Source organism: Mesorhizobium sp. BAC0120 (assembly GCF_033542235.1).
GTDB lineage: Bacteria > Pseudomonadota > Alphaproteobacteria > Rhizobiales > Rhizobiaceae > JAWRCU01.
The window spans coordinates 1-113314 of the sequence record NZ_JAWRCU010000010.1; the positions used below are offsets into that span (position 1 = coordinate 1).

Annotated in this window: 107 protein-coding genes, 1 pseudogene and 1 riboswitch (1 of these 109 cut by a window edge); of the genes and pseudogenes, 52 read left to right on the plus strand and 56 right to left on the minus strand. The window is 62.0% G+C overall.

What is annotated here, in order from left to right:
- Positions 1–343 precede the first annotated feature (343 nt).
- The 4 genes from SAZ10_RS21080 to SAZ10_RS21095 form a co-directional block, all read right to left on the minus strand.
- Positions 344–2026, minus strand: a complete 1683-nt coding sequence (locus SAZ10_RS21080; RefSeq protein WP_412535259.1) for an arylsulfatase — start codon at positions 2024–2026, stop codon at positions 344–346.
- Positions 2027–2541: 515 nt separating this feature from the next.
- Positions 2542–3432, minus strand: a complete 891-nt coding sequence (locus tag SAZ10_RS21085) for a lipase family protein (RefSeq protein WP_318611336.1) — start codon at positions 3430–3432, stop codon at positions 2542–2544.
- Between the two features lie 232 nt (positions 3433–3664).
- Positions 3665–4057 carry a hypothetical protein gene (locus tag SAZ10_RS21090; protein WP_318611337.1) on the minus strand — a complete coding sequence of 131 codons (393 nt, stop codon included), beginning with the start codon at positions 4055–4057 and terminating at the stop codon, positions 3665–3667.
- 11 nt (positions 4058–4068) lie between these two features.
- The gene (locus SAZ10_RS21095) at positions 4069–5127 is read right to left on the minus strand and encodes an HAD family hydrolase (RefSeq protein WP_318611338.1); all 1059 of its coding nucleotides are present in this window, start codon (positions 5125–5127) and stop codon (positions 4069–4071) included.
- Positions 5128–5583: 456 nt separating this feature from the next.
- Between SAZ10_RS21095 and SAZ10_RS21100 the strand changes: the two genes are divergently transcribed.
- On the plus strand, positions 5584–6195 hold the full coding sequence (locus SAZ10_RS21100; RefSeq protein ID WP_318611339.1) for an outer membrane beta-barrel protein: 612 nt from the start codon (positions 5584–5586) through the stop codon (positions 6193–6195).
- Between the two features lie 159 nt (positions 6196–6354).
- Here SAZ10_RS21100 and SAZ10_RS21105 read toward each other — a convergent pair whose 3' ends face one another.
- The 6 genes from SAZ10_RS21105 to SAZ10_RS21130 all read right to left on the minus strand — a co-directional run bounded on the left by SAZ10_RS21105 (position 6355) and on the right by SAZ10_RS21130 (position 13177).
- Positions 6355–7158, minus strand: a complete 804-nt coding sequence (locus SAZ10_RS21105) for a hypothetical protein (RefSeq protein ID WP_318611340.1) — start codon at positions 7156–7158, stop codon at positions 6355–6357.
- Between the two features lie 368 nt (positions 7159–7526).
- Positions 7527–9245, minus strand: coding sequence for an arylsulfatase (locus SAZ10_RS21110; RefSeq protein WP_412535260.1), 1719 nt, complete (start codon positions 9243–9245; stop codon positions 7527–7529).
- A 248-nt stretch (positions 9246–9493) separates the two neighbouring features.
- Entirely contained in the window at positions 9494–9847 is a 354-nt protein-coding gene (locus SAZ10_RS21115) for a response regulator (RefSeq protein WP_318611557.1), read from the minus strand.
- 219 nt (positions 9848–10066) lie between these two features.
- Positions 10067–10699 carry a response regulator transcription factor gene (locus SAZ10_RS21120; protein WP_318611341.1) on the minus strand — a complete coding sequence of 211 codons (633 nt, stop codon included), beginning with the start codon at positions 10697–10699 and terminating at the stop codon, positions 10067–10069.
- The gene (locus SAZ10_RS21125) at positions 10696–12570 is read right to left on the minus strand and encodes an ATP-binding protein (RefSeq protein ID WP_412535261.1); all 1875 of its coding nucleotides are present in this window, start codon (positions 12568–12570) and stop codon (positions 10696–10698) included. The genes SAZ10_RS21120 and SAZ10_RS21125 overlap by 4 nt, the downstream gene beginning before the upstream one ends.
- A 307-nt stretch (positions 12571–12877) precedes the next feature.
- A complete protein-coding gene (locus SAZ10_RS21130; protein WP_318611343.1) occupies positions 12878–13177 on the minus strand; it encodes a hypothetical protein in 300 nt (99 codons plus the stop codon).
- A 502-nt stretch (positions 13178–13679) separates the two neighbouring features.
- Here SAZ10_RS21130 and SAZ10_RS21135 point away from each other — a divergent pair.
- Positions 13680–14600 carry an acetamidase/formamidase family protein gene (locus tag SAZ10_RS21135; RefSeq protein WP_318611344.1) on the plus strand — a complete coding sequence of 307 codons (921 nt, stop codon included), beginning with the start codon at positions 13680–13682 and terminating at the stop codon, positions 14598–14600.
- A 102-nt stretch (positions 14601–14702) separates the two neighbouring features.
- On the opposite strand, the gene SAZ10_RS21140 is transcribed toward SAZ10_RS21135, so the two are convergent.
- Complete coding sequence (locus SAZ10_RS21140) at positions 14703–15551, minus strand: hypothetical protein (protein ID WP_318611345.1); 849 nt, start codon at positions 15549–15551, stop codon at positions 14703–14705.
- Between the two features lie 661 nt (positions 15552–16212).
- Between SAZ10_RS21140 and SAZ10_RS21145 the strand changes: the two genes are divergently transcribed.
- Entirely contained in the window at positions 16213–16725 is a 513-nt protein-coding gene (locus SAZ10_RS21145; RefSeq protein ID WP_318611346.1) for a hypothetical protein, read from the plus strand.
- Positions 16726–16795: 70 nt separating this feature from the next.
- Here SAZ10_RS21145 and SAZ10_RS21150 read toward each other — a convergent pair whose 3' ends face one another.
- Entirely contained in the window at positions 16796–17233 is a 438-nt protein-coding gene (locus SAZ10_RS21150) for a hypothetical protein (protein WP_318611347.1), read from the minus strand.
- 191 nt (positions 17234–17424) lie between these two features.
- Between SAZ10_RS21150 and SAZ10_RS21155 the strand changes: the two genes are divergently transcribed.
- Positions 17425–17940 carry a hypothetical protein gene (locus SAZ10_RS21155; RefSeq protein ID WP_318611348.1) on the plus strand — a complete coding sequence of 172 codons (516 nt, stop codon included), beginning with the start codon at positions 17425–17427 and terminating at the stop codon, positions 17938–17940.
- Between the two features lie 12 nt (positions 17941–17952).
- Here the strand turns inward: SAZ10_RS21155 and SAZ10_RS21160 are convergent, their stop codons facing one another.
- The 4 genes from SAZ10_RS21160 to SAZ10_RS21175 form a co-directional block, all read right to left on the minus strand.
- Entirely contained in the window at positions 17953–18297 is a 345-nt protein-coding gene (locus SAZ10_RS21160) for a hypothetical protein (protein ID WP_318611349.1), read from the minus strand.
- Positions 18294–18821 (minus strand): hypothetical protein, encoded by a 528-nt coding sequence (locus SAZ10_RS21165; RefSeq protein ID WP_318611350.1) that lies wholly within the window; start codon positions 18819–18821, stop codon positions 18294–18296. The genes SAZ10_RS21160 and SAZ10_RS21165 overlap by 4 nt, the downstream gene beginning before the upstream one ends.
- A gap of 230 nt (positions 18822–19051) precedes the next feature.
- On the minus strand, positions 19052–20074 hold the full coding sequence (locus tag SAZ10_RS21170; RefSeq protein ID WP_318611351.1) for an LLM class flavin-dependent oxidoreductase: 1023 nt from the start codon (positions 20072–20074) through the stop codon (positions 19052–19054).
- A 251-nt stretch (positions 20075–20325) separates the two neighbouring features.
- Positions 20326–21327 (minus strand): aldo/keto reductase, encoded by a 1002-nt coding sequence (locus SAZ10_RS21175; RefSeq protein ID WP_318611558.1) that lies wholly within the window; start codon positions 21325–21327, stop codon positions 20326–20328.
- 187 nt (positions 21328–21514) lie between these two features.
- Between SAZ10_RS21175 and SAZ10_RS21180 the strand changes: the two genes are divergently transcribed.
- Positions 21515–22399 (plus strand): AraC family transcriptional regulator, encoded by an 885-nt coding sequence (locus tag SAZ10_RS21180; RefSeq protein WP_318611352.1) that lies wholly within the window; start codon positions 21515–21517, stop codon positions 22397–22399.
- 73 nt (positions 22400–22472) lie between these two features.
- Here SAZ10_RS21180 and SAZ10_RS21185 read toward each other — a convergent pair whose 3' ends face one another.
- From SAZ10_RS21185 to SAZ10_RS21200, 4 genes are all read right to left on the minus strand, one after another.
- Positions 22473–23489 carry an oxidoreductase gene (locus SAZ10_RS21185; protein ID WP_318611353.1) on the minus strand — a complete coding sequence of 339 codons (1017 nt, stop codon included), beginning with the start codon at positions 23487–23489 and terminating at the stop codon, positions 22473–22475.
- Positions 23490–24013: 524 nt separating this feature from the next.
- Entirely contained in the window at positions 24014–24610 is a 597-nt protein-coding gene (locus SAZ10_RS21190; RefSeq protein WP_318611354.1) for a redoxin domain-containing protein, read from the minus strand.
- Positions 24611–24637: 27 nt separating this feature from the next.
- Entirely contained in the window at positions 24638–26836 is a 2199-nt protein-coding gene (locus tag SAZ10_RS21195; RefSeq protein WP_318611355.1) for a xanthine dehydrogenase family protein molybdopterin-binding subunit, read from the minus strand.
- A gap of 14 nt (positions 26837–26850) precedes the next feature.
- On the minus strand, positions 26851–27306 hold the full coding sequence (locus tag SAZ10_RS21200) for a (2Fe-2S)-binding protein (RefSeq protein ID WP_318611356.1): 456 nt from the start codon (positions 27304–27306) through the stop codon (positions 26851–26853).
- 409 nt (positions 27307–27715) lie between these two features.
- On the opposite strand from SAZ10_RS21200, the gene SAZ10_RS21205 reads away from it, so the two are divergent.
- Complete coding sequence (locus tag SAZ10_RS21205) at positions 27716–28096, plus strand: nuclear transport factor 2 family protein (protein ID WP_318611357.1); 381 nt, start codon at positions 27716–27718, stop codon at positions 28094–28096.
- A 17-nt stretch (positions 28097–28113) separates the two neighbouring features.
- Here SAZ10_RS21205 and SAZ10_RS21210 read toward each other — a convergent pair whose 3' ends face one another.
- The 3 genes from SAZ10_RS21210 to SAZ10_RS21220 form a co-directional block, all read right to left on the minus strand.
- Positions 28114–28755, minus strand: a complete 642-nt coding sequence (locus SAZ10_RS21210) for a response regulator transcription factor (protein ID WP_318611358.1) — start codon at positions 28753–28755, stop codon at positions 28114–28116.
- Between the two features lie 79 nt (positions 28756–28834).
- Positions 28835–29221 (minus strand): response regulator, encoded by a 387-nt coding sequence (locus tag SAZ10_RS21215; RefSeq protein WP_318611359.1) that lies wholly within the window; start codon positions 29219–29221, stop codon positions 28835–28837.
- On the minus strand, positions 29218–31521 hold the full coding sequence (locus tag SAZ10_RS21220; RefSeq protein WP_318611360.1) for a PAS domain-containing protein: 2304 nt from the start codon (positions 31519–31521) through the stop codon (positions 29218–29220). Before SAZ10_RS21220 ends, SAZ10_RS21215 begins: the two co-directional genes overlap by 4 nt.
- A gap of 259 nt (positions 31522–31780) precedes the next feature.
- On the opposite strand from SAZ10_RS21220, the gene SAZ10_RS21225 reads away from it, so the two are divergent.
- A complete protein-coding gene (locus tag SAZ10_RS21225) occupies positions 31781–31906 on the plus strand; it encodes a hypothetical protein (protein WP_318611361.1) in 126 nt (41 codons plus the stop codon).
- On the opposite strand, the gene SAZ10_RS21230 is transcribed toward SAZ10_RS21225, so the two are convergent.
- Positions 31888–32574: a TetR/AcrR family transcriptional regulator gene (locus SAZ10_RS21230; protein ID WP_318611362.1), complete on the minus strand. Its 687-nt coding sequence runs from the start codon at positions 32572–32574 to the stop codon at positions 31888–31890. The genes SAZ10_RS21225 and SAZ10_RS21230 overlap by 19 nt on opposite strands.
- Before the next feature lie 115 nt (positions 32575–32689).
- Here SAZ10_RS21230 and SAZ10_RS21235 point away from each other — a divergent pair, with 115 nt between their 5' ends.
- The 9 genes from SAZ10_RS21235 to SAZ10_RS21275 all read left to right on the plus strand — a co-directional run bounded on the left by SAZ10_RS21235 (position 32690) and on the right by SAZ10_RS21275 (position 42454).
- Positions 32690–33904, plus strand: coding sequence for an HlyD family secretion protein (locus SAZ10_RS21235; RefSeq protein WP_318611363.1), 1215 nt, complete (start codon positions 32690–32692; stop codon positions 33902–33904).
- 42 nt (positions 33905–33946) lie between these two features.
- Positions 33947–35560: a DHA2 family efflux MFS transporter permease subunit gene (locus tag SAZ10_RS21240; protein WP_318611364.1), complete on the plus strand. Its 1614-nt coding sequence runs from the start codon at positions 33947–33949 to the stop codon at positions 35558–35560.
- 163 nt (positions 35561–35723) lie between these two features.
- Entirely contained in the window at positions 35724–36980 is a 1257-nt protein-coding gene (locus tag SAZ10_RS21245) for an epoxide hydrolase (RefSeq protein ID WP_318611559.1), read from the plus strand.
- 54 nt (positions 36981–37034) lie between these two features.
- A complete protein-coding gene (locus SAZ10_RS21250) occupies positions 37035–37337 on the plus strand; it encodes a putative quinol monooxygenase (RefSeq protein ID WP_318611365.1) in 303 nt (100 codons plus the stop codon).
- 58 nt (positions 37338–37395) lie between these two features.
- Complete coding sequence (locus tag SAZ10_RS21255) at positions 37396–38148, plus strand: SDR family oxidoreductase (RefSeq protein WP_318611366.1); 753 nt, start codon at positions 37396–37398, stop codon at positions 38146–38148.
- 95 nt (positions 38149–38243) lie between these two features.
- Positions 38244–38900, plus strand: coding sequence for a VOC family protein (locus SAZ10_RS21260; RefSeq protein WP_318611367.1), 657 nt, complete (start codon positions 38244–38246; stop codon positions 38898–38900).
- Positions 38901–39003: 103 nt separating this feature from the next.
- Positions 39004–39528, plus strand: coding sequence for a peptide-methionine (S)-S-oxide reductase MsrA (msrA, locus tag SAZ10_RS21265; RefSeq protein ID WP_318611368.1), 525 nt, complete (start codon positions 39004–39006; stop codon positions 39526–39528).
- Between the two features lie 407 nt (positions 39529–39935).
- Positions 39936–41237 (plus strand): epoxide hydrolase, encoded by a 1302-nt coding sequence (locus SAZ10_RS21270; RefSeq protein WP_318611369.1) that lies wholly within the window; start codon positions 39936–39938, stop codon positions 41235–41237.
- Positions 41238–41386: 149 nt separating this feature from the next.
- Positions 41387–42454: an alpha/beta hydrolase gene (locus SAZ10_RS21275; protein ID WP_318611370.1), complete on the plus strand. Its 1068-nt coding sequence runs from the start codon at positions 41387–41389 to the stop codon at positions 42452–42454.
- 97 nt (positions 42455–42551) lie between these two features.
- Here SAZ10_RS21275 and SAZ10_RS21280 read toward each other — a convergent pair whose 3' ends face one another.
- A complete protein-coding gene (locus tag SAZ10_RS21280) occupies positions 42552–42860 on the minus strand; it encodes a hypothetical protein (protein ID WP_318611371.1) in 309 nt (102 codons plus the stop codon).
- Positions 42861–42920: 60 nt separating this feature from the next.
- On the opposite strand from SAZ10_RS21280, the gene SAZ10_RS21285 reads away from it, so the two are divergent.
- From SAZ10_RS21285 to SAZ10_RS21305, 5 genes are all read left to right on the plus strand, one after another.
- Positions 42921–44564, plus strand: coding sequence for an ABC transporter substrate-binding protein (locus SAZ10_RS21285; protein WP_412535262.1), 1644 nt, complete (start codon positions 42921–42923; stop codon positions 44562–44564).
- An 86-nt stretch (positions 44565–44650) separates the two neighbouring features.
- Complete coding sequence (locus SAZ10_RS21290; RefSeq protein ID WP_412535271.1) at positions 44651–45643, plus strand: ABC transporter permease; 993 nt, start codon at positions 44651–44653, stop codon at positions 45641–45643.
- Positions 45640–46563, plus strand: a complete 924-nt coding sequence (locus tag SAZ10_RS21295; RefSeq protein WP_318611373.1) for an ABC transporter permease — start codon at positions 45640–45642, stop codon at positions 46561–46563. Before SAZ10_RS21290 ends, SAZ10_RS21295 begins: the two co-directional genes overlap by 4 nt.
- Positions 46564–46574: 11 nt before the next feature.
- Positions 46575–47408: an ABC transporter ATP-binding protein gene (locus tag SAZ10_RS21300; protein ID WP_318611374.1), complete on the plus strand. Its 834-nt coding sequence runs from the start codon at positions 46575–46577 to the stop codon at positions 47406–47408.
- Positions 47405–48151 (plus strand): ABC transporter ATP-binding protein, encoded by a 747-nt coding sequence (locus SAZ10_RS21305; protein WP_318611375.1) that lies wholly within the window; start codon positions 47405–47407, stop codon positions 48149–48151. The genes SAZ10_RS21300 and SAZ10_RS21305 overlap by 4 nt, the downstream gene beginning before the upstream one ends.
- A gap of 97 nt (positions 48152–48248) precedes the next feature.
- Here SAZ10_RS21305 and SAZ10_RS21310 read toward each other — a convergent pair whose 3' ends face one another.
- Positions 48249–49622, minus strand: a complete 1374-nt coding sequence (locus SAZ10_RS21310) for an IS4 family transposase (RefSeq protein WP_318611561.1) — start codon at positions 49620–49622, stop codon at positions 48249–48251.
- A gap of 224 nt (positions 49623–49846) precedes the next feature.
- Between SAZ10_RS21310 and SAZ10_RS21315 the strand changes: the two are divergent.
- The 3 genes and pseudogenes from SAZ10_RS21315 to SAZ10_RS21325 form a co-directional block, all read left to right on the plus strand.
- Positions 49847–50158, plus strand: a pseudogene (locus tag SAZ10_RS21315) (cytochrome c biogenesis protein DipZ); the annotation flags it as partial.
- A gap of 71 nt (positions 50159–50229) precedes the next feature.
- Complete coding sequence (locus SAZ10_RS21320; RefSeq protein ID WP_318611376.1) at positions 50230–50988, plus strand: alpha/beta hydrolase; 759 nt, start codon at positions 50230–50232, stop codon at positions 50986–50988.
- Between the two features lie 354 nt (positions 50989–51342).
- Positions 51343–52662, plus strand: coding sequence for a carbohydrate porin (locus SAZ10_RS21325; protein WP_318611377.1), 1320 nt, complete (start codon positions 51343–51345; stop codon positions 52660–52662).
- A 124-nt stretch (positions 52663–52786) separates the two neighbouring features.
- Here the strand turns inward: SAZ10_RS21325 and SAZ10_RS21330 are convergent, their stop codons facing one another.
- The 11 genes from SAZ10_RS21330 to SAZ10_RS21380 all read right to left on the minus strand — a co-directional run bounded on the left by SAZ10_RS21330 (position 52787) and on the right by SAZ10_RS21380 (position 65990).
- Positions 52787–53515 (minus strand): SDR family oxidoreductase, encoded by a 729-nt coding sequence (locus SAZ10_RS21330; protein WP_318611378.1) that lies wholly within the window; start codon positions 53513–53515, stop codon positions 52787–52789.
- Between the two features lie 12 nt (positions 53516–53527).
- Complete coding sequence (locus SAZ10_RS21335) at positions 53528–54241, minus strand: TVP38/TMEM64 family protein (protein WP_318611379.1); 714 nt, start codon at positions 54239–54241, stop codon at positions 53528–53530.
- Positions 54242–54364: 123 nt separating this feature from the next.
- On the minus strand, positions 54365–55711 hold the full coding sequence (locus SAZ10_RS21340) for an FAD-binding oxidoreductase (RefSeq protein WP_318611380.1): 1347 nt from the start codon (positions 55709–55711) through the stop codon (positions 54365–54367).
- Positions 55712–56736: 1025 nt separating this feature from the next.
- Entirely contained in the window at positions 56737–57480 is a 744-nt protein-coding gene (locus SAZ10_RS21345; protein WP_318611381.1) for an amino acid ABC transporter ATP-binding protein, read from the minus strand.
- Positions 57477–58451 (minus strand): amino acid ABC transporter permease, encoded by a 975-nt coding sequence (locus SAZ10_RS21350; protein ID WP_318611382.1) that lies wholly within the window; start codon positions 58449–58451, stop codon positions 57477–57479. The genes SAZ10_RS21345 and SAZ10_RS21350 overlap by 4 nt, the downstream gene beginning before the upstream one ends.
- Before the next feature lie 54 nt (positions 58452–58505).
- Entirely contained in the window at positions 58506–59339 is an 834-nt protein-coding gene (locus SAZ10_RS21355) for a transporter substrate-binding domain-containing protein (protein WP_318611383.1), read from the minus strand.
- 227 nt (positions 59340–59566) lie between these two features.
- Positions 59567–60394, minus strand: coding sequence for an alpha/beta hydrolase (locus SAZ10_RS21360; RefSeq protein WP_318611384.1), 828 nt, complete (start codon positions 60392–60394; stop codon positions 59567–59569).
- Positions 60395–60396: 2 nt separating this feature from the next.
- Entirely contained in the window at positions 60397–61473 is a 1077-nt protein-coding gene (locus SAZ10_RS21365) for an LLM class flavin-dependent oxidoreductase (RefSeq protein ID WP_318611385.1), read from the minus strand.
- Positions 61474–61504: 31 nt separating this feature from the next.
- Positions 61505–63016, minus strand: a complete 1512-nt coding sequence (locus tag SAZ10_RS21370; RefSeq protein ID WP_318611386.1) for an aldehyde dehydrogenase — start codon at positions 63014–63016, stop codon at positions 61505–61507.
- A gap of 22 nt (positions 63017–63038) precedes the next feature.
- Positions 63039–64022 (minus strand): flavin reductase family protein, encoded by a 984-nt coding sequence (locus SAZ10_RS21375; RefSeq protein ID WP_318611387.1) that lies wholly within the window; start codon positions 64020–64022, stop codon positions 63039–63041.
- A 168-nt stretch (positions 64023–64190) separates the two neighbouring features.
- The gene (locus SAZ10_RS21380) at positions 64191–65990 is read right to left on the minus strand and encodes a helix-turn-helix domain-containing protein (protein ID WP_318611388.1); all 1800 of its coding nucleotides are present in this window, start codon (positions 65988–65990) and stop codon (positions 64191–64193) included.
- A gap of 161 nt (positions 65991–66151) precedes the next feature.
- Here SAZ10_RS21380 and SAZ10_RS21385 point away from each other — a divergent pair, with 161 nt between their 5' ends.
- The 7 genes from SAZ10_RS21385 (at position 66152) to SAZ10_RS21415 (ending at position 72311) form a co-directional block, all read left to right on the plus strand.
- Positions 66152–66733 (plus strand): amino acid synthesis family protein, encoded by a 582-nt coding sequence (locus tag SAZ10_RS21385; RefSeq protein ID WP_318611389.1) that lies wholly within the window; start codon positions 66152–66154, stop codon positions 66731–66733.
- Between the two features lie 206 nt (positions 66734–66939).
- Positions 66940–67056, plus strand: a riboswitch (TPP riboswitch).
- 121 nt (positions 67057–67177) lie between these two features.
- Positions 67178–69019 (plus strand): phosphomethylpyrimidine synthase ThiC, encoded by a 1842-nt coding sequence (gene thiC / locus SAZ10_RS21390; RefSeq protein WP_318611390.1) that lies wholly within the window; start codon positions 67178–67180, stop codon positions 69017–69019.
- Positions 69016–70005 (plus strand): glycine oxidase ThiO, encoded by a 990-nt coding sequence (gene thiO, locus SAZ10_RS21395; protein WP_318611391.1) that lies wholly within the window; start codon positions 69016–69018, stop codon positions 70003–70005. Before thiC ends, thiO begins: the two co-directional genes overlap by 4 nt.
- Positions 69989–70186, plus strand: coding sequence for a sulfur carrier protein ThiS (thiS, locus tag SAZ10_RS21400; protein ID WP_318611392.1), 198 nt, complete (start codon positions 69989–69991; stop codon positions 70184–70186). The genes thiO and thiS overlap by 17 nt, the downstream gene beginning before the upstream one ends.
- 3 nt (positions 70187–70189) lie before the next feature.
- On the plus strand, positions 70190–70963 hold the full coding sequence (locus SAZ10_RS21405) for a thiazole synthase (RefSeq protein ID WP_318611393.1): 774 nt from the start codon (positions 70190–70192) through the stop codon (positions 70961–70963).
- On the plus strand, positions 70960–71565 hold the full coding sequence (locus SAZ10_RS21410) for a thiamine phosphate synthase (protein ID WP_318611394.1): 606 nt from the start codon (positions 70960–70962) through the stop codon (positions 71563–71565). The genes SAZ10_RS21405 and SAZ10_RS21410 overlap by 4 nt, the downstream gene beginning before the upstream one ends.
- On the plus strand, positions 71535–72311 hold the full coding sequence (locus SAZ10_RS21415; protein ID WP_318611395.1) for a hydroxymethylpyrimidine/phosphomethylpyrimidine kinase: 777 nt from the start codon (positions 71535–71537) through the stop codon (positions 72309–72311). The genes SAZ10_RS21410 and SAZ10_RS21415 overlap by 31 nt, the downstream gene beginning before the upstream one ends.
- 159 nt (positions 72312–72470) lie before the next feature.
- On the opposite strand, the gene SAZ10_RS21420 is transcribed toward SAZ10_RS21415, so the two are convergent.
- Together SAZ10_RS21420 and SAZ10_RS21425 are read right to left on the minus strand one after the other, a co-directional pair.
- Entirely contained in the window at positions 72471–73373 is a 903-nt protein-coding gene (locus tag SAZ10_RS21420; RefSeq protein WP_412535263.1) for an ATP-binding protein, read from the minus strand.
- Positions 73370–74290, minus strand: coding sequence for a DMT family transporter (locus SAZ10_RS21425; protein ID WP_318611396.1), 921 nt, complete (start codon positions 74288–74290; stop codon positions 73370–73372). The genes SAZ10_RS21420 and SAZ10_RS21425 overlap by 4 nt, the downstream gene beginning before the upstream one ends.
- 94 nt (positions 74291–74384) lie before the next feature.
- Between SAZ10_RS21425 and SAZ10_RS21430 the strand changes: the two genes are divergently transcribed.
- Positions 74385–75185 (plus strand): helix-turn-helix transcriptional regulator, encoded by an 801-nt coding sequence (locus SAZ10_RS21430; protein ID WP_318611397.1) that lies wholly within the window; start codon positions 74385–74387, stop codon positions 75183–75185.
- 43 nt (positions 75186–75228) lie between these two features.
- Here SAZ10_RS21430 and SAZ10_RS21435 read toward each other — a convergent pair whose 3' ends face one another.
- Together SAZ10_RS21435 and SAZ10_RS21440 are read right to left on the minus strand one after the other, a co-directional pair.
- A complete protein-coding gene (locus tag SAZ10_RS21435) occupies positions 75229–76764 on the minus strand; it encodes an FAD-dependent oxidoreductase (RefSeq protein ID WP_318611399.1) in 1536 nt (511 codons plus the stop codon).
- Positions 76765–76941: 177 nt separating this feature from the next.
- Entirely contained in the window at positions 76942–77862 is a 921-nt protein-coding gene (locus SAZ10_RS21440) for a LysR family transcriptional regulator (RefSeq protein WP_318611401.1), read from the minus strand.
- A 217-nt stretch (positions 77863–78079) separates the two neighbouring features.
- Here SAZ10_RS21440 and SAZ10_RS21445 point away from each other — a divergent pair, with 217 nt between their 5' ends.
- Both SAZ10_RS21445 and SAZ10_RS21450 read left to right on the plus strand, forming a co-directional pair.
- Positions 78080–78508 (plus strand): cupin domain-containing protein, encoded by a 429-nt coding sequence (locus tag SAZ10_RS21445; protein ID WP_318611402.1) that lies wholly within the window; start codon positions 78080–78082, stop codon positions 78506–78508.
- 38 nt (positions 78509–78546) lie between these two features.
- Positions 78547–79530 carry an NADP-dependent oxidoreductase gene (locus SAZ10_RS21450; RefSeq protein WP_318611403.1) on the plus strand — a complete coding sequence of 328 codons (984 nt, stop codon included), beginning with the start codon at positions 78547–78549 and terminating at the stop codon, positions 79528–79530.
- 266 nt (positions 79531–79796) lie between these two features.
- Here the strand turns inward: SAZ10_RS21450 and SAZ10_RS21455 are convergent, their stop codons facing one another.
- A complete protein-coding gene (locus SAZ10_RS21455; protein ID WP_318611404.1) occupies positions 79797–80690 on the minus strand; it encodes an SDR family oxidoreductase in 894 nt (297 codons plus the stop codon).
- Positions 80691–80782: 92 nt separating this feature from the next.
- Between SAZ10_RS21455 and SAZ10_RS21460 the strand changes: the two genes are divergently transcribed.
- The gene (locus SAZ10_RS21460; protein WP_318611405.1) at positions 80783–81616 is read left to right on the plus strand and encodes a helix-turn-helix transcriptional regulator; all 834 of its coding nucleotides are present in this window, start codon (positions 80783–80785) and stop codon (positions 81614–81616) included.
- Positions 81617–81765: 149 nt separating this feature from the next.
- Here the strand turns inward: SAZ10_RS21460 and SAZ10_RS21465 are convergent, their stop codons facing one another.
- A complete protein-coding gene (locus SAZ10_RS21465; protein WP_318611406.1) occupies positions 81766–82212 on the minus strand; it encodes a VOC family protein in 447 nt (148 codons plus the stop codon).
- A 73-nt stretch (positions 82213–82285) separates the two neighbouring features.
- On the opposite strand from SAZ10_RS21465, the gene SAZ10_RS21470 reads away from it, so the two are divergent.
- Both SAZ10_RS21470 and SAZ10_RS21475 read left to right on the plus strand, forming a co-directional pair.
- Positions 82286–82738, plus strand: coding sequence for a MarR family winged helix-turn-helix transcriptional regulator (locus SAZ10_RS21470; RefSeq protein ID WP_318611407.1), 453 nt, complete (start codon positions 82286–82288; stop codon positions 82736–82738).
- An 87-nt stretch (positions 82739–82825) separates the two neighbouring features.
- The gene (locus SAZ10_RS21475) at positions 82826–84181 is read left to right on the plus strand and encodes a metallophosphoesterase family protein (RefSeq protein ID WP_412535264.1); all 1356 of its coding nucleotides are present in this window, start codon (positions 82826–82828) and stop codon (positions 84179–84181) included.
- Between the two features lie 81 nt (positions 84182–84262).
- Here the strand turns inward: SAZ10_RS21475 and SAZ10_RS21480 are convergent, their stop codons facing one another.
- Positions 84263–84556: a hypothetical protein gene (locus SAZ10_RS21480; RefSeq protein ID WP_318611408.1), complete on the minus strand. Its 294-nt coding sequence runs from the start codon at positions 84554–84556 to the stop codon at positions 84263–84265.
- A gap of 197 nt (positions 84557–84753) precedes the next feature.
- Positions 84754–85797: a helix-turn-helix domain-containing protein gene (locus SAZ10_RS21485; RefSeq protein ID WP_318611409.1), complete on the minus strand. Its 1044-nt coding sequence runs from the start codon at positions 85795–85797 to the stop codon at positions 84754–84756.
- 136 nt (positions 85798–85933) lie between these two features.
- Between SAZ10_RS21485 and SAZ10_RS21490 the strand changes: the two genes are divergently transcribed.
- Positions 85934–86953, plus strand: a complete 1020-nt coding sequence (locus SAZ10_RS21490; protein WP_318611410.1) for a hypothetical protein — start codon at positions 85934–85936, stop codon at positions 86951–86953.
- 5 nt (positions 86954–86958) lie between these two features.
- On the opposite strand, the gene SAZ10_RS21495 is transcribed toward SAZ10_RS21490, so the two are convergent.
- The 5 genes from SAZ10_RS21495 to SAZ10_RS21515 form a co-directional block, all read right to left on the minus strand.
- Positions 86959–87639, minus strand: coding sequence for an SGNH/GDSL hydrolase family protein (locus SAZ10_RS21495; protein WP_318611411.1), 681 nt, complete (start codon positions 87637–87639; stop codon positions 86959–86961).
- 30 nt (positions 87640–87669) lie between these two features.
- Positions 87670–88626: an ABC transporter permease gene (locus tag SAZ10_RS21500; RefSeq protein WP_318611412.1), complete on the minus strand. Its 957-nt coding sequence runs from the start codon at positions 88624–88626 to the stop codon at positions 87670–87672.
- Between the two features lies 1 nt (position 88627).
- Positions 88628–89590 (minus strand): ABC transporter permease, encoded by a 963-nt coding sequence (locus SAZ10_RS21505; protein ID WP_412535272.1) that lies wholly within the window; start codon positions 89588–89590, stop codon positions 88628–88630.
- A gap of 23 nt (positions 89591–89613) precedes the next feature.
- Entirely contained in the window at positions 89614–91107 is a 1494-nt protein-coding gene (locus tag SAZ10_RS21510) for a sugar ABC transporter ATP-binding protein (protein WP_318611414.1), read from the minus strand.
- Between the two features lie 91 nt (positions 91108–91198).
- Complete coding sequence (locus SAZ10_RS21515; RefSeq protein WP_412535273.1) at positions 91199–92239, minus strand: substrate-binding domain-containing protein; 1041 nt, start codon at positions 92237–92239, stop codon at positions 91199–91201.
- A 447-nt stretch (positions 92240–92686) separates the two neighbouring features.
- Here SAZ10_RS21515 and SAZ10_RS21520 point away from each other — a divergent pair, with 447 nt between their 5' ends.
- The 3 genes from SAZ10_RS21520 (at position 92687) to SAZ10_RS21530 (ending at position 95890) form a co-directional block, all read left to right on the plus strand.
- Positions 92687–93328, plus strand: a complete 642-nt coding sequence (locus tag SAZ10_RS21520; RefSeq protein WP_318611416.1) for an SGNH/GDSL hydrolase family protein — start codon at positions 92687–92689, stop codon at positions 93326–93328.
- A 78-nt stretch (positions 93329–93406) separates the two neighbouring features.
- Positions 93407–94489 (plus strand): ROK family transcriptional regulator, encoded by a 1083-nt coding sequence (locus tag SAZ10_RS21525; RefSeq protein ID WP_412535274.1) that lies wholly within the window; start codon positions 93407–93409, stop codon positions 94487–94489.
- Between the two features lie 609 nt (positions 94490–95098).
- Entirely contained in the window at positions 95099–95890 is a 792-nt protein-coding gene (locus SAZ10_RS21530; RefSeq protein WP_318611418.1) for a DUF1684 domain-containing protein, read from the plus strand.
- A 7-nt stretch (positions 95891–95897) separates the two neighbouring features.
- Here the strand turns inward: SAZ10_RS21530 and SAZ10_RS21535 are convergent, their stop codons facing one another.
- The gene (locus tag SAZ10_RS21535; protein ID WP_318611420.1) at positions 95898–97661 is read right to left on the minus strand and encodes an adenylate/guanylate cyclase domain-containing protein; all 1764 of its coding nucleotides are present in this window, start codon (positions 97659–97661) and stop codon (positions 95898–95900) included.
- A gap of 287 nt (positions 97662–97948) precedes the next feature.
- On the opposite strand from SAZ10_RS21535, the gene SAZ10_RS21540 reads away from it, so the two are divergent.
- The 3 genes from SAZ10_RS21540 (at position 97949) to SAZ10_RS21550 (ending at position 99546) form a co-directional block, all read left to right on the plus strand.
- Complete coding sequence (locus SAZ10_RS21540; protein ID WP_318611421.1) at positions 97949–98863, plus strand: alpha/beta hydrolase; 915 nt, start codon at positions 97949–97951, stop codon at positions 98861–98863.
- Between the two features lie 174 nt (positions 98864–99037).
- Complete coding sequence (locus SAZ10_RS21545) at positions 99038–99199, plus strand: Thivi_2564 family membrane protein (protein ID WP_318611422.1); 162 nt, start codon at positions 99038–99040, stop codon at positions 99197–99199.
- Positions 99200–99354: 155 nt separating this feature from the next.
- Positions 99355–99546 carry a VOC family protein gene (locus tag SAZ10_RS21550; RefSeq protein WP_318611423.1) on the plus strand — a complete coding sequence of 64 codons (192 nt, stop codon included), beginning with the start codon at positions 99355–99357 and terminating at the stop codon, positions 99544–99546.
- A gap of 292 nt (positions 99547–99838) precedes the next feature.
- Here the strand turns inward: SAZ10_RS21550 and SAZ10_RS21555 are convergent, their stop codons facing one another.
- The 4 genes from SAZ10_RS21555 to SAZ10_RS21570 are packed head-to-tail and all read right to left on the minus strand — an operon-like array spanning position 99839 to position 103106.
- On the minus strand, positions 99839–100390 hold the full coding sequence (locus SAZ10_RS21555) for a TIGR02444 family protein (protein WP_318611564.1): 552 nt from the start codon (positions 100388–100390) through the stop codon (positions 99839–99841).
- Positions 100391–100413: 23 nt separating this feature from the next.
- Positions 100414–101013, minus strand: coding sequence for a UbiX family flavin prenyltransferase (locus SAZ10_RS21560; RefSeq protein WP_318611424.1), 600 nt, complete (start codon positions 101011–101013; stop codon positions 100414–100416).
- A gap of 2 nt (positions 101014–101015) precedes the next feature.
- A complete protein-coding gene (locus tag SAZ10_RS21565) occupies positions 101016–102341 on the minus strand; it encodes a UbiD family decarboxylase (RefSeq protein WP_318611425.1) in 1326 nt (441 codons plus the stop codon).
- Between the two features lie 18 nt (positions 102342–102359).
- Positions 102360–103106 (minus strand): UTRA domain-containing protein, encoded by a 747-nt coding sequence (locus SAZ10_RS21570; RefSeq protein WP_318611426.1) that lies wholly within the window; start codon positions 103104–103106, stop codon positions 102360–102362.
- 323 nt (positions 103107–103429) lie between these two features.
- Between SAZ10_RS21570 and SAZ10_RS21575 the strand changes: the two genes are divergently transcribed.
- The 7 genes from SAZ10_RS21575 to SAZ10_RS21605 all read left to right on the plus strand — a co-directional run bounded on the left by SAZ10_RS21575 (position 103430) and on the right by SAZ10_RS21605 (position 111115).
- On the plus strand, positions 103430–104890 hold the full coding sequence (locus SAZ10_RS21575) for an aldehyde dehydrogenase (protein ID WP_318611565.1): 1461 nt from the start codon (positions 103430–103432) through the stop codon (positions 104888–104890).
- Between the two features lie 99 nt (positions 104891–104989).
- Entirely contained in the window at positions 104990–105877 is an 888-nt protein-coding gene (locus tag SAZ10_RS21580) for an ABC transporter substrate-binding protein (RefSeq protein ID WP_318611427.1), read from the plus strand.
- Positions 105878–105997: 120 nt separating this feature from the next.
- On the plus strand, positions 105998–106825 hold the full coding sequence (locus SAZ10_RS21585) for an amino acid ABC transporter permease (RefSeq protein ID WP_318611428.1): 828 nt from the start codon (positions 105998–106000) through the stop codon (positions 106823–106825).
- Positions 106826–106854: 29 nt separating this feature from the next.
- A complete protein-coding gene (locus tag SAZ10_RS21590) occupies positions 106855–107619 on the plus strand; it encodes an amino acid ABC transporter ATP-binding protein (RefSeq protein ID WP_412535275.1) in 765 nt (254 codons plus the stop codon).
- A 12-nt stretch (positions 107620–107631) separates the two neighbouring features.
- Positions 107632–108915 carry an FAD-binding oxidoreductase gene (locus SAZ10_RS21595; protein WP_318611430.1) on the plus strand — a complete coding sequence of 428 codons (1284 nt, stop codon included), beginning with the start codon at positions 107632–107634 and terminating at the stop codon, positions 108913–108915.
- A 548-nt stretch (positions 108916–109463) separates the two neighbouring features.
- Entirely contained in the window at positions 109464–110756 is a 1293-nt protein-coding gene (locus SAZ10_RS21600; protein WP_318611431.1) for an adenylate/guanylate cyclase domain-containing protein, read from the plus strand.
- A gap of 212 nt (positions 110757–110968) precedes the next feature.
- The gene (locus SAZ10_RS21605; protein WP_318611432.1) at positions 110969–111115 is read left to right on the plus strand and encodes a hypothetical protein; all 147 of its coding nucleotides are present in this window, start codon (positions 110969–110971) and stop codon (positions 111113–111115) included.
- Between the two features lie 871 nt (positions 111116–111986).
- Here SAZ10_RS21605 and SAZ10_RS21610 read toward each other — a convergent pair.
- Entirely contained in the window at positions 111987–112379 is a 393-nt protein-coding gene (locus tag SAZ10_RS21610) for a hypothetical protein (RefSeq protein WP_318611433.1), read from the minus strand.
- A 782-nt stretch (positions 112380–113161) separates the two neighbouring features.
- On the opposite strand from SAZ10_RS21610, the gene SAZ10_RS33645 reads away from it, so the two are divergent.
- On the plus strand, positions 113162–113314 hold the 5' end (the start) of the coding sequence (locus SAZ10_RS33645) for a PAS domain-containing protein (RefSeq protein WP_412535265.1). It continues 2808 nt past the right edge of the window; the window shows 153 of its 2961 coding nt (coding positions 1–153); the start codon lies at positions 113162–113164; the stop codon falls past the right edge of the window.

Consider the following 113314-nt stretch of genomic DNA (forward strand, 5'->3'; position numbering starts at 1 on the left):
GGTCGGCGCTCTATGATCCGCAAATCGGCTCGGGTGTCGTTCCGCTTTCACCCGGTTGCGCCGTCTAACCCAAAGCGGACAACTGATGTGCTACAAAAACCGGACAACTCCAAAAGCTACCGACAGAACCTGCGGCCTCTCGAGCGCAGGTGAAAGGCCTTTCCATGTGCTTCAATTGGAATCTCAAGGGCCAAGGGGAATAGCGACTGTCGCAAACACGGTCGTTCCCTACAACCGGTTCTTCGCCCGATTTGCGTAAGGGGCAGGCGGCCGTTGAAGCCGACCGCCAGGAGTCTCGGGAGTATTAGAGTGCTACTTGCCGGCGTCACCGCCCTTTTTGTACCTAGTTGCCCGGCTTGTTCTTGAGCGCCTGCTCGATCTCGTGCTTGATGGCGTCGAGGTTGAACGAGGCCGGGTCCTGCATCGGCGGATAATCGATAGCCGTCTTGGCCAGGTCCGCCACCGCTTGCTGGACGCTGACAAACCGCCAGAACTCGCGCCCGAAGAAGTCGTTCATGTAGCCGCCGCCCTGGTCGTTGAGGCTCTGTTGGGCGATCGAAGGCGTCCGCTCGAACGGGTCCTGGCGGATGTTGACCATCGTCGGCATGTCGGTCGTCACCTTCGCACCGGGCCAGCCCTGCGGCTGGGTGAAGAATTGGAACTTGAAGTCGCCGATACGGATGGCCCCGAGGTGCGGCCCACCGAAGTAGAAGAACTCGTTGCGCGCCGACGGCCCATTGCCCAGCAGCAGGTCGAGCTGATTGTAGCCATCGAGGTGGTTCTTGTAAGTGTGGTCGCCAAGTTGCACGCCCTTGAGCAGCTGGTCGGTGATGTTGGGGTTGCCGGCCGCCGCGAGCAGCGTCGGGAACCAGTCGAGCGACGAAAAGATGCCGTTCTCGACCGTGCCCGCCTTGACCTTGCCCGGCCAGCGGATGATCGCCGGTACACGGAAACCGCCTTCATAGACGGTGCCCTTGGTCGCCTTGAACGGCGTCATGCCGCCATCGGGCCAGGTGAACACCTCTGCACCATTGTCCGTGGTAAAGATGACGATGGTGTTGTCGGCCTCGCCGGAATCCTCGACGCATTTCAGCAAGCTGCCGACGCTGTCGTCGAGCTGCTGCATGCCGGCTTCCTCGAGCCCGTAGTTCGAGGTGCTGTTCATCAGCGCCTGGTATTTCGGCGACAGGAAGGTCCAGACATGCATGCGCGTCGTGTTGTGCCAGACGAAGTACGGCTTTCCGTCGGTCTTCGCCTTGTCCATGAAATCGCATGAAGCCTTCACCAGCACATCGTCGAAGGTGGTCATGTCGTACTTCGCCTTGGGCGTGATTTCGTGCATGTTAGGCACGTGGGACATGTCGGGATATGGCGCCAGCGGACCCTCGTCGACTATCCTCTGCTTGCCGATCTTGCCCCAGCGCGGCTGCTCGGTCGGGTCGTCCGTATCGGTCGCGTAGGTATGCAGCAAATCGCGCGGTCCGACCTTATCCCTGTAGGACTGGTCGTCCGGGAACGAGTACCAATAGGGATCCGACATGGCGTCGAGGTGGTAGAGGTACCCGAAGAACTCGTCGAAGCCATGCACCGTCGGCAGATACTTGTTCAGATCGCCCAGATGGTTCTTGCCGAACTGCCCGGTCTCGTAGCCTTGGGCCTTAAGGGCGGCCGCCAGTGTCGCGGCCTGGTCCGGTATGCCAACATCTGCGCCGGCCTGGCCGACGGTGGTCAGGCCCGTACGCAGGGGAATCTCGCCGGTAATGAAGGCTGCCCGGCCAGCGGTGCAGCTTGCTTCCGCGTAATAGTCCGTGAACATCATGCCTTGGGAGGCAATCTTGTCGAGGTTCGGCGTCTTCCCGGACATCATGCCCCGGTGATAGGCGCCGACGTTGAACCAGCCGATATCATCGCCCATGATCACCAGGATGTTGGGTTTAGGCTGGTTCTGAGCGTGGCTCATTGATGTGGTGCCCAAAAGAGCTGCGCCGATGGTCATCGCCGTTGCAATACAGGCTGCTGCTTTCATGTCGCTGATCCTCCTTCGGACGGTCCTGGTCGCGGCGACCAAGGCCGGTTTTGATCGCATGCGTTTGCCTCTGAAATCTCAGGCCGAAGTCCGGCCCAATGCCGACACTCGCGCCGTCATTCCTCTTTCCTGATTGGTCTGGATTTGGGGTGGCTGTCCGGGTGCCCGGGCGATGGCAGAACCCCGGCATTAAGCAAAGCTATACTTACGCCGTATTTGCCGTAGCGATATTGTCCTTAGGTGAAGCTGTTTCCGGCCTCCCGAGCACGTGCACATCGCGCTTATTGCTTGGCAGCAAACGGCAAGTCCTTGGCAGGGCAGCGATGCTGCTAACGGCAGCGGAGCAATGACCGAGGCGACGAAATTCCCGCGAAAGTGTTTTCGACATTTCAGGACGCATTGGCCCAATGGGAATCGATGCGGTGACGCGCATCGTCGGCTTCTTCGTTGCGGCTATGGGCGGCGAACTCGTACGATGAGGGCGGCTTGCACAGGCGATGAACGACCTAGTCTAGTTATTCATCCTCACTAGTGGGGAAGACAAACTTTTCTCGTTCGTCGTACGCAACTTCGATCGCACCCTTGGTCTTATCGGCAATGCGTCTGAGGTAATTGTACATATGATGATCCTTCAGATCCGCGAAGGAGATCGAGCGCCAGAACGCGCCCAAGGCAATTCGCGTTGCATCGTGAATAGGCAGCCAAACGAAATCTTGCGCCTGGAGAAGAATTACCTCGGGACCGGTATGATCGTAGGGACCGTATATTTCATCCGGTATGAAACTCGGCGGAAGCATTGGGACGACATCGTTCTCATCAACGACTCGGGTCAGTGGCAGAAGGCCCAGCTTCCTTACCCCCGCGGCGGTCGTGAATCTTGGCTGTCCAAACGTCACCACCCGTTTGACCGCCACGCCGTCCTCGATCAGGTAGATCGATAGAAGAGCTGCGACAGCCCCGCCGAGCGAATGCCCCGTCACATACGTCTTGTAGCCGGTCCTCAAATAGGGCTTCACATCGGTGTAGATCGCGCGAGCTATTCGATCGAAGCCGGCGTGAACGGGAATGTTGATCTTGCGGTCCCGGCGCTCGGCAAGATCAATGTCCTCGAATAGATTGGTCTTGTCGGCCGTTCCACGCACCGTGATGAATTGTGTTCGTGCGGCATCATTTCGCTCAAGGAAGTACAAGACACTCGTTTGCCCGGGTGAATCTATCCGAACAGTAAAGGGATATTTCGACTTTATTTTTTCTTTTGAAGCATAGGCCGCATTGGACCGTTCTGCAAATGCATAGATTTCTTCGAAATCGACCTTGTGGGGGACAATCTTTGAGCCAAGGCTCAGGATCAGCGCGCTCGGTGGCCCCGCACACGAGGTCAGCAGCGAAGCGCAAGTCAATGCCATTGCTGCCGCTCTTAGGTAGCACAGCATGTCAGGGCTCTCACTTTTGCCAGACCGCGGTGACGCGAAGCGCTCATGCCACCATCCTGCCCGGCAGCATGACGGTGTTGGCTCTGGCCCGGTCCCGAGCCACCGACAGCCACGCCCCGCTCGGCCGCTCAAAATGGCTCCCAGTCAGCTGCCGATTGAAATCTCAGAGGATAAATCCAACGGCTTCGCATGGGATTCAGCGGCTCTAGTTATCTGAAGTTATCGCCGGGTTGCGGTCGGCTGTTGTGAAGTCCATCGTGAATGGCTGTCCGCCGATACCCTGAGCAAGAGCGGGGGCAAACTCGACGGGTGTGCACTGGTCCACAGCGTTTATCGCCGCCGCGATGAACTGCTTATGGGCATTCTCGTCGCCCGTCACGTCGATGGCCGTGGGTTGCGGCGGACCGATCAGCGACCCATCGCGGTTAAAACTGAAGCTCAGCGTGACCGAGGATTTCGTAATGCCTGCCGGCGGTTTCCAGCACGCCAGGATGGCTTTGCCGACCTGATCCATGGCCGTCAGCGGGTCTGCGTTGGCCGGCAAAGCCGAGAGGGTCAAAACGGCCAACCAGGCAAACAGTCTCGCCTCACCGAACATAATCTTCCTCCTCAGTCGGCCGTGCCTTTTGGAAAGATACGCTTCCAATCCTTCTTCATGCTGATGACCAGCCAGCCATTGTTCGTGGCCTCGTTGTAGAGTTCCTGGGTGAACGTGCCGACCTTGGTCTCGGGCAGGCCCTGTGCGGGCCCGTAGGCATATTCCCGTTCGGCATCGTCGTGCAGAACGAGCATGCCGAGTCGGGCACCGGCGCCGGCCGTCGTGTACTCCAGCATCTGCCTGTCGCCGATCGAATTGCCGAACGCAATCACAGGGCGACGTCCGATCATGAGGTGAATTCCTTGCGGCTTGCCGGCATCATTGTCGTTGAGAAGGAGCTTGGGTTCCTTGGTCAGGGTAGGCCGACCATTTTTGTCGTAGCCAAATCTTATCCCGCCAGCAGTACCGACGACCTGCTCTGGCGGGATGCCGTAGGTGGCCTCCGAGTAGACCCGCACAAAATCCTGACCGCCGCCGGTCACGATGAAGGTCTTGTAGCCGTTGGCGCGCAAGAAGCGGAGAACCTCCTGCATGGGTTGGTAGGAGAGCGCGGTATAGGGGCGCTTCCAGCGCGGATCCCTTGTCGCCGCAAGCCACTTCTCGACCTCGGCCTTGAAATCATCGACAGTCATGCCTGTCAGCGTGGCTGCAAGGAGCTTTTCCAGGTCCGCCATCGGCAGCTTGGCGATCGCTTCGCGATCGCCCGTCAGCACCGTCTTGAACGGTTCGACCTCCCTCAACTCCGGCTTGGCGGCGACCAGCGCCGGCACACGGTCGAGACAGTAGATCACCTGGCTGTACATAGGATGCTCGACCCACAGCGTGCCATCCTGATCGAAGGCAGCGATCCGCTCGGCCGGCGGCACGAAATATGGGCTGCCCTGCTGGGTGGTTCCCCATACGAAATCGAGTATCGCCTGTTTTGCCGTCCCGTCGTTCCAGGACGGCAACGGGTCGTCTTGCGCCTGCGCGGGCGCAGCCGTCCACATTGCGCCGGTTGAAACCAGCACCGCCGCCAGCGTCACGATCAGCTTGCGGCGAGTGATCTCGAAGCGATGGAGAATTCTCATCTCGCGCCTCCTCGTCGATTTGAGGCCTACCGCTGGAATGGCGGATCGCTCGGGCGCGTATCATCGTGACCGGGCTCCCAGGCAATCCTGGTGACCGCCGAATGCTCCTGCCGGCCGCGGGAGGGAGGCAATCAACCTTACTCATCGGCAATATTACGGAGAATTGCTTTATGCGATATTGCCCTTTGGGGAAAAAAAGCGCCCCGACAGTAGCTGCTATGCTCATCCCTGCCTGTGAAGTTGAGCCTCCGACGCGCTGCTTGTCACGCCATCCGATAGGTTGCGCATAACAGAGAGCTATCCGCTCTTTTTCTGTGCTTGCTAGAGAAACATCTGTGGGCGAACCTTTTGCTACTGTGCCGGCATGTTGCTAGGATCGATCCAGAGAGACACTATCGGTCAAATCCTTGAGTCGCGGCCTAGGCGGCGCGAGAATGTTCGGAAAGTGACGGTGCCATGGCCTCGAAGCAACTGGCGACTGTCTCACCTGGTCTCCTGTGGGGACTTTTGTTGGCCTTGCTCGGCTCCCCGGCAGCCGCGGACAGCAGCTCCGTCGGGTTGAGCTTCACGACCGATCGAGAGGCCAACGATCTTGCGCTTCCCAAAGACGCCAAGGTTGAAATCAGTGCGTCCCACAGTTTCGATACCGGTGTAATTCTCGGCGCATCTGGTGAGTATACCAACACGGCCTTCAGCGACAGCGCCACTCTCAAGCTCGAAGGTACCGTGGGCTATCGCGTGGAGCTGGGCGGTCTCTTCTCGGTGACCGGCAGCGCCGGACTGGGCGAGAACATACAGACAAACGGGTCGGGGAACGATTTTCCATATTACGTCCTCCGCATAGGCGCTGACGTTAAGGCCACCGAAAAGGTGACCTGGAATATCGTTACATTCAGATATCGGGACGCCTTCGATCCCGACAACGATTTCCTCACCCCCCAGCTCGCCACGGGACTCTCATACGACCTCGATGAGCACAATTCGATATCGGGCGTGGCGCAATACAACTGGAAGGACTGGGATCCCGACTCGGTCGGATTGGAGCTTGGCTACAAATACCGGTTCTAACGCTCGTCTTGCGAGGCTCAGAGAATCGCAAGCTCTACCAAAGGCTGGCGCGTAGGAAGATCGCTTTTCCGTTGGCCTGCGACAGAATTTCGCGCGAATGCGATGCTTGTCTATTTGAGCAAGCTCGTCACCTCGGATACGAGGCTCTGACCCCTCCGATCAGAACCGAATCTTGACCCCAATGAGTGGCCCCTGCAATGCTACGTCAAGCAGAAATCGATTATGCTCGAAATCGACCGCAAGGTAGCGATAGCCCGCTTCCAGCGTGACCCGGTCGTTGTACTGGTATTGCAGCGTGCCCAGCACCTGCCAGTCGATCTCGGCGCCCGCGCCGAAGCCCCCGACATCGGCCTCGGCGTGGAGTCCGAACCCGTTGCCGAGGCCAACACCGCCAGCCACACCAACCAGCGGATCGACCCAGGTCGTGCTCCCGCTGGCCTCTCTCACATCGCCGCGAGGGCCGGTAAGGGTCAGATCCGGGTTCAGGTACCAGAGCCGTCCACCCGCCAGAAAGTCCAACGTCGCGGTACCATAGTCGACGACCCGATAGGAACCGCCGAAGGTCCATATTATCAAGTTCAGGTCCGCCGAGGCCGAAGTAGGCAGACGTTCGCGGGATGATCCGTCGGCCTCAAGTCCGATATACATGAAGTCGGTGAAAATGGCGTAAGGGCCATTGCGCGCCTCGCCGGCAAGCATAACTGGCGGGGGCCACCAATCGATATGGTCGAAAATCTGATCGAAATCGACATTGAGATTCGCCTGCGGAAGGCGGCCGACGCCGAGACTACCGTGGAGGCCTGCTCCCCAGAAATAGGGCTCTAGCGTGAAGCTCCAGGCGGGCGCCGCCGCAGGCGCGGTTTCAGGGGGCGGCGTCTCGGCATCCGCAGCCATCGTCGGCGTCGCAGCAAGCACCACCGCCAGTCCTGCCCAGGCCGGCAATATCGCTCGGATGAGACTCATATCAAAGTCCCCTCAAGATCTTGAGGACATGTGTACACCCATTCCCCGCAGCATCACTAATGAACGCGCGAGATCAATTGCTTTTTTTTCAGAATGTTGCCTTGCGGCCACCATTCCCACAGGTTGGAGAGATGGGCGCCGTCAAGGTTCACCTTTGCAGACCGGAAGGTCAACCATTGCGTTACCGGCTGAGTTCGCCTTCGCCAGCTTGATAGAAAATTGATCAGCAACGGAAGCCACTGGAGCTGAGCCGTTGTCTGATGTGTTGGCGATCCCGGGCGAGCGGCCTTTCATCGAGCCGCCCGCCCGGCTTCTTCTCCAATTCGCGACTAGCCGGCAGTCGCATGCATCACCTGCAAGCATCCGAGTTACTGGCTCGGGTGTGACATTCCGTTCCTGATCTGCTCGGTGACCTGATCCAGGTTCCAGCTCTCCGGACTCTGAAGGGGAGGAAACTTTTTGTAGCTCTCGAGTTCCTTGAGCCACAGCTGCTGGCCGATAGGCAGCATGTTCCAGTCGTAGATATAACCCGTAACCGGCCCTGCAAGCGCACCGGCGAACGAATTGGGTTCCGTCTTGTTCCATGTGCCCGAGGTAACGGCCTCCTCGAATGGATCGCGCTTGAGGTTCGTCATGCTGGCCATGAACTGCGTCTGGACTCCGGGGAACGCGAAGCCTATGGAAGTTTCGGGCGCGATCGCGAAATACAGCTTCCAGTTCTTGTAGCGCACTGCTGACGGCCGCGGGCCGGCATAGTAGAACAAGGTGTCACGCGCGGACTTGTCCGTCTTGCCCAGCAAGTAGTCGGTCTGATCGAAACCGTCGAGTGTGGTCTTGACGATCCCGGGATAGCTGCCGGCCTCGATCTGCTTCTTGAGGCCGTCGCCCTTGGGTCCGCCGGCGATGTCGACGAGCGTGGGCAGCCAGTCGAGGCCAGAGAAGATCTCTGACTTGATGGTGCCGGGCTCGATGTGCCCGGGCCAGCGGACGACCAGCGGCGCACGCATGCCGCCTTCCCATGTGTTCATCTTCGAGCCCTTGAACGGCGTGGTGCCGCCGTCGGGGTAGGTGAAGACCTCAGCGCCATTGTCGGTGGTGAAAACGACGATGGTCTTGTCAAGCTGGCCCATGTCCTCGAGCTTCTTCAGCACATAGCCGATGTTGTCGTCCAGCTGCTTCATGCCGGCCTCGTTGACGCCCCAGTCCTTGCCGCCGCGCTCACCAACCATGGCCATGTACTTGTCGGACAGCACGGTGGTGATGTGCATGCGCGCGGGGTTGTACCAGACGAAAAACGGCTTTTGGGTCTTCGCCGGGTCGTTGCGGTCGAGGAAATCGATGACTTTCGCAGAAATCTCCTCGTCCACCCCCTTCGAGCGCTCGAGGGTCAGCGGGCCCTGATCCTGACACGTCTGGTTCTTCGACGTGCCATCTGAGGATCGACACCAGAGCACATTCCGCGGCGGCGTCAGGCATGTTGTTGTCCTGGGATCGACGGCCGCAGGATCCTCCGAAAGCCCGGGGATCGGCGTGTTCCTGCAAGGTGGGGCGACTCCCTGCTCGGTCGTCGTCTTGTTGATGTCGAGGAAACTCACCTGCTGCATGGCATCGAGGTGATACAGGTAGCCCCAGAACTCCTGGAAGCCGTGCGCGGTCGGCAGGGCATCGGTGTGATCTCCCAAATGGTTCTTGCCGAACTCACCGGTGTTGTAGCCGAGATCGTACAGGAATTTGGCAACGGACGGCGTGCCGGGCCGCAGATAGGACGGGCTGCCGGGTAGTTGCGGCGGGATCATGCCGGTGCGCAGGGGATTCATGCCGGTCAAGAAGGCATTGCGCCCCGCCGTGCAGCTCTGCTCAGCGTAGTACGTCATGAACTTCGCGCCTTCCTTGCCGATACGGTCGATGTTCGGCGTTTCTCCCACCATCAGGCCCTGGTGGTAGATGCTCGGCTGCATCCACCCAATGTCGTCGCCCATGATGAAAAGGATGTTGGGCTTGGCATCTTGGGCCTGGCTCAGTGACGTGCTGCTCAGCATTGCGGAGCCGGCTGTTATCGCCGCCGCAAGACAAGTTGCTGCTTTCATAACGCTACTCTCCCTCGGAAGACCTTGGTCACCGCGGCCAAGGCCGGTTTCGAATCGCGCGCGGAGCCTCTGGCTTGCAGGCAAAGTCTGACCGCGATGCCGGCATTCCGCGCGGTCATTCCACGTTTCTGGCTTGTCTCGAATTGGGGTTGTCGCCCCGTCCGTTCTGGGCGGTGGCAAACCCCAGCGTTAAGCAAAGTTATTACTTACCCAAAGCTTGCCGTAGCGATATTGACCTTTGGGGAAGCTTAACGGCCGCCGAGGGCGTCGCTGATAGCGGCGATCAGCGTTTCCGGAGGAAATGGCTTGCGCAGGTAGGCCACGCAACCCAATTGGGCAGCGGCCTTTCGGACGGCCTCTTCTTCGATTGCGGTAATGAAGATTATCGGCAGGTCGGAGCTCATTGTTGTGAGCCGCCCCCGCAGCTCGAGACCCGACATCTTTGGAAGCTGAATATCCAGAACCATGCAGTCCACCTGGCTGGTGGAATGCCTGCCGAGAAAGGCCTCGGCAGATTCATATGCTTCGACGTTGAACCCCTCGACCGCCAGCAGGCGTTGGATGCTTCTCAACATGCTGGCATCGTCTTCCACGACGGCAATGACGGGCGATCGACCCTCCACGTCTCACCTTTCCGCGACCCTTTGCTCGGGCGCATGGCAGGCTCAATTACTGGGCCGAAATCCCGCGCTGCATATTGTCCTTTCGGGAAAATTGGCCTTTCTACAGGTTGAAACGTGAAATCGACAGTTCGGTTGCCCTCCAGCATGATCCCGAACCAAGGTCAGCGTAGCAAAGAGGTGCGGATATTTCGGATAGGATCATGGTGCAGATTGGTCATCGATCATGCCGAGCCGTTCGGCGATTGAGACCGCCTCAGCCAGCGAACGTGCTCCAAGCTTCTCCATGATACTGCGGCGATGCGCCTTGACGGTTCTCTCCGTCGTGCCGAGCTCGAATGCAACCTGCTTATTGCGCTTGCCGCGCACGATGAGATCGAAGACAAACGCCTCCCGCTTCGTGAGACTAGCCACGAGCGCATTCAGCCTGATGTTGCGCTCATGCTCGGCCGAACGCTGTTGGCCGAGCAGCATCGCCCGCTTGATGGCCGCAAGCAAGTCGCTGCTCGAGGCGCTCTTCTCGAGGAAGTCTTCTGCGCCTGCTTTCATTGCACGGACTGTCGTGGAAATGTTGCCGTAGCCGGTCAAAAACACAATCGGTAGTTGTGGCGCCACCTCGGCGAGCCGGTCCTGTAGTTCCAGCCCATCCAGCCCTGGCATGTTCAGGTCGAGCAAAATACAGCCGGGTTCATCTGTCGGCAGCCTGGCCAGCAGCTCCGCGCCCGAGGCATAGCCCGCAGATCGATAACCGGACAACTGGACCAGCCGCCCGACTGAGGTGCGAAACGACATGTCGTCGTCGACAATATGCACGATCGGAGCCGCTGAGCTCATGATGTCTGCGCCATTGGCAAAATGACTCGGACGATGGCGCCGCCTTCAGGCCGGTTCTCGGCCCAAATCCTTCCACCGTACGACTCCACCACAGTGCGGGAGATCGTGAGGCCGAGGCCCGTGCCGCCGGCCTTTGTCGTATAGAAGGTCTCGAAGATGCGCGTGAGCTTCTCGTTGGGAATCCCGGTCCCGGTGTCGGCGATCGAGACGTCCACCTGTCCGGCATCAACGAGCCCTGTCTTGAGCATGAGCTTTCGCTCCGCCACCCCCAGCATAGCATCCATGGCATTGGTGGCGATATTGAGGATTACCTGCTGCAAATGCACCCTGTCGGCCCGCACGGGAAGCTGGCCTGAAGGTCGAAGGAAGTCGATCTCAACCTGCCGACGTTCTGCTTCGCCATGCAGGATCTGGAGCGCGTTTGCCACGACCTCATTGACGTCCAGCTCCTGCCATTCGATCTCGCCGCGCTTCTTGAGCATGCTGCGAAGCCCGGCGATGATGTCGCTGGCTCGCTGGTCGTCATCGCGGATATCAGCGAGAATCTGCCGCATAAGACCGAGATCCGGATTTGCGCTTTTCAGGACGAGTTCGGCAGCCCTCGTGTTGTTGCGGATCGCGCCGAGTGGCTGGTTGAGCTCGTGGGCGATCGATGCCGACAACGCGCCGGCGGTCGCCGACTGGTTGAGATGCACGACTTCGAGGAGACGGCTGCGGGCAACTCGTTCGGCGGTTGCACGACGACGCCGCTCCATAAGCAGCGCGCCGATGGCGAGAGCCTGGACCGCGACGATTGCGAAGGTGAGCAGGATTGCCACGTGATGCTCCTGCCACACCGACTTCTCCTCGAAGGACAGGACCGTTCCCGGCGGTAACTTGCTTTCTAGCAAGCCCCAGCGCTTCAGCTCTCTGGCATCGGCGAGATAGGTTTGCGGCACGATGACGTCGGCCATTGGCTTGTTGGCGAGCGCGGCCAACGCGAGGTCCGCAACCGCGCTGCCCATCGCTTCAAACGTGGAGGTACTCGTGCCGACGATACCCTCGCCGACATAGGTCGAGTACGGACCATAGCTGGGCGCAGTGGCGGCTTTCGCAAGCTGTCCAGCAACGTCTCGCGAAGGAAGGTTTCGGCCGCTGCTGTCCTTGAAGACCGTCAGGATCAACAGAATTGTATCGCGCGGGAGTTCGGAAACACGCTTGACGAATTCGTCGACCGTGAGATCGGTAAGATATATCGTCTCATAGGGCTGTTCGAGCTTAGCGATATCGCGCTTTGCCGCGTCGAGCCACTCTTTGTCGAACGGGGAGGAGCCAACCACGACCACCAGTCGCCGTGCGTCAGGCTGAAGGCCGCGCGCCATTGCGATGGTCTTCCTGATATCGAATTCGGAAACCGCACCGAACACTCCGTCAGGCAGATGCAGGCGGGATGCTTCGGAGCCACTGATCCCCGTGTAGACGATACGTGCCTCGGGAGCGATCGTATCTCTGTATTTGACGATGAAGCTGATCGACTCTGGCCCCAGCGCCATCACGACGTCGGGGCGGACAGGAGCATACTTTCCGGCCAGATAGCGCGCCATGTTGGCAATGTGGCCTTCGTCACGGAACCGCGACTGGTCAAGGAACTCGCTGAATAGCTCGATCTTGCCGTGGGTGGCTTCGATGAGCCGTGTTCTGGCGATTTCGCCACCGATGCTCGTCGCCGGCAGCCGCTCGTCATATGGATAGAGGATAAGAACCCGAGGCACTCGCCCGACAATTTGGACCGCAAGGCCGCCGATCGTACTGAAACAAGCGAGCAGCAGGACGAACAACCCGAGGGCGGTACTGGCCAGGCTGCTCCACCGACAGCTGACGAGACCTCGCATGCAGGACCATCATTGTTAGTCGACTGAAGATTATAACGGACAATGCTAGTCGACGTCACAATAATATCTTCCAGCCCTTCCAGTGTAAAGAAGGTCCTACAACACGGCGTGAACCGACAACTGCTGGTTTAGCCCAAAGTATAATGTTTATTTAACTTCAATAGCAATCAATGATGAAAGATGTTCCATTATGGGCCACTTCGGGATCAATTCGGCGACCAGACCGTACGGGACGTAGAATGGCAGCTCAGCGCGGGCACCCTGGACAGGTGCCCACGCTCGCTGTTTCGGGCCGCTCGAATTGGGTTTAGCCGTTGAGGGGCTCAAGCGAAATCCGCCTGCCGTCCGGGCTGACCGTGCAAGATAGATCAGTGCCGCCGCCGCCGGAATCTATTTGCAGCCGAAAATTGTCACCTGCGCCGGGTCCCATCCAGGCTACGTTGGCTGTAGCGGCGCCGTTGAACTTCGCGGTCCCTGGAGCAGCGCTGTTATAGGCGTCGGCGTGTCTAAGGCAGGCATCGATCTGCGCCTTCGACGGAGCGTCCGCAGCTAAGGCTGCGCCGGCCGACAAAGACAATGCCAACATGGCAATTGACAGATGCTTCATGACTTCGTTCCTTTCCCTTCGGCTTGCACGCAAATCTCGCGGCAAGGCGCGTCCTCTCGTTGCGGGTGATGCAGCGATAACAACGGACCGCGCAGCACCCGACGGCAAGCCTACTGCACGGCTCGGGGAAGCAATATTGTCCTTAGGGGAACGCAGGCAGCAAGCTCGGTTGATTGTTTCGTCAGAGGCGCCGCCAAAACTGCGAACTGCCCGTCTCTCAGGAGGATATCCATGGGCTGCCGCCCGTATTGGACAGCAGCGCCAAAGGTCGCAGGCGCGCAGCTCATCACGTTGACCTCCCCAAAGAACAATTGTTCTTGATTACAGAAGACCTGCTTCTGCAACTTCCGGTTCGACGCGCGCTGCTCTTTCGCGGGCATCGGCGAGGCATAAACTCAGGCCGAGCACGCCCTCGGTTATCGGCGAACTGTCTTCAGGAAAGGATCGCCACTAACGTCAGGCGAGCTTGCCGCAATTGCGGCGCTCGGGTAGGCATTCCCCCATGACGACGCACCGCTTTACCGCCACCGAATGGCAGAACGTGCTTGGCACGCTGCCTCCCGCCCTCACCGTCGCCTCGGGCGACATTGTGATCACCGAAACGATCGATGCGCACGGCATCGACAAGGACGGTGTGCAGCGCGCAGCCGAGCCGAACCCGATGAACGGCCCGATTTTCGTGACGGGCGCCGAACCGGGCGATGCGCTGAGGGTTGAAATCCTGCGCATGACTCCGATCCGGGCAAGCGGCTGGACCCGCGCTTCGCTCGCCGGAAATGTCGTCGACCCGGAATTCGTCCGTGGCCTGCCGCCGCGCGACAAGGTGAACTGGCGCATAGATCGGCAGGCGCTGACCACGACGCTGGACCCGGCTGTGCCGGGCCTTGAGGATTTCGTGCTTCCGCTCGAGCCGATGATCGGCTGCTTCGGGGTCGCGCCGGCCATCGGCCAAGCCTTTTCCACAGCGACCAGCGCCGAGAACGGCGGCAACATGGATTACCGCGGCTTCTGTCCCGGCGCGACTGTATGGTTCCCGGTCGCGGTGCCCGGCGCGCTGTTCTTCCTCGGCGACTGTCACGCGACGCAGGGAGACGGCGAGATCGTGGGCACCGGCATCGAAACCTGCTTCGAGGTCGAGGTACGGTTGACGGTGGAAAAAAACCGCAAGCTTGTCTGGCCGCGCGGCGAGAACGCCACCGACATCTTCTCGGTCGGCAACGCACGGCCGCTCGACCAGGCGCTGCAACACGCGACGACAGACATGTTCAACTGGCTGACCAGCGACTACGGCCTGAGCCCTCAAGCAGCGAGCCACCTGATGGGACAGGTCGTCCGCTACGACGTGGGCAATGTCTTCGATCCGGCTTTCACCATGGTCTGCCGTATCGGAAAGAAGTGGTTGTCGAAACGTCGAGGGGCATGATCGCTGCGAATCGTGGCAAGCCAGGCCGCCATATCGAGGCGGCCTCGGAACCCTGACCGAGGCGCCTGCGATCACTCCGCGCCTTGCGCAGGCAGGAACCATTCAATAGCACGGCGGATAGGGATAGTAGCCGCACTGATTGTAGTTGTAGTCATTGTACCAGGGGCGCGCCGCGGCAGTTGCTCCTAGGGCAAAGCCGGCGGCGCCCACACCCGGCGCGGCGTACCAGGCACCGTGGTATTCCGGGGCATGCCAGTAGTTGTAGTTGCTGTGGTCGATATTTATGTTTCGGTCATAATCGTATCGATTATCGCCGAAGCGGTCGCCGCCAAAACGGTCATAGCCACCACCGACACGGTCGAAGTCTCCGTGAAAGCCGCCAGCGGCAAAGTCGCCGCGACCACCAAGGCCGCCCCCGCCGAGGCCGCCTCCATGGAAGCCTCCAAACCCGCCACGGTCGATGAAAAGTGCCGCGGGCCCGCTCGATCCATTGAGGCTCCCTTCCAGGACAGAAACCTCGAAGGTAAGATTCCCTCCTTCGAGCTTGGGCGCCCGCAGCACCACCACCGCATCGCTGACTTTGGAGCCGTCGCCGCCCAGGGTGGATATTGTGGCGTTGGGCGGATCGTTGAAGAAGTTGTTCTTTCCTTCGTCCCACTGCATGATGAACTGTTCGGTGGTTACGTGACCGGCAGCACGCACGGGACGATCGGCGAAAACGATCGAGTTTGCCGCGACACCGGTCATGGTCAGCTTGTTATTGTCCAGCGTCGCGCCCGACGAGTTGACGACGAAGAGCGAGGGGACCGGCCCCGTCGGAGTGACGCGGCCGATGCTCTTCTGGAGAGGCACGTTCGGCTTGGCGCCCGAGTCTTGCGCAGACGCCTGGAAGGTCGCCGAGCAAAGGCCGCCGGCAATGAGCGCGAGGCACGCGAGATTCCTGGTAAACATGGCTGGGCTCCTTTCCTGTCGCCTTTTGATCGTTCGGAGCGCGGAATCCTCCTGCGGCACAGTCGGAACGGATCCTGTGCTCGATCCGTAGGTCTGAGTTGGCCGTGACTTCCGGCAAGATCCGCTCCCAGTCTCGCCAGCGTCGCGATCAGCTTGCGGCGAGTGATCTCAAAGCGATGGAGGATTTTCCATGTCGCATCTTCTCATCGATTTGTGACCTGCCGCTTGGATTGGGTGAATCGATCGGCGCGACCGGGCCCGCGGGCGATCCGGGTGACTGGTCCTGCAGGCCCCGGGCAAACAGGCGCAATCGACGTGACCCGTCGGCAATATTACGGAGAACTGCTTCGAGCGATATTGCCCTTTGGGGAAGCACGCGCCCTCGGCGTAGCTGCTATGGCCATCGGAAAGCAACCAGGCTGCGACAGCGCGGACGTGAAGCCGTCGTTGGACCGGGAGAGGGTATCAAGGAGCCTGTCGGCGGATATGCCGGCACCGCGGCCGCCGCACCCGGCACGCTGAACACGGATGAAGTCGTTCTGGGGGCCAGTGCCGGTGCGATCGTCTTCAATCCCTATTACCTTACTGCCCTATTGCCCTGCAACCTTGCCTGATGCCGCAAAAAGAGCCTGCAAGCGACGAAACCAGCCGGAACCCTGCCGTGAGCCTTTTTACGGTCGCGATCCTCCTGCTGGGCACAGTTGGGCTTGCGGCAATGCCGTTCATGATTCTCCCGCTCTGGCTGGCGGCCCCATCCGGGCCGCATCCCAGCGACGACGCCATGATCGCTCATTGGGAGCTTCATCGTGACACGTTCGAGGAGTTGGTCTCGATGGTGCATGACGACACCCGCCTCAAGCGGCTCGGGAAGGACTATACCGAGCCGGAGGATTTGCAGGCGGCAGGGATCTCGCCGGAGCGGCTGGCGCTCTACCGCGAGTTATGTCGCAGAGCGGGGCTGCCGGGCGGATTCTTTCGGGAGGGGCGTTCCGTTGAGTTTCTCTTCCACGCCTCCGGGATCCCGGTCAGCGGATCGGCCAAGAGCTTCGTCTATGACGAGGCGCGCCCGTCCGGCGACGAGGTCACGGGCGACCTGGAGAAAGCCGCCGCCGAATTGGGTACTCATCTCGTCTACCGACGCATTGCCCCGAACTGGTGGCTGCTGCTGGAGTGAGCCAACTCCAGCTCTTTGTTTATCTATCGGATTTGTCCGAACACCGCTGCGCACTCGTGGGTCCGATGCGCTAATCGCCGTCCAGCAGCTCGATATGTGTAATCGCAAGGCAGCCATTGACTCGCTTGAATCCGACGGCAATGAGATAGAGCCGGCCGTGCAGCACGCCCTCGTACTCGAAGCGGCACCTGAGTCCCCGACAGACCGGTTCTCCGACAGATCCACGCAGCGCAGAGGTGTGTGCGTTCATCAGCATCCCGTCAAGTTCGGCCAGACCGCCTATATGGAAAGCGCGGTCTTCATCCTCGACAATTGAGTGCACGACCTTCACCGCAATCCCGCCGGTCGAGGCCTGGCCAGGCAGCTCGGCAAGCCGGTCGATCTCGTAGAGCTTCGCGAATTGTCGGGCGGCAGCATCCGGACTCGCAGAAGGACAGGTTTTGCCCGTTGCGCCAGTCGAGACTAGCAGCGCAGCAGTCAGGGCAGCCAAATGGATTCGGCGGCTCATTGCGGCCCCTGCCGGACAATCCAGGCCTTCGTGAAACGTCCCACGCACACCATCCTGGGCTCGCCGTCCCTGATAACAGCGAGGCGATGCAGTTCCTCTCGCTCGCTGGTCGGTGCCGCGCCTGGATAGCGCGTCTCCAGGTAGGTTCGTCCGTCGACCCGTAACCATCGGCTTTGGGCGCCCCCGCAATCATGCGTCAGGAAGACCTCCGCGGGATGCACGCCCTGCAAGCGCATGAGAAGATCTTGTCGGGGGTCGACGGCGGCTGCGTCCAACGCCTCGGGAAAATCGAAGTAGGTGGCGCTGCAGCCGCGGCCGGCCCCGCTCGAGAAAGTCAGATGAGCAAGCTCCCGTGGCTGTCCGTCATTGGCGAAATCAGCTCGCACATAGCCGCTCAGCATCGTCTTGTTGCCCGGGAAATCCGCCTTTGCCCGGACTTGCCGTTGCTCCTCATCCGGCAGCTCGCGCAAGGGCAAGCCCTCTGCGCCACCCTGAGCGACGGTGCGGCACAGTTGGTCGTCGGCATGGTCAAGCGCCCGGAATTCCTCCGTTACCTGGGTGTCGAAGGTGCAGCCGAGGTGAAGGGCACCGCCCGGCAACGCGAAGGCGAGGTAGCGCAGATACCCGGCCTCCTCCTCGGCAAATCCGAGCAGATACGCCCGGCCGCGATGAAGAAGCCAGCGCTGACCGAACAGGAGGTCGCCTGAATAGTCGAAATCCTAGGGCATCAGCATCACAGGCTGGCCGCTCCGGTCCAGGATCTCCTGGTCGTCACCATGGGCGGTTCCGGAGCTCTCCGTTCCAAGCACCGTCTCGAAACTCCCATCGCCGTCGATATCGAAGACCCCGGAACGGATGGTGTAATCTTTGATGTCCGCGGGCGGGATGGCGGCTACATAGCCGCAGGCCGCCGCGATCTCCTCGCGTGTCGGCGGGCCGACCTGGCCTATCGCGGTTTCGGCATGCGCGCCGCCGGCCACGATCAACGCCAGCGCCGGCCATGAAGCAAGCGGGCCGACACGAAACCTGGTTTCGGGCCCGTCCGCGATCTTCCCGCGCCTCACGAGCATCCCTCGGGGTAGTCTAGATAAGGCTCCCTCCCCGCCCAGAATTCGATCACCTTTCCGTCCGCAATATGGAGGCGAATCCCGCCCTGGTCGGACGGTTCTACCAGAGCCCACTGTGAAAGGGCTCCGATCGGGTGCGGCACAAGCGGCAGGGCCGGGCCGTAGCGACGCCGAACCTCGGCAAGCGTGGCCCCGATCCCAATCCCGGCCGCCGTCGTGACGGAAGGTGTCGGGCCATCCTGAGGCTTCAGGACGTCGATGCGGGTAATGCGGTCGGCCACGACCATGTAGGCAATGCCGGGATCGGCTCCGTCCGCGCGCCCGGCGAACCAGCACGCCTCCTGGCGGTCACCTGTGACCGGCGCGAGCGTCGCACCGAGCGCCTCTTCCGCCTCCGCCACACTCATGCCCAGCCTGACTGGCCCGAGGCGGTCGGCCTGGAGAATGCCCTCGGCAGCCGCGAATTCTCCGGAAAGGCCCAGAAGCCCTGCCGCCAAGATGATCCACAGCCACCGTCTCATCGGGCCCCTCCGCCGTCCGATAGCATGGCAGACTTTCGGGCTCGGCGGTAGGGCAGTAGGGCAGTAGGGCAGTAGGGCAGTAGGGCAGTAGGGCAAAGCGTCTGCTGCTGCGATCTAATTGCAAGTCAATCCTGTCGGCCGCTGACTACACCGCCACTATGTCGTGCCGCCCCCTTGTTTCCGCCCTCTCCCTACTGCCTTATTGCCCTATTGCCCTATTGCCCTGCCCTTCACCGCCACCCCAGCGCGGGAGCCACGTGCTTCAAAATGGCCTCGATGACATGAGCGTTGTAGTCGACGCCGAGCTGATTGGGGACGGTGAGCAGCAGCGTGTCGGCCTCGGCAATGGCCTCGTCCTTCGACAGCTGCTCGACAAGGGCATCCGGCTCGGAGGCATAGTTCCGTCCGAAGATCGCACGGGTGTTCTCTTCGATGAAGCCGATCTGATCGCTGCTCTGGTTTCCTCGCCCGAAATAGGTCCGGTCGCGATCGTCCATCAGCGCGAAGATGCTGCGGCTCACCGACACTCGCGGCTCGCGTTCGTGACCGGCCGCTTTCCAGGCCGCGCGGAAGGCTCGGATCTGATCGGCCTGCTGGACGTGAAACGGCTGTCCGCCCTCGTCGAATTTGAGCGTGGAGCTCTGCAGGTTCATCCCCAGTTTCGCTGCCCATTCGGCGGTCGCGTTGGTCGCGGCACCCCACCAGATGCGGTCGCGCAGGCCCTCGGAATGGGGCTCCAGTCGCAGTAGACCGGGCGGGTTGGGGAACATCGGCCGCGGATTGGGCTCGGCGAACCCCTTGCCGCGCAGTACCTCGAGGAAGACCTCCGCGTGGCGACGGGCCATGTCGGCATCGGTCTGTCCTTCCGGTGGGGCGAAGCCGAAGTAGCGCCACCCGTCGATCACCTGCTCGGGCGATCCGCGGCTGATGCCGAGCTGAAGCCGTCCGCCGGCAATGAGGTCGGCAGCGCCCGCATCCTCGGCCATGTAGAGCGGATTCTCGTAGCGCATGTCGATGACGGCCGTGCCGATCTCGATGCGGCTGGTCTTCGCGCCGACGGCTGCCAGCAGCGGGAATGGCGAAGCGAGCTGGCGAGCGAAGTGATGCACTCGGAAATACGCGCCGTCCGCGCCCAGCTCCTCGGCGGCGACGGCGAGCTCGATAGACTGCAGCAGCGCGTCGGACGCCGACCGCGTCTGCGAGTGGGCCGAGGGTGTCCAGTGTCCGAAAGACAGGAAGCCGATCTTCTTCATTGCGTGGATGTAGGAGCTGCAGGTTACGGTTCAATGAAAGGAGCGGCGCTGGGACGCCGCTCCGTGGTCTCGGCGCACGACTTCGCGAGCGCCGCGAACTCCAAACCGTCGGCCCCGCCCCTGTCGCGTGCTGCAACTCGAGCAAGTGCGGGGCGCTTCCCCTGAGCGAGCCGGGACGGACCCTTGCTCGCTCCCAAACCTGGCACGATCCACTCCAATGAAGGATCGCCTGTTGCCCCCGCCGCGGTCCGTCACTTGTTCAGCGTTTTCATCATGCCCGGCGAATAGCGGTCGCCTGCCGCGGCGCCGGCTGGCGCAACGGCATCGAGCATCCGCAGATCGTCATCGGTAAGCACGACGTCGACCGCTGTGGCGTTCTCTTCGAGATATCGGATACGGCGTGTTCCGGGAATCGGAACCGTCCCCATTCGCATGGTCCAGGCGATGGCAAGCTGCGAGGGCTTCACGCCTTTGGCGTCGGCGAGGGCGATGATGCGTTCGATCAGCGCCATGTTGGCGACAAGCGCGCTATCCTGGAAACGCGGGTCGCTGTGCCGAAAGTCAGTCCGGTCCAAGCCGTCGAGGGTCTTCAGCGCACCGGTCAGAAACCCTCGGCCTAGCGGGGCGTAGGACACGAAGCCGATACCGAGCTCCCGCACCGTGGCCAGCACGCCGTTCTGCTCCACGCCGCGTTCGAACAGCGAATATTCGGCCTGCACAGCGGTCAGCGGATGTGTCGCGTGGCCCCTGCGGATCGAGGCCGGCGAGGCTTCCGAGACGCCGAGGAAGCGCACCTTTCCTTCGTCCACCAGCCGAGCGAGCCCGCCGATAGTCTCCTCGACCGGAACGTCGGTGGCAATCCTGTGGAGATACAGAAGATCGATCACGTCCGTGCGCAGGCGCCGCAGCGACCCCTCTACCTCCTGGCGGAGATATGCCACGTCGCCGGTGACGACTGGTTGGCCATCGACGACAGCCAACCGGCCGGCCTCGGTGAAGCGGAAGCCCACCTTGGTCGCGAGCACGATGCGGTCGCGCTTGCCTGCGAAAGCCTTGCCGAGCAGCTCCTCGTTGAGGAATGGGCCGTAGACTTCGGCGGTGTCGAAGAAGGTGACCCCGAGCTCGAGCGCCCGCGCCAACGTGGCCAGATTTTCGCTTTCGTCACTCGGACCGTAGGTTGTGCTCATTCCCATACACCCCAGCCCTTGCGCGCTGACGGCGAGCCCCTGGCTACCGAGTTCCACAGTAGCCATGGACGTGGGGCGGATCGTCTGTTCAGTCCTGATATTCATGTTCATCGGAAGGTCTCCTTGATTGAGAGCCTCCTTAAAGCCCGACCGGTTTCCGCAGGGGTAGCTCGATGCCGCCAGTCTCTTGTACGATCCTATCAATCGGGGCCAGTGAACTTCCAAAGTTCGCTCACGAGGACAGGCGGCAGCCATGGATCAGTTGCACGAAATTCGAAAGCTCGTGGAACGGCACGGCCGGGAAGGTCCGACCGAAACGGCCGTTTCCGGCCTCACTCTCTACATCGAAACCGATCCCGCGGTGGCGACCTATGTCATCTACCGACCTGTCCTGGCCCTGATCCTCGGGGGCGCGAAGCGGACCGTGCTCGGGGGGCGGGTATTCCATGTTTCGCCCGGCGACTACGTGGCCGTGTCCGTGGATCTCCCGGCGACGGGACAGGTGACGAGAGCACCCTACTCCGCTGTCACGCTCGCTCTGGATCTGAACGTGCTCGCGAGCCTGATCGCCGAGCCCATGGCGCTGCCTTGGGGCGCCACCGCCGGGTTCGAGGTCAACCGCGCGGGACCCGATCTCCTCGATGCGATGCTGCGGCTGGTCAGGCTGCTCGACCGCCCACAGGACATCGGGGTCCTCGCCCTCTCGATCCAAAGAGAGGTGTTCTGGCGGCTGTTGCAGAGCCCGAGTGGCTACATGGTCCGCCAGATCGTCCTGGCCGACAGTCGTCTCTCTCAGGTGAATCGCGCCATCACGTGGTTAAGGGCCAACTTCGCTGCCCCGATACGGATCGAACGCCTCGCGGCTCTTGCCGCGATGAGCCCTGCATCCTTCCATCGGCATTTCAAGGCCGCGACCGCCATGAGCCCCCTCGAATACCAGAAGCAGATCCGACTCCAGACGGCACGGGCACGGCTCCTTGCTCAGCCGGACGACGTAGCCGGCATCGGCTTCAGCGTGGGTTACGACAGCCCTAGCCAGTTTAGCCGTGAGTACGCGCGCCTGTTCGGCGCACCGCCGGGCCGAGACGCAGCGCGGCTCAGGGCGAGCTTAGATTTCGACCCTCTGCGGGTGGGATAACGGCTACCGAGCCCGCAGAGGGAATGCATCTTGGTCCACCTTGAGATGAGCCATCATTGAACCGGATCTTTCGTCATGCGAAAGATTCAACCCTGCTCCGCAGCATCAGCTCGCTCATCTGCCAAAGCCGACGCGCGGCATTGGGGTCGAGCGCGTAAGGCATGACGCCTGTAGGAAAATTCAGGGCAGAGCCATCCGCCGCCCCGGCAATGAGTTCGGCCGGGACTTGTTCGGCGATGTCGCAGTTTTCGCAATAGACGCCGCCCATTCCGTTGAGCTGCAGGCTGGTCGCACACCACACCGTCGTGGCAGCGCCCTGCGCGATGGTTTTGCGGTTTCTGGACGGGTCGATAATGGCCTTGCCGTCTTCATCGAGGGTGCCGGTCGCCTTGAGATCGTCCTTGCTGAGGAAGCGCTTGAGATCGCTGTCGACGATCGAGCCCGGATGCACCGCAAAGGCGCGAATGCCTTGCGCCGCCCCGCGCGCATCTGCCTCCACTGCGAACAGGGCGTTCGCGGTCTTGGACTGTCCGTATGCTGCCCAAGGATCATAGGCGCGGCGCTCGAAGTTAATGTCGTCGGACACCACCGGGGAAAGGAAATGGCCCTGTGAGCTCACGTTGACGATCCGCGCGCCCTTCCCCTGAACGAGCGCCGGCCACAGACGAGTGGTCAGCTGAAAGTGGCCGAGATGGTTGGTCGAGAACTGCGATTCGAAACCCCGGCTGTCGCGAGTCAGCGGGTTCGCCATGATCCCGGCGTTGTTGATCAGCAGATGCAACGGAAGGCCTGACCGCAGAAATCCCTCCGCGAAGGCGTCAATGCTTTCGGGTGTCATGAGGTCGAGCCGGGCGATTTCCACGTCCGGCATATCATTGAGCGCCTGCCTCGCCTTTGCGAGGTCACGCGCAGGGACGACGACGCGTGCGCCGGCGGCGCGCAGGACTCGGACAGTTTCCAGCCCGATGCCTGCATACCCGCCGGTGACGATGGCAGTGCGACCGGACAGGTCGTGACCGGCGATCACCTCGGCGGCGGTCGAAGCGGCGCCGAAACCGGAGCCGATGGGTCTCTGAGGGGTGGTGTTCATGGGAAGTCTCCGCTGTTGTTTGGGGCCTCCGTTAAATCGCAGACGCCATTCGCAGCGGTAGCGCGATGCGGTCAAGCTCTTGCACGATCCTGTCAATCACCGGCGCGCCGCACGAAACCTGGCTTTAGTTCCAGGCTCGTAACCCAGATCTCCTTCGGGCACTACGGTCCGGGCTTAGCCGGTTCAAAAGCGAGGAGAAGTTAGCGTCGGCCCGGTCGGGGCGGGGTTGTGATGCCCGACCGTCTAGCTGGTTTAATCCGTCGTTATCATCATTCAAAACCGGGCTGCGCATCATCCGCTGATAGGATGCTCGATGCCAGCCGATCAGCAGCAATGACGAGACTTCGATGGGATCGGGTGAGCGCGAACCACCACCATCTTGCCGCCAACGGCGAGCCGGCCGAGCGCCACGCTCATCGCGCTCGAACTGGCTGGGTAGAGACGATCACTCGAGTTCCACCAAGTGTGTCAGTTCGGCCGCGACATCCCTGTCATCGATGTAGCGATGAGCGCCCGAGCTGCTTTCACTCCTGATCATGAAGTGTTTGAGCGAGCGTCTTCCCGTACGGATAGAAAAGCGCCTTGCGGCCCGCTTGCCAGGCGGCCCGTAGTTCCGGCGTCGTGATATCCCAATCCGGCCGACATTTCATCGTAACGGCGCGCAGATCTTGCCGGAGTTCTTCCACGGTAGGCCGCCCGAAGAACCAATAGCCATTGTAGATCTTGTACACGATCAGGCTTGGCTCCAGCACGACGACATGCGGGATCATGGGGTTGTGCGTGGGGTCGGTATATTCGGCGATGTCGAGGTCTTGCTGGACGATCCGTCGAGGATCGGAGAGAAAAGTCCAGTGTGCGCCTACGCCGGTGCGATACTCGTTGGTCTCCAGAAGATTGTCGGTGGTGATGGTAACGAGCCGGCAATAACCCACTTCCATTTCGCGGTGGAGCAGGACAAGCCCTTCGGCCTGCCGTCGGTCCTTAGGACAAAAGCCGCCCCGGCCGAGCACGAGGATCATCGGATCCGTGCCCTGCAGATCGGATAGCTTTCGCCGCTTGGCGGCGTGGTCGGAGAGCTCGTAGTCCGGAAATACCGATCCTGGAACGATATCGGCTCGCATTTGGAACCCTCGTCGCTTTTTTCAGGCTCAGGCCGGCTGCCTTAGCACGCTGCTATCGATCGGCATCTTGCGCAGGCGCTTTCCGGTAGCCGCGAAGATGGCGTTGGCTACAGCGGGGACGATGGCCGAGGTTCCGGGTTCCCCCATTCCGCCGGGCGCCTCGGTACTCGGAACGATGTGGACCTCGACCGACGGCGCTTCGTTCATGCGCAGCATCTGGTAGGTATCGAAATTGGTCTGCTCGACGCGACCGTTTTTCAAGGTGATCTCGCCATGAAGCGCCGCGGTGATGCCGAACATGACTGCGCTCTGGATCTGCGCCTTGACGGTGTCGGGATTGATGACCACCCCGCAATCGACGGCGCACACGACACGTCTGACGCGAACGCCACCATCCTGTGAGACTTCGACTTCGGCGACCTGCGCCATATAGGTGCCGAACACGTTCTGGATCGAGACGCCTCGCCCGGTTCGCGGCGACAGCTGCTCGCCCCAGCCGGCCTTTTCCGCGGCCAGCTCCAAGACGGCCTTGGCGCGAGGTACCTTGTCGAGGAGAGCCAGGCGGTATGCCACCGGATCCTGTTTCGCCGCCGCCGCAAGCTCGTCCATGAAGCTCTCGGTCACGAACACGTTGTGAGACGGTCCGACGCTGCGCCAGAACGCCGTCGGAATGCCCGGCGGTTCCACATGCACATATTCGACGTGGAAGTTTGGGAGATCATAGACGAGGTTGATCGCGCCTTCAGTGGTGTCGGGATCGAGACCGTCCTTGAAGAACGCTGGAAAATACCGCGCGATGATCGAAGACCCGGCAAATCGATTGTTCCACGCGACCGGCATCCCCTTGGCGTCGAGGGCGGCAGAGAGCCGGTCGACGAACATGGGCCGGTACATGTCGTGCTGGATGTCCTCCTCGCGGGTCCATACCACCTTCACGGGACCGTCAACATGCCTGGCGATTTCGACAGCGCGAAAGACGCCGTCGGCCTCCAGCCTGCGTCCGAAGCCGCCGCCGATCAGATGGTTATGCAGGACCACCTGGTCTGACGACATTCCTGCGGCCTTTGCCGCGAAAGCCTGCGCTCGAGTAATGGCCTGGTTGCCGACCCAGATTTCACAGCCGTCCTTGCGGACATGGACGGTACAGTTCATCGGCTCCAGCGCCGCATGCGCCAGGAACGGAACCTGATAGGTCGCCTCGACCTTGGTGGCGGACCCGGCCATTGCGCTTTCCACATCGCCGATGTTCTGGGCAACGGCACCCGGTTTCAGCGTCGCCTGCCCGAGATCGGCGGCAATCGCCTCAGTGGTGAGCGCTGCGTTCGGACCGTCGTCCCACTCGATTGCCAGGGCTGCCAGTCCCTTCTTGGCCGCTCCCATGTGGTCCGCCACAACGGCAACCGCATCGTCCAGCCGCACGACCTGGCGGACGCCCTTCACCGCTAGCGCCGCCGCGTCGTTGACGCTCTTCACGCGGCCGCCGAAGACAGGCGACTGCGCCAAGGTCGCGATTTTCACGCCCGGCGGACGAGCGTCAATTCCGTAGACCGCCGTTCCATTCACCTTCTGAGGCAAGTCGAGGCGTTTGGCAGGTGTGCCTATGAGTTTGAAGTCCTGTGGCCGCTTGAGCTCTACGTTTTCGGGGACCGGCATGTGTGCCGCATCGGCAGCAAGTTCGCCGTAGGCGAGACGCCGCCCGGTCCCAGCGTGGATCACCTCGCCGCTCTGCGCATGGCAGGTCTGGGGATCGACTTTCCAGCGGGCAGCCGCAGTCGAAACGAGCATGATGCGAGCCGTCGCGCCGGCTCGGCGCATCGGCTCCCATGCTGCACGGATCGCGCTGGAGTTTCCCGTCGCTTGCACTCCAAGCAGGGGATTGGCATAGAGCTTGTCATCCGGAGGGGCGTGTTCCAGCTGCACCTGCTTCAGGTCGACCTCCAGCTCTTCCGCGATGAGCATCGGGATCGACGTGTAAGTGCCCTGTCCCATCTCGACATAGGGCATGGTCAAGATGATCTTGCCGTCAGCTGTAACGCGGACGAACGCATTGGGCGTGAATGCGCCGGCTTCGGCCGCCTCGCCCCGTCCCAGCGGGAGAGTAAGACTGAGGACCAAGCCTCCACCCGCGGCTGCGGCGGCCTGCAGGAAGCTGCGCCGCGAGAGAATGTTTGCTGAAGCCTGCTCACCCCGACAGGAAACCCGGGACTTGCGCTGATCGATGATCATGATCGCCTCCCCTTTCAGCCCGCGGCCGCGTGCTTGATTGCCTCGCGGATGCGCAGATAGGTCCCACAGCGGCAAATATTGCCGGACATCGCGTCGCTTATGTCGGAATCGGTCGGGTGCGGATTGCCTGCGAGCAGCGCTGCGGCGGACATGATCTGGCCAGACTGGCAGTAGCCGCATTGCGGCACCTCATGATCGAGCCAGGCTTGCTGCACCTTGGCACCGGCCGCCGTCCCACCGATCGCCTCGATCGTGGTGATCTCGGATTCGCCGATACTGTCCATCGTTGTGATGCAGGATCGAACTGGCGCCCCGTCGACATGCACGGTGCAAGCGCCACACAGCGCCATGCCACATCCGAATTTGGTTCCGGTCATACCGAGCACGTCGCGCAGCACCCACAGAAGTGGCGTGTCGTCATCGACATCGACGCTATGCGCCTGACCGTTGACTTTGATGGTGAAGGCCATGGGTTCCTCCGAGGTGGTCCGCGTCACTGCAGATTGAAGAGCGGCGCGATGTTGGCCGCGCCTTACAGCTCGCTCTATCGGGGAATAAGAAGTGCGGAAGGGGCTCCGAATCTATAGTACAATGGTGTTGCTGATAGGTTGGGATAGGTGATGAGAGCACCCCCCTGATACGGATGCTCTCGACGCCGGCCCGATACCATGGTCTCGACGATACCATCGTTCAATAGCGGCCTTCTCGTGCCGGCCTCAGAGTCCGGGCACCCGACCGTGTTGCCGCGGGAGGCACATGTGGAAGCGAATACGAACACCCCGCAGGGTCGGCTCGCTCGATCGTCACCGGCAAATTGGCGAATCACGTTGGACAATCCGCCCCTGAATATCCAGCCGAAACGGTAGCCGGGAGAACGAGATGGATGAGCGAACCGTGCGGGTGGCTCTGGATCGGCATTGGAGCGCTTCCGATACGAACGACTTCGAAGTGGAGCACCAGATCTACCGAGAGGACGCGGTGCTCGAATATCCGCAATCGGGCGAGCGCATCCGCGGGAGAGAAAGGATTCAGGCGTCGCGCGCCGCACAGCCGAACCGGAAGCGCTTCACGGTGCGGCGGATAATCGGCTCGGGCGACCTCTGGATCACCGAATATCTGCTAACCTATGACGGGCAGCCGTCTTACACAGTGAGCATTATGGAGTTCCTCGACGGGAAGGTGGCCCGCGAGACACAGTATTTCGGCGATCCGTTCACGCCGGGACCTTCGCGCGCGCAATGGGTCGAGCGGATGTCGTGAAACCTCGCCGCAGGTTTCTATCTTCGTTCCGATTCACGCCGCGCGTCCGAAAGGCTCAGCCTCGCCGCCATGTTCACCAGCTCCGGCAGCGAACGGGCCATCATCTTTCGCATCACCTGGCCCCGATGCGCCTTCACCGTGATCTCACTGATGCCCAGCTCGAAGCCGACCTGCTTGTTCAGCAGTCCGGAGACGACCAGCGTCATCACCTCCTGCTCGCGTCGGCTGAGCGAAGCGTGACGATCCCTGAGCGTCCGCAGCTCCCTGTCGAGGACAAGCGCGGTCCTGCTGCGATCGAGTGCCTGTTCGACCGCACTCAGCAGCGCCTCGTCGCTGAACGGCTTCATCAGAAACTCGACCGCGCCGGCCTTCATTGCCTTTACCGTCACCGGCACGTCGGCATAGCCGGTCACGAAAATGATCGGCATGTCGGTCCGTTCGACGGAAACGAGCCTCTGCAGGTCGAGACCGTTGAGATCGGGAAGATTGACGTCAAGGATCAGACAGTTCGGGACCAGCGGTCTGGGGCGGTCCAGGAATTCCTGGGCCGACCCGCATGTCTCCGGCTGCCAGCCGGCGGAGCGGATCAGCAACTCCAGGGATTCACGCACCGATACGTCATCGTCGACGACATACACGACAGGGGTTTCGTGTGACATTGATGCCGACCTCGCCCCATCGCCCGGTGCAACCGCCAGTTCCGAGTGCATCGCAATTATCCCCTCGATGATGAAGATATCAAGACGCAGTGGTCAGCGGACCCAGAGCCGCCTTGAGCGCCTCCTGAAGAGCCGTATCGCTGAACGGCTTGAACAAACAGTCCGCCGCTCCTTGTCCCATGAGGCGCGGCCTCACCGTATCGTCCTTGTGCGCCGTGATGAAGACGATCGGAATCGACTCCCCGCGACGCTGCAGCTCACTTTGCAGCTCAGGTCCTGTCATGCCGGGCATGGCGACATCCAGCACCAGGCACCTGGTCTGGGCAACGCTGCCCGACGCCAGGAATTCTTCCGCCGAGGAGAATGCCATGGCGCTGAAACCGAAGGCTCTCAGCAGGTCTGGCAGGGACTCGCGCACGGATTCGTCGTCATCTACGACCGACACGAGCGGAAGGGTAGTTGTCATTGGACCCCCGCTGAACTCTGGGCATTGCCGGCAGTAGGGGGCCGCGATGCGCCTGGGTGCTGCGCGGCAGCATGATCCCTCGAATATTGAGGGATGGCGAAGGAGAATGTAGCGCCCGGGCCAACGTTCGGTTTCGTCCACAGGCGCCCGCCATGGCTCTCGATGATGGAGCGGCTGACCGCCAGCCCGATCCCCATGCCATCGCTCTTGGTCGTGTAGAAGGCTTGAAAGAGCTGCTCCATCGCCTCGGGCCTGAAGCCGACGCCGGCATCCTGCACGGTCAGCTTCACGTGATGTTCCTCGCCCGGTTCGGTCCTGATGAGCAATCGCCGTGGACGATCGTCGATGCCGCTCATGGCATCGGACGCGTTGCGCAGCAGGTTCATGATCACCTGCTGAAGCTGGATACGGTCACCGCCAGCGAGCGGAAGTCCGGCGGCGAGCTCGGTGCGCAGCACCACGCGGCTCCGCTGCAGGTCGCCCCACGCCAACGCAATTACCTCCCGAACGGCCTCGTTCAGATCCACCGGTTCGATGGCGACGGTCCTTTTGCTGAAGAGCGAGCGCAATCGCGAGATGACGTCGGCAGCGCGATTGCCGTCGCGGATGGTACGGCGCGCAGTCTCCTGCGCGACCTCGATATTCGGTGGGTCGGCCGACAGCATGCGCAGGCACGTGCTGGCGTTCGTGACGATGCCCGACAGCGGCTGATTGACTTCATGGGCGATCGATGCCGTCAGCGCGCCAAGGCTCATGATCCGGGTGACCTGCGCAAGTTCGGATCGAAGCTTCTCGAGCGCTTCTTCCGAGTGCCGGCGCTGGGTCACATCCAGGACGGCCCCGATATACTCGACCTGATCGCTACCGTCCCCGGCCCGGTGTGCGATCAGGTGCAGGTACTTGATCGACTGGTCGGGCAGCGTGATCCGATGCTGGTATTCGAAGTTGCTTTCGCCACGTTGCGCTCGTTCAATCATGTCCATCATCAGCGGCATGTCTTCGGGATGGACCCGGCTTGCGATCCGCTCGAGCGTCACCACGGTACCCGGCTCGAACTCGAAGATGCGGTAGAGCTGCTCCGACCAGATGACCTCGCCGCTTGCGACATGCCAGGACAGGTTGCCCATTCGAGCGAGGTGCTGTCCTTCCGCCAGGAACGCTTCGCTACGCTTGAGCGCCTCTTCCGCGCGTTTCCGGTCGTCGATGTCGGTGTTGACCCCGTACCATTTGACGATGCTGCCCGTTTCGTCCCGGAATGGGTTCACGCGGAACAGCCACCATCGATATTCGCCATCGCGACGTCGCAGCCGAGCTTCCGCCTCACCTGGTTTTCCGGAAGCGAGTATTGCCTGCCAGGTAGCCGCCAGCCCGCCCAGGTCATCCGGATGGACTGCGGCCGTCCAGCCCCAATCGCGCGCCTGCTCCGCGGAGAAGCCGACGTAGTCGAGATAGTGCCTGCTCAGGAACTCGGCGGTTCCGTCCGGCCGCGCCGACCAGGCCAGCACAGGGATGCTGTCGATGGTGACCTGCAGGTTGCGCTCGCTCGCCGCGAGAGCCTCCTCGGCGCGTTTGCGCTCATCGATGTCGATCAACAAGTGGAACCAGCGAAGGATATGGCCTTGCGGATCCCGGAGGGGAAAGCCGCGGACATTGTGCCAACGATAGATGCCGTCGGCGCGGCGGTGGCGGCTCTCGACGTTGTACGCACTTCCCTTTTGATGTGCCTCCAGCTGCGCGGCGATCGTCCGCTCGAGGTCATCGGGATGGACGACGTCGGAAGCCGTCCAGCCTTTCAACTCCTCGAATGTCCTGCCGAAATAGTCGAGGGTGGGTTGATTGACACCTTCGACTTCGCCGGATGGCGTCGTGACCGCGACCGGAACAGGGATGCTGTCGACGATCAACTGAAAATCGAGCTCGCGCCGCCGCAAAGTCTCCTCGGCTTGCCGCAAATCTTCGACGTCCGTGGCCATTCCGCACCATTTGATGATCTGGCCGGCATGGTCGCGCATCGGCTCGCACTGGATCCGGAACCGGTGATATTTTCCGTCGAAGCGTCGCAGACGGGCTTCCATTTCGCCGGTCTTCCCAGACGCCAGAATTGATGTCCAGCGTTCGAGCAATTGCGGCAAGTCGCCCTTGTCGGCTGCGAGTTGCCATGCCCGGCCGCGGACCTGATCCAGACCGAGACCTGTGTAGTCGGACCAGCGTCGATTGACGAAGTCGATGGGCCCGTCCGGCGCTGCAGTCCAGACCATGGCCGGTAGCGCGTCCAATACGCGGCCGAGATCAATCTCCATTGCGATTCTTTCCATCCTTGGTGGCGACGATGCGCCAGCCCCACGCGAAGCGTCTATTATGCCTTGGTGTCGGTTTCGCGGTTGAAGGCATCCGGGCGCGGATTCATCCAAAGTACCGCCGACACCATGGTGCAATAGATTTCCCTCTGCGTGTACTCGATCTTTCGGCGCTTCAGAACAGAGGGAGCTGCGTAACGGACGACTACATCAGTCGACCGGGCGACGATCCGACTGCTTCGCAAAGGAAGCGAGAGAAACCATGACGACACAGGTTTACGGGAAGGAGACCACCGCGCTCCTCGTGATCGATCCGTACAACGACTTCGAAGGTGTGGTGCGCTTTGGTCAGAAGCTTGAAGTAGACGCTCAAGCCATCTCGCGCTGAGGAGCTGAACTTTGACCTCTTCGCGGCCGGCACCCATCCAGGAAGAGGCGTGCGCAATATCGCGCCCGCTTGGCGATCTCGGCGCGACCCGGCGGCTTGCGCTGGCCAAGCATGATGGCGCGCTGCGGCTCCATGATCATCATGCCTCTCAGCATTCCGACCGCGGTCGACGGATCGTCGATCTCGATTTTTCCGAGGTCGCGTTGCCGGTTCAGCCATGCCTCCATTGTCTGGGTTGTGCGGCGCAAAGCAAACTCGGCGAAGGTGGCGGCTATTTCCGGAAAGCGGTCGCACTCCGCGAACACCAGACGAAGGGTCAGCACCGTCTCCTCGTCGAAGGTCAAGGTGCCATAGGAGATGAGGATGTGCTCGAGCGCCTCCTCGATCGGGAGCGCATCGAGCACCCTTTCGTCCATCTCCAGAATGAAACGCGAAATCCGCTCGGAAACGACGTTCTGGAACAGCTCGGCCTTGCTCGGGATCAAGCGATACATGGTCTTTGTCGAGATGCCCGCGCGCTCCGCCACGCGCGCGCAGCTGGCGCCGGCGTAGCCGTTTGCGTGAAACTCCTGGCGCGCGGCCGCGATGACGAGTCGCCGCGTCTCCTCGTCAGGCCGGAGCTGCGGACGTCCGCGTGGTCGCTTTGCGACTTTGGTGTTATGGACCATGACCATTTTCCAAATTCCATTGACAGCCCGCTTTCCTCAAGCTATTTATGAAAATAGCGATTTTCCTTAATAGGGCAAGCCCACCGTTTTGGTAGCCCCGGGAAAGGTAAAGGCCATGAGCCAGCATCAGACAGTTTTCACGATGGAAAAGGCTGTTCCTAGCGCCGAGGCAGCACCTGGCATCGAGATGCCACGCGAGCTCCCCGTAACCGACCCGCACCAGCTCCCGGCGGTTACAGATGTGCCGAATACCTCGCGGAAGCGGTGGCTGCGCAATCTGCTCTTTGCCAGCGCGGCTGTCGCCGCTCTCGCCGGCGGAGCCTATTATGGCTGGCAATACTGGACAGTCGGTCGCTTCCTGGTGTCGACGGACGACGCTTACGTCAAGGCCGACAGTACGACGATCGCTCCAAAGATTTCCGGCTATATCGGCGCGGTGCTCGTCGGCGACAACGAGGCGGTTAAGGCGGGTCAGGTGCTGGCGCGCATCGACGACCGCGACTTCAAGGTTAGCCTCGAGCAGGCCGAGGCCCAGGTCGACGCAGCAAAGGCCAACATCGCCAACAAGCAGGCTGGCATCGTCGCCCAGCAATCGCAGATCAACGCTGCCAAGGCGACGGTCGCGGTCGACCAGGCCAATGAGACTTTTGCCGAGCAGGACGACAAGCGCTACGCCGACCTGGCCAAAACGGGCTATGGCACCGTACAGAATGCCCAGGAAGCGGCCTCGAAGATCGCCGCCGCCCGCGCGGCCGTGGCGCGTGATACGGCCGCGCTCGATAGCGCCACGAGGCAGCTCGATGTGGTCAAGGCCGAGCTCGCCCAGGCCGAAGCTGCGCTCGCTCAGGCTCAGGCTGCCCGGGACCAGGCTCAGCTGAACCTGTCCTACACCGCCCTCGTCGCGCCGATTGATGGAGTGATCGGCAACCGCACATTGCGCGTCGGCCAATATGTTCAGGCCGGCACACAGCTGATGGCTGTGGTGCCGACCGCGGACGCCTATATCGTCGCCAACTACAAGGAAACCCAGCTCACCGACGTGCATGCCGGCCAGCCGGTCGACATCGAGGTCGATACGTTCCCTGGTCGGGTCTTCAAGGGCCATGTCGACAGCCTTTCACCGGCGAGCGGCCAGGAATTTGCCCTGCTGCCTCCGGACAATGCCACCGGCAACTTCACCAAGGTGGTGCAGCGCATCCCGGTAAAGATCGTGCTCGACCATGCAAGCCCGCTTTCGGTCGTGCTGCGGCCGGGCATGTCGGTCTATCCGACCATCGACACCAAGGCTGCGACGACGGAACTCGCCTCGACATCCGAACGGGTCAACTAAGCGCGATCAGGCTCACCGGCCAAGCTATGGCAGGAGGGTGCGATGTCTGCCACGACGAATACCATCTCGCTCAGCTCTCACGGCACCGTCACTGCGGCGCCTTCATCCGAGCGGGCGAGCACTACGGCCTGGATCGCGGTGCTGGCCGGCATGATCGGCGCATTCATGGCGATCCTCAACATCCAGATCACCAATGCGTCGCTGCTCGACATCGAGGGCGGCATCGGCACGGGCGTGGACAACGGCGCCTGGATCTCGACCTCCTATCTCATCGGCGAGATCGTGGTGATCCCGCTCACCGACTATCTGAGCCGGGTGTTCTCGTTCCGGCGCTACATGCTGGCGAACGCTATCCTGTTCCCAATCTTCTCGGCGGCCTGCGCTTTCGCCCATGACCTCGGCTCGATGATCGTGCTGCGTGGCCTGCAGGGCTTTGCCGGCGGCGTGCTGATCCCGATGGCCTTTACGATGGTGCTGACAAAGCTGCCCAAGTCGCAGCAACCGTTCGGCCTGGCGATCTTCGCGCTCTCCGTCACCTTCGCGCCGGCGATCGGCCCGACCATCGGCGGCTATCTCACCGAGACCTATGGCTGGCAATCGATCTTCTTCGTCAACACGCCGCCCAGCATCATCATGGTGGTCGCACTGTTCCTGACGCTCGAAAAGCAGCCGATGCAGCTTTCGCTTCTGAAAGGCGGCGACTGGGCCGGCATCGTCACCATGGCGATCGGGCTTTCGGCGCTGCAGACCGTGCTTGAGGAAGGCAACAAGGACGACTGGTTCCAGTCGCCCTTCATCGTCAAGCTCGCGCTCACTGCAGCCGTGTTCCTTATTGCCTTCGTGGCCATCGAACTCACGGTGAAGAAGCCGCTCGTCCAGTTGCGCCTTCTCAAGCAGCGCAATTTCGGCGTCGGCGTTCTCGTCAACGTGCTGGTCGGCGTTGCCCTGTTCGGCACGGTCTACATCCTGCCCCAGTATCTCGGCCAGGTGCAGCGCTACAATGCCGAGCAGATCGGCTACGTGCTCGCCTGGACCGGCCTGCCCCAGCTTGCGATCATCCCGCTCGTGCCACTTTTGATGAAGCGGTTCGACGCGCGCTTGATCGGCTTCGTCGGCATCAGCATCTTTGCGGCCAGCTGTTTCATGAACGTCGCCCTGTCGCTGGACAGCGCCGGCGACCAGTTCTTCGTGCCCAACATCGTGCGAGCCATCGGCCAGGCGCTGGTGCTGACACCGATCACAGTGATCACCACAGCCGGCATCGCGCCGAGCGAGGCGGCTGCCGCATCGGGCCTTTCGAACATGCTCCGCAACCTCGGCGGCGCGGTAGGGACGGCGACGCTCGCGACGGTGCTCACCAAACGCGAGCAGTTCCATTCGAATATCATTGGCCAGTCGGTGACCGTCTACCGGGACGAGGTGCGCGACAGGATCGACCAGCTGACGCAGTACTTTCTGGCGCATGGCGTGTCGGACCCGGCGCTCGCCCAGGCCAAGGCGATCGCCGCAATCGGCGCAACCGTCCATCGTCAGGCGCTGATCCTGGGCTTCAGCGACACATTTGCCGTGATCGGCATCGTCCTTGCGCTCGCCGCCATCGCGCTGCTCTTCACCCGAAAGATCGCCATCGGCGGCGGAGGTGCGGGCGCGCATTGAGCCGGCACGAACTACTCCCCGCGTCAGCCGATCAAAAACTATCGCCGATACCATCGTGCAATGGATTTCCGCTCACCGCGAGTTGATCCTTCTGTGCACGTCCGATTGATGGGATCAGGAGGAGTCAGTGTCAGCGACATCGCTTTCTCCCACTCGGCGTGAACTGCTTGCGGCTACGGCTGCCGCCGGAGCCATCGGCATTCTCCCCGGAACGCTTGGCGTCGCGGCTGCAGGAGACGTAGTCCGCCCTTTCACCGTCAGCATCCCGGAGGATGAAATCGACGATCTTCGCCGGCGCATCGCTGCGACCCGCTGGCCTGACCGGGAGACGGTCAGTGACCAGTCCCAGGGCATACAGACCGAGAAGCTCAGGCCGCTCGTCGAATACTGGGGTACTGGCTATGACTGGCGCAAGGCGGAGGCCAGGCTGAACGCTCTGCCCCAGTTCATGACCACGATCGACGGCCTCGACATCCATTTCATTCACATTCGTTCGAAAGTGCCCAATGCCTTGCCGCTGATCATGACGCATGGATGGCCCGGATCGGTGCTGGAACTGCTCAAGACCATCGGCCCGCTCACGGATCCGTCCGCCCATGGCGCTGCTTCCGAGGACGCGTTCGACCTCATACTGCCGTCGATGCCGGGCTATGGCTTCTCCGGCAAGCCGACGGATACAGGCTGGGGCGTCGATCGCATCGCGAAAACCTGGATAGAGCTGATGCAGCGTCTTGGCTATACGCGCTATGTCGCTCAGGGTGGCGATTGGGGCTCTCCCGTTTCCGGCGCCATGGCGCGTCGGGCCCCTGCCGGCTTGCTCGGCATCCACATGAACTTGCCTGCAACGGTTCCGCCGGAGATCGCCGCGCTGCTGGCCGCAGGCGGTTCTGCGCCTGCGGGGCTCTCCGAGAAGGAACTCGCGGCTTTCGACGCGCTCAGCTCGGCTGCCAAAATGGGAAACAGGTCCTATGCGGTGATGATGGGCAGCCGGCCGCAGACGATAGGCTATTCGATCACGGACTCCCCGGCCGGGCTCGCGGCATGGATGCTCGGGCATCCCGGCTTCTCGACTTGGACCTATGACCGCACCGATCCCGAAAAATCCCCCGACGAGGTGCTGGACGACATCACGCTTTACTGGGTGACGCATACCGCTACCTCGGCCTCGCGGCTGTACTGGGAGCACGCCGGGGCCAGCCCTATTTTCGCAGCCGCGCAGAAGACGTCCGAGATTACGCTGCCGGTAGCCATCACCGTCTTTCCCGGCGAAAGCTACCAGGCCCCGGAGACGTGGGCCCGTCGCGCCTATCGCAACCTGATCTACTTCCACGAGGTCGACAAGGGCGGCCATTTCGCCGCGTGGGAGGAGCCGGACCTCTTCTCCACCGAGCTGCGCGCCGCATTCCGGCCGTTGCGGTAGCAACGCGGAGCGCCCGATGGCCTCTACATCGTAGCAGCAAGCAAAGGAGCGATCATGACCCGACTTGCGATCATCGTCACAATCGACGTCGTGCCCGGCCGCCGCGATCAGTTCTTGCCATTGTTGTTGGCCCATCGAGCCCGTTGCCTGAAAGATGAACCTGGAACTTTGCAGTTCGAAGTCCTGGTACCTCGCGATCACGACAGCAAGCTACTCTCTTACGAAGTCTATCAAGACGACGTGGCGTTCGAGGCCCATCGGGCAGGACCATCCATCGCGCAGTGGCGCGAAGAGAGCGCCGAAATGGTCCGACAGGTTCAGGTGACGAGATGCACAATCGCACAATCCCGGGCGTAGCGCGGCTGTGCGATCCGCTCGTCATACTGGCGAACTGACGGCTTCTGTGGGAGGAGTCATGAGCACCGCCGCCACAACGATCCGCCGCGAACCGGAACTGCTCGGCCAAACCGTCGTTGTCATCGGCGGAACCTCTGGCATCGGGCTGGAAACCGCCCGACGCGCCCGCGCTGAGGGAGCCGGCGTCATTCTCACCGGGCGCAATCGCGAGCGACTGGATCAGGCGGCACGCGAGCTCTGCGCGGAGGACACTGCCGCCTTCGATGCCAACAATCCGGCCTCACTGCAGTCGTTCTTCCACGGTCTGCCAGCCCCGATCGACCATGTGATGGTCACCGCCGGGGCTCCCCACTACCGCCCTCCCCTCGAGATGTCGCCGGAGGAGGCACGCCACGATCTCACAGAGCACTTGCTGCTTGCGCTCAACGTCGCACGCAGCGCCGCCGGCAAGGTTCGGCCGTTGGGATCCCTCACATTCATGGGCGGCACGGGCGCACGTCGCCCGCGGCCTGGCTTGGCAATCATCTCGACCGTCAGCGTTGCACTGCCAGCCCTGATCGCCAGTCTCGCGATCGAGCTCGCGCCGGTCCGCGTCAACGTGATCGCCGCAGGCTTCGTTGATACGCCGCTATCGGCATCGCTGCTCGGCGGGAATCTCGACAAGCGGCGCGACGAGCTCAGGGCGACATTGCCCATCCGGCGCGTCGTAACGCCGGCCGACGTCGCCGCTCTGGCCGTCCACATCATGAGCAACACGGCACTGACGGGCGCGACATACGACATAGACGGCGGCCAGCAGCTCGTCTCGTGATCAGCGCAAGGCGCGAGCCACCGATACCATCGCGCAATTGATCGCGCCTCCCGCCGCCACCATTCTCGAAACGATCAAAACCGAGGGAGATCGACATGGGTGATACGCTGACTGGCAGTGGCGCGGCGACTGGGACCGCGAACCCCGTTGCCGAACTGAAGCTCGAAGTCGTCGTCATTCCTGTTTCGGATGTCGATCGCGCCAAGCGCTTTTACGGCGGCCTCGGCTGGAGGCTCGACGCCGACTTCGCCAATGGCGACGATTTTCGGGTCGTTCAGTTCACGCCTCCGGGTTCGCCGACCTCGATTCACTTCGGCAAGGGCGTTACGTCGGCAGCCCCGGGCTCGGCCCAGAGACTCTACCTCATCGTATCCGATATCGAGGCGGCGCGCGCTGCGCTCGTTGCTCGCGGCGCCGATGTAAGCGAGGTGTTCCATCGCACCGCCGTCGGCGGCCCCACTGTCAGCGGCGCGGACCCGGAGCGGCGCAGCTACAATTCCTTCGCCACCTTCAACGATCCGGACGGCAATAGCTGGCTCCTTCAGGAAATCACGGCGCGGCTGCCCGGACGCGTGGACGCAGAAGATACGACATTCGCGTCGATCACAGACCTGGAGGCCGCTCTCAAACGCGCAGCCACCGCCCATGGCGAGCATGAGAAGCGCAATGGCGGCCAGCGCGATGAGAACTGGCCAGCCTGGTACGCCCAGTACATGGTCGCGGAGCAAGCCGGCAAAGCGTTGCCGGAATGACCGGATCGGGGACGGAGATCCAGCCGAGACGTCGCTCTTGCCTCACAATGTTTGCTCGCAATCCCTATATTTCGACTGAAGACCGAACAAAGAGGAGATGCAGATGAGTGCTACGAGCGAACGCGCTGTGCTTGCCGGTGGCTGCTTTTGGGGGATGCAGGATCTGATCCGCCGCTACCCCGGCGTGATTTCGACCCGTGTCGGATATAGCGGCGGCGACGTGCCCAATGCCACCTATCGCAATCATGACGGCCATGCCGAGGCGATCGAGATCGTGTTTGATCCGACCAAGATCAGCTACCGCGACCTGCTGGAATTCTTCTTCCAGATTCACGATCCGACCACCCGCAATCGCCAGGGCAACGATGTCGGCACCAGCTACCGCTCGGCGATCTTCTATGTGAACGACGAGCAGAAGCGCGTCGCGGAAGAGACTATTGCTGATGTCGATGCCTCGGGTCTATGGCCAGGCAAGGTCGTGACCGAAGTGACGCCTGTCGGCGATTTCTGGGAAGCGGAGCCCGAGCACCAGGACTATCTCGAGCGGTATCCCAACGGCTACACCTGCCATTTCCCACGGCCGAACTGGAAGCTCCCCAAGCGCGAGGAAATCCGGCGGGCCGGGTAAGGGCAACGTAGGAAATCGCGGCAGGTAGCGCGATCGGGGTGTTGAGAATAGCGCGGCGCCAGTGCCCCCCTCCCCCTTGTGGGGAGGGATTCAGGGTGGGGGTGCCTCGCGATGACCCTGCGCGGTTGGCTGAATCAGACGGCACAACTCCGGCTTGGCTTAGCGCCGGTCGCACCCCCACCCTGAATCCCTCCCCACAAGGGGGAGGGGGTCATCAGCGTCGCGCCTCCAAATGCGATTGCCCAGGTATGTCTGTCCTCGTCATGCCTTGTAGTCTCAACCCGATTGCTCACTGCTCCAACCAACCCAAAGGTATCGCCGACACCTTGGTGTAATAGATTTGCGCCCGCTGACAGTCGATCTCTCCTCTCGCATCCGAGCGCGTCATTGGACAGAGGAGGACCAACATGTCAGCAACATCGCTTTCGCCCACGCGACGCGAACTGCTTGTCGCGACCGCTGCCGTCGGTGTCGTCGGCATGCTGTCCGGCACGCAGAGCATAGCGGCCGGTAGCGACCAGATGCGCCCCTTCAGCGTCAGCTTTCCGCAGAGTGACCTCGACGATCTGCGCCGGCGCGTGGCCGCGACCCGCTGGCCGGACAAGGAAACGGTCACGGACGACACGCAAGGCGTGCAGCTCGCAACCGTCCAAAAGCTCGCGAAATACTGGGCGACCGACTACGACTGGGCCAAAATGCAGGCCCGGCTCAACGCCCTGCAGCAATTCGTCACCGAAATCGACGGACTGGAAATCCACTTCATCCATGTCCGGTCGAAACACGAGAATGCGTTGCCGGTGATCGTCACGCATGGCTGGCCGGGCTCGATCATCGAGCAGATGAAGATCATCGGCCCGTTGACCAATCCTACCGCGCATGGCGGCAAGGCATCGGATGCGTTCCACGTGGTGATCCCGTCGCTGCCGGGCTACGGTTTCTCCGGCAAGCCCACGGCCCCCGGCTGGACGCCGGTGCGCATCGCCAAGGCATGGGCGACGCTCATGCAGCGCCTCGGCTACACCAGATATGTCGCGCAGGGCGGCGATTGGGGGAATGCCGTATCCGAGCAGATGGCGCTTCAGGAGCCGCCCGGATTGCTCGGCATCCACACCAACATGGCGGCCACCGTTCCTGCAGATATCTCGAAGGCGCTCGCTGCCGGCAGCCCGCCGCCCGCCGGGCTCTCGCCGGACGAGAAGCGCGCTTACGAGCAACTCGATGACTTCTACAAGCATGGGCTGGGCTACGCCATCGAGATGAACAATCGCCCGCAGACGCTGTACGGGATCGTCGATTCGCCGGTTGGCCTCGCGGCGTGGATGCTCGACCACGACATACGCAGCTATGAGCTCATTGCACGCGTGTTCGATGGAAAAACCGAAGGGCTCACCCGCGACGATATTCTCGACAACGTCACGCTGTACTGGTTGACCAACACGGCGATCTCCTCAGCACGCCTCTATTGGGACAATGCGCACAACCCGACGGGCGGCTTCTTTGATCCGAGGGGCATCAAAATCCCGGTCGCCGTCAGCGCCTTTCCGGACGAGATCTATCAGGCGCCGCAGAGCTGGGCCGAGAAGGCCTACCCGAAGCTCATCCACTACAACAGGCTCCCCAAAGGCGGGCACTTCGCGGCCTGGGAACAGCCGGACGCCTTTTGCGACGAGTTGCGGGTGTCGTTCCGGCCGCTGCGTCAGGATATCTGAAGCGAGCGGGCGGATGCCGCCTGCTCTCCTCCCGAGGCGGACCGGGCTCCAGGCTCGGTCCGCCGCAAATCGTTGATCCGGCGGTCGGCTTGCGTGGCGAGCCGATCGCCGCCGAATGATGCTCGCCACACAATCGCAGAGGTTGCGCAATGGACGAAGCCAAGGACCACGAGGCAATCGATCAGCGGCGCCGCCGTGTCATCGGCGCTGCGGCAATGACATTCGCGGCTGTCGAGCTTGGCTTGAACTCGCCCGCCAAAGCGGCGTCGAGCGGGACGAACCAGGCAACGGGGTCTGCGGCGCAGGCAGTACCGAACTCATTCGGTCCGCTCAGGCAGATCGACGCCGGCGTGCTGAACGTCGGCTACGCCGAACTGGGCCCGGCCGACGGCGCGCCGGTCATCCTGCTGCACGGCTGGCCTTATGACATCCACAGCTACATCGACGTCGCGCCCCTGCTCGCCTCGAAGGGCTATCGCGTGATCGTGCCGCACCTGCGCGGATACGGCACGACGCGTTTCCTGGCGAGCGATGCGATGCGCAACGGCCAGCCGGCGGCGCTCGCCGCAGACACGACCGCGCTGATGGACGCGCTCGGGATCGAGAAGGCGACCATCGCAGGCTATGACTGGGGCGCCCGGACTGCGAATATCGTCGCCGCCCTTTGGCCGGAACGCTGCAAGGCGATGGTCTCGGTGAGCGGCTACCTCATCGGCAGCCAGCAGGCCGGCAAGGTGCCGCTACCGCCGAAGGCCGAGCTGCAGTGGTGGTACCAGTTTTACTTCGCCACCGATCGCGGCCGCGACGGCTACGAGAAATACACGCACGATTTCGCCCGGCTGATCTGGCAGCTCGCCTCACCGAAGTGGAATTTCGACGACGCCACCTTCCAGCGCAGCGCCGCGGCCTTCGACAATCCGGATCACGTCGCGATCGTCATCCATAACTATCGCTGGCGGCTTGGCCTTGCCGAAGGCGAAGCGCAGTATGACGATCTGGAGAAAAAGCTCGCGCAAGCACCCGTCATCGCCGTGCCTACCATCACCCTCGAAGGTGACGCCAATGGTGCGCCGCATCCGGACGCCAGCGCCTATGCCAAGATGTTCTCGGGCAAGTACCAGCACCGGGTGATTACCGGCGGCATCGGGCATAACCTGCCCCAGGAAGGGCCGCAGGCCTTCGCTGATGCCGTCGTCGAGGTGGCAGCCGGTAGCTAGCGCCTTCGGCTTTGGGGTTGGTGCTGCCCCTCACACGAGCCCTCTCCCGGGGAGACATGCACCTTGTCAGCCAAGCACTCCGGGGATGCCGACGGCTTCACACGAAGCTCACAATGATGACGCCGCCTCCGATCACCAATGCCAGACCGGCGATCAGCATCGGCAACAGCGTGCGTTTGTCGTGGTGAACATCCGGCGTGCAATTTGCGCTGGCGCAAACAAGTGAACGGCAGGCAATGCCTACCAAGGCGGTTGGTAGCTGGACGAGATACCAATGGCTACTGAACGACTCGGCCTCTATCGGTGAGGGGCTAACTTCCAGAAGCTCGTTGCCGCCCCCGAAGCAGCCGGATATGGTGAAGACGGTTTGGCCAAGATTGACCCTGGGGAACTGGCTGCGTTGCATTCGACTTGCCGCGACAGCGCCTGAGGGGAACAACACAATTAACAACCAGGGAACACATCGATGATGTTGGAGACTATCACGTTCCGTTCGCGCCGCCTTCTCGCTGGCGCCGCCGTTGCAGCACTGGTGCTCGCTGGGGCCCCGGCGCTCGCCGACACGCCTCCGGACACGCTCGTCCAGGCCTGGGCGATCGACGACATCATCTCGCTCGATCCGGGCGAAGCATTCGAGCTGTCGACCGGCGAGATCACCGGCAATACCTACGACATGCTCGTCAAGCTCGACATCAACGACACAACCAAGGTGGTCGGCGACATCGCCGAGAGCTGGACGGTATCCGACGACGGCCTGACCTACACCTTCAAGCTGAAGCCGAACCTGACCTTCGCTTCCGGCAACCCGATCACCGCGGACGACGTAGCCTGGTCGTTCGAGCGCGCGGTCAAGCTCAACAAGAGCCCGGCCTTCATCGTCCAGCAGTTCGGCCTCACCGCTGACAACGTTGCCGAGAAGGCAAAAGCCGCTGACCCGTCGACCTTCGTGTTTACCGTCGACAAAGCCTATGCGCCGAGCTTCGTGCTCAACTGCCTGACCGCCACCGTAGCTTCGGTAGTCGACAGCAAGCTGGTCAAGGATCATGTCGCTTCTGTCACGCCAAGCGACGAGTACAAGTTCGACAACGACTTCGGCAACGGCTGGCTCAAGACCAACTTCGCCGGGTCGGGGCCGTTCAAGACGCGCGAATGGCGCGCCAACGAGGCCGTCGTGTTGGAGCGCAACGACAATTATTATGGCGAGAAACCCAAGCTCGCCCGCGTGGTCTACCGCCACGTCAAGGAAAGCGCCACGCAGCGTCTGATGCTCGAAAAGGGCGATGTCGACGTTGCCCGCAATCTACAGCCTAGTGACTACGAGGCCGTAGGCAAGAACCCGGACCTGGCCGTGACGGGGACGCCGAAGAGCACCGTCTTCTATTTCAGCCTGAACCAGAAGAACGACAAGCTCGCCAAGCCGGAGGTGCGCGAGGCCTTCAAATACCTGATCGACTATGAAGCGCTCGGCGGCACGCTGCTCAAGGGCATCGGCGTCATTCACCAGAACTTCCTGCCCAAGGGCATCCTGGGCGCGATCGACGAAACACCCTACAAGCTCGATGTCGCCAAGGCCAAGGAGCTTCTGGCCAAGGCCGGCCTGGCGGACGGCTTTACGGTGACGCTGGACACGCGCAGCGGCCAGCCGGAACAGGGCGTCGCAGAATTGATCCAGCAGACGGCGGCGCAGGCAGGCATCAAGATCGAGCTCGTCCCGGAGGACTTCAAGCAGCTCTTGACCCGTTACCGCGCGCGCCAGCACGACATGGCCATCCTGCAATGGGGCGTCGATTACTGGGATCCGAACTCCAATTCGGAGACCTTCTCGACCAACCCCAACAATGCCGACGACTCCATGAACAAGACGCTCGCCTGGCGCAACGCCTGGGAGGTGCCGGCCGACATCCAGCAGAAGTCGAAGGATGCCCTGCTGGAGCGTGATGCGGCAAAGCGCAGTGAGATGTATGGCGATCTCCAGAGGAAAGTGCGCGAACAGGGTCCGTTCACGTTCCTTTGGCAGCAGACCGAGGTCGCCGGCCTGCGCAAGAACGTCCAGGGCTTCAAGCTCGGGCCGACCTTCGATACCAACTTCATCGCGCCGGTCAGCAAATAACGAGCGATAACGCGTTGACGCTCGTATCTCCGACCGTCGAGCCAAGGAGGAAGCGCCGCAACGCTTCCTCCCTCTCCTGGGCGGTTCTGCGCTTTCTCCTGATGGCCGCGATCACCTTCCTGGGGCTGATCGCGGTGACATTCTTCATCGGCCGTGTGATACCGGTCGATCCCGTTCTTGCGATCGTGGGTGATCGCGCGCCGCATAGCGTCGTAGAGGCTGCGCGCAAGCAGTACGGTTTCGATCTGCCGCTCTGGCATCAGTTTTTCCTTTACCTGAAAAAGGCACTGACGGGCGATTTCGGCACATCGGTTCTCTCCACCTATCCGGTGATGCAGGACATCCGCCGGGTTTTTCCCGCGACCGTGGAACTCGCGACGCTCGGCGTCATCATCGGCCTCGTGCTCGGAATCCCGCTCGGGGTGCTCGCCGCCGTCAGGCGTGGCAGCCTGGTCGACCAGGCTGTGCGCATCATCGGCCTGATCGGCTACTCGATGCCGATCTTCTGGCTGGGGCTGCTCTGCCTGCTGGTTTTCTACGCACGTCTCGGCTGGGTGGAGGGTCCGGGCAGGATCGGCGTCGCCTATGAATACACCTTCACACCCATCACCGGCTTCTTCCTGATCGACGCCGTAGTTCAGCGCGACTGGAGCGCTTTCCGCGACATTTTCCGCCACATCATTCTGCCCGCTTCGCTGCTCGGCTATTTCTCCATGGCCTATATCAGCCGCATGACACGCTCCTTTATGCTCAACGAGCTTTCCCAGGAGTACATCGTCGCGGCGCGCGCCAAGGGCGTGTCGGAGGCGCGCATAGTCTGGGGCCACGCGCTGCGCAACGCGGCGGTGCCATTGGTGACTGTGATCGCGCTCTCCTATGCAACGCTGCTCGAAGGCTCGGTGCTGACGGAGACCGTCTTCTCCTGGCCCGGCATCGGGCTCTACCTCACCAATTCCTTGCAGAATGCGGACATGAACGCGGTGCTCGGCGCCACGATCGTCATCGGGGGAGTCTTCATCGGGCTCAACCTCCTGTCCGATCTGCTTTATCAGCTGCTCGACCCGAGGACGCGGACATGAGCGCGGCCGAAACCTCTCAACCAAGCTGGCGCGAGTGGCTGCTCACGGAGCGGCCACAGTCGCGCGTGCAGGCCAGGGCCGGACGCGCCTACATCAGCTGGCGGCGTTTTACCGCCAACAGGCTCGCAGTCGTGGGCCTGCTGATCATCGTCGCCCTGGTCATCGTCGCGATTCTTGCCGACCTGCTCGCGCCCTATTCGCCCGTCATCGGCGACGTCAGGACCATGCGCCTGTTGCCGCCCAGCTGGGAACACTGGATGGGGACCGACGATCTCGGCCGGGACATCTTTTCCCGTGTGATCTATGGCTCGCGCCTCACGCTCTACGTGATCGTCCTGGTGGCGATCATCGCCGCCCCGATCGGGCTCGTCATCGGAACGGTGGCCGGCTATGCAGGTGGCTGGACCGATGCGATCCTGATGCGCATCACCGACATCTTTCTTGCCTTCCCCAAGCTCATCCTGGCGCTTGCCTTCGTCGCCGCGCTCGGCGCCGGCATCGAGCACGCCATCATCGCCATCGCCATCACCTCATGGCCGCCCTATGCGCGCATTGCCCGCGCCGAGACGCTGACCATACGCTCGTCCGACTTCATCAGAGCGGTCGAGATCATGGGAGCCTCGCCGGCGCGCATCGTGCTGCGCCATGTCATGCCGCTCTGCATCTCCTCGCTGATCGTGCGCGTCACGCTCGACATGGCCGGCATCATCATCATCGCTGCCGGCCTCGGCTTTCTGGGGCTGGGTGCCCAGCCGCCCCTGCCGGAATGGGGCGCGATGATCGCCTCGGGCCGCCTGTTCATTCTCGACCAATGGTGGGTGGCGGCGATGCCGGGCATGGCGATCCTTTTGGTCAGCCTCGGCTTCAACCTCCTGGGCGACGGCCTGCGCGACGCGCTCGATCCAAGGGGCGAGCGATGAAGGAGCTAACGATGAGCACTCTGCTCACCGTCGAGGACCTGCGCGTCCGCTTCCCGACCCGCACAGGCGTCGTCGAAGCGGTGCGCGGCGTCTCCTTCGCGCTCGGCCGCGAAAGGCTGGGCATTGTCGGCGAAAGCGGTTCCGGCAAATCGCAGACCGGCCGCGCGATCATGGGGCTGACGGACCCGCGCGCCGAGGTCACAGCGAGCAAGCTCGAATTTGATGGCATCGACCTCCTGGAGGCGCCCGCCAGGCTGCGCCGGGACCTGCGCGGCAAGCGCATTGCCATGATTCTGCAGGACCCGAAATATTCGCTCGATCCGGTGATGACCATAGGCAGCCAGATCGTCGAGGCCCTCAGGGCTCACGAAAGGATAGGCAGGGCCGAAGCGCGCGAGCGGGCCCTCGATATGCTGTCCGCCGTGCAGATCCGCGACCCGAAGCGCGTATTCGATCTTTACGCGCATGAGGTGTCGGGCGGCATGGGCCAGCGCGCCATGATCGCCATGATGTTGGTGGCCGGGCCGGAATTGCTGATTGCCGACGAGCCGACCTCGGCCCTGGACGTCACGGTGCAACTCGAGGTGCTGGGCATCCTCGACCGGCTTGTGCGCGACCGCGGCATGGGCCTGATCTTCATCTCGCACGATCTGAGGCTCGTCTCTTCCTTCTGCGACCGTGTCATCGTCATGTACGCCGGCAAGATCGTCGAGAAGCTGCCTGCCGCCGAATTGTCCCGCGCAAAGCACCCCTATACGCAGGGCCTTCTCAACTGCATGCCGAAGATCGGCGCGGACCGCCATCCGCTGCCGGTGCTCGACCGCAAGCCGGAATGGGCAGCATGACGGCAGCATTGTCGATCCAGGACCTCGAGGTCGTTTTCGATGGCTTTCGCGCGCTGAAGGGCGTCAGCTTCGAGGTTCAGCCGGGCGAATCCTTTGGCCTCGTCGGCGAGTCCGGCTCTGGCAAATCAACCATCCTGCGTGCGATAGCCGGTCTGGTGCCGGTGCATGCCGGGGCGATCTCTGTGAATGGCGCGCCCCTTCGCGAACGCCGCAACAAGGCTTTCTATCGCTCCGTGCAGATGGTCTTCCAGGACCCGTACGGCTCGCTCCACCCGCGCCAGACCGTCGACCGCCTACTCTTGGAGCCGCTGGCGATCCATGGCGTCAAAAACAGCGAGGCGCGTATCCTGAGCGCACTGGACGAGGTGGGGCTTGGATCAGGCTTCCGCTTTCGCTACGCGCACCAGCTCTCCGGCGGCCAGCGCCAGCGTGTCGCGATCGCCCGCGCACTGATCCTGGAACCCTCAATCCTCCTGCTCGACGAACCGACATCGGCGCTTGATGCCTCGGTGCAGGCTGAAGTGCTCAACCTGCTCGAACAGGTGCGGCGCGACCGCAATCTGACGTTCCTGATGGTCAGCCATGACCTCGCCGTCATCACCCATATGTGCGAGCGGCTGATCGTCATGCAGAACGGTGAGGAAGTCGAGCAGCTGGCCTCTTCCGAACTTGCCGCCAAGAACGTCGCCGCCGACTACACGAGGAACCTGCTCCGCGCGAGCGCCGGCTTCAGCCGAACGTAGGCAATGATTCCGGGACGCGGAATGCCAACCGGTTCAATAGTTTACCACTGGCGCTGCCTCTCACCCTCGCCCTCTCCCCGTAAACGACCTATCGGATTCACACTTCGAGAACATTGAGCGTGGTTCCGAATTTGATGGCGTGGAACTCGGCAAGTCCGATGCGCATGACCTTTGGACCGGGCTTGCCATAGTAGCCGGTCCAGCCGCCGAGGCGGGCGATGACCCAGGCCGCGAAGGCCAGGGTTCCCTTGGGATGAGGATTGCGCTGACGCTCGGTCTTGCCTTCGAGCCTGGCCGAGACAGCCTCGAGGACGGGTTGGTCATCAGGTTCGAAGGCGTCGCTGAGAAGCTGATCGGTATTGCCGTCGCGAGCCTGGACCAGCTGCTTGATGGTGACGGCGGCGATCGTGGCAGCGGCGACGAAGTTGATCATGGCACGCGGATCGCCCATGTCGGCCGCTTCGATATCGAAGCCGGCCGACTTGAGGGTGCGGAAGAACTCCTCGATGGTCCAGCGCGTGCGGTAGAGATCGACGATCCAGCGCGCATCGGTGAGTGTCGCGACACCATGGGTGGTCAGCAGCCGCCAATGCACCGGGTCACTGCCATCCTCCGGTTGCGAGATCTCGCGCACGTCCACCAGCGTCACGGCAACTGTCTTCGGCAGAGCCGGATCGGCGCCGTTGCGCGGCCTGCGCAACAGTACTGGGGCAAAACGTATCGCCAAGGTGGCCGCGCGCTTCTTGCGTCCGGGTGCCGCGGGAATGGTCACTGTCACGCGGCCCTGCTCGGGCTGAGCGTCGATGTGGTCGAACAGCAGGCCCGGCTCGCCTTGCGATGCCGCTATGCGCCGGTTCTGGCAGGCCCGCACCACAAGATCGACATTGGGCGGCCGCTCCGCGAAGAGCTCGTAAAAGTCGCTCTCGCGGTCCGACACCACGGTGATGCTGGCCGCCGCAGCCAGAACCGCGCCGGCCTGCCTTGTGCTGTCGATCCAGCGCCGCGACTCCTTGTCTGCCGTCGCCCGCTGGCGCTGCGGCGGCAGCTGTTCCGCGCCGCGGTTCCAAACCTCCATGCAGGCCAGGCCCAGCAGCGCTCCCGTGCCAGCCTCCACCGCAAGCACCGGATGCAGCAGCAGGCCAGCCGTATTGCCCTTGCTGACCGCACCATAGCCCGGCCGCGACTGCCGTGAGCCCAAGATCAGTTCCGAGGTGTCTTGCACCGCAACCACATGCCGGCCCGCGACACGCTGCGCAGTCAGTTCCCCGGCGTGCTGCGACATCTCTGCTGCCGTCACCGACCTGTTGTGCAGAAAGCGTCTGAACCGCATCTCGCCCGCACGGTCCCCGCCCAGCCGCCGAATACACGAGCCCGGTCGCGCAACCAGCCTCGCATGCAAGCAGGCCCCCCTTTTTGCAGGCGGCGATCGCCAAATCGCCCCAGCTCGTACGCAATCCCTGCCATGTGACATCTCCAGCGACTCACTCGTCAACAAGGAATCGCGCTTCAATGCCCTGCGCAACCGAGAAGTGTGAACGTGATAGGTAAGAGACGGGGAGAGGGGGCGGCATCGTCTCAGAATACCCTCTCCCCGTTGTTCACGGAGAGGGGGTGAGGGTGAGGGGCAGCAGCGTCAAGCGATTTGTGGAACGCCTTGGCCATTGCCCGAGATCGAAGCCGAGCCGTTTCATACTCGCCTTCGAAAGGAAGATCGAAAATGTTAAAAGGGCGGCTGAAGATTTCCGGATCACATACCCTGTCGCGATAGTCGACGACTGTCACGTCTGGCGCGCATTCCGGAACAGCTACTGGCCGGCAGCCTGCCTGATCGATGCCAAGGGCCAGATCCGTTTCAGCCACTTCGGCGAGGGCAACTATGCCGAGACCGAGCAGGCGATCCAGGACCTCTTGCGCGAAGCCGGCCGCGACATGGCCGCGAGCGCGCCTGTGTTGCCGCAGGCCAAGGGCGCCGAGGCGAGACCGTATCTCGAGAACGTCCGTTCCGGTTAGACCTACCTCGGCTCCAAGTTCGGCTGACAGCCTTCCTCCCAGCAATTGCCAACCAAAGGAGAACTCGCATGTGTTCCCGCTATCTTTCCACGCTCGCGCTTGCATTCGCCACCGGCGTGATCGCCTCCGCAGCGCAAGCCGCCGAAGTGAAGAACATCGTCATCGTCCATGGCGCTCTGGCCGACGGCTCCGGCTGGCGCAAGACCACCGAAATCCTCGAAAATCGAGGCTTCAACGTCACGATCGTGCAGGAGCCGATCACCTCGCTTGGTGATGACGTGGCCGCCACGAACCGCGTTCTTGATCTTCAGGACAGTCCAACCCTGCTTGTCGGGCACAGCTATGGTGGCATGGTCATCACTGAAGCCGGAAACCGGCCGAATGTCGCCGGTTTGGTCTATGTCGCCGCCTTCGAGCCGGACAAAGGCGAAAGCGCAGGCAGCCTAGCAAGCTCCAAGCCGGCAAGCGGCACGAATATCCGCGAGACCAAGGACGGAAAATATCTCTATCTCGATCCCGCGGCGTTCCCGAACGACTTCGCCGCGGATCTGCCGAAGGACGAGGCGGCATTCATGGCGAAATCGCAGGTGTTCGCCTCGAAGGAAGCATTTTCCGCAAAGATGGCGGACCCTGCATGGAAGACGAAAAAGAGCTGGGCAATCGTTGCCACCGAGGATCGCGCGATCAATCCGGATCTCGAACGGACGATGGCCAAGCGCGCCGGCAGCGAAGTGACCGAAATCAAGGGAAGTCACGCCGTTTTCGCCTCGCAGCCGGAACAGGTCGCCAGTGTTATCGAAAAGGCGGCCCAAAGCGTCAGCCAGTAACTCGATTTCGGACAGGTCAGCTTGGCAATGAACTGCCGGAGTCTTCAAGCCGCGCCTTGGTCAACGGCTCGGACCGCCGCAGCATCCACAACTCTTGTGCCACTGATGCATGATTTGAGCTGCTGGCCATAAGTGACAAGACTTGGAAAGGCGCAGGATCAGCCCGCGGCCGGTCTGTGGACGGAGTCCGGCCCATTTGCTAACCTGTAGCCGGCAACGAAGGCAAAGTGCTCTCGGGGAGCAGAAGAATGCAGGCTCGATCTTCAGAAGATTGAGCAGCTCCCCGTCAGGGCAACGTAAGCCTGATCTACTGAAGAGGTGCACGGCGGGGGGTGTCGACAAGGAGGGATCGACATGCGCCACATGCGCGTGCTGCTTGGCGTATCCTTTGTATTCTTGGCACTTGCAACGAGCGGGGAAGCCCGTGCCGGTGACAACGATATTGGCGCAGCGTCGGAACCCGCTTTCTCCACCGAGCCTAACACGTGGCTGCTGGGCGACTGGAATGGGTGGCGCACCCGTATCAGGAACAGCGGCATCGATTTCCAGTTCGGCTACACGAATGAAATCGCCTACAACGCGGCCGGCGGCACCCACAGCACTGTCCGTTACGCGGACCAGTACGCGGCCGGCGTTACGTTCGACCTCGAGCGGCTGGTGGGCATCCCCAGTGCGCTGTTCCAAACCACCATCACCGAGCGCACCGGCCGCAACCTCAGTGACGACGCCGAGCTCGGCACGCTGCAGCAGGTGCAGGAGGTGTTCGGCCGCGGGCAGACCGTGCGACTCACGGATTTCTGGTATCAGCAGAAATTCTTCGGCGGGATTGTGGACTGGAAAGTGGGCCGTATGCCCTACGGGGAAGACTTCGCGGCTTTCTCCTGCGACTTCCAGAACCTGACCTTCTGCGGCGCGGCACCAGGTAACATCGTCGGCAACTACATCTTCAACTGGCCAATCAGCCAGTGGGCGACGCGGCTCAAGTTCGGCATCAAGGACTTCGGCTATTTCCAGCTCGGCGTCTATGACATCAACCCGCGATATCTCGGGGTGCAGGACCAGGTGCTCCCGGTTTGGTTTCCGGATTCGACCGGCGCCATGTTTCCGGTCGAGCTGGCTTGGCAGCCCAGTTTCGGCGGCGGTACGCTGCCCGGCAGCTACAAAATCGGCGGCTGGTACGACACCTCGACAGCCGACGACGTCGTCGATGACGTCAACGGCAATCCCTTCGTGCTGACCGGTCTGCCGCCGAAGCAGGACCGCGGGCGATATGGCGGCTACATCAACTTCCAACAGCAGGTGACCAGCAATCTCACCCTGTTCCTGAACTTCGTCATGGCAGACCGGCGGACCGCGACCACTGACCGCCAGATCGCAGGGGGGCTGATCTACACCGGACTGTTCAGCGCGCGCCCCGAGGACGACATCGGCTTTGCGGCGGGCAGCACCCATGTGAACAGCCGCGTGGCCGATGTCCAAGCCCTGCAGAACTCCCTCGGCCAGGGGCCGGTCGCGGTCCAGGACTCCGAATACGCCTTCGAGTTGTTCTACACTTTCCGCCCGCGGCCAGGACTACTCTTCCGGCCCAACCTCCAATACGTGCACCTTCCCGGCGGCACCAGCACCAATGACGACGTGTTCGTGCTGGGGCTGAAGACCTCGGCGAATTTTTGAGCTACGCAGCAGGCAGCTTTCCCTGGAGCATTTTGCAGCCAAGTGGAATCACTTGACCTTGCATAAATGCGGCAAAAACAACCAGACAGAGCGGCAGCCCGGATTTAACTGGAGGTCAGCCGCTTTAAAGGTCGAAGTTTGTAGGCATCATAACGACGTCGCGGATTGTCATGCCGCGCGGACGCGTCAGCATGAAAATCACCACGTTTGCCACTTCGCTGGCTTCCAGCAAGCTTCCCGACTCTTTGGCCTCCTTGAGCTTCTCCTGCGGCCAGTCAGCGAGCAGTGCGGTGATGACCGGGCCCGGTGAAATGGAGCCGACCCGGATTCCGTGCTTGAAAACTTGGCGCCGCACCGTCTGAACAAAGCAGTTGATCGCCCATTTGGACGATGCGTAGACCGGCTCCCAGGGTGTCGGGAAATGCGCCGCCAGGGAACTCGTGACGATGATGTCGCCCGTCCCGCGTTCAATCATGTGTGGCAGCACGTCGTGCACATTCTTCATGACGACGTTGACGTTCAGATTCAGCATCCGGTCGATTGCCCCTGTATCGGCATCGACGAGATCGCCGCCCACATAGGTGCCTGCGTTTGCATGCAGGATATCGAGCCGGCCCGCCTTTTCCAAAACCCTCGGCAGCAGAGTAGCGCAGTCCGTTGGATCCAGTAGGTCAATGACCAGTGGGATGACCGCGTCGCCATGCTTGCTGCAAAGGGCGTTGAGCGCGGCCTCGTCGCGGTCGATCATGACCACGCGCGCACCTTCGGACAACATTGCCTCGGCGCTGGCCAAACCGATGCCCGAAGCCGCTCCAGTTACCGCGGCAATCTTGCCTTGCAATTGGGTTGCCATGGATTGTCCTTTCTATATGCCACGCCCGGGTTTTGCCGGAGATTGCGACGCAACATTTGGCGCAGAACCGCTTCGACGCAATTGGGGGAATAGGCGGGGTATCGCGGTTGATAACCCCAAGGCAGCGACTCCGATAATCGTTGGAACAATCCAGTCCGGTTTTCCGTCCAGCAGGTGGCCGCCGGCAGAACCGAATTGGACAAAGGCTAGCGTGAGCGGCAGCTGGCCGATGAGAGATCCTAGTGCGTAGGGGAGCAAGCGGACGTCAGTCAAACCCATGGCGTAGTTTAGAGCCGTGTGCGGCAGCAGCGGCATTAGCCGCAACATCGCTACCGCGCGCCACCCGCCATCCTCAAGCCGGCGCACGATGCCTCCGATGCGCTTCATTTCATTGAGCGAGACCATTCCGTTGTTGATATAGCGGGCGATTAGAAACCCGGCCACAGCGCCGATGACGCTGCCCACAGCGGCCAGAATTGCGCCCCACCAAACGCCGAAAACCAATCCCGCAACTGCTGCCATCGCTGTTCGCGGCAGGAACAGAAGGCTCGCCAAGACGTGCAGCAAGAGGAAAATCAGGGGAGCGCCTCGATGGTGCTGCAGGAGGTCCTGCAGGCCTGCGATGTCGCCGCGATGCGGCAGAAGCCAGACGGCGCCCACGCCAAGGCCAATCGCTACAAAGGCAATTTGTCCTGCCACTTTAAGGCGTATAAATGGTCGCCGCATCGCAGTTCCTAACGAGATCTCGATTGTCCCAAACGCATTTCGACAGATGCAGGCGCCTTGTCGGCCCATTCCGAACACTTCGTCAATTGGTCAAGCATTGGCAGCGCGAGCTGGACAGTCGAGCTAAAGAGCCGGGCCTAACCTGATAGCGCTTCCGTCATGAAAGCGCGACAGGCGAAAGCGGCTGAGATCATGCCCGATCCCGTTTCCCTGAATCAGGTCGGAAACGACGCGACCGATCCCGGGCCCGACGCCGAACCCATGGCCACTCATTCCCGTTGCGACGAAAAGGCCGCCGATCGCCTGCACGCGATCCACGATGGGAACGACATCGGGCATGGCGTCGATCATGCCGGCCCAGCTGGCCTTGAGGCGGACTTTCCCCAACTGCGGAAAAAGCCCGCTGAAATTGCGTTCTATCGCACGGACCCGCGAGCGTTCGGCGGGTGGGTTGAGCACCCGCATTCTTTCGAAAGGGCTCTGAGAATCCGCAGTCCAATCGCGCGGCGTCGACCAGCTGTCGGGGTAACCTTTCGGGGCAAACGGAAAATAGCGTGTTCCGAACGGATTGGCCGCGAGGGCAGGAAGATATTTGGTGGCGTGCCGGAATGCATCGGGCCCAACGTAAAGCAAGCTGCCGCCTCCTGATGCGAGCGTGTACCCGCCATCCTGCCTGCGCCTGAAAGCAATGTGTTCGTCGACTGCCGCGCCTGGATGGATCTCAGGCATGGGCTCCGTCGCGGCCGCCGTCGACCTGACGCTGAGCTGGGGAATTGAGACGCCGTGTTTTCTCAGGAAGAGGGATGACCAGGCGCCGCCCGCGACCAGCACGCTGGAGGTTTCGATATACCCCGCCTCGGTCCACACGCCTTTGATCCTGCCGGCTGAGATTTCGAGGGTTCGCGCTGCGCAATTCTCCACGATCCTGGCGCCTTTTCGGGCGGCAAGCCGGGCAAGGGCAGGCACGGCCACCCAGGGCTCGGCACGCATGTCGGAGGGCGTCGTCAGGGCGCCTTTGAAGTTGCGCGACATTCCTTCGATGAGTTTCGCCGTTTCGTTGCCGTCGAGGAGCCGCGTGTCGAGCTGATGGATGGCGGCGAGCTTCATGAATTCTTCGAAGCTTGCCATTTCCTTGTCCGAGCTTGCCAGATAGGTCACGCCTGTCTGGTTCAGACCGATGTCTTCGCCACACTCCTCGGCCAACTGCCGCCAAAGGCGAGAGGCTTCGATGACGATCGGCAGCTCGTCCGCATCCCGCCCCTGCTTTCGAATCCAGCCCCAATTTCGCGAGGACTGTTCGGCCGCAACACGTCCCTTTTCCAGGAGCGCCACCGGAATGTTCCGCTGCGCCAGAAAGAGAGCGGTCGTCACGCCGACAACGCCGCCGCCAACAATGACCACCTCCGAATTCCCTGGCGGTGGGCCGGGATATTGAATCGGGTCGGCTTCGGAGAACGGGAATGTGGGCAAGTGGCGCATCCCTGAGGATTGGTTGATACCTCTGCCTTGCTGGTTGCCACCCTCTACGGGCCAATTCAAGAGCAGGCGCAGGCCGATTAATGAGCCAGGACCTTGCGCATTTTCCGTCTGTTCCGTCTCGGGATCGCTCCGCTCATCCAATACCAGCGGTATCCGGGCTCCCGCTTAACGTGGCGTAGGCACACTGCTCGAAGTGCCGGCGCTCAACCTCACGTAGCGCACGCCATCAAAAATCGCTGTCGTGAAGTCAACGGCTTCCATTCGCCGCCTCCGCCCGTCGCTGCACTTGAACATCGGCCATCCATCGTCGCTGCATTCAGCACCCGTGCAGATCCGCGATAGGCAGTTCCCCGAAGTCAGCCGAAACCCGGCGCTCCCTTTGAAACCCTGCAATAAGCTTCCGTCTTCGGCGCGCCACGTCCACGCCCGGAACTCGGGTCGCAGTTGAGTGGGCGACAGCTGGACTGGAAGTATTCCGAAGCCGCTGTCGCTGCCAAATCGAAGTCGATAGCGGCTCATCTCCGTCGAATATGCGGTTACAATGTCCGGATTTGCGGAATACCCCGTCGCTGCGATGGAAGGATTGAGAAGTCGATCTAATAGTTGATTGGCCGCGGCCGAAAAACTGACCGGCAGTGCAAGCATTGCAACAACGACGGTGCCGACGCGCCACATTTTTCCCAACCTTCGAAGAAAGTTGCGAAGATAGAAGACTATCCGTGAGCCTGCAGGCAAGCACCTAATTTCAAGGAGAAGCGCTCGATCCGCTCTTCGGCTGCCGCCCCACCGCGCCCCTGCCCTCGGCACCAGAGCCGACCCAGCGCTCAGTCTCGTTTCAGGCATGCGCAGGGATGGTGCATGCGCTCGGCCATTTGCCCTCGCTCAAGCCTACCTTCCCTTTTTGCCCGAACTGGGTGCCGTTGGCGGATCTAGCCATGGTGCGCGCCGATGTGTCGAACGTGTTGATTGGGGCAAGAAGCGAATGGCGGCTTCCCGAAAGCGAAGGCGAAAAACGGCTAGTGCTTCAAGATCTGGCTTAGAAACAATTTCGTTCGATCATGGCGCGGGCGGCCGAAAAACTCGTCAGGCGTGCCCTCCTCCACGATCTGTCCAGCGTCCATGAAGATGACGCGGTCGGCCACGGCCCGGGCAAAGCCCATCTCATGCGTCACGCACACCATGGTCATGCCATCGCGGGCCAGTTCCGTCATCGTCTCCAGCACCTCCGAGACCATTTCCGGGTCGAGTGCGGACGTCGGTTCGTCGAACAGCATGACCTCCGGTTTCATGCACAGGCTGCGGGCGATCGCCACCCTCTGCTGCTGTCCGCCGGAGAGCTGGACGGGGAACTTGTTCGCCTGCTCGGGAATGCGAACCCGTTCGAGGAACTTCAGCGCGGTCCTTCGCGCCTCCTGCTCCGGCAAACCTTTCACCCACATCGGCCCTGCCATGCAGTTCATCAGCACCGTCATATGCGGGAACAGGTTGAAATGCTGGAAGACCATGCCGACGTTGGAACGGACGGCGCCGATGTTGCTCATTTTGCCATGCAGGGCGACGCCGTTCACGACGATGTCGCCGGCCTGATGCGCTTCAAGGCGGTTGAAGCAACGGATCAGTGTCGACTTGCCCGAGCCGGATGGCCCGCAGATGACGATGCGTTCGCCTTTGTGGACGGTCAGGTTGATGTCCTTCAGCGCGTGGAACTGGCCATACCATTTGGATACGGCCCTGGCTTCGATGATGGCATGAGCGCTCATCTAACCTTGCTCCTGCGGTAGTGCTGCTCGATTCGCGACTGGATCAGCTCGAGGCAGATGGACAGTATCCAGTAGATCACGGCGGCCGAAATCAGCATCTCCATGTGCTGGAAGGTTTTCTGGCCGAGCGTGCGCGCCAGGAACATCAGCTCCCACACACCGATGACCGAGACCAGCGAAGAGTCCTTCAGCATCGAGATGAACTGGTTGCCCGTCGGCGGAATGATGACCGGCAACGCCTGCGGCAGGATGATACGGCGCATGGTTAGCGAGAATCCGAATCCCATGGAGCGCGATGCCTCCCACTGGCCGCGATCGATGCTCTGTATGCCGGAACGGAAGATCTCGGTCATGTAGGCGCCATAACATAGCGATAGCGCGAGGATACCGGCAGGCACCGCGTTGATGACGAAACCCAGCTGCGGCAGCCCGAGATAGATCAGATAGACCTGCATGAGCAGCGGAAGCCCACGAAAAAAGGAGGTGTAAAAGGTGGCGATCGCGTAGGCAAAGCCATTGTTTGAAAGCTTCGCTACCGCGCCCGCAACCGCGATGACGGAAGCAATGACGATAGAAATCGCCGAGACGTAGAGTGTGGTGATGACGCCCTGGCTGATCAGAAAAGGCAGCTTCTCGCGGATGAAGGGCAGGCTGAGATGGAACGTCTCGAAGAAGGCGATGAACAGAAGCAGCAGCTCGAGCCATACGATACCGATCTGGAGCTTAAGCGGCGCGAAACCGATCAGCACAACATTCAATGTAAAGATCAGTGCGATCGCGAAGGCGATGGCAAAGCGGCCGTAGAGGCCACTTATCGACGGCTCGCCAATGACCGGACGCATCAGCTCGCCGAAGCTGGTGGCCGACAAGTTGAAGGCCATGAAGAGAAGCAGAACGATGCCGAACATCGTCGCCACGAACCACGGCTTGTGGACAAGGACTTCGGCCTCGACGGTATCCGGATAGAGCATCTTTGAGCACCGGCTGTTCGGCGGCCTGCTGGTGGCAGGCCGCCCCTGGAGGAGCTAGTTCGCCTTCGAATAATCCTGGCCGTACCACTTTTCGGAGAGCTTGCTCAGCGTGCCGTCCTCCTTCATCGCTTTCACCGCGTCGGCGAGCTTGGCGGACAATTCGGCATCGCCGTGCTCGATGGCGATTGCCAGCGGCTCATAGAATACAGGATCGCCCACCTGCCTGATCGGATAGCCTGCCTTCTCGGCATCGAGGATCGACGGCAGCGACGAGACCACCGCGTCCAGGCGCACACCATCCCCGAGCCGCAGGTCGTCAAAGGCGGTGGTCGAGTTCTCGTAGGAGCGGACCTCCTTCGGGTTGAGCTTGTACTCGAACGGTGGCGCACCGGCGGCGTCGAGCGTCAGATCCTTCTTGGCGTAGGCCTCGAAAGTGGACGTGCTGGTGGCGCCGACCACCTTGCCGTCGAGGTCCGCCAGGGTCTTGGCCATGCTGTCCTTATGCACGGCAACGGCCGCTGGCGTGTAGTAGTACACCGCCGGAAAGTCGAAGATTTCCGCGCGTTTCTTGGTCGGCGTCATCGAACCGACATGCATGTCCCAGCGCCCCGCCCAGTTGCCGGCGGTAATGATGTCCCAGCCGGGTGTGACGAACTCGACCTTCACGCCGAGGTGCTCGCCGATCGCCTTGGCCACGTCGACGTCGAAGCCGTCCAGCTCATTGTTGGCGTTCATGAAGGATTGCGGCGCCCAGTTGGCGTCAGTCGCAACCTTGAGCGTGCCTGCCGCCGTCACACGATCAAGCACCGCCCCGGCATGGGCCGGACACGCACCGAGCACGAGCGCCAGCGCAGCCATCGTCACTTGTCGTCTGTTCCAGAATGTCATGTATATGTTCCCTTGTTATCGTTCAGTTCCATAGCCTCATGGCCGTTCAGCCGGTCATGACTTTGCGCGCGGATTTAGGGACCGCCCGGACCGATCCCGTCTTCCGATATCGTGGAGGATGTTTGCACCAGCCGTTCCCCCGCTCACGGGGAAGGCCATGACCAGTTGCCCGCGAGGCGCCGCCGGAGGCCTCGCCCCGAGCGCGATTTCGAACTTCGCAAAGGCTGCTACGCATGCACAACGGCCCCTGTAGCGCGATCCGTGCCCAGCAAGAATGCGCTCATCACGTCAGCCACTTGAGACGGCGCCTCGATCAGGATCGAATGGCGAAGCGCTGGTAGGATGGCGAGCTCCGACCCTTGCACCTGTTCGTGCATAAGCCTCGCCATACGTGGGCTGGAGCCTTGGTCGTCCTCACCGGTCACGATCAGCGTCGGGGATTGAATACGGTCGAGAATCCCGCCGAAATCGGTCTCGGCCAGAACGCGATAGGCAGCCGCGTAGCAGTCGCGGTCGTTCTCGGCATCCCGCCGACGCAATTCGGCGATTACATCCGGGTTTCGGTCCTGGAACTCTTCCGTCAGCCAGCGCGACAGCGAGGCGGCGTGGTGGGTCGAGGCATCGCTCGCGACAAGGGCAGCGAGCCGGCCGCGCACGGCTTGCCGCTCTTCAGGCGTCCGCCCGGCCACGGTCGACAGCAACACCAGCTTTCGCAACCGCTCGGGGTGCGTCAGCGTCAGGCGCTGCGCGATCAACCCGCCCAGCGAAAACCCAGCCAAATGGAAGGCATCGAAACCCACGTGATCGGCCAGCGCCAGTGTCTCGGCAACGAAATCGTCGATCTCGTAGCGGCCCTTCACCCGGCTGGAACGGCCGTGGCCGCGCAGGTCGAAAGTCAGGATAGCGAAGCGGCCTTTCAACCGTTCCACCACGCCGGTCCAGGCCTCCAGGTAGGAGCCGACACCATGGATGCAGACCAGGGGCTCGCCGCCCTGGCCATCAAGGCGCCAGTTGAGCGACACGCCCTGGACGTCGAGTTGGCCGGAGCGCTCCATCGTCACGCCCTCGCCGCCGCGCGCGCTTTGTCGCGCTCGCGCGCGGCGAAGACCGGCATCACTTCATCGACCCACAGCTTGATCGTCTTCTTCTGCAGTTCGAAGGGCAGGTTGAAAGTCAGACCGAGGCAGTACTGATCGACACCGGCCGCTTCATAGTCCAGCAGCTTCTCGATCACCTCGTCCGGCGTGCCGAACATGAGATTGCGGCGGATGTTTTCGGGGTTGTAGTTTTCCTTGCCCTTGACACTCTCGTAGGGGACGGCTTCGGGGAATCCGTTCCGAACTGTGCCTATGTTCTGAAACAGGTTCTCGAAGGCGCGGCCGTAGTCGATGGCGTGCCTGACCGCGACCTCCCAGTCCTGCGGCCGCTCGTAGACGCAGGTGCGCCGCTGCATCATGAAGCGGGGACGCGGCACCTCCGGATGATCGGCGACGGCCTTTCGGAATTTGTCGCCGAGCGCGGCGATTTCTGACGCCGGCGCCGATAGCGGCGTCGACAGGATCGACGCGCCGATGCCCACCGCCCAGTCGAACGTGCCGGGATCCCGCGCCGCGACCCAGATCGGCGGATGCGGCTTCTGCAGCGGCTTCGGAACGCCGGCTGCAACGGGGAACTTCCAGTAATGACCATCGTGGGCATAGTCCTCGGCCCACAGCCTCTTTACGGCCGGCACCAGCTCCTTCAGATAGGCAACGCCTTGCTGCTGCGGAATGCCCCCGGCCATGCGGTCGAATTCATACTGATAGGATCCGCGCGCGATACCGAACTCCAGCCGGCCGCCGGTCAGGTGGTCGCAGAGCGCCGCCTCGCCAGCCAGCCGGATCGGGCTCCAATAGGGCGCGACCAGCGTCGAGGTGCCGAGCCGGATCTGCTCGGTATGCTGCGCAAGCCAGGTCAACGTCATTAGCGGGTTCGGCGAGATCGTGCATTCGATCGTGTGGTGTTCCGCCGTCCACAGCGTCTCGAAGCCCCCCTCGTCGGCCATGCGCGCGAGTTCCAGGAGATTGCTCTTCGCCCTTGCCATCGGCATGTCGGGCGAGAAGCGTTCCATAGTCAGCGATACGGCGAATTTCATGTCGATCTCCCGTTCGTTGCGTCGGGTTTGGTCAGCGAAGACGGATAACGAACGGGTCCTGCATGGCACCCGAATAGTCGATGACGACGTTCTTCAGGCGCGAGAACTCCTCCATGGCGTCGAACCCGCCGCGCCGGCCGTAGCCGCTCTCCTTGAAGCCGCCGTTGGCGGACATGAAGGAGGAAGCGCGGTAGGTGTTGATCCAGACCGTGCCCGCCTCGACATTCCTGGCGAAACGCAGCGCGCGGTTTATGTCCCGTGTCCAGATGCCGGAGGCGAGGCCGTATCGGGTATCGTTGGCGAGCCGTATCATCTCGTCTTCCGACGAGAACGGGATGACGCCGACGACGGGACCGAACAGCTCCTCCTGCATGAAATCCATGCAGTTTTCGGCATCGATCATGACGGTCGGTTCGAAATACCAGCCGCCGGCAAGCTCATCCGCTTGCGGCCGTCTGCCGCCGACCGCGATCCTGGCACCCTGGCGCACGCCGGAGGCGACATAGGCTTCCACTTTGGCCAGTTGCGCCGACAGCGCGAGTGGACCGATGTCGGTCTCCTCGAGCATCGGCAATCCCACCCGCACACGCCGGGTGCGCTCGACCAGAGCTTCGACGAAACCATCGTAGGCGTTCGCCTCGACGAAACAGCGTGAACCAGCGACGCAGGTCTGGCCCGCGGCCGCGAAGACGCCTGACACCACGCCGTTCACTGCATGCTCGATGTCGACATCGCCGAAGATGACGTGCGGCGACTTGCCGCCAAGCTCCATCGAGCAGGGAACGAGGTTCTCCGCCGCATTGGCGGCGATCCGGCGCCCGGTCGTCGTGGAGCCGGTGAAGACGAATTTGGCAATGCCTGGATGCCGGGTCAGCGCCTCACCTGCCACGGCGCCGGTGCCGGTCACGACGTTGACAACGCCGGCGGGGAAGCCGGCCTCCATGATCAGTTCGGCCAAAGCGAGTGTGGACGCCGTGGCGTGCTCTGACGGCTTGATGACCACCGTGTTGCCGAGCGCAAGGCATGGCGCCAGCGTACCGGTCAGCAGCATCAGCGGCGAATTCCACGGCGTGATCATGCCGACGACGCCGATCGGTTCGCGCAGGTTGAAGTTGAGCATGTCGAGCTTGTTTACCGGGATGGTATCGCCGAGCAGCTTGTCGGCCATGCCGGCGAAGTAGGTGTAGCTGTCAGGCATGGCGCGCATCTGCGCCCGCATTTCCTTGAGAAGCTTGCCATTGTCGCGCGTCTCGATCAGCGCCAGCTCGTCGGCGTTCTCGAGTACCAGCTCCGCCAACCGGCGCACGAGCTTGCCGCGGTCGGTTTGGGTGATGCGCCGCCAGGCTGGATTGGCAAAGGCCGCGCGCGCTGCCTCGACAGCCGCGGCGACATCCTCGGCACTGGCCTCGGCGAATTGGTACCAAGGCTTGCCGGTGGTCGGGTCGAAACTGTCGATATACTGCCCGCTCTTCGGCGCCACGGATACGCCGTTGATGAACAGGTTCTGGCGCGATCCTTGGAGCGATCCGACCGTCGTTTTCATGCTGTATGTCCTGCGTAGATCATCATTTGGAGGCGGCCTGCGTCCACGATCGTGACTGACCGTCGATCATCGCGACGCGCCCGCCGTCGCCGGTGTCCATATAGATGCCGAAGCGCTTGTCCTGGCGCTCGCGTGCATAGCGGCGCAGCATGGCGCGCAACTCGTGGGTCGCGATCTGCTCGTAAGGCAGCGCGTCCACCGGAAAGAAGGTGTGACCATCCGGAAGTGCGGCTTCCGCGCTTTCGTGGCTCAGTTCGGCCCGGTAGATCAGATAGCCAGGGTCGCTGTCGGCGACGTCGAACACCGAATAGAGGAAGGTGTTTTCAGGGACGAGGCTCAGCGCCTCTCCACCATCGAGCACCAGTCTGCTATCCGCCTTGCGGCGCCGCGCCGTCGGCAGCACCCAGCCGCCTTTGCCGTCGACACGCAACAGGATGCGATCGCCCGCTTCGACCAGATAGCCGATGATCATATCCTGCGAGGCCAGCCAACCGGTCGGCAGCGGATCTTTCACACTGGCGTAGCGGCCGCGGCAGAATCCGAGCGGCGCCGAGGGGCTGGTTCCGAAGGCCTGCACCTGGCCGATCAGGATGATGTGATCGCCGGCCTCAATGCGCTCGTGAACGGTGCAATCAAACCATGTCAGGCTGTCGGTGAGGACCGGCGCGCCCGTGTTGACGCGATCATGGTTCACCCACTGGAACTTGTCCGCAGATTTCGACGCGAATACCGCCGCGACGTCCGCTTGGCCCTCGTGCAGAAAATTGACCGCGAAGGACCGTGTTTCATTGAATGCCGCAAAGCTCGACGCCGACTTGCCGACGCAGACCAGGAGCAACGGCGGGTCAAGCGAGACGGAGGTGAAGGAATTGGCGGTCATGCCCCGGGGATTGCCGCCGGCGTCGCGCGTGGTGATGACCGTGACACCGGTTACGAAGGTGCCGAAGGCGCGACGCAAGGCGATCGGATCGATCGTCCCTTTTGCCGCGGCCACTTCGTCCGTCATTGCCTTCCTCCATGAGATGGACGAAGGCTAGGCAGGAGCCGGTGCCGGTTCTTCCTCCGATTTATAGGAAGGATGTCGCAACGTGCTGCTTCCATCCTGAGCAAGTGTAAGCAGGACACGTAAGTGCCGGCTGTACCGCGGCATCAGTCGATAACAGGGGGAGACGTTCTAACGGAGCGCCGGCGCGTGGCTGTCGATGATGCCGCTGAGACGGATCGCCAGCTCGACCGCGAAGCGCCGTTCGGGCGTGTCGAGCCGGATTCCGAACAGTTCCTCGATGCGCGACAGGCGGTAGCGCAAGGTGGTGACGTGAAGGCCCATGGAGTCGGCGCAGGCCTGGCTACGGCAGCCTTCGCGCACAAAGGCAAACAGCGTGTCCAGATAGGGCGTGCCGTGTTCCCGATCGTGCTCGATCAACGCGCCGACGCTTTCCCTGACGAAGTCGCGCACGTCGGGAGCGTCGGCGGCGGCGACCAGCATCGGTAGAGGGCCAAAGTCCTGGCTGGCGAAGACACCGGTGCGCCCAAAGGAGCGGCCGATCCGGATCATGCGGCGGCATCGCTCCCAGGCGACCGGATAATTGGCCAGCCCTGCACAATTCTCGGAAACCACGACCACCGGTTCGCGCTCGAAATAGCGGCCAAGCTCCGAAGCGATCCTTTGCGGCAGTTTACCGACACGCACATCGTCCTCGCCCAACTCAGCCGGAACGAGACAGACAAGGCCGTCTTCCATCGCGATAGCCGTCCCCGCAATGCCAGCCTGCTGAAGCAGGCGCACAAGCGCATGGTGAGGATCGGCAAGTCCGGCGGCGCCACCCTTCGCGTGCTCGGCGAGATCGATGACGATCATCTTCTGGGCGGCCGTCAGATCGAGGCCCAGCCGGCGCGCACGATTGACGATATCGGCCTCGTCACGCCAGCGGCGCTCGATCACCTCCAGGAACAGTTCAGTCAGGGATCTGGTCTCGAAGCGGAAGCGAACGAAGCTGCGCATCATTTGCACGCTGAGCGCGAACTTGGCGCTGTCGAGCAGCATCTGGTCGAGCTGGCCGGACTGCTGCGGCGTCGGGAAAATCATCAGCGCACCAACCACTTCGTCATCGATGGTAAGCGGCTCGATGCGCATCGATAGCTTGAGCCGATGCCTGCCGTCATCCACGAACAGGGTCTCGTTCTGGCGGGCCTCCGAGGCACCGCGCGCGACCTTGAATATCTGCCGATTGAGTGTGCCACCCACGGCCTGCTGCCAGGACGCGGCATCGAAATGCGCTTCGCTCGGCGAGCGTCCGGCAACGACCAGGTTGGCGTGGAAATCGATCACCACCACCGGATTGGTCAGAAACTCGCTTACCTTTTCGGCGAGCGAGACGACGGACCCATCCGACAGAGCCTGCTGCAGAAGCGTGGTATGCGCCAGCAAAGCGCGCTGCAGATGCCTGCCAGCCTCCTTCTCCTGGCGCAGACGATGCTGCTTCTCCACTGCGATCTCACCGAGATGCACGATCATGCCAATGAAGGCGATATCCTCGGCCGTCACTTCGGTGATTTCACGCGAGACGACGGTCAGCACCATCGGGCGGCCGTCTTCGTCCACGCAATTCATAGGCATGACCAGCACGCTGCGGTAGTCGCGCTCGAATGCTTCTCGACGGTAACCCGGAAACTCCTCGGATACGCGCGCGTCCCTGATATAGACGGGTTCGTTGCGATTGAGGGCTACGATCGAAGGACTGGTGGCGAGTTCCCAGCGGTCCGGCAAAGCGCGCTGAATCAGCGTCGGGTCATGGCGCACGATGACATAGGCATGACCATGGGGCGCATCGATGCTCATGATCGAGCCCAAGGTCCATTTGGCATGACGACAGGCCGCCAGCACGAGGTCGCGCAGCACGGACTGGAGATCGCCGCCCGAATTGATGAGGCTGGCGGCGTCCCGCAACGAGAGTATTTGCGACTCGTGGTTCACGCCCGGTCTTGCGCCTCGCGAAGGGTCAACTAAGCCGTCGCGGATAAACGAACGCTACACCGCTTCCAAGCGGTGCGCACGCCGATTCTTCCTACGATCCGGAGGAATACCTGTCCATTGGTCCTCAATAGGCTAGGCTTCCACCAACAGGGCGCCAAATCATGGAATTGCGAAAAGTCTGCACCTTCATCGAGGAAGTACATGTCGAAGGCGGCAAGGCGGCTTCGAGGCCGGTGACATCGATCGTCGTGGCCGCTGTTTTGGCCAACCCTTGGGCAGGGCGTGGATTCGTTGAGAATCTGCGTCCGGAGATCGTGGCGATCGCGCCTCGGCTCGGACATGAACTTACACGTCGCCTGCTCGGCCTTATGCCTGCAGAACGCATCGAGAGCTACGGCAAGGCCGCGTCCGTTGGCATCGCCGGCGAAATCGAGCATGCCTCCGCCATGATTCACACGCTGCGCTTCGGCAATGTCTTCCGCGACGCCGTAGGCGGCACGACCTATCTAGAATTCTGCAACACCCGCAATGCGCCAGGCGCGCTGCTGTCGCTGCCGATGATGCACAAGAGCGAGAACGGCCGTCGCTCGCATTTCATCACCGCCAACTTCCAAATCGCCGACGGCCCGGCGGCTGACGAGATCGTCGTAGCTATTGGTGCGGCGGATGGTGGCCGAGTCCACCCCCGCATTGCGGACCGTTTCCAGGACATGACAGAGATGGAGCGGGAGCGCGCGACGTAGTGTCGTACGCGACACTCCCCGCTTGTCGCCGATGAGCTCTGCTTTCAGCAATCCGCAAAGCTGACCTCTACGTCCAATATGCTGCGCAAGCTGCCTGAAGACACGTCTTGGCAGCAGAGCGTCCGGCCCTGGCCTGCGCAGATTTGTCTGGACAGATGGACAGTTCCCGCACGGGTTGACAGGCCGGCCGCGCGCGTCCACCCTATGCGCTCCACCTGGGGAGTCCCGACAAGGGGCTGAGATACTGCTGGCTTCGGCAGCGCAGTGACCCGTCGAACCTGATCCAGTTCACGCTGGCGTAGGGATGGTGAATGCGCTTGGCATACCGAACCGACATCACGGGAAAAATCCGGCAGGCGACCTCGCTCCTGCCATCGCCCAAGCGTGCCTTCTCCTCATACCGCCGAACTGGGTCTCCGTTGCAGTCGAGCAAAGGAGCCTCACATGAACGCCGTCACGCCCACGATTTCCACCGGCCCGCTTCCGGCGTCGCGCAAGGTCTATAGAGCAGGTCAGCTTCACCCCGGGATTCGCGTGCCGATGCGCGAGATCGCGCTGCATCCGACGGCCGGCGAGCCGCCGGTCACCGTCTACGACGCCTCAGGCCCTTACACCGATCCCGATGCAGCGATCGAAATCGACAAGGGACTTCCCCGCATTCGCCAGGAATGGATCGTCGGCCGCGGCGACGTCGAGCGAGACGGCGGCCGGGCGGTCCGCCCCGAAGACAACGGCTTCGTTTCGGGCGACCGGCTGACGCCGGAATTTCCGGTCCGGCACCGGCCGCTGCGGGCGAAGGCCGGCAAGGCGGTCACCCAGCTTGCCTATGCCCGCGCCGGCATCGTGACGCCTGAGATGGAATTCGTCGCTATCAGGGAGAACCTCGGTCGGGAGCGGCTCATCGCCGCGACAAGCCGTGACGGCGAGAGTTTCGGCGCCGCGACCCCCGATTTCGTGACCCCTGAATTCGTGCGCGACGAGGTGGCGCGCGGGCGAGCGATCATCCCCTCCAACATCAACCACCCGGAATCGGAGCCGATGATCATCGGCCGCAATTTCCTGGTGAAGATCAACGCCAATATCGGCAACTCCGCCGTCACCTCCTCGATGGGCGAGGAGGTCGAGAAGATGGTTTGGGCGATCCGCTGGGGCGCCGACACGGTCATGGACCTGTCGACCGGGCGCAACATCCACAACATCCGCGACTGGATCATCCGCAACGCGCCGGTGCCGATCGGCACCGTGCCGATTTATCAGGCGCTGGAGAAGGTCGGCGGCGTCGCGGAGGATCTCACCTGGGAGATCTTCCGCGACACGTTGATCGAGCAGGCCGAGCAGGGCGTCGACTATTTCACCATCCATGCCGGGGTAAGGCTCCCCCACATCCCGCTTACCGTCGACCGCGTCACCGGCATTGTCAGCCGCGGTGGCTCGATCATGGCCAAGTGGTGCCTCCACCATCACAAGGAGAGCTTCCTCTACGAGCGCTTCGAGGAGATCTGCGACATCGCGAGAGCCTATGACGTGGCCTTCTCGCTGGGAGACGGGCTGCGCCCCGGCTCGATCGCCGATGCCAATGACGCGGCGCAATTTGCCGAGCTGGAGACGCTGGGAGAGCTGACTAAGATCGCCTGGGCCAAGGACTGCCAGGTGATGATCGAGGGACCGGGTCATATTCCAATGCACAAGATCAAGGAGAATGTGGACCGGCAGCTCGCGGCCTGCGGCGAGGCGCCCTTCTACACGCTTGGGCCGCTCGCGACCGACATCGCGCCGGGCTACGACCATATCACCAGCGGCATCGGCGCGGCCATGATCGGCTGGTTCGGCACGGCCATGCTCTGCTACGTCACGCCAAAGGAACATCTCGGCCTGCCTGACCGCGACGACGTGAAAACTGGCGTCATCACCTACAGAATAGCGGCGCACGCGGCCGATCTGGCCAAGGGGCACCCGGCAGCGAGGCTTCGTGACGATGCGCTCTCCCGCGCCCGTTTCGAGTTCCGCTGGGAGGACCAGTTCAACCTGTCGCTCGATCCCGACACGGCGCGATCCTTCCACGACGAGACCTTGCCCAAGGAGGCGCACAAGCTCGCGCATTTCTGCTCGATGTGCGGCCCGAAATTCTGTTCGATGAAGATCTCGCAGGACATTCGCGAAGCTGCCCGGCAGGAGGGCGAACGCAAGGAAGGCATGGCGGCGATGGCGGAAAAATACCGCCGCGGCGGCGGCCTCTACATGCCGGTCGGGACGGAGGATGCCGTCAGCCAGGAGCGGCAGCCGTGAAAGCGCTGGTGAAAGGGGCCGGCGTCGCCGGCCTCACCCTCGCCCACGCGCTGGCGACCCGCGGGGCGGCCGTCACGGTGGTCGACAGGCGGCACGGCAAAGAGGAGACGGCATCGTGGTTCGCCGGCGGCATGCTCGCCCCTTACTGCGAACGCGAGACGGCCGAGGAGGCCGTCCTCGCGCTGGGTCTCGGCGCGGCCGACTGGTGGGAAAGAGCCCTGCCTGGAAGCGTCACGCACAACGGCACGGTCGTCGTAAGCGCGGCACGCGACCTCGGCGAACTCGACCGTTTCGCCGCCCGCACGGCCGGCTTCATATGGCTCGGCCAGGACAAGCTCGCCGAATTGGAGCCGGCGCTCACCGGCCGCTTCCGTCGCGCGCTCTTCTTCACCGAGGAAGCACATCTCGATCCGCGGCAGGTCCTGACGCGGCTAGAATGCAAGCTTGTCGGGCTGGGGGTCGCCTTCGAAGGGCCCGAGGGGATTGCCGAGGCCGGTTTCGACGTGATTGCCGACTGCACGGGCGCTGCCCGGATTGGATCGGATGCAGCATTGCGCGGCGTGCGCGGAGAGATGCTGGTGCTACGCGCGCCCGGCATGGTGCTGTCGCGGCCAGTCCGGCTGCTCCATCCGAGGTTTCCGATCTATGTCGTGCCGCGCGGCAACGGCCATTTCATGGTCGGCGCGACAATGATCGAGAGCGACGCCGCGGGGCCCATCACCGTCCGCTCGATCATGGAGCTGCTCAACGCCGCTTACAGCCTCAATCCGGCATTTGCGGAAGCCGAGATCGTCGAGACCGGCGTCGGCATCCGCCCTGCCTATCCGGACAACCTGCCTCGTATCGAACGAGCAGGCAGGACGATCAGCGTGAACGGCCTCTACCGGCACGGCTTCCTGCTGGCGCCCGCCATGGCCGAACGAGCGGCGGACATGATCTTCGACAGTCAGCCGGCAAGGGAGTTGCTCTATGAAGCTCATCGTTAACGGCCAGACGCGAGACGTGTCGGCAGCGACGCTCGCCGCGCTGCTCAGGGAGCTCGACTACGAGGGCAACTGGCTGGCGACTGCGCTGAACGGCGAGGTCGTGCCGGCAAAGGAGCGGCCCGGATGCCAGCTGTCGGAGGGCGACCGGATCGAAATTCTCTCTCCGATGAAAGGCGGCTGAATCATGCTCACCCTCTACGGCAAGGAGCTTCCCTCGCGCCTGCTGCTCGGCACCGCCCATTATCCCTCGCCGGCCGTTCTCGGCGAAGCGGTGAGAACATCAGGCGCGTCCGTCCTCACGGTTTCGCTCCGCCGTGAGAGCGCGGGCGGCAAGAACGGAGGGCAATTCTGGTCCCTCGTCCAATCGCTTGGCACTGCGGTGCTCCCCAACACCGCCGGCTGCCATTCGGTAAAAGACGCCGTCATGACGGCCCACATGGCACGCGACGTGTTCGGCACCAACTGGATCAAGCTCGAGGTGATCGGCAATCACGATACTTTGCAGCCCGACGTGTTCGAGCTCGTAAAGGCAGCGCGGATCCTGAGCGGGGACGGCTTTGCCGTCTTCCCCTATACGACGGACGACCTCGTCGTCGCCGAGCGTCTCCTCGATGCCGGCTGCCAGGTGCTGATGCCATGGTGTGCGCCGATCGGGTCGGCAAAGGGACCCCTCAACATCGACGCGCTGCGCTCCCTGCGCGGCCATTTCCCCGACGTGCCGCTGATCGTCGATGCCGGCATCGGCCGGCCGTCCCACGCGGCGACGGTAATGGAGCTCGGCTATGACGCCGTGCTCCTCAACACGGCTGTCGCCCAGGCTGGCGACCCGCCCGCCATGGCGGTCGCCTTCGCAAAGGCCATCGAGGCCGGCCGGCTCGCCTGGCAGGCCGGCATTCTGGAGCCGCGCGACATGGCCGTCCCGTCCACGCCCACGATCGGCAAAGCGGTGTTCTCGTGAAGCTCGATCCGTTTTATCCGATCGTCGACAGCGTCGATTGGATCGCGCGGCTGGTGCCGCTCGGCGTGAAGCTCGTGCAACTGCGCATCAAGAACATGGAAAGACGGGCGTTGCGCGCCGAAATTCGCGGGGCAAAGTCGATCTGCGCCCGTTTCGGCTGCACCCTCGTCATCAACGACTACTGGCGGCTCGCCCTCGATGAGGGCTGTGACTTCGTCCATCTCGGCCAGGAAGACCTGGCCCATGCCGATATCGCGGCGATCCATTTCGCGGGCGTCAGACTGGGCCTCTCTACGCACGACCACGGCGAGCTTGCAACCGCGCTCGACGCCGCGCCGGACTACGTGGCCCTCGGCCCGGTCTATCCCACCATCCTGAAGAAGATGAGATGGGCGCCGCAAGGGCTGGAGCGCATCACCGAATGGAAGAGGCTTGTTGCGCCGCTGCCACTGGTGGCGATCGGCGGCCTCAATCCGGATCGGCTTGCCGGCGTGTTCGCGCACGGCGCCGACAGCGCCGCGGTGGTAACCGACATAACCCGCAACGCCGATCCGGAAGCGCGCACGCGTGAATGGCTGGAAGCGACGGCGCCCTGGCGATGAACGCTGAGCCGCACGTGCTGGTCATCGCGGGAACCGATTCCAGCGGCGGGGCCGGCTTGAGCCGCGACATCGAGACGATAGCCGCGCACGGCTTCAGGTCAGCCTTTGCGGTGACGGCCGTCACAGTTCAGACCCATTCGTCCGTCAGCCGGATCCAACCTATGCCGGCCAGTTTGATCGCCGATCAGATGCGTGCCGCGCTTGGCGCCGACGACGTGAAGGCGGTCAAGATCGGAATGCTCGGCACGGACGAGGCGATAGCTGCAGTCGTGTCGATCCTGCGCGATCGGGCGGACATCCCAGTGGTGCTGGACCCCGTCCTCGTCTCCTCTTCCGGTCGGCCGCTGATTGCGGAAGGAGCCATCGACGCATTGCGCCATGATCTCATGCCGCTCTGCCGGCTCCTCACGCCGAACCTGATGGAACTGGCAGGACTGACCGGGTCGACGATGGCAACCGACGAAGCGACCGCCTGCCGTCAGGGCGAGGAATTGTCGCGGGCCGCCGGGACGGCTGTACTCGTCAAAGGCGGCCACGCAGCCGGCGCGGAGGCCATCGACATGTTGCTGCAGCCAGGCCGCCCTGCCCTTCGCTTTGCCGCGCCGCGCCTCGCGCGAGAAATGCGTGGCACTGGCTGCATGCTCTCCAGCGCCATCGCCGCCGGCCTCGCGCTCGGTCAGTCACTGGACGCAAGCGTACGCAAGGCCAAGCAATATGTTCTCGAAAGACTCGACTGCACCGTTTGATTTTCCATTCCCAGCAGAATCCCTCTTGGAAAGGCGCCGCTCTCAGACATCAGCGGAAGAACTTCTGCCGCACCGCCGCTCGCGCCGGAAGCAGCGAAACTGTCGCGACATAGCGGTTCGAATACACCCCGCCGATTGCCCTCTACTGTGTCGCTCAGGTCAGTTCAGCCGTGCATTCTCTGGTTTTGACGGTTTCGCAGGCAAGCTTTGAATGAACTGCCAAGCGGTTCTCCCCGAACTGGAGCCGCGTTGCATGGCCCATTCCAGCGCGCGACGTTTCAATTCCTCTGCTTCGATGGGAAGGCGAAGATGTTCGGCATAGCCGAGTACCATGTCGAGATAGCCGTCCTGATCAATGTTGTGGAAGCCCAACCACAGCCCGAACCGATCCGAGAGCGATACCTTCTCTTCAACCGCCTCGCCCGGGTTGAGCGCCGTAGCCTGCTCGTTCTCGATCATGTCGCGGGCGAGGATGTGCCGCCGGTTCGACGTAGCGTAGAAAATCACGTTCTCCGGCCGTCCGGCGATGCCGCCGTCGAGCACGGTCTTCAGGGACTTGTAGGCGGGATCGCCCGCGTCGAACGAAAGATCGTCACAGAACAGGATGAACCGCCGCTTCCTTTCGCCTTCGAGCAATGCCAGCAATTCCGGTAGCGTCCCGATGTCTTCTCGCTGGATCTCCACCAGTGCAACTGGAGTGTGCTCCTTTGGACGCTCCTGATTTATCGCGGCGTGGACCGCCTTGACGAGGGACGATTTCCCCGCGCCGCGTGCGCCCCACAACAGCGCGTTGTTCGCCGGTTCGCCGCGCGCAAAACGCCGCGTGTTGTCGAGCAGGGTTTCCCGCTGGCTGTCCACGCGTTTGAGAAGCTCAATGTCGATCCGGGATATGTGGGAAACGGGTTTCAATCGCGTTTCGCCCGGCAGCCACAGATAGCCTTCGGCGATCTCTTCGAGACCGGACGGACGAACCGGCGGCGCCAGGCGCTCCAAAGCCTCCGCGATCCGCAGCAGTACGTCCCGATTGCCATGTTCGGTCGTCGTGCCCTCGATCTTCATCATTTGACGACGTCGGGTCTGACGGCAGCGCTGCGGCGCAACGGCCGGCGCAATATCTCGGCACAGGCGACACCAGCCAGTGCGGTCCCGCCCCCAATCACATGATAGGCCCGCACCGGCTCTCCCAGCAGGACGATCGCTGCAAGAGCGGTCAGGACCGGCAGCAGATACATGAACAGCGCGCAGCGGTTCGGCCCGAGGATATGGACGCCGCGGACCCACAGGAACGGCAGGATGACCGAGGCCAGCCCGCCGGCATAGGCGATGAGCGGCAAGGTTTCGGCGTTCAGCGCCCGCATCGGTGCAGGCGTCGCGAGGAAGGCGGGAAACATGATGACGAGCGCGCAGAGGGCCTGCATGTAGGTCGATTGCCAGCCCGTGACCGGCAGGTTCCAGCGCTTCAGCAGCACACCGTAAAGCGCATAGACGATCGCCGCCAGCAACATCAGCGGATCGCCGAGATGCACCCCGTCGCGCACCAGCGCCGCGGGATCGCCCGCGCTGATCAGATAGACCAGCCCGACGAGCGACAGGATGCCGCCGCCGACCATGCCGACGGTCGGCGTGTCGTTCAGCAGGACCGCGCTCAACGCCACCGTTAGCAGCGGCGTCAGCGCAGTGATCACGGCCATGTTCGTGGCTGTGGTGGTTTCGGCCGCCAGATAAGACAGGCTTTGGAACAGGCACATTGCCAGAAAGCCGAGAATGAGGAACAGCCCGAGATGCGGCCAGATGACGGAGCGGTTTCGCCAGGCGGGAACGGCGACGAAGGTGCTCATCAGCAAGACCGCGAGCAGCAGACGATAGAAGGTGATCGCCTCCGGCCCGATGGTGCGGGCGGATAGTCTGGAAACGATCACGTTGCCGGACCAGAGGACGATGGCGAAGAAGGGAAACAGGTAGGCGAGCTTGGACTTCATTGCGGCATTCGTATCGTTGCGTTGACAAGCACGAGTACCGTTCAATGGTTCGTCGGTATCGCTCTAAGATGACCCATGCTGTAGAGTTTGGGACATGACGAGCGATCTCACCCGGAAGCACCTGGAGTTTCACGACACGCCGCGCGCCATGGCTGCGATGGAAGTCGATTACCCGGATGGAGCCTCGACGGGTTGGCATGTCCATCCACGCGGTCAGCTCCTCTACGCGATCGCAGGCGTGATGATCGTGCGGTCGGCGGAAGGATACTGGATCGTCCCGCCGAACCGGGCGCTATGGCTGGTGGCCGGGCTGAAGCATGATGTGAAGATGTCGGGCGCGGTCAAGATCAGAACCGTCTTCATAGATGCGACGGCGGTCCACCACCTGCCGACGAGAAGCTGTGTCATCGAGGTATCGCCGCTCCTGCGCGAACTGATCGTCGCGGCGGTTCGGATACCGCTCGATTATCAGGACGGCAGCCGCGATGATCGCCTCATGCGTCTGCTTGCTGACGAGGTGCAGGTATCGGATGTATTGCCGCTGCACCTTCCGACGCCACGCGACCTGCGCGTCAAGCTCATCTGCGAGGCGATCAATGAACACCCTTCCGATGTCTCGACCGCTGGTGAATGGGCAAAGCGCCTAAATGTGACGGCCAGGACCGTCCATCGGCTCTTCGTCAAGGAGACAGGCATGACCTTCGCGCAATGGCGTGAACAGGCTCGGCTTCTGTTTGCTCTTCAGGGGCTGGCGGCCGGTAAGCGCGTCATCGATGTGGCCTTCGACTGCGGCTATGCCAGCCAGAGCGCGTTCACCGCGATGTTCCGGCGTCATTTCGGAAAGCCGCCGTCCGAGTTCTACCAATCTACAGGCAGCATCCGCTTGCAACTCTAGTCGACAGGCAGCGGACCTGCAGGAAGAAACCTGGTCCCAAAGTTTACACAGGCAATGCACGCTCCATCGCCACTTCGGCTTCGAGGCTTCCGACATCCCGGAAGATCGAGGCGACAGCCAGCGTGCGCCCTTTGCTCCTGAACCGCAGCAGGCAGTCTCTGGCGGCGATGTCGCCCTCGACTACGATCTCGTCCCAACGTTCGGCATATCCGACATAGTTGATCGGGAGGTCGTAATGCTGGCTCCAAAAGAACGGGACAGTGTCGAATTTCTCGCCATGTCCGAGCATGTTGAGCGCCGCGGTCTGTCCCTGCCTTTCGGCAACCACCCAATGCTCAACCCGGATGTTCTGGCCGCTGTGAGGATCGGGCCACCGCGCGATGTCGCCGGCGGCGAAAATCCCCGGCTCGCTCGTTTCCAGGAAGGCGTCGACGGCGACACCGCGGTCAACGGCCAGCCCTGCTGCTTCGGCAAGCCCGGTGCGCGGCCGCACACCAATGCCGACAACGACGAAATCGGCCGCCAAAGTGCTGCCGCCGCTGAGTTTCACATTCCCGCCGTCAATGCTGGTCGCAGTTTCCTCCAGGTGGAATACGACGCCATGTTCTTCATGCAGGGCGCGGATGAACTCGCCCATCTGCGGGCCCAGGACACGCTCCATGGGCCGCTTTTCCGGCGCCACGACATGGACGTCGATATCGCGCGCACGCAGAGCCGCGGCAACCTCGAGCCCGATGAAACTGGCGCCAAGCACGATTGCGCGACGCGCGGTGGCGGCCCGTGCAATGATCGCCTTGCAGTCTGCAAACGAGCGCAATGGGTGGACGTGCGGCTGGTCTGCGCCGGTGATGGACAGACGGACGGGTTCCGCCCCGGTTGCAAGCAGAAGCCTGTCATAAGGAATCCTGCTCCGATCCGCGAGGACAACCTGCCGCGAGCGGGCGTCGATTTGCACAGCTTCCGTCTTGAGATGCAGGTCGATGTTGTTCTTGGAATAGAATTTCTCCCCACGGAGCGGGATCCATTCCTCCGGAGCTTTTCCGGCAAGGTAGTCCTTGGATAGGTTCGGCCGGTCAACGGGCGGCGTCTGGTCGTCGCTGACCATGACGATGCTGCCTCGAAACTGTTCCCGCCGCAGCATTTCGGCCGCTGCGAACCCCGCCGCGCCGCCGCCTATGATGACGATTTTCTCAGGCAACTGGCCAGGGGCCCCGGAGCGCGGTTTTGGAGCCGCCCTTTTGAGCTTCTCGCCGACGAATATCCGGCCATCTCGCTGCTCGACGGCCCAGGTGGCGAGAGGATTGAAGGCGGGAGCGCGCAGCGCTTCGCCTGTTCGCAGATCGAAGCACGCGTGATGCCAAGGGCAGCGGACGGTATCGTCCACGACAAGGCCGTCGCCGACCGGCCCGCTATAATGCGTGCATGTCGCGCTGACTGCGAACAGCTCGGTTCCACGGCGCACAAGAAGCACCTGTTCGTCGCCGCATCGGCCGACCAGCTTGCCGCCGTCAGGAAGGTCGCCAAGCGCGATGCCTTGCGTCAGATCCGGTCCTATCGGCTTGCTTTGATCTTGGGCCATTGCCTTCTCCGTCGGCGTTCCCGGTACGGAAGAGCCTTTGCGGTCGAGAAGCGGGAATTCCTTTTGGGGAGCATCGGAATTCAACGGCAGTTTCTCGCCATTCCGGACATCCTGCAACGAATCCAAGCGGCAGTCGCGTGCAAATTTTTATGACGAGCACGCGCTCAGCGGGACCGCTCAGTCGACGGCGCCCTGGTCGACCATCCAGCGGCGGTGGTCGGCAAAGCGTTCCGCCACGAGGTCGATGAAGCTGCGCACCTTGGTCGAGAGGTTGTGCTTGTGCGGATAGATGGCGTTGATGGCGAACTCGACAGGACGGTGCCCCGGCAACAGACGCACCAGCGTTCCGGCCGCTACGTCCTCCGCCACCATGAAGCTCGGCGCGAGAAAGATGCCCTTGCCGGCGAGCGCCATTGCCCTGAGTACATCGGCGCTGTTGGCCACGACATTGCCGGAGACTCTGACCGAGACCTGCTGGCCCTCGGCATTCTCGAATCTCCACTCGTCGCCATAGGGGTAGAAGGCGTAGCGCAGGCAGTTGTGGTGGGCGAGGTCTGAAAGGCTCGCCGGCGCCGGGTGGCTGTCGCGGTAGGCGGGCGCGCAGCAAAGAATGTGCCGCCACGGCGTCAGGCGCCGCACGACGAGCGTCGAATTCGGCGGCGGCGTTGCGCGAATGGCAAGATCATAGCCGTCCTCGATGAGGTCGACCATCTTCTCTCCCATGGTCAATTCCAACGACACCGCCGGATAAAGGTCGAGGAATTCCGCCATCACCGGCGACAGGAAGCGCACGATATGAGTGCCGGCATCGATCTTTAGCGTACCGCGCGGGGTGGCGTGCAGCGCGCCGGCAATACGGTCTGCCTCGTCGAGATCCGCCAATATGCGGCTGGAACGCTCATAATAGGCGCGGCCGATATCCGTGAGGCTGACCTTCCGCGTCGTGCGGTTGAGGAGCCGAACTCCAAGGCGCTCCTCCAGCGCCTGAACGTGACTGCTCACCATGGTGACGGACATGTTCAGCCGGCGCGCCGCCGCCGAGAAGCCGCCGCTTTCCACCACGCAGCCGAACACGGTGAGGCTGGTGAGGCGATCCATGGAACGATTATCCGGTCTGACCTGATGATCCTTCCGATTTTTCGTCGATTATCACAACGACCGGGATGCCGCATCTTCCATCCATGGACTGACGGCCGCTCTCGTCTTCGCCCTGATCGTTACGCTGGCACTCAAAACGGCCGGCCATCTTGAAGATGGGTGTCGGCCCCCGAACTACTTTGTCGTGAACCCGCAATTTGAAACCTGGGGAATCATCATGAACACACAGCTCGCCAAAATCGCCGGCCTTGTTGTAGCAACGGCCCTTTCCTCGGTGATCGGTCTCGCCAGCCCGACCTGGGGCGACGCCTCTAAGGCTGGCCAGGAAAGTCCGGCTTTCTCGACGCCGCTTCCCAATGTGCCGGGCAAGAGCCTGACGGCAATCGTGGTCAATTTCGCGCCGGGCGCTTCCTCGCCGGTGCACCACCATGCCGGCAGCGTCTATGCCTATGTGCTCACCGGCACGATCCGTTCCGAGAATTCCGCAACGGGCCCGGCGCGCGAATACAAGGCCGGCGAAAGCTTCTTCGAGCCGCCGGGCAGCGTGCACCTCGTCACAGCCAATGCCAGCGAGACCGAGCCTGCCAGCCTGCTTGCCGTCTTCATCGCCGATGACGGTGCCACGCTCACCATGCCCGGCAAATAAGTCCCATCCCGAAACGCCAGACAGCAGGGGTAACCATCATGAACACCTCAACGACAACCACGCCAGCCGTCACCGGCATCCCGGCATTCGCCAAGGCTGCGCGCATCCACAATTACGGCGCACCGGAGGTCATCACGCTCGAAGACGTCGAACTCACCCCGCCGGCAGCAGGCGAGGTTCTGGTGCAGGTCAAAGCTGCCGGTGTCGGCCCGTGGGACGGCTGGATCCGCGCCGGCAAGAGCGCGCTGCCGCAGCCGCTGCCGCTCACACTCGGCTCCGACCTGTCGGGCATCGTCGCGGCTGTCGGGCCGGATGTGACTGCCTTCGCGCCCGGCGACCATGTCTATGGCGTCACCAACCCGCGTTTCATCGGCGCCTATGCAGAATATGCGATCGCCTCCGCTGGTATGATCGCGCGCAAACCCGCTCGACTGGACGATGTCGAGGCGGCTTCGCTACCGGTGATCGCCGTCACCGCCATGCAGGCGCTGTTCGACCACGCCGGGCTGCAAACGGGCCAGAGCGTTCTCATCCATGGCGCCGCGGGCAATGTCGGCGCCCATGCCGTCCAGCTTGCGCATCGTGCCGGGCTGCATGTCATTGCCACCGCAAGCGGTGAGGACAGTACCTATGTCCGCAGCCTCGGCGCCGACGAGGTGATCAACTTTCGCGCCGAGCGCTTCGAGGACAAGGCTGGCGATCTCGACGCGGTAATCGACCTCGTCGGCGGGGAGACGCAGCAGCGTTCCTTCGCGGTCCTGAAGAAGGGCGGCGTGCTGGTGTCCGCCGTGTCGCAGCCCGACCAGGAACGGGCGAAGGCACGCGGGGTGCGTGCGCTGTTCTTTCTTGTCGAGGTGACGACCACGCGGCTTGAAAAGATCACAGCGGCGATCGACGCAAATCGGCTCACCCCGAGCGTCGGCACCGTGCTGCCGCTCGCCGCAGCACGCTCCGCTCATGAGATGCTCGAGGGCACGCGTCCGCATCCTCGTGGCAAGATCGTCCTGCAAGTAGGCCGCTAGAGGGCTCCTGCAAATCGCTGAAGCAGGCGCTACCTCTCACCCTTACCCTCTCTCCGTAAGGACGGGGAGAGGGGGGCGGCAACGTCTCAGAATCCCCTCTCCCCGTTTTTCACGGGGAGAGGGTGAGGGTGAGGGGCTGCGTCAACTCGAACAGAAAGGCGGCAAACTCGGCAACCTCCCTGGCTGGAAGGCGGCCACCGGGTGCATCTGGCCGAGCATTCCAAATGCTTCCCGCGGCATTTCATTCATGCGCAGTGTGAAACGTCTCAAGCTGCGATCTGCAGCCGTTCAAGATCGGCGATCAGCCCTGGCCCGGACGGCTGCCATCCGAGCTTCTTGCGCGTCTGCTCGCTTGATGCGGGCATGTCGCTGCCGGCCAACATGCCGAGCCAGCCGAAAAAGTGCTGAGCTTCTTCCGGCGCGATGGATTTCGCCGGCAGGCTCAGCCGTCGACCGATGGCTTCCGCGATATGGCGCATCGGTACGCCCTGCTCCGCAACCGCATGGTATTTAGCGTTCGGCTCGGCTTTCTCGATCACCAGCCTGTAGAGGCGTGCTACGTCGAGAACATGGGCCGCCGGCCAGCGGTTGAGTCCGCCCCCGATATAGGCGCACACGCCCTTCTCGCGATACATCTGGATCGCCGGCGTGATCAGACCCTGCATGACAGGATCGTGAACCTGAGGCAGGCGCACCACCGACACGTTGACCCCCTTCGCGGCGACGGCGGCAGCAGCCTCTTCTGACGCGGCGCGGGGATGCACGTCGGCGCCTATGATCGGGTTGTCTTCCTTGGCCGGTTCGCCGGGAACAGTGTTCGCGATGGGCGTCCCGGAGGTTATGACCAGCGGGCGATTGGAGCCGGCAAGAACCGAGCCGAGGGCTGCGATGACACGCCGATCGTCCTCGCAGTTCTGCACGAACCGCGAAAAGTCGTGGTTGAAGGCGAGGTGGATGACGCCATCCGAGCGCGCGGCCCCTTCCCTCAGGCTGTCCGGATCGGCGATCGAACCTCGATAGATTTCTGCACCGGCGGCCGCCAGAGCCGCGGCTTTCTCTTCCGAGCGATAGAGGCCGATCACCTGATGCCCCGCGGCGATCAGCTCTTTGACGACGTTTTGGCCGATGTTTCCGGTGGCGCCGGTCACAAATACACGCATGAGCAAAGTCTCCAATTTGATTGGAGACACATCTGGCCTCATGCATTATCCTGGTAAAGTAGTGAGATTATCATATTAAGATCGCTAACAGGATGACCGACGTTCTTGCCACTGCGAACTCGCTCGGGACCTATCTGAGGGACCGGCGCATGAAGCTCGACCCGGCTGCCTTCGGCTTTCCCGCGGAGCGGCGCCGCACCTCCGGCCTCAGGCGCGAGGAGGTGGCGCAGCGCGCCAACATCAGCCCCACCTGGTACACATGGCTCGAACAGGGACGGGGCGGAGCGCCCTCGGCCGACGTGCTCGACCGCATCGCCCGCGCCCTGATGCTGACCGAAGTTGAGCGCGAACACCTGTTCCTTCTGGGCCTTGGCCGTCCGCCTGAAGCGCGCTACCTGAAGAACGACAGTGTGACGCCGCGTTTGCAGCGCGTGCTCGATGCGCTCGACCCCATCCCGGCCGTGATCCGGACCGCGACATGGGATGTGCTTGCCTGGAACCGAGCGGCCACCGCGATGCTGATGGACTATGGATCGTTGCCGCCGGAAGAGCGCAACATCCTGCGTTATATTTTTCTCGATCCGCGCGCTCGCGCTGCCCAATATGACTGGGAGAGCGTGGCGCGCTTCGCACTTGGCACGTTCAGGGTAGATGCGGCCCGTGCCGGCGCCGCGGCGGAGGTGGAGCCCCTCGTCGACGAACTCTGCCGGCTCAGCCCGGAGTTCAAAGCGATGTGGCACGACAACGATGTGCACGCCGGCCGGCACGAGGCCGTCAAGCACATCCGCCACCCTGTTCTCGGTCCGCTCGCCTTCGAATATTCGGCCTTTGCGGTCGACGGCCGAACGGACCTGGCGATGGTGGTCTACAATCCGGCGACGCCAGAGGATGCCGAACGGATCAAGTCGCTCATGAGCCAGCCGTAGCACAGCGCAGGTGCCCATAACGGCCTGGAGCATTGAACCGAAATGTGCGTCGCGGTTTTCGGACAAATGCGATGCACAAAGAGATAGAGCGGCGTGGCGATCCAACTTGAACGCACGCCGCTCTTGAGCTGCGCTGCTAGCCCGCGGCGTCAGCTCTGCGTCGGCCTCGCGTCAGCCGCCGGATTGACATTGATCATCCACGGAACGCCAAACTTGTCGATCAAAGAGCCGAACCCGGGCGACCAGAAGGTCTCGGCGAACGGCATGATTGTCTTGCCACCTTCGGAGAGTTGATCGAACCAACGCTGGGCCTCGGCCTTGTTCTCGGTGTGCAGGGTAACATCGAAGCCGTTCTTGGGCTTGTCTACGTTCGGGGCCCACCCGACGTCCATGTCGGCGCCCATCAGCGCCTGGTCGCCGACCTGAAGCCAGCAGTGCATCAGCCAGTTCTTGTACTTCTCGTCCGAGATCGGCATGTCCGGAGGCGCATCGCCATAGGACATGGCCATCTTGATCTCTCCGCCCAAAACCCTGGCGTAAAACTCGAAGGCCTCGCGGCACTGCCCCCGGAAGCTCAAGCTGGTCACGATCTTCATTCTCGTCTCCTCAATTGACGCCCACGAATAATGTTGATATCAACGTAACCATCCCCGGATGTCAACCTGTCAGATGGACCGGCCTGCCGAGCTTGCCTTCGAAACCACACTTCACGTGCGTGACAACTGCCTGTGCCTGCACGCACAGCGGGCGGCGCGTGCACTGGCGCGCCGCTTCGACGTAGCACTTGCGCCCATAGGGATCACCAGCGGTCAGTTCTCGCTTCTCATGTCGCTCAATCGGCCAGAGCCGCCGAGCCTCGGCAGCGTCGCGGCATTGCTGGCCATGGACAGGACGACGCTCACCGCCAATCTCAAGCCGTTGGAGCGTCGCGGTCTCGTCGCGACGGAAACCGACCCGAAGGACAAACGTGTACGGCTCCTGCGATTGACGCCAGCCGGGCGTGCCGTTCTGGTCGAGGCAGCGCCGATCTGGAAGCATGTGCACGCTCGGATCGAAGCCGCGCTGTCAGACCCGGATCACCTACGCTCGGAACTGAACCTGCTGAGCCGGCTTCAGCCGTGACCGGCGGCATCGTTTCGATCCATTGCCCCCCTTCAGGCAAATTGCCATTCTTCGGGCCGATCAATGGGGTGATGGGGCCTGAACGACGTGGACAATTCCATCCCTGCTCTTCTCCCGCGTGGAGAAGGCCATCAGTTTCTTCTTTATGGCGACTCCTGTTCGGGGGTGCCGGGCGCATTGCATGCAAAGACCTTTGCCTCGGTGAATGCGGTCGTCAGGCGTCTCGAGCCACAGCCCGAATTCATCCTGTTTCCGGGTGACGAGATCATCGGGCTGACGCCGGACGCGGATGCGCTGCGGGCGCAGTGGCGATATTGGTTCGACACAGAGATGGCATGGCTCGATCGCGCGACTACGCCCATCTGGCACACGACGGGCAACCACACGACCTGTGATGCGATGAGCGAGGCCATCTTTCGTGAGGTCCTCGACCTGCCGGACAATGGGCCGCCGGCACAGACCGGCCTTTGCTATTTCGTGCGGCGCAACGACCTTCTGATGGTGTTCGTCAACACGCTCTGGAGTGGCCTCGGCGGTGAGGGCCATGTCGAGACCGAGTGGCTGGAAGCCACGCTGAAGGAGCAGAGCGATGCCGGGCACAAACTGGTGCTCGGCCATCATCCGGTGTTTCCCGTCAACGGCTTTTCCGGCCCATACCAGCGTGAGATCGGTCACGAATATGCCGAACCGTTCTGGGATATCCTGGTGCGGGAGAACGTGCTTGCTTACCTGTGCAGCCACATTCTCGCTTTCGACGTGCAGGTCCATCGCGGGGTCCTGCAAATCTGCACCGCAGGCGCGGGAACGGCACATCGGATGCCGGAAGGCATCGAGTACCTCCATTGCGTCCAGGCGGCGCTTGACGAGCAGGGCCTGCGTTATCAGGTGCTCGATGCCGAAGGTGTCGTGAGGGAGCGCCTGGAATGGCCATTGCCCAATGCCGACCGGTGGCGGCAACTGCCGCTCGGAGAAACTGAAGCGCCCTTCAGTGGAATTTTGCAGAGTGGCCGCGCCATTGAACTGAGATTGAAAGGACGGGCACCCACGACGGATTTCGCATCGGCGCAGACGATCTTTTCCGCATTTACACCAGGCTCGATCGCTGCGCTCTGGCTCGGTCTTCGGGGCCCGAAGCAAACCCTGACGCTGATCGTCGGACGAGATCCGGGCCGCAGCCCCTCCTATTGGCTCGGACCTGATCTTCCCCCCGGCGACGATTTCGATATCCACGTCGCTTTCTGCCCGGATATGGGACCCGGCGGAGTGCTCTACCGTTCCCACGGCAACGCCCGCTGGTCGTCCTTCAACTCTGCGACGGCAAGGGGATTGGAGCAGCTCTCGTGGCCGCAGCAGTGGAGCATCGGTCATGGGCAACACGGCACAGGGGATCGTCGATTCAGAGGCGCTTCATTGAGCATCCAAATCTCGGGAACGGAGAGATGACGGCTGCGCGTTGAAGGACTGCTTCCCGATCGGGTAGCGCGTCAGATTTCGCCGCCAGGATTCCAAGTTGTGCGGCAGGTTTCAGCCTTCAGCCAGGAATTTGCGCGCCAGTTCTTCCCATTCCGCATCGAGCATTAGGTTGGACGGAGCGACGCCGGCGCGGCGATACCAATATCCAGCATTGGATTGATCGCCTTCCTTGCGATGGAGGTAGGCGTGCACGTGCATGCCCGCCGCATCGTCGCGCTCCTGCGCGTGCTCGTGCGCCTTGTCCCAATCTCCCTTTGCATCCCACCACAGCGCTTGCAGCGCCGAACTCAACCCGGCCGGCGGCTGTGGTTTCGCAATCGAATCTTTGAACGCCTGCAGATCCATTTCCGAACCTCGCGAAGAGTGAAGCCCGATGATACCCGCGTCAGTGGCCGACGGGTAGCGTGCATCGGACGACATTGGGCAAGTGCCGGGGACAGTTTACTTTTTGCCGCAGAAAGGCCGCGATGTTCACCGAGGTGGCGCTGGCGGCAAAAAGTAAACTGTCCCCCTGCGCAACACCCGCGCGGTGAGGAGCCGCGTCAATCTGAAAGCAGACGGCTTTCGGCAGACCTGGTGAGCGCCAGATCAGCTCTACCCTTTTGAAGCCAGGTGCTCGGTGTGCATCCGGTAACGCGCAGGAATTCCCGGTTGAAATTGGATTTCGTGTTGAAGCCGCTCTCCAGCATGGCCGTCGTCACCGTGTCGCCCGCTTCGAGACGTTCGCAGGCGCGCCGGATTCGGAAGCCGTTGATGAAGCGCGAGACGTTCTCGCCGCTCGCCCGGTTGATGGCGGCTGAGAGCCGCTTGACGGGCACATGGAGCCGCTTCGCGAGCCGCGCTAGTGTGAGGCCGGGGTCGAGATAGAGCTCGCCCCCGGCAAGGAGCCGGTTCAACTGCGCCATGAGTTCCGTATCCGACTGAATATCGTCTGCCGAGACCACGCGTGCATGGGGCAAATCGGCTTCGATCTCTCCGAGGCTCTGCGACAGGCTGAGCCCGCCGATGCACAGCAGCCAGAACGAGGAGAACAGGCTGATGATCCAGGGCTGCAGCCAGGCGCGTCCTGTGGCCAGGGCGAGCGCGATGAGCCCGTCGCTGAATGCCGACAGCATAAGGGCAAAGGCAATACCGCGCCAGACGAGGCCAGGCAGGTCGCCTGCCTCAAGCCGAGTGAGCGGGAGCCCATCGGCGCCCGGTCGGAGAGCATGAAGGAGCAGGACGCCGTAGGTCAGGAAGACCGCCGGCACCACCAGGTCGAGGGTGACAGGCGCGAAGGCAACGCAAAACGCGGTGAAGGCCGGAGCCGCGAAATGTGCGAAATCTCGGCGCGCATCCGCTGCGCGGATCGCCGTCGCCTGGAAGGTGACCCAGGCGAGCGGCGGAATGATCGTGGCCGTCACCGGCTGGAGCGGGCGGAGCGCTGCCAAGCCGTAGTGCTGGACAAGCGAGATCACGACCCCTTGCAGGGCGCAGCTCGCCAGCAGGCCCAGGAAGAGCGACGACCGATCCTTCTTCAGCCACGAGCGGACGAGCAGAAATCCGAGCACGAGCGCGACGATCATGGGGATCGGCAATGTGAGCATGGTCCACCCCTGGACAATCCGTTTGTAAGCAATCGTTCCAAATCGCGCCCGGCGCGTCCTGAAACCGGTTCGAGGACGCGAGTGGCTGCGAGCGGCGTCATCGCTGTGGCGTTCGATCCCTAAAGGAGCCACCCGAATGAAACGCACAGTCCTGCTCGCCCTAGCCGCCATCGGCCTCGCCTCGGCTGCCGCCGCCGATCCGATCGCAGGTTATGACAGATTCGAGGTCGCCGCACCGCACCGCGCCGCACCGGTCGCCGCCTCGGTCTGGTATCCGGTCGGGACGCCGACCTATCGCGGCCTCATCGGCGACAATGCGGTGTTCGAGGGAAGCTCAGCCTATGTGGGCGCCGCCATCGCCGAAGGGCGCTTCCCGCTCGTCCTCCTGTCTCATGGCTCTGGTGGGAACATGGACAGCCTCTCCTGGCTGTGCTCGAGGCTGGCAATCCGTGGCGCGATGGTGCTGGCCGTCAACCATCCCGGCAGCACGTCGGGCGATTCCTCGCCGCGCCGCTCGATCCGTCTCACCGAGCGCGCCGCTGATCTCAAGGCCGCGCTCGATCAGATCCTCGCCGACCCGGCTTTCGGCCCTCATGTCGACCGGTCGCGGATCGTCTCACTCGGCTTTTCGCTTGGCGGCGCCACGGCCTTGAACCTCGCGGGCGCCCAGATGGACCGCGATCTCTATCGCGACTATTGCGCCCGCTTCGGCAAGGAGGCGCCCGACTGCATCTTCATGACCAAGGGTGGCGTCGATCTCGCCAACTTGCCCGACGCCTTCGAAGGGAAGATGCGCGATCCGCGCATCGCCGGCGCAATCGCGGTCGATCCGGGGTTCAGCTACGCGATCACGGAGACCAGCATCGCCGCCATGGCCCTACCCGTTCTCCTGATCAATCTCGGCGGGGATGAACGCTGGATGGCCGGCGATGTAAGCGCCCGAGGCAGCAACCTGGTCGGCCGCCTCCCCCATGTGGAATACGCGACGGCCGCCCCGGCAAACCATTTCACTTTCCTTGCCCTCTGCAAGCCAGGCGCCCGCGAGCGGCTGGCGGAAGAGCATGACGATCCGGTCTGCGACGACCCGGCAGGAGCGAACCGCGCGGCGATCCATGAGAAAATCGTCGAACGAATTGCGGCGTTCATGAAGCTTTGAAACCCCTACGCCGCCGCAAGCTGATCGCGCGCGAAAATCTCCTGCACCTTGGCGGCGATGGCCTTGCCGAGATCGAGGTTGTTCTGGGCCGTGAAGTGGATCCCATCGCATCCGTCCGTGGTGATGAAGTCACCCGCGTTGAGGAAATCCACCTTCAGGAAATCTGCCATTGCCCGATATTGCTGTCCGAGCTGAGCCGACTTCTCATGGCCGCCCCCGAACATTCCCTGGAAGTACGGATGCGGCATGGGGGTGAGCGGTGGGGGCGCGACGACAAGACATTTGGGCGCCGGATAGGGCGTGCCGATGCCGCCACCGCCGGTCAGCACCTGCCCCACCAGCTTGGCCATGCCATAGGCGATGTCGTAGGGCGTGCGGTTGAAGAACGGCTTGGTATCGTTCGTACCCAGCATGATGATGACGAGATCGAGCGGCAGATGGCTGGCGATCGCCGTCGGCAGATACTGGCTTCCGTTCAGCCGCGCATCGTTGGGATCGTCGGCGCTCGTGGTGCGGGCACTGAGCCCCTCCTCGACGATATGATAGCCGTCGCCGAGATGCGTAGCCATCGCGCCGGTCCAGCGCTGCTCGAAAGGATAGCGGCGCGTCGGCGAGCCCTCCTCGACCGGGATCCAGCCCCAGGTCAGCGAGTCGCCAAAGCACAATATGGACCTTCTTTCAGACATCGACTCCTCCTCGATAGGGATTGTGTTTGATCAGCGCGGCCTGGCGGTTCTCAGACCGTAGAAGACTGCCGCGAGCAGGATGATCAGCCCTTGCGCGATCAGCTTGCCGGGATCGCCGATCCCGAACGTCGTCATCACCACGAACAGCAGCGCGAAGGACAGCACACCGAAAAACGGGCCCCAGACACCGCCCTCGCCTCGACCGAAGACGACACCGCCAAGGATGGTCGCGGCGACGGCCAGAATTGGCAGGTCGAGACCGACGCGTACGCTGCCGACTGCGATCGACGCGGTCTGCACGAGCGCGGCAACGCCCGCGATGAAGCCGGCCATGGTATGCGCCAGTATGACGGTGCGCTCGACCGGGACGCCCGAGAAATGCGCCGCCTCAGCGCTCTCGCCCACCGACATCACGAAGCGGCCGAACACCGTCCTGGACAGGAACAGAGCCATGGCAAGCGTGAGCGCGAACCAGAAGATGACCGGCGACGGCACAGGCCCCAGTTTCGTGTTGTAGATGTCGTTGAAGATCGACGGCACGTCCCCGGGAGGCTTGCCGCTCGACAGATATTGCACGATGCCGATCAGAACGATGCTGACGGCGAGCGTGGTGATCACCGCGGATACCCGGCGCTTTCCGATCATCAGACCATTGAAGAGCCCGATCAGAGTGCCGGTCACGAGCGCGAGCACGATGAAGAAGGAGAGCGAGACTCCGGGAAAAAGCCCCGAGGAGATAAAGTAGTTGATCAGCAGGATGACGCCGCCTGCCGAGAGATCGATGCTCCTGACCCGCATGACCAGGAGCTGACCAAGCACCAGAATGCCGAGAGGTGCTACCTGACGGATGAAGATGCCCATCACGTTGATGTTCAGCATGTTGGGCTTGGCGACCGACAGGACGATCAACAGCGCGGCAAACACATAATAGGCGGGCGGAACTTTCGTGATCCGCTGAACGATTGGAGTGCTCAACACGGCGGCCATGTCAAAGCCCCATCTTCTTGCGGGATTGCAGCCCTACCACCAGCAGGAGAATGCTGCCCTTGATCGCCGTCTGAATGAAGGGCGACACGTTGAGCAAATTCATGCCGTTGGACAGCAGCGCCAGGACCAGAGCGCCAATGATGGTGCCGTGCAGGCTGCCTATGCCGCCGGCCAGTTGCGTTCCGCCGATGGCCACGGCGGCGATCGTGTCGAGCTCGAACAGCAGACCCACATTCGGATCGCCAGAGACGATCCGGCCAGCGAGAAACACGCCGGCAAGCGCTGCAAAACAGGAACACGCCACATAAGCGAGCACGATGTTTCGCTTGTCGGCCACTCCGAAGTTGCGGGCCGCGTCGTCAGTACCGGCGGCGATGCCGCCGCCGATCGCGAAAAGATGCAGGCCGAAGCGCGATCCATGGATCAGCTTCCAGGCCACTAGTATGACCGCGATGCCCCAGAAAACCGGCATCGGGATGCCAAGAATGGAACCCCCGACCGATTGAATGACGATGTCGGGAACCGTGCCGCCGGACACCGGACGCAGGATCCGGGCGATGCCGAGCACGACATATTGCATTGCGAGGGTGGCGATGATCGGGTGCACATTGAGCCGGGTCACCGCTAGGCCGTTCGTTACGCCGATAAGTGCCGCCAGCGCGAAGACTGCCGGAATGAGAACATATCCCGGACCACCGAGGGCCAGCACCGCCGTCGTGAAGCTGATGACGGACCCGACCGACAGGTCGAGCCCTCCGACGACGATCACGCACATCTGGCCGATCGCCGTTATGACCAGCGGCATGGCCTGAGCGACCAGGTTGAACAGGTTTTCCGAGGTGAGGAATTGATCCGTGCGAAACGCCAGGACGAGCGCGAGCGCGAGCGCGATCAGCATTGGCACCAGCCACAGGCCTTGCCGGCTCCGATTGCCCCTCAGCAGCCTGGCGAGCGGGCTCTTCATTTCTTTCGAGTTCGCTGTAGCCGTCATGCGCTCAAAGCCGCGTCGAGGATGGTGTGTTCTGTCGCCTTCTCTGCCGCGAGCTCGGAGACGACAGTATTGTTGTGGACGACGTAGATCCGGTCGCAGAGACCGATCAGCTCGACGGTTTCGCGGGAGAGGACGAGGACGGCGCCACCGCGGTTCGCGAAATCTCGAAGCATTTTGTAGATCTCGGACTTGGCGCCGATATCGACGCCGCGGGTGGGCTCTTCCACGAGAAGGATGTCAAGGTTCGATGAGAGGTAACGGCCAAGCAGAACCTTCTGCTGATTGCCGCCGGACAGGGAACCCACGGCGACCGACGCGCTCGGCGCCTTGATGTTCAGGCTCCTCATCGCAGCATCGATCGTCTTGCGATAGTTCTTCGCAAGAGAGAGCTCCCGGTGCCGAGAATGCAGACCGACGGCGATATTGTGCGCGATCGGCAGCCCGAGAAACAGGCCCTCCTGCTTGCGATCCTCCGGCACGAAACCGACGCCGGCCGCCTGCAGCATGCGGATTCCGGAGCCCAGGGGAACCGGCAGGGGAAGCGGCTTGCCCTTGATCGTGACCTTGCCGCTGAAGGGCTGAAACTGCCCTACAAGCGAGCGCAGCAGCCTCTGTTGCCCCTGCCCCTCGAGACCGGCAAGGGCCACGATCTCCCCCTTGCGGACGCTGATCGAGAAAGGCGCCGTCGAAGCGCCGATCTTGAACTGCTCCATGCCCAGAACGATCTCGCCGGCTGCCGATCCACGGCTGGGAAACAGATCCTGCAGCTCGCGGCCGACCATCATGGCGATCAGCGACGCGGGCGTGACTTCCGACAAGGGCCGCGTGCCGACGAGCTTGCCGTCCTTGAGGACCGTGACGGTGTCGCAGATCTCGAAAATCTCATCCATCCGGTGCGAGATGTAGACGATCGCCTTTCCTGCATCGCGCAGGCGCCTGATGTGCTTGTTCAGGATCTCGACATCGGCCGCGTTCAATGCGGCCGTAGGCTCGTCCAGAATGAAGATGGCGGCGGCCGCCTTGATGCCATGCGCGATTTCGACGAACTGCCTCTCGGCAATGGACAGTTCCGAGACGAGGGTCTCCGGGTCCAGATCGAGCCCGAGTTCGCCCAGCGCTTTCTTCGTCTCAGCGTTCATTAGGGGGTAATCCACGGTTCCAAACCGTGTGACCGGCTCCCGGCCTAGAAACATGTTCTCGGCGATGGTCAGATTGGTGAGAAGCGACAGTTCCTGGAAGACGGTCGAAATGCCGGAATCGAGCGCTTCCTTGGGATTGGCGAACGAGACCTTATGACCGTTCCTGTAAATCTCTCCACTGTCCGGCTGATGGACACCCGCGAGGATCTTCATCAGGGTCGACTTGCCGGCACCGTTCTCGCCCATCAGCGCGTGGACGGTCCCCGGCAGCAATTCGAGCGAAACCCGGTCGACGGCTAGGCTGCCGCCGAAGGACTTCGAAATATTGGACATTTCGATGAGATTGGCCATCGCAGCCTCCGTCCCGGCGATGCGAGGTTTCCCCCCGGACACCATGCCTGCCGGCGCTCCGGCTCCGGCAGGCATGGCGGCTCGGGAGATGCTAATTCTTGCCGTAGAACTCCTTGAGCTTCTCTTCCGGCAATTCGGAGGGCCACCACACATTGGCGGAGAGATCGTCGCGATAATATTGCTTGGCCTTCGCGAGGTCCCAACCCGGAGGATTGTAGTCGTAGTGCTTGTGGAGTTCCTTGCCCTCGAGCAGGGCCACCGCCGCGCGAACCCCGGCCGCTCCCTGAGTGGGGCCATACTCCGGCGCAATGGACTCGAAGCCGTCATGAATCCACTGACCGAAGAAGCCGTTGTTGCCTTCGCCCGAAATCGGCGGGATCTTGGCGCCGAACTGCTTGAACACGTCGACGCAGGCGCGGGTCATGTCGGCACCCGATGACCAGATGCCGTCGACATCGGCATTGTTGAGGTAAAGCGTCTCGCAGACGCTCTTGCCCTTGTCGTACTGCCAGTCGCCATGTTCCTCGGCGATGATCTTGACATTCGTGCCCTTGAGGGCCTGCAGCAGCCCATTATAGCGGTTGGTATCTTCCGGATGGCCGGCCAGGCCGCGCAGCACCCAGATCTTGCCGTCATTGCCGACGGTCTTGACGAGCCAGTCGCCCATCACCTTGCCGAAATGCTCCGCGCCGCCCTGGATCTCGGTGGTAAAGCCGTCGGTTTCGATGCGCCCCGTGTGGACGATGACGGGGATGCCGGCAGCGACCGCCTTTTCGATCGATGCGTTGGCCGAGGTCGAGGTGACCGGCTGAACAATGATGGCGTCGACCTTCTGCGCGATCAGGTCTTCGATGTCCGCAACCTGCTTCTTCTGGTCGAACCCGGCATCGAGCAGGATGAACTTCTTGATGCAGCTGTTCTTTGCGGCTGCCGCCTCGGCCTCGTGCGCGACCTGGACCGTCCAGGTGTTCGCATTGACGCCGAAATCGCTCATGCCGATCACCCAGGGGCAATCTTTCTTGTATTTGCCGGCCTCGACAACCGGATTGTCGCCGGGGCGGGCCGTAACGCCGTCCATCAGTTGCACATCCTCAGCCAGTGCCGGACTGGCCATTGCCGTCACGACCACCATTGCGGTCGCGGCAAAGGCCTTAAAACTATGTTTCATCGAGCGCTCCTCCGTGTTGAGCCTAAATAGACTTCCCTGCCCGGGCTCCTGGAGTTCGGCTTCACCCTTCCCTCCAGGTGTTCAGGCCACCATCTGCCCGTCCGAATATCGGATCGCGGCGAATGGGTTGCTTGGAGAACGGGGAATCTCGGCCGCACGAAACCGTTCGCCCGAAGGAGCATCAAACGACACTCGACAACGGCGCTGCCCTGTCTCGTAGCTGGCGGAAGTTCCTCCTCCCATTGCCGACTAACCACGGAGGAGTGGAAGTGTCAATAGTTATTCAGATTGAATGAATATCTCTCCACCTTGCCATGGCGCGTCGACGATGCGATGAATGGGCCAACCTGCGATTGGCCGACATGTCGGTCAACTGCCTGTTTTGGCTGGATGATTCTGGATGAATCCGTCATGCGCGCAGTCCTATGCTACGGAGATTCGAATACCCACGGTCAGATTCCGGGCGGGTTGACGCTCGACCGCTACGCATATGAAGAACGTTGGCCCGGTGTCCTCGCGCGAGAGCTGGGCAATGCCTGGCATGTAATCGAGGAAGGGTTGAGCGGCAGGACAACCGTCCGCGACGATCCGATAGAAGGTCCCGGCAAGAATGGTCGGACCTACTTGCGCCCCTGCCTGATGAGCCACGCGCCTCTGGACTTGATAATCATCATGCTGGGCACGAACGATCTGAAGGCCCGGTTCAATCAGCCGCCCTCCGAAGTCGCCATGGGCGTTGGGTGCCTCATTCATGACATCAAGGAGCTTGCGCCAGGACCGGGCGGCCAGCCCCCGGAAATCATGATCGTCTCGCCGCCGCCGATGCTCGACGACATCAAGGCCTGGGAGGGAATTTTCCGGAACGCGCCGCAAAAATCCCGTGAGCTCGCCCTCCAGTTCGAGATCATGGCGGATTCGCTGGAGGTGCATTTCTTCGACGCCGGCACGGTTGCCGAATGCGATCCTCTCGACGGTTTTCACATCAACCGCGAAGCCCATGAGATGCTCGGCGTAGCGCTCGCTCGCGAAGTGGAGGCGATCGGTTGGAAATGATCCGCCCAAATGCCGAGCATTTTACTCCTGGATGGGTTGGCGACGCGCAACCTGATGAGGACCATGTCCATGCCTGACATGCGTTTTGCGCCGCCGAACCCGCTTCGCATCGCGGATCGCGCCTCCGGCCTGAACGCGGTGAGCGTCAGAAGCTATAACGAGCGCCTTGTCCTCTCTCTGCTGTTGCAGAAGGCGTCGACCACGCGCCTGGAGATCGGAGAGCGAACAGGCCTTTCCGCGCAAACCGTATCGGTACTTGTGCGCTCGCTCGAGCAGGAGGGGCTGGTGGCCAAGGGCGAGGCGCAAAAGGGACGTGTCGGTCCGCCCACCGTTCCGATCGTACTCAATCCGGAGGGCGCCTTCTCGATCGGCATCAGCGTCGGCAATCGTCACACCGATGTGGTGTTGATCGATTTCGTCGGCGAGGTCCGCTTCCACACGACCCTGCCGAACCCGGAGGTCGACCGCGCCAGCAATCATTCGCAATTTCTGGGGACCATTCGCGAAGCAATCTCGATGTTGCCGAAGAAGGCACGCGAGCGTCTTGCCGGTATTGGTCTCGCGCTACCTCAGAGCTCCTCGAACGGCAGGAACGACGAAGCCTACTTCAAGGCGCTGCAGGATGAGATCGAGGAGCAGCTGGGCATTTCTGTTTTCGTCCAGAACGACATCACTGCCGCGGCCAGTGGCGAAAGCATGTTTGGCGTCGCCAAGTCGCTCACGAATTACATGTACTTCTTTCTCGGCGCGATGCTGCATGGCCGGCTGGTGCTGAACCACCAGATCTACAACGGCAACTCACCGGTGAGCTTCGATGTCGGGATCACCGCATTGGAGAGGGAGCTTGCCAAGCACGGCCAGCCTTCCGGTCCGCTATGGGAACGCACGGGCACCTGGCCCGATTACGGCGACCTACTCGAGAGTTGGGAAAAGCACCTGATCGACCAAATGGCGCGGTCGCTCGATGCGGTAAGCCAGTTCGTCGAGTTCGAAACCGTCGTCCTGTCGTCTTATGCACCGCAAATGATTTGCCGCGACATCTGCCGCAGGCTGGAGGCAAACCTGACTGGCGTGAAGGCGATCGCCGGCAACATCACGCCAGCTCCGAAAGCGGTTGGCGCCGCAAGCTTGCCCTTCAGCTCTAGATTCATGGTTGAGTGACGACCGCCAGGCGCAACAGGGCGCTTGCCGCTATGGAGGCGTAAGAGGCCGGACAGAGCATTGCCGTTGATAGCGTTGATGGTAGATTTTGACCGTCGGCGCTGCCCCTCATCGCCCTGCCGGGCACTTCCCCCGTAAACGGGGAGAAGCACGCCCGCCGTTTTTGAAGGCGCTTCCTCTGCAACGCTGGCGATTGGCGAAATCAAAGCGGCAGTCCTGCCTCTCCCCGTTTACGGGGAGAGGATGGCGGCAGCCAGGTGAGGGGCAGCGCCAACGGTTAAAATCTTGAAGCTGTCTATATGATCCTCTACCGTGCAAATGGCTTTGCAGCGCTGAAAGGCTGCGGCAAGCGACTTTCACAGCGCGCAAAATAACTCGGTGCGCCCTCGCCTTGTTAATTACAGCCAATCTCACCCCTGGTGGGGGAGATGTCCGACAGGACAGAGGGGCAACGTGGGGCGCCAAGTTTCGCGGTCTCTTCGGCAATGCCGCCATCACGCTTTACTATCAAGCGGTCAGATGGTTTGTCACCGTCGCGAAAAGCTTCTCGCAAGTGCTCCCACCCTGCCGACATAAGCCCTCGCCCGCATATCGATCAAGGCAAACAGCATGACATCAAATCAGGACTACGCCGGCAGCATCGAAGACTGGCGCGCCGAGCGCCTCGCCCGCCTGAAGGCGGAGGATGGCTGGCTGAACATCATCGGTCGCTGGTGGCTGGAGCCAGGCTCGGTGACCGTCGGCAGCTCGCAAGACAACGACATCGTGCTTCCGGTCGGCCCGGCCCATCTCGGACAGCTCACCCAAACAAGCGCCGGCGAAGTGAGCTTCGTGCCTGCCGCGGGCGGCGCGCCAACCCGGTTGACGCTCGACAAGAAGCCGGTGCGATTTGTCGTCGGCCGGCTGCTTATGGAAGTGACCACCCTCGCCGGCCAGAACGCTTTGCGTATCCGCGACCGCGAATCCTCGGCTCCAGCGAATTTTGCCGGAATCGACTATTTCCCGATCGATCCGGCCTGGCGCTTTGTCGCCGATTGGTTGACCCTGGAGCAGCCGGTGGTGACGACCGTCGATACCATGATCGGCATCCCCACCGAGGTGACCATCACCCACAAGGCCGCCTTCACGCGCGATGGAGTGCGCTACGAATTGCTGCCGACCCACGGCACTCCCGAAGCGCCGCAATTCGTCATCAGGGATTTGACTTCGGGCAAGGAAACCTATCCCGCCTCGCGCTTCCTGTTCGGCGAGGACATCGGCCCGGATACGATCGTGCTCGACTTCAACAAGGCGATCAACCCGCCCTGCGCATTCACGGACCACGCCGTCTGCCCGCTGCCTCCGCCTCAGAATGTCCTGCCTGTCCGGATCGCTGCCGGCGAATTGGCATTGAAGTCCTGAACTGTATTCACACCGCGACGCCCGCGTCCCGGAGTCCCTTCACCAGCCGATCGAACAGGGCGGGATCTTTGTAAGGCAGAGCCCGCCTGAGGTGGTCGACGGAAAATTTCGGATTAACCTCCAGCGTCTCTTGCCAAAAGCGGCGCGCTTCTTCGTAGCGCCCGGTGAGACCATAGAGGCAGGCCAGATAGAAGCGCGACATGTCCGAGCGCGGGGTCAAGGTCAAGCGTCGCTTGAAGGCGATCTCTGCCTCGTCGAAGCGGCCAAGGGCAAGCAGAGCCCGGCCCATGAAATGCAGCGACATATCGAACTGCGGATCGAGACGGAAGGCCCTGGTGTAGAGCGCGACCGCTTCTTCATGCCGACCCTGGAAGTCTCTTATGTTGCCAAGGCCGGTATAGGCGTCGGCCAGATTGGGGGCGAGCGCAACGGCTCGTTCAGCGGCCTGTTCCGCCTCGTCCAGACGCCGCATCCAGGAAAGAGTTATGGCAAGCGAGGTGTAGCCTTGCGGTTCGGTGTCGTCCAATGCGATCGCTTGGCGCGCCAGCTCCAATGCCCGCGTCATGTTTTCGGCCGTCGCGTTGTTCCATTGATTGGCGTATTCAGCGAAGCTGATGATCGAGAGCCGCGCATAGGCGAGCGCCAGTCCCGGATCGATCTCGATCGCGCGCTCCAGCATCCGGCGCGCCTCCACGGCTGCTTCGGGCCGCAGTTGCAAAAGCGTCTGCCGGGCACGGACGAGCAGATCATACGCCTGCGGATCGATCTTGCTGCGGCTCTCGCGCCGCGCTTCTTCCTCGGCGGTCAGCTTCACCTTGAGAGCTTCGACGATCGTGCGGGTCACCTCGTCCTGGACCGCGAAGACGTCTTCGAGATCGCGATCGTAGCGCTCGGCCCAGAGATGGCCGCCCGTGGTGCCATCGATCATCTGGGCGTTGATGCGCACCCGGCCGGCAGCCCTGCGCACGCTTCCCTCCAGCACATAGCGGACCCCGAGTTCGCGGCTCACCTTACGCACGTCCGGCGCGAGGCCTTTGTAAGCGAAGGAGGAGTTCCGCGCGATGACGAAGAGACCAGAGACCTTCGACAGATCGGTGATGATGTCCTCGGTGATCCCATCGGCAAAATAGCCCTGCTCGGGATCTCCCGACATGTTGTCGAACGGCAGGACCGCGATCGACGGCTTGCTCTGCGGCGGCTGCGGCGCATTTCCCGCTACCTCCGAGGTCACGACCGCGTCGCCGTCCGGCGACCAGCTCCAGATATGCAGCGGGCGTTCGATGTTCTTGACCTCGTGGCTGCCGCTGTCGACGAAATCGATGCTGAGGCGACCACGCATATGCTCGTGGACGGCGCTTGAAATCGCCACCCCGCCGGGCTGCGCAAGCCCTTCTATGCGGGAAGCAACATTGACGCCATCTCCGTAGAGATCGCTGCCCTCGACCATGACGTCACCGAGATTGACGCCGATGCGCAGCACGATGGGCCGATCCGAGGCATCACGCTCATTCGCCGCGGCCATGGCCTTCTGCAGCTCCACCGCGCATTCGACGGCTGCAACCGCGCTGCCGAACTCGACGAGCATCCCGTCGCCGATTCTCTTGAAGATGCGACCTTGATGGCTGGCGACGAGCGGCTCGACCACCTCGCCCCAGCGCACCTTCAGTTCCGTCAGCGTGCTTGTCTCATCCCGCTCCATGAGCCGGCTGTACCCGACCACGTCAGCGGCCAGAATGGCGACGAGCCGGCGCTGAATGGGGTTTTTGGACATGGAGGCGGGTGCTTCCTGGCATGCAGCTAAATAAATTTTAGTGGCACAGCGCTGCCAAGTCCATTCAGCTCTACGACGTGCAGGCCAAGAGCATCCGCTCCCTACCTTGCTGGCGGTGAAAAATCAAAGGCTCGATACCCGAGGCCAGCGTCCCGCTTGGGTGGATTTCCGTCTTGCCTTCGCGACGAGGCCGCCGGGATACATTCCAGGTTTCAATTCTCACGGGAACATTGGCTCAACCTAGGCATTGCAAAAAGATCAGAAGTTGCAAACGCGGAGGCCTGGAGATGCGCCCGGCGATCCGGCAACGAATTCGCCTGTCCGGCGGCGCAGAGTTGTCCTTCATCACGGCAGGCGAAGCGTCCAAGCCTGCCTTGCTGCTTTTGCACGGATTTCCAAGCTCGTCGCGAATGTTCCGTGGGGTCATATCCGAGCTGTCGCAGGCCGCTTACGTGATCGCGCCCGATCTGCCCGGCTTTGGCGAATCCGATGTCCTGCCGGTGGTCTCGTTTGCCGCCTTCGGTCAGACAATCTCGGAACTGCTGGATCGGCTCGGAATCGGGTCACGCTATGTCTACCTCCATGATTTCGGGGCCCCTGTAGGCTTACACATCGCTATGCAGGCGCCAGAGCGGGTTTTGGGCCTCATCATTCAGAACGCCAACGCTCATCAAACGGGCTTCGGACCGCAATGGGCCGGGACGCTGGCTTACTGGTCGCAGCCGAGCCCGGAAAACGAGGCAGCGGCGACCGCGCATCTGACATTCGAAGGCACGCGCGACCAGTATATCGCCAACGTCCCGCCGGACGTAGCCGCGCGGATCCCGGCCTCAAGCTGGGAAGAGGACTGGCGGGTAATGCAATTGCCAGGCCGGATGGACACACAGCGGGCGCTGATCGCGGACTATGCGAACTATGTCGCCCGGTTCGACGCTATCGCCGAATATCTCGCACGCCGGCAGCCGCCTGCCCTGATGCTCTGGGGAAGACACGATGCATTCTTCGATCTCCCCGAGACACTGTCGTGGATGCAGGCTCTGCCGAGAATGGAAGGCCACATTTTCGACGCTGGACACTTCGTCCTCGAGACACACGCGGCCGTGGCCGGATCTCTCATCGTCGACTTTATCAGGCGTACCCAACGGAAAAGCGAGAACGGGAACGACCCGATGCCAGCAACGCTGTTTTCGCCTAACCCCTGACCCGTCAATGTCCCGGACGAGCTGCAAGTCCTCAAGGTGTGTCGTCGTCGGCCAGGAAGCATTCCATTCGCGTGGACCGAGGGAACTGCGGCGCATCGGCTGCCTGCGTCCGGAACCGCGCTGACTACCCCGCGTTGTAGTGCTTGATTGCGCTACATCATGATTGGTCCTCAAATGAGCATACTTATCAGTGTCCTGATCACGTTCCTGGTCGTCGTGCTGGTGCTCTGGCTCATCAACCGACTGCCGCTCGACGGTCGCACCAAGCAGATTGCTCAGGCCATCGTCGTTATCATCGGAATAGTTTCGCTGCTGCGATACCTCGCCGTTTTCTAGAGCATTTGCAGCCAAGTGGGATTACGAGGCGTTGCACCAATGCTACAAAAACAAACGGATAGAGCGGCAGCCCGGATCTAATCCGGGCGTCAGACGGCGGCGGCCCGACGGACGACAAACCGGGCGTCATCGCTGCGCCGCCCCAGAGCCCGCACGTGCTCACGAGCGCCCTAAACATCCCCGTCGCGGACATCCAGGCTGTCTACCGCGAATGGAAAAGGCGCGGCGCCGAGTTTCTTACCGAGCCCAAGGACCGCGGATCCGAGATCCGCGGCTACATGAAGGACCCCGACGGTCATCTCATCGAAGTCGCGCAGTCCACCGGAATTCTGCAGCAGCAGCCATAGATCAGCTTAATGGAGCCAGCGTGACGATGTTGCTGGACTGGTTTGTTCATGACGAGCACGGCACATTAGACGAGCGCCGCGCTCCCGCCCGGTATCGAGCGGCCACCCTTTGAAGTTTGGCGCAATCACGACCCTCCAGCGTGTCGCTGGCGCCGTCTGCTTTAGGAAGCGACAAAGCTGAGCCCTACGGCCGATATCGGGCGCGATCAGGACCTCCAGTGGTCACCGCAATGTCTGCCCCGAGCAGAACCAAAGACCAACGCACAAGGGCCGGCGACCATGCAGATCTGTGTCATTTCACTGTGAGCAGCACGGCGGCTGCGATCGCGTTGAGGTCCGACGGCAACCATTCCTTTCGTTCGGGATCATAGAGATCAAGGACCGAAACCGTCAGATCGAGCAGCCCTTCAACATCGCACAGCCTGGAGGACGGCAGGATTTCCCCGAGCATCTGCTCAAGAACCTCCGCCTCGACCTTCTCTGCATCCAACTCGGCCGCTTTGACGCGCTCACGCAGAAGAAGGATCCGCGGCTGGGATGCGAGCCAATTGTGCGACTTCATTGCGCGCCTGACCTGCCGCAAAGGCCGAACGGCGGTCTCGCGCCAGACGCGGCAGTTCTGGTCAAATGTTCGGATTTGTTCCGAACTTGGAACGCGCCCGGTTACCCCACCGTACAACACCGCCAGCATCAGCGGAATGTCGAGCCCATGGTCGTCCTGTAATCGCAGGCATGCCGGCGCAACACCGGGGCGCGAATAGACGCTGAGCATGAACGCCCAGAGATCGGCCGGCGCCTTTTCGTTGTTAACCCTCTGAGATGTCAGCTGAACGGTCTCCTTCAGTCAGGCTGAAGACGCGGCTCTTCTCATTCGGAAAGCAGCGTATCGCGAATGCCTGCTTTGAGCCCGCCCCAGCGCTTGATTGCACCCGTATCAATGTCGAAGAGGTCCAGTGCTCGAGCAACGGAATGGCTGACGACTTCGCCAATGCTCGTCGGCCTTGCATAGAAGGCCGGGACAGGCGGCATGATTATCGCGCCTATTTGCGTGAGGCGCACCATCGTCTCCAAATGGCCCAAATGAAGAGGGGTTTCGCGGACCATCAAAACAAGACGGCGCCGTTCCTTAAGGACGACATCCGCGGCGCGGCTCATCAGGGTGGAAGTGACGCCGGTGGCGATCTCCGACATGGTCCGCACCGAACAAGGCGCGATAAGCATCCCCATGGTGCGAAACGACCCCGACGCTATGGTCGCGCCGACATCGGAAACCGGATGGAACACATCGGCGCGTCCCTCCAGATCGGCCTTGTGCAGGCCGAGTTCCTGATGAAGCGTCAGCATGGCAGACCGGGAGACCACAAGATGTGTCTCGATGCCTGCGGACCGGGCCATCTCCAGCGCCGCGACGCCGTACGCTGCCCCCGATGCACCGGAGATTCCTACGATGAGACGTCGCGGCGTCATGATTACTGGCCTGGGAACCAGTCTTCGGCACGAACCTGATCGGCCATACGCAACCGCTTGCGCTCAAATTCGCGCTCTCGTCCCCAAGGCTTCGTAGCGTCCACCAAAAGGCGGCCCCAATGGTCCTTCTTTTCATCCCGGTAGAACGATGGCGTATCGGGGATGATCATCATGCTTTTGTCGGGCCGACAGCGTGTGAGAATGGCCCACTGAACGTCATCCATGTCGTAGATGTTGACGTCCGTGTCGACGACGGTGATCTGCTTCGCCCATATGGGCTCTGCCCCGATCGTGGCGAGCATCACTTGCCGCGCGTGACCTTCGAACGCGGGCTCGATCTGGACGATCGCGTGATTCACGAATGGCTGACAGGTGACATTAACAATGCCTGGCAGTGCCGCAGACAGTCGCTGGTAGATATTGGCTGACACCGAAAGCTCGAGCGTGAGCACTTCTTCGGGCGAACCGCAAAGGATCGAGTGGAATAGGGCGTCCTTTCGCACAGTAACGCCGAGCACTTCGAATACGGCGTTGGGCCCGACCGGAACGTAGTAGCCCATGAACTCGCCAAAAGGGCCCTCCGGACGGCGCTCGTTGGGCAAGAAGCGCCCTTCGATCACAACCTCGGTCTCCGCTGGCACCTCCAGGTCAATGTGGTTGCACTTCCGCATCGCGATGGGCCGTCCGCGCAGGCGCGCGGCCACTTCGAGCTCATCCACATCGTAGGGCAGCGGTGCCGCCGCAGTCAGGAAAGCGTGTGCAGGTGGACCGATCAGCATGGCAGCCTCAAGCGGCTTGCCCATCTTCTCGGCTTTCTCATGGTAGATTGTAAGATGATGACGCGGCGCGAGGCGGCAACGCAGTTCACCATCGCTGATATACATGGACCGATGGTAGGACAGGTTGCCGACCCCCGTCTCGGGGTCCTTGGCTATGAACATGGCCGAGGTGAAATATGGAGCCCCGTCCTTGTCGGAGTAGGTTATGAGCGGCAGGTCTGAGAGCTTGACCTCCTCGTAGGCCGGAAGCTCCGTCGCGGGAACGAGCGGCTCTTTCAACTCGGACGTGCCCAACGAGGCAAGCTTGCTCCATTGCCGACAAAAGTCGCCAGCATCAATACCGATGATCTCGCCCAGGCGCTCGCGTGTGCTGTAGACATTGGTGATCACGGGAAACCGGGTTCCCTTCACATTCGTGAACAGCACCGGTTTCGCCCACTTCTTCTGGGCCAGTTGGGTAACCGCAGCAAGCTCATGGGCAGGATCAACCTCACGGTCGACCCGCAGAACATCTCCTCGCTCTTCAAGCTTGCGGACAAACTCTCTCATACGATCCTCCGGACGGAATCAGCGGCCCTTGCCGGGCATGCTAAGAATGCGATTTGTGCGAGCTTCGTGGGTCGAACGCAGACGATAGCGGTCGCCGGGATAGATGAAGCGGCTGCGGGTGACTGGAATTCCTTCACGCCAGGTGGAGCGATCGAGCAGCAGGCAGGGCTGGCTCCCATCGATCTGCAGAAGGTTGCGCACGTCTTCATCCGCACGAATGGCCCGGATGGTGTTGTCAATCGTGGTCACCGTGGTCTCGCGAAGGAGCCATGTGTGCGGGGTGACGTTGGTGAAATCCTGTTCGATGTAACTGGGCGCCTCCGCACCGTTGACATACCGATCCTCGAGCTGGATCGGGGTCCCGTCTTCGAAATGTATGAGCCGCGTGAAGTAGACCACCTCTTCGGGCGGCAGTTGGAGCATGTTGCGGGCCGGACTGTCCTTCCCGAGGATCGAGTGTTGCAGGACGCGGCAGCTGTGAGCTCCGCCGGATGACGAAATCTCCTCAGTGATATCCGGCAGGTTGAATATCGCGCATTGCATTCGCGGTCCGATGACGAACGTGCCTCGGCCTTGAATGCGCACCAGCAGGCCATCAGCTTGCAATTCGCGCAGCGCCCTCCGCACCGTCAGCCGGGAAGCCCCGAATTCCCCGGCAAGATCCCCCTCGGACGGGACCTGGAAGTTAGCGGGCCATTCCTCCGTCTCGATGCGGCGATCGATCGCGGTCTTGATTTTTTCGTAAAGGGGAAGATCGGAATTCACGGTAGACCCATAGTGATATCATTATTCGCCCGAAACTCTCACACAAATGCGGTTCTTATCAACTCGAATCTTTCCTTCAGGCGGCCGTGAAAGCCCCGACTATCGGAACTCCCCGCATCGAACTCGCCCTTTCTCACCAGAAATGGGCTATTTGCGCCGACAAACATCAGCCTGTTGACAGGTTAAAAAATATCAGTTTCACTCAAAACATATATCATTTTACACCCAAATGTATGAGAGACTGAGTCTCGCCTCGGGTTTTCGGGTGTGACAAACACAGTGTGGGAGGGAACGTGCCGACCAAAAATCTGCCGAAGCTAGCAATGTATATCGGCGGCGAATGGGTAGCTCCCGCCTCGGGCCAATACCTGGAAACGATAGACCCCTTCACAGCCAGGCCCTGGGCCTTGGTGCCGCGGGGCAACGCTGAAGACGCCGATCGGGCCGTCCGCGCCGCGCACAAAGCCTTCGCCGATGGCCCATGGCGCACGATGCACCCGAGCCTGCGTGGTCGCATCATTCAGCGCTTTGCGGAGCTGATCGAGGAAAACGCCGATGCGCTTGCGGAGATAGAGGTGCGCGACAACGGCCGCCTGCTGGCCGAGATGCGGCACCAGATCCGCTACATTCCGCGGTGGTATCACTACTATGCCGGCCTTGCGGACAAGATCGAGGGCGCGGTTCATCCCTGCGACAAGAAGGCGTTGAGTTTCTCGAGGCACGAACCACTTGGTGTCTGCATCGGCATCGTACCTTGGAACGCGCCGCTATTCCTGTTCTCGCTCAAGGCGGCGCCGGCGCTCGCAGCAGGCTGCACGCTCGTGATGAAGCCGGCCGAATATACCTCGGCAACCGCGCTCAAGCTGATGGAACTGGTCGAAACAGCTGGCTTTCCGCCCGGCGTCATAAACGTCGTTACCGGCTACGGGCCTGAAGTCGGTGAGCCCCTGGTAACGCACCCTCTTACGCGGCACGTGGGTTTCACTGGGTCTACCCGCACGGGCGCGCACCTCTACTCGCTGGCTGCGAAGGACATCAAGCGCGTCAGCCTGGAACTGGGCGGCAAGTCCCCCAACATCGTTTTCGACGATGCCAATCTGGACAACGCGGTTCGGGGCGTGGTCGGCGGGATTTTCGGTGCGGTGGGTCAGACCTGCATCGCCGGCTCGCGACTGCTTGTGCACCGAAAAGTGCAGGACCAGTTCATCGACAAGCTCACGGCTTTCACGAAGACCGCCCGCATCGGCGACCCCAAACATGCCGATACGCGCATCGGCCCCATCGCCAACTCCATGCAGTACGAGAAGGTGCTGGGTTACATCGATATCGCCGTCCAGGAAGGAGCCGACCTGATTCTCGGAGGCAAGCGCCCTGACATCGCTGAATGCCAAGCGGGATACTTCGTGGAGCCAACGATCTTTGCAGGCGTCAACAACAACATGCGTATCGCCCGCGAGGAAGTGTTCGGACCTGTGCTCGCCACCATCGCCTTTGATGACCCTGAAGAAGCCATTGCGATCGCGAATGACAGCGAGTTCGGCTTGGCTGCGGGCGTTTGGACTGCGGATATGCGTCGCGCAATCCTGATGTCCGAGCGTCTGGAAGCCGGCAGTGTGTGGGTCAACACCTATCGGGACGTCTCATACACCACACCCTTCGGCGGATACAAAAAGAGCGGCATCGGTCGCGAGAACGGCATCGAGGGTATTCGCGAGTTCTTGCAGACCAAAGCCGTCTGGCTCTCGACCGCGGAAGAGATCGCCAATCCCTTCGTCATCGGCTGATCGGCGAGGGGTCCGACAATCGCACGGGGGTCGGACGAATGAAGAAGGGCCCGGATGTAAGCCGGCAGCCGGGCCATATCAACAATGGGAGACTTGGAAATGCAAACGAGCAATAGACCTTGGCTCGGTAGAATCGCAGCCAAAATCGCAATAGCTGTTCCGGGAGTGATGCTGGCAAGTGGCGCTGTCCATGCGCAGAGCGCGGCTGACCTCCTGCCCAAGAAGTATCGCGACGCCGGCGTCATCAACCTGGTCACGGATGCCAAATATCCCCCGTTCCAATACATCGACGAATCCGGGAAGATGGTCGGCTTTGAGGTCGATCTTTGGAATGCGATCGCCGAGCGGCTGAAAGTGAAGATGGAAGTGACGTCGGTGGCCTTCGATTCGATGATCCCGGGAGTTCAGTCCGGCCGGTGGGACATCTCGATGGAAGGCATTACCGACAATGCAGAACGTCAGGCGGTCGTAAGTTTCGTCGATTACGGATACACGACGTCATCGGCCTACGTGCTTGAGTCAAAAGGCGCGGAGATCAACGATCATCTGGGATTGTGCGGCCTGAAGGGCGCAGCACAGAGTGGTACCGAATGGGTCGGAATGATCACGGCGGAGTTGGCTGCCGCCTGCAGCGAGTCGGGGAAGCCCGCGCCTACCGTTGCTGAATTTGGAACTTCGGACGCAACGCTTCTTTCCGTCTATTCCGGGCGCACCGACTTCGTGCTCACCTCCGCAGCATCGGCTCAGGAAATCAAAAAGTCGGCGCCACACCCGGTAAAGGTCGTGCCGATGCCCATCCTGCCGCGCAAGCCGAGCGGAATTGCTTTCCGTAAGAATGAAGGAGACCTGGGCAAGGCCCTGTTGGCCGCGCTCAAAGAGATCCGCGCGGATGGTGCGTACGACAAGATCTATTCCGCTTGGAGCGTCGAGCCCATGAAGATGGAGCACGAGCCCGGAATCAACCTTGAGACCGTGCCGACGAAATAGTGCCCACGGGCCGACGAGAATACCGTCGGCCCTTACTCTTGCACAACCTCTCGAGCGACCATGTCCATAGCCACGCATTGTGATCAGCCGTCCGCCGGCTCTCATCAGCCGGAACAACCGATGCTGATCTACGTCCCCGCCCGCTCCTGGGGAACCCGTGCGGCTGCAGTCCTGCTGTCGTTGGTGGTCGTCTATTTTCTGTTTTCGATCGCGGGCAACGCGAACTTCGGCTGGTCCGTGGTCGGCGAATATCTGTTCGACGCCCGCATTCTGTCCGGACTCTATCTCACCGTCTGGCTGACAATCGTCACCATGGTCATCGGCGTCGTGCTGGGGACGGTTTTCGCGGTCATGGCGATGTCCACAAACGTCGTGATCTCGACCGTAGCCAACGCCTATATCTGGTTTTTCCGCGGCACTCCGGTGCTCGTCCAGCTGATCTTCTGGTACAATCTGGGAGCCCTGTTTCCTGAACTCTCCATCGGTATCCCCTTTACCTCTTGGGGTGTGTCGGCGCCCACCAACAGTCTCATTTCGCCTGTCACTGCAGCCGTGCTGGGGCTGGGCCTGAATGAGGGTGCGTATATGTCCGAGATCATCCGTAGCGGCCTGCTTTCGGTCGACCCCGGCCAGCGCCAGGCCGCGACTTCGCTCGGCATGACAGCGAGAAAGGCGCTTTGGCGCATCGTGCTACCGCAGGCCATGCCGGTGATCATTCCCCCAACCGGCAATCAGACGATCGGCATGCTGAAAACGTCATCCCTGGTCAGCGTGATCTCGCTCGCGGACCTGCTTTACTCGGCACAGACGATCTATTCCCGCAACTTCCAGACGATCCCGCTGCTGATTGTCGCCTGCATCTGGTACTTGCTGGCAACGACCGCCCTCAGTTGGCTGCAAAGCCGCATCGAACGGCACTTCGCTCGTTCGCGGAGCCAGCCGACATGATGCATTCTCCCCCGGAAAACAGGCAAGCCATGCGTGCTCCAATGGTCGTGTTCGACCGGGTATCCAAGAGTTTCGGCAATCTGCCTGTCCTGCGCGACATCAATCTCACCGTGTCTGCAGGCGAGGTCATTAGCCTGATCGGACCTTCCGGGTCCGGCAAATCGACCCTCTTGCGATGCGTGAATCACTTAGAACGCATCGAAAGTGGCAGCATAACGGTCGATGGGGAGTTGATCGGCTACAAGCGGGTCGGCAATCACGCCTACGAGCTGCCGGAGAAGCTGATCGCGAGGCAACGCGCCCGCATCGGCATGGTCTTCCAAAGCTTCAACCTGTTCGGTCATAAGACGGCGCTTGAAAATGTAATGGAAGCACCGGTTCATGTGCTGCGAATTCCGCGCCGGGAGGCCGAAGAGCGGGCGGTTCAACTGCTCACCCGGGTCGGTCTGGCCGACAGGATGCATAACTACCCCCGCCAGCTTTCGGGTGGGCAGCAGCAGCGTGTGGCCATAGCCCGCGCGCTGGCCATGAGGCCGAAACTCATCCTTTTCGACGAACCGACCAGCGCCCTCGATCCAGAACTGGTCGGCGAAGTGCTCGACGTTATGCGCGGTCTAGCCTCTGACGGCATGACGATGATGGTCGTCACACACGAGATGTCGTTCGCGCGTGAAGTTTGTCACCGCATAGCGTTCGTCGAGGCGGGCAGGATTGTCGAATGCGGCAAGCCTGCCGAGGTTCTCGACAATCCGGCTTTCGAACGGACCCGGGCGTTTCTCTCCAGAGTGCAATGATACGGCACTCTGATGGGAGCGAAATCCACACGCGATTGGGACGTGATCGTCATAGGTGGGGGCATCGTCGGATGCTCGGCGGCATATTACGCCGCCCAGAGTGGAATGCGCGTTCTGATGATGGAGCGTGACGCGCCGGGATCCGCCCAATCCGGTCGCAACCTCGGTTTTGTACGTCAGCAGAACCGGGATTTTCGGGAACTCCCGTTGATGATGGGCGCCTTGCGCATTTGGGAAAGGATCGAGGCAGACCTGGGGCGCCGCGTCGGCTGGCAACAAGGCGGCAACCTGTCGCTGGCGTTTTCCGAGGCGGATCTTGTTTCACGGAGTGACTGGCAGCGGCGCGCTGTCGAAGAGTTTGGCCTCGACACGCGCATGCTGTCGTCACGGGAAACGCATGCCTTGATACCGCCGCTGGCGACCGATTGCGGGATCGTCGGGGCCATGTACACGCCGACTGACGGGAAAGCCGAGCCCGCACGAGCGACCCGCGCGTTCTTCGATGCCGCACTCGACGCCGGAGTGGCCTTCAGCTTCGGCGAACCCGTGACGCATATCGACGTCAGCGGCGGGCAAGTCTCCGGCGTTCAAATCGGTGATCGGCTCTATCGGGCAGACACGGTGATTGCTGCCGCCGGCGCCGGAAGCGCCGCACTTTTGCGATCGATCGGATTGAACCTGCCGCAGGAGGTCATACGAGCAACAGTCGCGCGAACGTTCCCCAGGTGCGACCTGAGGATGCCGGCCTGCGTGTCGGGCCAGCAGACCGGAATCCGCCAGGATCTGAATGGGGCTTTCGTGATATCCGTGGCGGGAGGCGAGTATGATCTGCGCCTGGATTCTTGGCGTCACATGCGGCAGTACAAGGCCGCTCGAAAGTCCGATCCCGATGCGGCGCGCATAGATTATCTCGCGCCGTTGAAGCGGCTGCTGCCGCGCAGGCCGACCGCACCGCTCGCCGATTTTCCGCCCAGCCGCGACATTGCGCATCCCGAGCCCTTTCGGGTGGAGCAGGCGCGGCGCGAATTTGCCCATCTCTTTCCAGCTCTGGCCGATCTGGAGGTCGAGACGTCGTGGGCAGGGATCATTGACGTCATGCCGGATGTCGTTCCGGTGTTGGGAGCCATCGACCGCATATCGGGCCTGCTCGTTGCAACCGGGTTCAGCGGACACGGTTTTGGCCCGGGCCCAATGGCCGGAAAGGTCCTTTCCGATTTGGCTGGAGGACGACGGTCACCAGTTGACATCTCGAGCCTGTCGCCAATGCGCTTCGAGAAGAAGCGGATCGCCTTGTGAGGCAGTTCAACTCGAATATCTGATAGGTTAATTCAGGAGCTTGGCTTCCGCTCACGGAGGCCCGTCATCAGGCGCAGACCCGACTTGGTACAATGCCAGTCGGAATGTCTGCTTCCAGGCGAAAGGCAAAGTTGACTCAGTGACCGAGATGCGGCGCGAAGCAGCCATCCGCTATGTGCAAGACATAGGTCGGCTTTGGGTCATGGCCGTGAATCGGGGAAGCTCTTCTTTGGCTCATACCCGGCCGGCATTCGGCCGCCTCTCGCCTCGGCGAGTTCATAGAGACGGTCACGCTGGGGCGATGAAGGCCGAGCCGAAATAGCGGCCATCGTCGGGCGATGCCATGCCGGCATAGGATGGCTTGCCTCGCTCGCGCTCAATACCTGCGCCGACGAGTTTTCACATGCAGCAATGACGATCAGACCACTGCACGCTCGGGCCGCTATCATCTGCAGCGGCAATGGCCCACCAGGGATTTGAGAAGTTGGGCTTTGCTGCCCCCTAGCACCGAGAGCATAATTGCCATCGAAGGATCCGGGGGCACTCGGATGAACATCGACTTCTTTCCCAATCTTGCCGGCCCGGTCAGGTGGCCGCCGGGATATGGCCGCGTCGCCGACATAGCGAAGAGGGTCCGTGACTTCGGAATTGAAGGCTATCCGCCGGCCACCCAGAGGCGCCTGCGGCAGGTCAATGTCCTCAACGCCTTTGTCCTCGCGTCCTATCTGGTCTTTGCTGCATTCTATGCTTTGTTCGACTGGTCCGCCCTGAAGCTGCTCGCATTTGCGCTCCTGGTGAATGTGCCGCTCCTTCTTGTGCCGCCTTTCCTGCATCGCTACAGCGAAATCGCAGCGATCACCTGGATAGCGGTCCAGAACGCCTTAGCCTTCGTTGTCTTTGGCTTGATCGTGGGCTCAGCCGCGGGCATGCAGTTCTGGTTGCTCGCCGCCGGCGTTCTGATCGTATTCTACGGGACGGACCGCCTTCCGATGGCCGTGGCCATGATCTGTCTCCTGGTCGGCACGTTCCTGTTCGTCGAGTTCGAACTGCCGCGTTTCAGCGAGTGGTCGCCAATCACACCGGCCGTCGCCGGGGTGATCAAGACAATCGCTGTCATCGGCAGCGCCACGATCAGCACCGGCTTCGTGTACCTTGCAATGTACATGGCGAGACAAGCGGAGGCGGCGCTGGAAACCGAATACGCCCGTTCGGAAGCGCTGCTGAGCAGCATCATGCCTGACAAGATAGCAGCGCGACTCAAGCGTGAGCCGCAATCGATCATCGCCGACAAGTATGACCAGGTGACACTTCTCTTTGCAGACGTCGTGAATTTCACGCCCAAGGCGAGCCTTCTGACGCCGGAGGAACTGGTTGCTTTTCTCAACCGGATCTTCTCGTCCTTTGATGCCCTGGCCGAGCAGCATGGCCTGGAGAAGATCAAGACGATCGGCGACGCCTATATGGTTGCTGGCGGCTTGCCGGAAGCTCAGCCCGAGCAAGTGGCGACGGCTGCGAACATGGCGCTCGACATGCTGGAGACGGTGCGCGACTTGAGTGATGAGATCGGTGAAGAGGTGTCCGTGCGGATTGGCATTCACACCGGGCCCGCTGTCGCCGGCGTGCTCGGCAAGCGCAAGCTGTTCTATGACGTCTGGGGGGATACGGTAAACACGGCGGCCCGCATGGAAGCCTTCGGATCGCCGGGTCGCATCCAGGTGACGGAAGCCGTCTACATGCTGCTCGATGGAGCGTATGCGTTCGAGCAGCGAGGTGTGATTGACATCAAGGGCAAAGGCCCGATGGCGGTCTATTACCTTCTTCGAGCGCACGGCGACGCGTAATCGCCTTTTTCTCCCTCGGCAGGCGGGTGCCAAGTCCTGCGCGCTCTTGCTGCCCGAACCGCGACCCAGAGGCGATCCACCGCCGGTTGCAGGGCAGAACCACCGCACGGGCCGAGGTCACCCGTGATAGTCTGGTCGCCGATTTGGAAGAGGCGTCCTGCATCGCTTTGGCCTGAGATCCTCCGCAAAGGCGCGCCGCTCTCGCCGCAAGCATGGGCATCGCCAAACTGACTGGCTTGCTGATCAAAAGGCGGCAGGTCGAGGTGGCGCACGAGACGGGCCTCAGCGGCCAAATGATCGAACTGAGCGAAGAGGAGTGGCTGGCGCAGCTGGGGCTCAAAAACCTATCAACCAACTGACCGCAGTAGCGATTTTCGTCTTCGCGCCGCGAGAGATGACGCTGCCCCCTTATCGCCCATTGAGTTCAGCGGACAGGACACATTTGCTGACTGGGCAAAATGCACGGTCAGATGTCGGTACGCTCGCACGAATGGCAGCCTCGCCACTCCCGCAATAGCGGCGATTGCTCACAGATCGATTGTGGAGCATGGCGCCGGTGCGGGGTGATCGATAACGCGGGATCGTGGCACCTTAGGACTGGATGGTCGCATGTACCTTGCTGCAACTCATGTTGCCGATGTCATAGCACGAGATTGCAGAGGCTTGTTCCGCTGTGCGCACAAGTGAGACAGCAATCCCCGTCCTTTTGATAGTTCCTCGCCTCTATCCAAGTTCTCTATGTGCTGCCACCAGATACCACGAGGCGACGCCATTACGAACAGGCTGCAAGCTCAGCATGAGCCATGCCGTGGCACGCCCTCGTTAGACACATTGACAATTGCAAGGCTGAAAGCCGGTCATTCCTTCGCCTTCCGGTACAGATCCCCGTGGCCCCTGTTCAACAGCCGCAAGGACTTGGTTGCGCCAACTCCGGACATCGCCTTGGACGCAGCGAACGTCGCAATCCGACCCATTTCACACATTCCAACAGGCTCTCTAGGTTCCCGAAAGCCGCCGCTTCAACCCCGGCGTGTCGGGCAGCTGGTCTTGCTCTGATCCATCGCAGCGCGCGTAAGCCAGCCAGCCCGCCCGAGCAGGTTTCCTCTGGCGCGCCGTTCCGTCTGCTATCGACATGGGGGCAGCCCCAGCCCGGCATAGTGGATGCGATTCCGCTGGCGGCACCGCCCTGCCCAGCAAGCTAAGAACCGCTGGCGGGTCTAAGGCGGGCGATCAATCGTTTTCAGCAAAGTCCGTCAATTTCCAGTCGGCTCCATCCTTGCCAAAGACGTAGATAAGCGAACCGCAGAAAGCGGAATACGTTACATTACCCTCGTTGGTGTCTTTGACCGGCTTCCCCTTGGCAAGACACTTCCGCTGCGCCTTTGTGAAAGCACCCTCCCAGATCACTGGGAAGTCATCTGCTTGCAGTTCGTCATTGTAATAGATTGGATATTTGATCATCTGCGATACGGCTTTTTGGTCGCTCTTGCCGACGGCCGCCTTGAATTGAGTCCAGAACGCTGCGAAACCGTCATCGCTCTTCGCCGCCAGCGCCGATCCCGCCGACATAAACAGACTAGCCACAAGCAGTCCCTTGCCGATCACCGAACCGATCGAATTCATGTTCGCCCCCTTCATAGAATAATCAGTGTTGTCTGTCGTTTCGAAGTTAGCCGAGCTTACGAGCATGCTCAATCAGTTTGGACCGCCTGTGGCCGGCACGGTAGAAATCCGGGAGCGGCCGACTAGTCAAAGTTTGGCAAACGATGTCTGGCGGACACGGATTTCGAACGGTTCTGATTTTGCGCTTATCTCGCTGATGGCAGGCTCACTGGCGCGTTGGCTGCGACGATCGGATCGTAACCAACTCTGGCTAAACCGCGCTGCAGGCCTCGTGTTCGTTGGCCTCGCGGTGCAACTTGCCACGGCGCACCGCTAGGAACTATTTCCAAGCATGTGTCTGTGACCTCACTCAGGCGAGAGCCCTGTTAGGTGAGGAGTGGACTAGTACCTCTGGTGTGACCACCGACCGCTTTACTAGTCTCGCGCCTATAACGCGCCAGTCCGCTTCCCACCCCAGGTCAGCCGTTCCCCAAATAGCATGGAAGGGCAACTTCGGGTCAGTTCACGACCTTTGCTTGAGCTGCAGGTAAGGTGGTCTAGGGTCAACTTGCACGGTAGGATGCTCGGAACACCGCCTCGCGCTGACTCCGGAACTGGTGTTTCAGCCCCGATATCAAACGTCAGATTTTCACCGGTACCCCCCGCGCTCAGCCCGCACGACAATCTGGGTCGCGAGAGCACTCCTCCTACACCGACCACGCGCCCCCGCTTTGCGTGACGCGCACGCGCTCAGATCATGTTAGAATAGTCTAATAAGCCTCATCCGCGTGAGGACCTGTGCCATGTTCACAGCGAGCGAATACGCCAGGAACGCGACTGCTGCGCTACATCATGTCCTGCACATCCCGCAGGAAGAATTCGATGACGCTGCCACTGCCGCCATCATCGAGCAGGCAATAAAAGGCGCCCAGCGCGAGCACGACGGCCGAATGCGC

Coding starts and splice junctions, on each gene's coding strand:
- SAZ10_RS21095 (WP_318611338.1), bottom strand. CDS start 5,127: ATGAGAATTCTCCATCGCTTCGAGATCACTCGCCGCAAGCTGATCGTG.
- SAZ10_RS21235 (WP_318611363.1), top strand. CDS start 32,690: ATGAGCCAGCATCAGACAGTTTTCACGATGGAAAAGGCTGTTCCTAGC.
- SAZ10_RS21600 (WP_318611431.1), top strand. CDS start 109,464: ATGAACATCGACTTCTTTCCCAATCTTGCCGGCCCGGTCAGGTGGCCG.
- SAZ10_RS21425 (WP_318611396.1), bottom strand. CDS start 74,290: ATGAAGTCCAAGCTCGCCTACCTGTTTCCCTTCTTCGCCATCGTCCTC.
- SAZ10_RS21515 (WP_412535273.1), bottom strand. CDS start 92,239: ATGGTGGTCGTGACGGCAATGGCCAGTCCGGCACTGGCTGAGGATGTG.
- SAZ10_RS21225 (WP_318611361.1), top strand. CDS start 31,781: ATGACGACACAGGTTTACGGGAAGGAGACCACCGCGCTCCTCGTGATC.
- SAZ10_RS21330 (WP_318611378.1), bottom strand. CDS start 53,515: ATGGCAACCCAATTGCAAGGCAAGATTGCCGCGGTAACTGGAGCGGCT.
- SAZ10_RS21085 (WP_318611336.1), bottom strand. CDS start 3,432: ATGGCATTGACTTGCGCTTCGCTGCTGACCTCGTGTGCGGGGCCACCG.
- SAZ10_RS21495 (WP_318611411.1), bottom strand. CDS start 87,639: ATGTCTGAAAGAAGGTCCATATTGTGCTTTGGCGACTCGCTGACCTGG.
- SAZ10_RS21180 (WP_318611352.1), top strand. CDS start 21,515: ATGGATCAGTTGCACGAAATTCGAAAGCTCGTGGAACGGCACGGCCGG.
- SAZ10_RS21510 (WP_318611414.1), bottom strand. CDS start 91,107: ATGGCCAATCTCATCGAAATGTCCAATATTTCGAAGTCCTTCGGCGGC.
- SAZ10_RS21305 (WP_318611375.1), top strand. CDS start 47,405: ATGACGGCAGCATTGTCGATCCAGGACCTCGAGGTCGTTTTCGATGGC.
- SAZ10_RS21250 (WP_318611365.1), top strand. CDS start 37,035: ATGACCCGACTTGCGATCATCGTCACAATCGACGTCGTGCCCGGCCGC.
- SAZ10_RS21165 (WP_318611350.1), bottom strand. CDS start 18,821: ATGAGACGGTGGCTGTGGATCATCTTGGCGGCAGGGCTTCTGGGCCTT.
- SAZ10_RS21325 (WP_318611377.1), top strand. CDS start 51,343: ATGCGCCACATGCGCGTGCTGCTTGGCGTATCCTTTGTATTCTTGGCA.
- SAZ10_RS21450 (WP_318611403.1), top strand. CDS start 78,547: ATGAACACCTCAACGACAACCACGCCAGCCGTCACCGGCATCCCGGCA.
- SAZ10_RS21215 (WP_318611359.1), bottom strand. CDS start 29,221: ATGACAACTACCCTTCCGCTCGTGTCGGTCGTAGATGACGACGAATCC.
- SAZ10_RS21415 (WP_318611395.1), top strand. CDS start 71,535: ATGGCTGGAAGCGACGGCGCCCTGGCGATGAACGCTGAGCCGCACGTG.
- SAZ10_RS21320 (WP_318611376.1), top strand. CDS start 50,230: ATGTGTTCCCGCTATCTTTCCACGCTCGCGCTTGCATTCGCCACCGGC.
- SAZ10_RS21105 (WP_318611340.1), bottom strand. CDS start 7,158: ATGAGTCTCATCCGAGCGATATTGCCGGCCTGGGCAGGACTGGCGGTG.
- SAZ10_RS21595 (WP_318611430.1), top strand. CDS start 107,632: ATGGGAGCGAAATCCACACGCGATTGGGACGTGATCGTCATAGGTGGG.
- SAZ10_RS21280 (WP_318611371.1), bottom strand. CDS start 42,860: ATGCAACGCAGCCAGTTCCCCAGGGTCAATCTTGGCCAAACCGTCTTC.
- SAZ10_RS21120 (WP_318611341.1), bottom strand. CDS start 10,699: ATGAGCTCAGCGGCTCCGATCGTGCATATTGTCGACGACGACATGTCG.
- SAZ10_RS21230 (WP_318611362.1), bottom strand. CDS start 32,574: ATGGTCCATAACACCAAAGTCGCAAAGCGACCACGCGGACGTCCGCAG.
- SAZ10_RS21465 (WP_318611406.1), bottom strand. CDS start 82,212: ATGAAGATCGTGACCAGCTTGAGCTTCCGGGGGCAGTGCCGCGAGGCC.
- SAZ10_RS21565 (WP_318611425.1), bottom strand. CDS start 102,341: ATGAGAGAGTTTGTCCGCAAGCTTGAAGAGCGAGGAGATGTTCTGCGG.
- SAZ10_RS21270 (WP_318611369.1), top strand. CDS start 39,936: ATGTCAGCAACATCGCTTTCGCCCACGCGACGCGAACTGCTTGTCGCG.
- SAZ10_RS21585 (WP_318611428.1), top strand. CDS start 105,998: ATGCTGATCTACGTCCCCGCCCGCTCCTGGGGAACCCGTGCGGCTGCA.
- SAZ10_RS21140 (WP_318611345.1), bottom strand. CDS start 15,551: ATGTTTACCAGGAATCTCGCGTGCCTCGCGCTCATTGCCGGCGGCCTT.
- SAZ10_RS21175 (WP_318611558.1), bottom strand. CDS start 21,327: ATGGCTACTGTGGAACTCGGTAGCCAGGGGCTCGCCGTCAGCGCGCAA.
- SAZ10_RS21520 (WP_318611416.1), top strand. CDS start 92,687: ATGCGCGCAGTCCTATGCTACGGAGATTCGAATACCCACGGTCAGATT.
- SAZ10_RS21255 (WP_318611366.1), top strand. CDS start 37,396: ATGAGCACCGCCGCCACAACGATCCGCCGCGAACCGGAACTGCTCGGC.
- SAZ10_RS21460 (WP_318611405.1), top strand. CDS start 80,783: ATGACCGACGTTCTTGCCACTGCGAACTCGCTCGGGACCTATCTGAGG.
- SAZ10_RS21590 (WP_412535275.1), top strand. CDS start 106,855: ATGCGTGCTCCAATGGTCGTGTTCGACCGGGTATCCAAGAGTTTCGGC.
- SAZ10_RS21260 (WP_318611367.1), top strand. CDS start 38,244: ATGGGTGATACGCTGACTGGCAGTGGCGCGGCGACTGGGACCGCGAAC.
- SAZ10_RS21220 (WP_318611360.1), bottom strand. CDS start 31,521: ATGGAGATTGATCTCGGCCGCGTATTGGACGCGCTACCGGCCATGGTC.
- SAZ10_RS21285 (WP_412535262.1), top strand. CDS start 42,921: ATGATGTTGGAGACTATCACGTTCCGTTCGCGCCGCCTTCTCGCTGGC.
- SAZ10_RS21125 (WP_412535261.1), bottom strand. CDS start 12,570: ATGCGAGGTCTCGTCAGCTGTCGGTGGAGCAGCCTGGCCAGTACCGCC.
- SAZ10_RS21575 (WP_318611565.1), top strand. CDS start 103,430: ATGTATATCGGCGGCGAATGGGTAGCTCCCGCCTCGGGCCAATACCTG.
- SAZ10_RS21560 (WP_318611424.1), bottom strand. CDS start 101,013: ATGACGCCGCGACGTCTCATCGTAGGAATCTCCGGTGCATCGGGGGCA.
- SAZ10_RS21385 (WP_318611389.1), top strand. CDS start 66,152: ATGGAATTGCGAAAAGTCTGCACCTTCATCGAGGAAGTACATGTCGAA.
- SAZ10_RS21470 (WP_318611407.1), top strand. CDS start 82,286: ATGGACCGGCCTGCCGAGCTTGCCTTCGAAACCACACTTCACGTGCGT.
- SAZ10_RS21295 (WP_318611373.1), top strand. CDS start 45,640: ATGAGCGCGGCCGAAACCTCTCAACCAAGCTGGCGCGAGTGGCTGCTC.
- SAZ10_RS21530 (WP_318611418.1), top strand. CDS start 95,099: ATGACATCAAATCAGGACTACGCCGGCAGCATCGAAGACTGGCGCGCC.
- SAZ10_RS21375 (WP_318611387.1), bottom strand. CDS start 64,022: ATGACGGACGAAGTGGCCGCGGCAAAAGGGACGATCGATCCGATCGCC.
- SAZ10_RS21435 (WP_318611399.1), bottom strand. CDS start 76,764: ATGGCCCAAGATCAAAGCAAGCCGATAGGACCGGATCTGACGCAAGGC.
- SAZ10_RS21275 (WP_318611370.1), top strand. CDS start 41,387: ATGGACGAAGCCAAGGACCACGAGGCAATCGATCAGCGGCGCCGCCGT.
- SAZ10_RS21310 (WP_318611561.1), bottom strand. CDS start 49,622: ATGTCACATGGCAGGGATTGCGTACGAGCTGGGGCGATTTGGCGATCG.
- SAZ10_RS21535 (WP_318611420.1), bottom strand. CDS start 97,661: ATGTCCAAAAACCCCATTCAGCGCCGGCTCGTCGCCATTCTGGCCGCT.
- SAZ10_RS21610 (WP_318611433.1), bottom strand. CDS start 112,379: ATGAATTCGATCGGTTCGGTGATCGGCAAGGGACTGCTTGTGGCTAGT.
- SAZ10_RS21365 (WP_318611385.1), bottom strand. CDS start 61,473: ATGAAATTCGCCGTATCGCTGACTATGGAACGCTTCTCGCCCGACATG.
- SAZ10_RS21110 (WP_412535260.1), bottom strand. CDS start 9,245: ATGAAAGCAGCAACTTGTCTTGCGGCGGCGATAACAGCCGGCTCCGCA.
- SAZ10_RS21370 (WP_318611386.1), bottom strand. CDS start 63,016: ATGAAAACGACGGTCGGATCGCTCCAAGGATCGCGCCAGAACCTGTTC.
- SAZ10_RS21420 (WP_412535263.1), bottom strand. CDS start 73,373: ATGATGAAGATCGAGGGCACGACGACCGAACATGGCAATCGGGACGTA.
- SAZ10_RS21580 (WP_318611427.1), top strand. CDS start 104,990: ATGCAAACGAGCAATAGACCTTGGCTCGGTAGAATCGCAGCCAAAATC.
- msrA (WP_318611368.1), top strand. CDS start 39,004: ATGAGTGCTACGAGCGAACGCGCTGTGCTTGCCGGTGGCTGCTTTTGG.
- SAZ10_RS21345 (WP_318611381.1), bottom strand. CDS start 57,480: ATGAGCGCTCATGCCATCATCGAAGCCAGGGCCGTATCCAAATGGTAT.
- SAZ10_RS21200 (WP_318611356.1), bottom strand. CDS start 27,306: ATGGCCTTCACCATCAAAGTCAACGGTCAGGCGCATAGCGTCGATGTC.
- SAZ10_RS21100 (WP_318611339.1), top strand. CDS start 5,584: ATGGCCTCGAAGCAACTGGCGACTGTCTCACCTGGTCTCCTGTGGGGA.
- SAZ10_RS21185 (WP_318611353.1), bottom strand. CDS start 23,489: ATGAACACCACCCCTCAGAGACCCATCGGCTCCGGTTTCGGCGCCGCT.
- SAZ10_RS21605 (WP_318611432.1), top strand. CDS start 110,969: ATGGGCATCGCCAAACTGACTGGCTTGCTGATCAAAAGGCGGCAGGTC.
- SAZ10_RS21360 (WP_318611384.1), bottom strand. CDS start 60,394: ATGGAGCGCTCCGGCCAACTCGACGTCCAGGGCGTGTCGCTCAACTGG.
- SAZ10_RS21240 (WP_318611364.1), top strand. CDS start 33,947: ATGTCTGCCACGACGAATACCATCTCGCTCAGCTCTCACGGCACCGTC.
- SAZ10_RS21355 (WP_318611383.1), bottom strand. CDS start 59,339: ATGACATTCTGGAACAGACGACAAGTGACGATGGCTGCGCTGGCGCTC.
- SAZ10_RS21505 (WP_412535272.1), bottom strand. CDS start 89,590: ATGAAGAGCCCGCTCGCCAGGCTGCTGAGGGGCAATCGGAGCCGGCAA.
- SAZ10_RS21155 (WP_318611348.1), top strand. CDS start 17,425: ATGCGTCAGGAAGACCTCCGCGGGATGCACGCCCTGCAAGCGCATGAG.
- thiC (WP_318611390.1), top strand. CDS start 67,178: ATGAACGCCGTCACGCCCACGATTTCCACCGGCCCGCTTCCGGCGTCG.
- SAZ10_RS21205 (WP_318611357.1), top strand. CDS start 27,716: ATGGATGAGCGAACCGTGCGGGTGGCTCTGGATCGGCATTGGAGCGCT.
- SAZ10_RS21135 (WP_318611344.1), top strand. CDS start 13,680: ATGACGACGCACCGCTTTACCGCCACCGAATGGCAGAACGTGCTTGGC.
- SAZ10_RS21350 (WP_318611382.1), bottom strand. CDS start 58,451: ATGCTCTATCCGGATACCGTCGAGGCCGAAGTCCTTGTCCACAAGCCG.
- SAZ10_RS21195 (WP_318611355.1), bottom strand. CDS start 26,836: ATGATCATCGATCAGCGCAAGTCCCGGGTTTCCTGTCGGGGTGAGCAG.
- SAZ10_RS21150 (WP_318611347.1), bottom strand. CDS start 17,233: ATGAGCCGCCGAATCCATTTGGCTGCCCTGACTGCTGCGCTGCTAGTC.
- SAZ10_RS21430 (WP_318611397.1), top strand. CDS start 74,385: ATGACGAGCGATCTCACCCGGAAGCACCTGGAGTTTCACGACACGCCG.
- SAZ10_RS21210 (WP_318611358.1), bottom strand. CDS start 28,755: ATGTCACACGAAACCCCTGTCGTGTATGTCGTCGACGATGACGTATCG.
- SAZ10_RS21170 (WP_318611351.1), bottom strand. CDS start 20,074: ATGAAGAAGATCGGCTTCCTGTCTTTCGGACACTGGACACCCTCGGCC.
- SAZ10_RS21445 (WP_318611402.1), top strand. CDS start 78,080: ATGAACACACAGCTCGCCAAAATCGCCGGCCTTGTTGTAGCAACGGCC.
- SAZ10_RS21335 (WP_318611379.1), bottom strand. CDS start 54,241: ATGCGGCGACCATTTATACGCCTTAAAGTGGCAGGACAAATTGCCTTT.
- SAZ10_RS21080 (WP_412535259.1), bottom strand. CDS start 2,026: ATGAAAGCAGCAGCCTGTATTGCAACGGCGATGACCATCGGCGCAGCT.
- SAZ10_RS21130 (WP_318611343.1), bottom strand. CDS start 13,177: ATGAAGCATCTGTCAATTGCCATGTTGGCATTGTCTTTGTCGGCCGGC.
- SAZ10_RS21090 (WP_318611337.1), bottom strand. CDS start 4,057: ATGTTCGGTGAGGCGAGACTGTTTGCCTGGTTGGCCGTTTTGACCCTC.
- SAZ10_RS21300 (WP_318611374.1), top strand. CDS start 46,575: ATGAGCACTCTGCTCACCGTCGAGGACCTGCGCGTCCGCTTCCCGACC.
- SAZ10_RS21190 (WP_318611354.1), bottom strand. CDS start 24,610: ATGCGAGCCGATATCGTTCCAGGATCGGTATTTCCGGACTACGAGCTC.
- SAZ10_RS21455 (WP_318611404.1), bottom strand. CDS start 80,690: ATGCGTGTATTTGTGACCGGCGCCACCGGAAACATCGGCCAAAACGTC.
- SAZ10_RS21500 (WP_318611412.1), bottom strand. CDS start 88,626: ATGGCCGCCGTGTTGAGCACTCCAATCGTTCAGCGGATCACGAAAGTT.
- SAZ10_RS21490 (WP_318611410.1), top strand. CDS start 85,934: ATGAAACGCACAGTCCTGCTCGCCCTAGCCGCCATCGGCCTCGCCTCG.
- SAZ10_RS21485 (WP_318611409.1), bottom strand. CDS start 85,797: ATGCTCACATTGCCGATCCCCATGATCGTCGCGCTCGTGCTCGGATTT.
- SAZ10_RS21480 (WP_318611408.1), bottom strand. CDS start 84,556: ATGGATCTGCAGGCGTTCAAAGATTCGATTGCGAAACCACAGCCGCCG.
- SAZ10_RS21405 (WP_318611393.1), top strand. CDS start 70,190: ATGCTCACCCTCTACGGCAAGGAGCTTCCCTCGCGCCTGCTGCTCGGC.
- SAZ10_RS21540 (WP_318611421.1), top strand. CDS start 97,949: ATGCGCCCGGCGATCCGGCAACGAATTCGCCTGTCCGGCGGCGCAGAG.
- SAZ10_RS21525 (WP_412535274.1), top strand. CDS start 93,407: ATGCGTTTTGCGCCGCCGAACCCGCTTCGCATCGCGGATCGCGCCTCC.
- thiS (WP_318611392.1), top strand. CDS start 69,989: ATGAAGCTCATCGTTAACGGCCAGACGCGAGACGTGTCGGCAGCGACG.
- SAZ10_RS21545 (WP_318611422.1), top strand. CDS start 99,038: ATGAGCATACTTATCAGTGTCCTGATCACGTTCCTGGTCGTCGTGCTG.
- SAZ10_RS21440 (WP_318611401.1), bottom strand. CDS start 77,862: ATGGATCGCCTCACCAGCCTCACCGTGTTCGGCTGCGTGGTGGAAAGC.